The following is a 113122-nucleotide window of genomic DNA, read 5'->3' on the forward strand; positions in this document are numbered from 1 at the left end:
TTCGTGAAGCGAAGCATGGATATTATATTGTCTTTCATTGGAATCATCGTGCTATGCCCGGTATTTCTGCTTGTCATTTTGCTGATTAAGCTGGAGGACCCAAAAGGAAGTGCAATATTTTATCAAGTACGTATTGGGAAAAATGAACGGCCGTTTCGCATGATCAAATTTCGTTCCATGGTGTCTGATGCCGAGGCGAGATTGTCTGCACTGCTGATGGAAAATGAAATTGAGGGTGCGATGTTCAAAATGCGGGATGATCCCCGAATTACCCGTGTGGGTCGCTTTCTTCGCAGAACAAGCATCGACGAGCTGCCACAACTGTTCAATGTACTGCGTGGGCAGATGAGTCTGGTAGGACCCAGACCCCCGTTGCCAAGAGAAGTCCATAATTACACAGTGAGGGATAAGCTGCGTCTGACGGTTACACCAGGCTGCACCGGTCTATGGCAGATCAGCGGTCGTAATCATCTAAGCTTTAACCAGATGGTAGAACTGGATTTGGAGTACATATCCAGACGCAGTTTCCGCACAGATATGATCATTATGCTGAAAACATTTCGTGTGCTGCTAGGCTCCAAGGATGCGTATTAAAGTCTTTCATTTTCACGAAGAAGGTAGGGGATAAGTATGGATCTTCATTCCAACATATATGTAGCAGGGCATAACGGACTGGTGGGTTCCGCTATTGTCCGAGCGCTTCAGGATGCGGGTTACCGTCATATTATTACTCGCACAAGCCGTGAGCTGGATCTACGCAATAAAGAGGCAGTAGATCATTTTTTTGAAACAGAGCCTGTGGATTATGTATTTCTGGCAGCGGCCAAGGTTGGTGGGATTTTGGCGAATAACGAATATCCGGCTGATTTTATCCGTGACAATCTGCTTATACAAACGAATGTGATTGATGCGGCATACCGGGCGAATGTAGGCAAGCTGTTATTCCTCGGCTCTACCTGTATCTACCCTAAATTTGCTCCGCAGCCGTTGCGAGAAGAATATCTACTTACGGGTGAACTGGAGCCTACTAATGAGGCCTATGCGATTGCTAAAATTGCCGGGATTAAAATGTGTCAGTCTTACAACCGTCAGTATGGAACTCGGTTTATTTCTGTGATGCCGACGAATTTATACGGTCCTGGCGACAATTTTGATCTCCAGACCTCTCATGTGCTGCCTGCGCTCATCCGTAAGTTTCATGAAGCCAAGCTGAATCAATCTCCTACTGTAGAAGTATGGGGCTCTGGTACGCCGCGCCGAGAATTTCTTCATTCTGATGATCTGGCTGAAGCCTGTCTGTTCCTGATGAACAATTATGAGGGAAATGAAATTGTAAATATCGGCGTAGGTGAGGATATCTCCATTCGTGAGCTGGCTGAACGAGTGAAGAATGTAGTCGGCTATGAGGGAGAAATTACCTTTAACACCTCCGCTCCTGATGGAACGCCGCGTAAGTTGGTAGATGTATCCCGAATTTCCGGGCTGGGCTGGTCGGCGCGTATTTCACTAGAAGAGGGATTAAAGTCTGTGTATCAGGCATTTCAAGGCCTGGATCTGGTTGAACAATAAAAAAACAGTGGGGGAATTGGAATGAAAAAAGCGCTGATCACAGGGATTACCGGACAAGACGGGTCTTATCTGGCTGAGTTGCTGCTGTCCAAGGATTATGAGGTTTACGGGGTGCGCAGACGAACCAGCACACCGAACTTTGAAAATGTAGCGCATATCCAGAATGACATCCATTGGCTTTCCGGTGATATGACCGATCTGGCTTCACTGATCGAAGCCGTTCGTCAGTCCGACCCGGATGAGGTCTACAACTTGGCTGCTCAATCCTTCGTAGCGGCCTCGTGGCCGCAGCCGTTGGCTACAGGGCAGATTACAGCGCTATCTGTCACCAATATGCTGGAGGCGGTTCGAATTGCCAAACCGGAAGCGCGCTTTTATCAGGCGTCAAGCAGCGAGATGTTCGGTAAGGTGCTGGAAACACCCCAGACAGAAACGACTCCATTTTACCCACGTAGTCCCTACGGTGTCGCCAAAGTGTACGGCCATTGGATTACAGTGAACTATCGCGAAAGCTTTGATATGTTTGCTTGCTCTGGCATTCTGTTCAATCACGAATCACCACGCCGAGGACTGGAATTTGTAACGCGTAAAGTGTCGGATGCGGTAGCTCGTATCAAGCTAGGGTTGCAGCAGGAGCTGCGCATGGGAAATTTGGATTCACTGCGAGACTGGGGTTTTGCAGGGGATTATGTAAAGGCGATGTGGCTGATGCTTCAGCAGGATCAACCGGATGATTACGTCATTTCCACGGGAGAAATGCATTCTGTACGTGAACTGCTGCAAATTGCCTTTTCCCATGTAGGTTTAAATTATGAGGATTACGTCGTGATCGATCCTCAATTTGTCCGTCCGGCAGAGGTAGATTTATTGCTCGGCGATTGTGCCAAGGCGAAAGAAAAGCTAGGCTGGCGATTGGAAGTAGGCTTCGAGCAACTCATTCATATGATGGTGGATACAGACTTGGAGCGGGTAAAAAGGCAGGCTGCAGTTGAAGCTTCTGCTTCTGTCGTCGTGTAAGAGATGGAGAGGCCACCCGCCTGGGCGGGGGGTCTCTTCGCTGTACATGATTGCAGCTGCATTGACAGAACAGCAGGTTATAAGGCTGTGCGCAAGGTCATTTTTTAAGATGGAGTAAAACCTATGACATTAGTCAAAAAACGCGCCAAACCGCGCAGAAGTTTGCTGGTGAATACATCCTGGCTGTTCGGTGACAAAATGATTCGCATGGTGTTCGGCCTGGCAGTCAGCATCATCATGGCGAGAGTGTTGGGACCAGAGGAACTGGGAAAGTGGAATTATGCGGAATCCTTTTTCGGCATGTTTCTGATTTTCACGACCCTTGGCTTTGATTCTATATTAGTACGCGATCTTGTCAAAGACCCCAAGGATGAGCATGAGCTATTGGGGACGGCGGTTCTGCTGAAATTGGTAGGTACTCTGATAGCCATTGTACTGTCCTATTCCTTCATTTCACTGCTCAGACCGGAAGACAGTTCGGTGCGATTGATCAATATGATCCTGGCTACGGCCTCGATATTTCAATTGTTTGATATCATCGACTACTGGTTTCGTGCGCAGATGCTGTCCAAATACACGGTCGTTGCCAAGAATACCGCCTTTGTTCTCGGCTCCACCATCAAAATCATTCTGTTGTTGTCCGGTGTTCCGATATGGTGGGTGGCGTTGTGTGCTCATGGAGAGTTTCTGTTGGGGAGCCTGCTGCTGCTGTATTTCTTCCATAAGGAAGGACGACGTGTGAAACGATGGACGTTCCGCTTAACCACAGCTCGGCGAATCATGAATCACAGCTGGCCGCTTATATTGTCATCCTCCGCTGTATATGTACAGGCACGGATCGATCAAGTCATTATCGGTGAACTACTGGGGAACGCTGCGGTCGGGCAATACTCCGTTGCACTCCGACTCATCGAAGTGCTGGGCTTCATTCCGGTCGTTCTGACAACGGCTTATGCTCCGGTGGTGACGCGTTCCAAGCAGAAAGGAAGCGACGAATACAGACAGACAATGTCTAAGGTGTATCGGCTGATGTTTATATGCTTTCTTGTGACTTCGGTACCTTTATTTTTTCTATCCCAATGGGTAGTGGTTGTGCTGTATGGGAGAGAATTTACCGAAGCAGGTTCGCTGTTGTCTCTGTTTGCGATTCGTCTGTTTTTCACTAACTTCAGTGTTGCTAAAAGCTTGTTTATTACCAATGAAAATTTGTTCAGATACACGCTGCTGACCTCGGTGGTAGGGGCGGTTACGAATATCGCTTTCAATTACGCGCTAATCCCGTTGCTTGGTGTCCGAGGGTCGTTAGTGGCGACGATCTTGTCCTTTACGATATCTGTATTTCTATTAGATTTGCTGTTTAAGGAAGTTAAAGCCAATTTAGGTTGGATGATAAAGTCCATCCTGACCTTTTGGCGTGTTCATATTACAGTACCGAAAGTTGGAGAGAACAATCATGATACCCATTAAACCGTTTGTTCGGCATGAGGAACAGTGCCCGCATTGTGGAGGTAAGGTACGTGGTGGAGAGGTGCTGTGGCAGGGAATCCATGTATGTGTCAGCACTGCGTGTGAGGGGTGCGGTCGCGAATATCTCGAGGACATGAGGGTCGGTCATGCCACGTATTCACCTTATCGTGTAGAAATGCCTGACTATATTCTGACCGGTGATGCGAAGTCGAGAAAATGGCTCGGAGAGCCTTTGCGGCAATCGTTGATGAATCCTTCCTATGACTTAGCAGTCGGCATGACCGTGCATAAAATGAAAGCTTCTACACGTGTAATCATCGTCAACACTATGGATTATTTGTATGGTCATGCGTTGCTCAAGCTGCTCAATGTGCAACGCGAATACGAGCAATCCCCGGACCTGGGCATCATCGTCATTGTGCAAAAGTCACTGGAGTGGATGGTGCCGGCATACGTGTCTGAAATTTGGACGGTTGATGTGCCGTTCAGCAGGGCACGAAACTTTTATCCTGTACTACATCATCGGATGATTGAGGAACTGATGCGTTTTGATGAGGTGTATGTCAGCCCGGCATATTCACATCCCAATCAGTTTGATATTGAGCAGTTTACAGGTGTCTCCCGCTATGACGAGGGGCGTGAGTCGGAGCCGCGCATTACCTTCGTATGGAGGGAAGATCGCTTGTGGAGCGGCAGCCATCATATCGCAAGAGCGGTACAGAAATTTCCGCAGCTCAAACGTGGGCTAAAACCGCTAATTTATCATCAGCGCAGTAAAATCATACGGCTGTTCCGCAGGCTAAGAGAAAGCTTCCCAGATCATCGTTTTACAGTCGCTGGACTTGGGCGTACCGGGAGCTTCCCGGCATGGATTTCGGATGAGCGTGTCACACGCTTCGACCGAGAAAGTGAGCTGCGGGTCTGCGAGGTATACGCAGCCAGCCAATTAGTAATCGGCATCCACGGCTCTAATATGCTGCTGCCCTCTGCGCATGCCAGCATGACCATTGATTTGATGCCCAAGGACCGATGGGGGAATTACGCTCAGGATATTTTATTTCACGAAACGGATCATCGGCTTACAGCCTACAAATACCGCTTTGTGCCGATGGAATCGAGTGTGACTCTAGTGGCAGATATGGCAGCTGCCCAGCTCAAAGGGGCAGATCATTTTAATATGCAGATGACGGAGGAAAGGCAGCGGCAGGGGGAACATTCGGTTTGGAGGGGGGAGGCCGCTTCGGGACGGGTTTGATCCTGGAGCGACTTTTGTGGATGGAAGTCCGCTGCGGGACGGATTTGATCTTCCGATCGCTGTTGACGAGGGATTCCCTAGATTGAATAGGCCCTTTAAAAGGGCGGAATCCCTCGTCAAAGGCGAACGCTACGCTTCTCCAGATTCAAATCCTACCCTCCGCTACCCACCACCGCCAAAAAGAATTTCCCCCAGCCCCTAGGGGGGAAGGTAAGAGCCGTCCGGCGATAGCTTCGCCCTATCGCCTCGAACTTCTCGCCCTGCATGCATTCGCTCGCGTATATCCGCGCAGCGGGGCACTTCATGCGCAGCATTCCCTTTTTTAAAATGGGGTGACTTTATGGAAACGGTGGTCAGCAGCGGAGCGGTCCATTTGAATCTGAAGAAGCGCTAGCGTTCGCCTTTGCAGTGGGATTCTTACCGCGGAATGTTTTATATATCCAGGAATCCCACTGCAACAGCGATCGGAAGATCAAATGGAACGCGCAGCGTTCTCTGAACCCTCCGTGCTCCATAACTCATCCAATATGAAATGGCAGGAGCCCTGATGATGATTCAAAAAATATTGTATCTCCGCAATTTTGCCAGCAAAGTGAACGGGGACTCATACAATTTACAGGAAGTCGGTTTGGGCAAAGCACTCGTTCGAAAAGGCTATGATTGCGATATTGTTTACTACAACGATCATAAAGAAACCCATCTGGAACAGGTCTACCGTCACGAAGGATGCACCTTGCGTATTATCTGGCTCCACGGGTTTAAGTTCCTAAGCAACAGCATCTACAGAGATGTTCTCAAAGATTCTTTTCTGGATGCTTATGGTCTGGTCATTACTACAGAATACAACCAGATCATGACCTATCTGCTTTCCCGCAAATGTCCTGATAAGCTGGCGTTGTATCACGGCCCATACCGAGATAACACGCACGCGCTGATCCGCAAACTGTACGATATTATGCTGCTGCCGAAGGTAGCAAAATCTCTACACCGTACCTATGTCAAATCCGATCTTGCCAAGCGCTATTTGGAGAATAAAGGTTTTGACAACGTGGTTACGATTGGAGTCGGGCTGGATCGCAGTAACGTAGAGAGAGCATTCGACAGTGACACCAGTAACAACGGTGAAGACATAAGCGGAGAACGTGAGGAAAACCGTGAGGTCGCGAATGAGCTGCGTCGAATCGGAGATCGCCCGGTGTTACTGTATGTTGGTGTACTGGAGGAACGGAGAAATATACGTTTTATGTTGAGTACGTTCAAAAGGGTACTCCAAAAGCATCCTAGTTGCCTTTTGTTAATGGTCGGGGATGGACGGAAGACAGACACAGATCGCTACTGGACATATGCTCATGAACTGGGGCTAACGGACAGTATTATACATTTTTCAAGAGTGGAGCAACGTCATCTGTGGCAGGTTTACGGAGCGGCGGATGTGATGCTGTTTCCGACCCAATACGATATTTTTGGTATGGTGCTGCTGGAAAGCATGCTGTTTCGCATTCCGATTATCTCTTCGGTAAACGGGGGCTCGGTTACCTTGATTGAAGACGGAGTGAGTGGAGTGATGCTGAGAAGCTTTTCAGAAGAGGAATGGTCTGGTCGAATAGGCGCTTTGCTGGATGATGCTGAGCTGAGACGAAGTATGGCGGAGAAGGCCTTCCTTACGGTCGAGCGTATGTCGTGGGATCGCATTGCGGATGAGATAGTAAGCCATCAAGGGATCAAGCCCAGAAGTTCTAACCACGCTGTGCAATCAACGCAGGAAAGAGGGGCAACCACGTGAGCCAACAGGTCACCAGACAGATGAACCCTCCTGTAAGCAAGGTGCTGATCATCCATAACTTTTATCAGCAAAGCGGGGGAGAAGACAAGGTTGTCGAGCAAGAATCAGCTATGCTGCGTTCCAGAGGAATAGAGACAGAGCATTACTATGTGCACAACGACAGCATTCAAAGCAGAGGGCTAGCGAACATGGCAAAGCTGGCGGTAGAGGCGGCATGGTCCCTGCCGGAATTCAAAAGAATCAAGAAGCTGCTTTTACAGGTGAAGCCAGATGTGGTGCATGTGCATAATTTTTTCCCGGTTATATCCCCTTCGGTCTATCATGCTTGTGAACGGCTGGGGATTCCAGTTGTCCAGACACTGCATAATTACAGGCTGATTTGTCCGGCGGCAACCTTTATGCGAGGGAATAAGGTTTGTGAAAAATGCCTGCACGGCACGCTGCTGCATTCCATCCGTCATGGATGCTATCGAGGTTCACAGCTTCAGACGATTCCGGTAGCGGCGATGATTAAGTTCAACGATCTGATCGGCACATGGCAGCACAAGGTAAGTCGCTATATTGCGCTGACGGAATTTGCACGGGACAAATTTGCTGAAAGCGGTATTCCGCTGGATCGTATCGCGGTAAAGCCGAATTTTACCCATCATAAAACAGTGAAAACCCAGTATGACCCGAATGATCGTTATTTATTGTTTGTGGGGCGGATTTCAGCTGAAAAAGGGGTTGGCAATCTGCTGCAAGCTTGGTCACAGTTGGAAGATCGGGGGGGATTGAGACTGGTCATCATTGGGGATGGTCCGGAAAAGGCTGAATTGACCGCTGCTTATCCGCAGGAAGATGTTCGGTTTCTCGGTAAGCAGGATGGAGACACGGTACTGGATTGCATGAGCCGGGCCATGTATGTCATGGTGCCTTCCATTTGGTATGAAGGATTTCCCATGACCATTGTAGAGTCTTTTTCTGTTGGAACTCCGGTATTATGCAGCCGGCTCGGTGCACTGGAGGAAGTCGTGGAGGACGGGGTGACGGGTTTCCATTTTCAACATGATGATTTGGAAAATATAAAGACTGTGATTCGCTGTGCAGTAGCCTATGAAAACTATGCAGCTATGAGACAGAAGGTGTCGGAAAACTACGCTGCACGCTATACGGAGGAAGTGAATGTGAAGCAGCTGATGGCGATATATAGCGAGGCGATGGAGGAGCGTGATTATGAAGCAGCTGCCCCAATATAGAGTCGGAAGGATTGCGGAAGCAGATATTGCAGCACTTACGTTTCAGGAGACGGTACACATGCTGGAACAATGGGCAGTCGAACGAAAGGACGGCTATGTTTGTATTTGCAACACGCATTCCATTGTCACAGCCGGGAATCATTCCGAGTTCCACGAAGCGCTCACTCAAGCCGATTTGTGTACACCCGATGGTATGCCGTTGGTATGGGCGCTCAAGCTGTACGGATTTGAGCGTCAGGATCGGGTAGATGGTCCCAGTCTGATGCTCAAGTTGTGCGAACGTGCGCCACAAACGAAGGTAAGTATATATTTTTACGGCAGTACGCCGGATACGCTGGATAGCTTAAAAGAAAGAGTAAGACAGGATTACCCCGGAATCCGCATCGCGGGCAGCTTTTCACCGCCATTTCGTGAGCTTCAACCAGATGAGGAGGAGCGGATCATTGATGAAATCAATGCGTCCGGCGCGCATATCATATTCGTCAGCTTAGGCTGCCCGAAGCAGGAAATATGGATGCATCGAAACAAAGACCGCATCCGTGGTGTGATGATTGGAGTAGGGGCGGCCTTTGACTATATCACTGGAAAGGTTCGTAGACCGCCGCTAGCGGTACAAAAGCTGGGCTTGGAGTGGCTGTACCGTCTGATCTGTGAACCGAAGCGATTATGGAAGAGGTATGCCTATAACAATCCAATGTATGTATACCGTTTTCTAAAATCTTATCGGCAAAACAAACGGCTTACGCTTTATCATAATCGGCTTGCAGGAAGAGATATAGAGAAATGAAGTCGGTAAAGGCAGGATGCAATGAGACAGCATGTAAAAGGGGGAGTTGCTTTGAAGCTATGTGTAATTGGTGCAGGGTATGTCGGGCTGGTGTCGGGGGTCTGTTTTGCCGCACTCGGGAATACCGTCGTCTGTGTAGATCAGAATGAGGATAAAATTCATCACCTACGTGCAGGTGGAGTGCCGATTTATGAACCGGGATTAAAGGCTCTAATTAAAGATAATGTAGAACAAGGCCGACTAAGCTTTACAACAGATACGGCTGCTTCGGTGGAGGCAGCTGAAATTGTTATTTTGGCGGTCGGCACGCCTTCGCTGCCAGGCGGAGAAGCGAACCTGTCCTATATTGAAGAAGCCGCCTGCGAGGTGGCAGACGCCATGAATGGCTACAAAGTAATTGCCACCAAAAGCACGGTGCCTGTCGGAACGAACGAACGTATTCAAAATTGGATTGCGAGCCGCACAAACTATCCGTTTGGTGTGGCTTCGGTTCCTGAATTTTTACGTGAAGGTTCAGCAGTCATAGACACCCTACAGCCAGATCGAATCATCATCGGAGCTTCCGATCCGCATGTGTCCGCTGTGCTGACTACACTGCACGAGCCGTTGACGACAAATATCGTAACCACGGATATCCGTTCGGCGGAGATGATCAAGTACGCGTCGAATGCTTTTTTGGCGACCAAAATTTCGTTTATTAATGAGATTGCAAATATTTGCGAAAAGGTGGGCGCAGACGTTACACGCGTGGCACACGGTATGGGACTGGATCAGCGGATCGGTTCCTCCTTTTTGTCTGCTGGTATCGGCTATGGGGGTTCCTGTTTTCCCAAGGATACACAAGCTCTGATCCAAATTGCAGGCAACGTGGACTATGAATTCAAGCTGCTAAAATCTGTGGTAGAAGTGAATCAGGGGCAACGTTTTAACGTGATTCGTAAGCTGAAAGAGGCGCTGGGTGATCTGGAAGGAGCTACGATTGGTATATGGGGACTGGCCTTTAAACCGAATACAGATGACGTAAGAGATGCCCCAGCGCTGGATATCATGCAGTCGCTGCTGGAGGCAGGGGCGCAAATTCGTGCATATGACCCGATCGCTACGGCTAACTTCCGCAGACTGCTGGACAGCTCGGAAGTAACGTGGGCAGATAGCGCACGAGAAGCGGCAGAGGGATGTGACGCACTGTGTCTATTGACGGAATGGGAAGAGTTTGGTGATATCGGGTTGGGTGAGCTGAATGAGCTTATGAAGTATCCAATTATGATTGACGGACGCAATGTGTACAACGAAGAGCAAATCAGACAATCCGCCTTTGCATACTATTCTGTCGGTAGGCCACAGATGAACAATCTGGATGTAGATCGTCATCAGTCTGTAGTGAATCCGTAAAGGGGAGGCTGCGTATGAAACGATGGCTGAAGGTGACATTGGGGGCTGCGGCGTTATTGGTCGTAGGGGCTACTGCCTACACCGCTTATGTGTATCATTCCTTTAAAACAGCGGCGAATGCGATGTATCATCCGCGCAGCATCGTTCAGCCTGGGGCGGTTTCTACCCTTGCAACGGGCGGAGCAGGGCGATCCGTAGATACAGACTCTAGATCAAGTACACCCAATCCGGCAGCCATCTCCCAGTTCAAGCCGTTCACCGTGCTGGTCCTGGGGGTAGATCGGCGGCCTCACGATCCAGGACGATCGGATACGATGATCGTCTTGTCTGTTAACCCTGCCGAAGGCTCTATGTTGATGTTCAACATTCCGCGTGATACGCGAACAGAGTTGATCGGCAGGGGGCGTGAGGACAAAATCAATCACGCTTTTGCTTTTGGGGGCGTGGATATGTCGATTCGTACGGTAGAGCATTTTTTGAACCATCCGATAGATTACTATGTACAGATGAACATGGAAGGGTTTGCGAAAATGGTGGACCTTATGGGGGGAGTCGAGGTTCATAATCCACTTGATTTTCAATATGAGGGCCATCATTTTGCGCAGGGTAATTTGAACTTGAACGGGGCTGAGGCGTTGGCCTACGCCCGTATGCGATTCGATGATCCACGTGGGGATCTCGGAAGAAATGCCCGCCAGCGGGAGCTACTCAAGCAAATTCTTGCCCAGTCCATCAGCAAGAAAGGGCTGTTGAGGGTAAAGCCGATACTGGAGGCAGCGGGGGAGCAGATTCGCACAGACATTACCTTTGACGATATGACGACCTTCCTGACCCGGATCGGTCCGTCCCTCAAGCAGACGGATACCGTTGAACTGAAGGGACATGGGCGTAAAATCAACGGTGTGTATTATTACATTGTGGATGAGCAGGAACGCCAGCGTATCCATGGAGTGATGGAGAAGCATTTGCTTACCACTGCCATATCGCCTTAGGCAGCCTTATGCAGGCGGGTGCCCTATGGGGAGGTCACCCGTTATTTTCTTCTAAAGTCTTCTAAACAAGGCTTGTCCCACATACATCTGTAGAGAATTCGGTATAGTTTAACAGAGGGAGGGGCAATGTGTGCTGTTTAGAAGGAGAGCGGCTTCGGCGTTCGTCCGTAAGCTATTATATTTTGCCATTATATGTGGATTGTTATGGCTGCTGTGGCTGGGTCTGCGTGGGGTGATGTCTACAGGCGAGGGCGATCAAGCGGTAGAAGCACTGAATGAGTTCTACACTATGGAGCAATCGGGAAATTTCGGAGGCTCATGGGAGTTTTTCCATTCGCAAATGAAAAAGAAATTCGAGAAATCTACGTATGTACAGCAGCGTGCGCACGTTTTTATGCAGGATATGGGGACGGATACGTTCACGTTTGAACTGGGGGAGCCGCAGGTTGAATACGACATTCGTACCGATCAGAATGGAGAAGAGTTAGGGAAGGTTTACCGTATTACGGTCACTCAGCATTACAAGACCCGATTCGGTAATTTTGATATCGTACAGCCTTGTTATGTGACGCAGGAAGATGAGAAATGGCGGGTGCTTTGGATATACAAGGACAAGGTATAGAGGTTGCGTGGTGTTTCTAAAAGGTTAAATATGGTACAATACTTCCAAAACCGGAAATGTACAGTAAAATGGATAACAGCTTCACTCCGGATGGAAGGAGTTTCATAGCATGCAGCAAGCGACAGGACAGGTTCCCGTCATACGTATGGAGGGTGTGAGTAAAATCATTTCCTCAAAAGCGATCGTGGATGATCTGACGCTGGAGGTTCCGGCGGGACAGGTATTTGGTTTCCTCGGACCCAATGGTGCGGGAAAAACGACCACCATCCGTATGATGGTTGGCCTGATTTCGATCAGCAAGGGCGATATTCATATTTGTGGAGACAGCATTAATACTGATTTTGAAAAGGCCGTTTCCCATGTCGGCGCGATTGTTGAGAACCCGGAGATGTACAAGTTTTTGACAGGCTATCAAAATTTGCAGCATTTTGCGCGAATGTCTCCTGGGGTGACTCAAGAGCGCGTGGAGGAAGCGATTCGTCTGGTGGGACTCGGAAACCGAATTCACGATAAGGTAAAAACCTACTCGCTCGGGATGCGGCAGCGACTTGGGGTAGCTCAGGCGATTTTGCATCGACCGAAGCTGCTCGTGCTGGACGAGCCGACCAACGGCTTGGACCCGCAGGGTATTCGAGAACTGCGGGATTATTTGCGTCAATTGGCCCGTAAGGAAGGAATTACCGTATTCGTATCAAGCCATTTGTTGTCCGAGATGGAGCTGATGTGCGACCGTGTAGCTATTATTCAGAGTGGACGGCTGGTTGATATCAAGCAACTGAAGAATACAGGGGAGGAAGTGCAAAAGGCGGAAATTGCTTTTGAGGTAAATGATGCCGAACAAGCTTATGCGCTTGCTGGAGCAGGGCGCGTCGAAGGTAATCAACTGCTGCTTCACCTGGAGCGGGAACAAATCGCAGAGATGAACAGCCTGCTGGCTGCAAACGGAATTAAAGTATATGCGATTCGCCCGGTTGCCCGTACGCTGGAAGATCAATTTTTGGAAGTGACGGGAGGCGGGTTCATTGGCTGATTTTTTCAAGTTGGTACATAATGAAAATCTGAAAATTTACCTGCGTGTGCGCACATGGATTATGCTGGGGTTGCTGGCAGTCATCACCGCTGCGATTCCGATGTTGATTTCCCTGGTTTCCGATCAGGTCAGTGTGTGGGATGGAATTGCGTTGACGACGTTGTTTACATTTTTCCTCAATACGACGTTTACGGTCATTGTAGCTGCTGATTCGGTGGCTGGTGAATTTACTTGGGGAACGATTAAGCTGCTGCTCATCCGACCTTGGACTCGCAGCAAAATATTGTTGTCCAAGTATATATCCGTGATTTTGTTCAGTTTGCTCGGAACGATCATTTTGATCTTGATGGTTACGCTGTCCTCATGGCTGATGTTATCCAAGGATGCACCAGCGGGTTCTGTTCCGCTGCTCAGTGATCCGATATCTTACGTAACGCTGAACTTCTTGTATAGCTATATCGCCTTGTTCGTGACGATGGCCTTTGCTTTTATGCTATCCGCTGTTTTCCGTTCCAGTGCCTTGGCGATTGGGCTGTCGCTGTTCATGATGTTCACCAAAACAGTCTATAACTCTATTGGCTTGTTCAGCACAGATCGTTTTGAATGGACCAAATACGTACTATTTACGCATATGGATCTGAAAAAATATTTAGATATGCCGCCGGGTACAGTAAGTTCCAGTCTAACCTTTTCGCTCACCGTGCTGGCCGCCTATTATGTGATATTTATCGCCATTGCCTGGGTGGTTTTCGTAAAACGGGATGTTTCAACCTAAATCGAAGTACCTCAGAGTAATACAAAGGACGTTCAAATGCCTAGCATTTGGACGTCCTTTTGTTATTTCAGGATTTTGCAAAATCCTCATATAACACTATTTTATCCTGTAACTAGGTCATTTTTGCTACACATTCTGCGTACAGGGGTATATTGTAATCTATTTTCAGCAAGAATCAATCAATAGGGTCATTTTGCGTTTAAAGAGGTAGAGAGAAACAGAACAGAGGGGGCCGCATGGTATGCTGCAAAATAATCGTTTTTTTCGTGTAACTACAGGTATCGTCATGCTATTACTCATCATTTACTTGGGTACCAAAGTAAGTTTTATATTTAGTCCTCTCGTATCCTTGGTCAGCTTGCTGGTGGTACCGTTAATGCTATCTTTTTTCCTCTATTATTTATTGAGGCCGATTGTAGATGTAATGGAACGGAGAAAAATCAAACGATCTATCTCCATCTTGCTGATTTATTTGGTTATTGGAGTGTTATTGTTTGTTTTCTCATGGGGTGTGTGGCCTACGCTGCGTGAGCAGGTAACCAATTTATTTGAAAATGCGCCGAAGCTCATTAAAAGTCTGGTTGATCAATTGAGCCAATGGCGGCATAATCAATCCTTGAGACAAGTGCTGCCTCCGGGTGAAGACCCGCTGTCACAACTGTCAGATACATTGAACGAAGCTTTTTCGGCACTGTCTGATTATTCGGTAAAGCTGGTATCGTTCGTGTCCTACTTTTTTATCGTATTGGCTACCTTTCCCATATTGCTCTATTACATGCTGAAGGAAGGGAGCAAGTTTGGTCCTAAAATGCTAAACTTCTTTCCTAAAAAATATCACAAGGACGCATTGGAGGTTATGGAAGATATCGATAGTGCACTCAGCAGCTTTATCGTCAGTCGGGTGCTGATCAATGTCGCGTTGGGTGTGATGATGTTCCTTGGATTTTTAATTATTGGTTTGCCTTATGCCTTGCTGCTCGCCGTTATTTCGATTTTTCTTAATTTTATTCCCTATGTGGGGGCAGTGGCTGCTTCTATACCTGTGGTTATCATTGGATTTCTCGAATCACCTTCGATGGCGCTCTGGTCGCTGGTCGTGGTGATTGCTGCACAGCAAATTCAGGATAATTGGCTGTCACCTATTGTTTTTGGCAAGCAGCTGGATATTCATCCGTTGACTGTCGTTATTTTACTGTTAGTTGGTGGCGACCTGCTCGGGATTCTGGGTATTATTTTGGTGATTCCATTGTATATGTGCGGAAAAATCGTCATACGCAAGGTGTACCAGTTATTTTTGGAACGCAGAGTGGAGGATATTATGGAATGAATGGAGAATGCACTGGATTTAAAGGAGTATATACTGATTTTATCCTGCTTCGGATTGCAGATCGGCTGGGCTGTCCTCCCTGTCTTTGCTGAAACTAGATTGGGTTTCGTCGTTTGACTCATCCGTAGAAGTTGACAACTCTACATCCTTTGTTCGGTTCATTTGACTTGTGCCGTCCAGTACACCGCCTTCAGAAATGACCAATGCAGCGGTCGTCGTATTTCCGTACAGTTTACCTGTCGGCGTAATGGTCAGTCGTCCTTCTGTAGTAATGCTGCCGAACACCTTACCGGCAAGAATGACGTCTTGTGCGATGATATCCGAACGTACCACAGCAGATTCTCCAATGACGACAGTACGAGTGCTGCGGATATCGCCATGAAAATGACCGTCAATCCGAATATTGGCCTCTGCCTCAACTGTACCTTCAAAGCTGGTGCCATTAGCGAGCAGTGTATCCATAGCTGGGGCGGAGAGCTTTTTTTTTGATTCCTTGAACATGATGGTTTTCCCCCAATCTTTTATTGTAAGGATTTTGAAAAGTCCTCATTGTACATACAGTAATGGATCGACAGGTTGGTTATGCTTGACGATCTGAAAATGAAGATGAGGTCCTGTGCTTCTCCCGGTACTTCCTAACAGACCGATGGTCTGTCCTTTGTGGACACGATCTCCCGGAGCCACCTGCATGCCGCTTAGGTGCATATACCAGCTCTGGAGTCCGTCAGGATGCTGGATGATGATGCACTTGCCGCGGGCTCCGCTAGAAGCAGCCTCCAAGACGGTGCCTGCTCCTGCTGCATAGACAGGATCACCGGTTTGTCCGGCAATGTCCACGCCTGAATGAAAGGCAGATCTACCCGTAAAAGGGTCGCTGCGATAGCCGAAACTGGAGGTCATTCGCCGTGAACCTACAGGCCAAACGGAGGGATTCCCTTGTTCGGCAAGAGCCATCCTACGGGTCTGGAGTAGCTGTGCGGCTTGTTTGCGCTCTAGGTTCTGCTGTACGGCATTTGCTTGCTGAATAGAGCGGGGAACCGTACGTTCCACCGTGTCCAACAGAGATTCGATCTCCTGAAAATCATCTATTGCCTGGCGGGTTAGGAGGGCAGTATTTTCATGCACTGCGATCAGTTCGCCCCCGATATGGCCGGAAGCATCCCAGGAGAGCGGCGTCATGGTCTGTTTATGGTTACTTGTGGCAGATGAGTTTCCGTGTTTACGAATGAATTGCTGCATTTGTTGTTCCAGCTCTGTTACGCGCTGAAGGCGTTCACGAATATTGGTGGCTTGATTCGTCAGCTCCATGACTTCCTGCCGTAGTCGCCCAATGGCTGCATCCTTGTCCGCTACCGTGACCTCCATCTGCAAACTCTGGACAGCAAGATTCGTTTCCATTTGGGAGATAATATGGGAAGAACGGATTTGCAGCCCGATCACGAGTGTAGAGATAGACGCGATCACAAGAGTCGGGACGAGAATGACAGCGGCTGTAGAGCATTGTAGCTGCTTGGGCGGTTGCTGTGCATCCCGAATAACAAGCAGGGTCATCCGGCGATTTAGGCTTCCTTTTTTCATAATCGCTCCTTTCCGGACATCGCTCCTATAGTGCTTGGTTACTATCTATTCAGCTTAAGAGGCAAACATGTCAAAAAAATTGGAGCTTAGTATAAAACGTAGATGAGGATTTTGCAAAATCCTGAGATATATAAGGAGGCTTAGACATGCTGTGGTTGCTGTTGGTTTTAATTGTTTTTATTTTTCAGACCGGGACGATCCTGCTCTTTGAATTTCGCAAGCCGTCCAAAGCGGTAGCCTGGCTCTTTATTTTGTTTTGCTTCCCGCTCATTGGCTTTGTCGTGTACTACTTTGTTGCACAGGATTATCAGAAGCGCAAAATGGTTCGAAAAGGGGGATCGCAGCTGTTTCGTGAATTTCGCGAGCGTCTGTGGGCGCAATCCAAAGTGATTGAACATGTGGAGCAAATGCATAATCCTCATTTCAAGCATCAGGAGCGTCTGTTTAACCAGTTAATTCGTATGTCGGAAAACCCGTTGACTGGATGTAATCGCACACGTGTGTTGACAAATGGTGAGGAAACCTTCGAGGCTATGCTGACAGCGATGGAACATGCACAACATCATATCCATGTGGAGTTTTACATATTTCGGTCCGACGAAATCGGAAGAAAGTTTCAAGAGGTCATGATCCGCAAGGCACGTGAGGGAGTAAAGGTACGATTCATTGTGGACGGTGTAGGAAGCTACAATTTGCCTTATTCCTTTATTCGGACCTGTAGTGAGGCGGGAGTGGAATTCCATTATTTTCTACCTCCGTTTTTCGCCACGCTGGACCGCCGGATTAACTATCGCAATCACAGGAAAATCGTGGTGGTGGACGGCATGATTGGATTTGTAGGAGGGATTAATGTAGGCGACGATTATCTCGGAAAATACCCCAAAGTGGGATTTTGGAGGGATACGCATTTGCAGATTGAAGGAGATAGCGTCTATTTTCTGCAAAATGCATTTCTTAGCGACTGGAAGCTGGCCTCAGGGGAGAGATTGATGGATGTGAACTTATTTCCTCCACATACCTGCACCGGGGATGAGGAAGTACAGATTTTGAGCAGCGGTCCCGACCAGGTATGGGATACGATTCAGGAAATGTGTTTTGGTGCGCTCACGGTTGCCAAAAAGCGGATTTGGATTACGACGCCGTATTTTATTCCCGATCCGGGGATTTATGAGGCGCTCAAGCTGGCAGCAGTCAGTGGCGTAGATGTGAAAATTATTATTCCCTACCAATCTGATTCGAAGCTGGTTCATCTGGCGTCTTTATCCTATGTGCAAGAACTGTTGGAGACAGGGGTGGAGTTCTACCAATATCGAAAAGGATTTATTCACGCCAAAGTGGTGATTGTTGATGATTTACTCGGCTCGGTCGGGACCGCCAATATGGACATGCGCAGCTTTTTCTATAATTTTGAGTTGACCGCTGTAGTTTTTGCCAATTCAGCGCTGGAACGGCTTTCGGCAGATTTTGTAGAGGACATTTCCAACTCTTCACGCATAGATTTGAACGTGTTCCGCAGACGGCCTCGATCTCAGAAAACAGCTGAAATTCTAACTCGCATGCTCTCTCCACTCCTTTAAAGGCGATTTTCGACGTTTTTATCGATATAATCCCGCTTTATTGTGATTTATGTGCTCTTTGCTAACTTTTTTGCGCAAAATCACAGTTTTATGGTATACTATTCATATAATTAAGAGCCGTAAAGGAGAGGGGACTGCGGATCGCAGCCCCTTTTTCGGTCCAATATACCATACTGTAACGGGGGGATTTATATATGAGTGTAGTGAGCAAGGAAGTCCAAAATCTGTCTGAGATCACAGATGTGACCGGAGAGTTGACCAAGATCAGCAAAATACCAGCTAATCCTAAAAATAAAGCAAAACGCCTATTCCAGCGTGCCGCCATGATTATTTTTGGAGCGGCGCTCATGGCAGTGGGCCTGGAAATATTCCTGGTTCCTAATGGCGTTATCGACGGAGGCGTCACAGGTATTTCCATTATGGCCTCCAAGATTACTGGTTATCCGCTCGGCATTTTCCTGACCCTGTTGAACCTTCCATTTTTACTTATCGGCTACAAACAAATCGGTAAAACCTTCGCTTTATCCACATTATTCGGCATCGTCGTTATGTCCATCGGAACCGCATTACTTCACAATGTAAGTGCATTGACTCCTGGCGAACCGCTGCTCGGCGCTATCTTTGGGGGCGTCATTCTCGGCGTTGGGGTAGGTCTTGTGATTCGGTCTGGCGGCTCGCTGGATGGAACAGAGATCGTAGCTATTCTCGTCAGTGAAAAAACTCCTTTTTCGGTCGGTGAGATCGTACTGTTCGTTAATATCTTCATTCTGGGAAGTGCAGGTTTTGTGTTCGGTTGGCCAAATGCCCTGTATTCCATGATTGCTTATTATATTGCGATGAAAATGATTGATATTACGATTGAGGGTCTGGATCAGTCCAAATCAGTCTGGATTATTAGTGACAAATACCGTGATATCGGGGATGCACTGACGGACCGTCTTGGACGGGGCGTCACTTATCTGGAAGGTGAAGGCGGCTTTACGGGCGAAAGCAAGAAAGTGATTTTCGTCGTCATTACCCGTCTGGAGGAAGCGAAGCTGAAGAGCATCGTTGAAGATTGGGACCCGCACGCCTTCATCGCGATCGGTAACATTCACGATGTGAAGGGCGGACGTTTTAAGAAAAAAGGAATACACTAGCGCAAGGGGACAATTTCTCAGCCTAATGGCTGCGGGGTTCGTCCCCTTTTTTGTTCTACAAAGCAGTGGTCAGGATGGATGTGTCTTGGTGCGCATATGCTTGAGGACATCCTCTACGGGCTGGGGAGGAACCTTGTCGATCAAGTCGCCTACCTGGTTTAGTCGTTCCTCAATATTCAGCAAATGGTAGTCAAGTGGTGATACATCTTGCCGTACCTCTTCCCAGGTTAGCGGAGTGGAGACCGTAGCGCCGGGGCGTGCCCGCGGGGTATAAGGAGCGGCCAGGGTTTTCCCCTGATAATGCTGCAAATAATCAAAATAGATGGCTGTTCCACGATCCTTCTTTAACCGTTCGAGTGTGAACAGATGCGGGTATTTTTCTGTCACAAACTGTCCAACTAATAGCCCGATGCTGCGAAGTTCGTCGAAGGTTATGCCTGTACGGATTGGAACGATAATTTGTACACCTGTGGCCCCGGATGTTTTGGGTACGGAATCCAAACCAAGTGAAGCCAGTACTTCACCGACAATAGAGGCTGCCTCCATAATACGTGGCTCCACCTCTCTGGATGGATCAAGGTCAATCATCCATTCACAGGGCAGCTTGCTTCCCGCTTCATGCAGAGAGGGGTGGAATTCCAACGCAGCTTGATTACCAAGCCAGAGGAGTTGTGGCAATTTTCCGAGCACGATATATTCAATACCATCATGCAGAGTGGTTTCAATATAGTCCGGCCGAGGACGTGGGGCATTTTTTTGATAAAAAAAATCACCATGAATCCCATGTGGCCAGCGGATGACGGTCAGCAGACGATGATGGCAATATTTGAGCAGGAAGGGAGCCAATACCGCGAGCTTGCGAAGATATAGCGCTTTAGTCACGCCTGCTTCAGGCCACAGCGGTTTATCTGGGTTTGTGATAGGAATTTCCTGACCTTCAATGGTAATTGTACCTTTAACAGCTTGTCCCATAGTGCTATCCTCCTTTGGCTAATATGCAGCAAAATCTTTAATTACAGGCTGATTGTTGAGCTTATAGATCTACATATGGTTTAACATGAACGTGAAGTGCTGAATTTATCCATCAAAGGGATTGACAAGATACACTATGTATCATAAATTTATAATAAAAATACGGTATGTATCTATTAAAGTGTCTTGAGCAGAGGTAGAGGAGGAGTTTGCTTGATTGAAAAGCAAGGCGGAGGGCTGGTATTCCTGTTAAGTGTCCCTCGGAGTGGAAGCTCGCTGCTTACCGCCATTTTGCAAAACCATTCCCGCCTGTTTGCCACACAGGAAATGTGGTTTCTGCTCAGTTTATATGATCTTCCTCAGTCACATGCACGGCCATATGGAGGAACAGGGATACTTCGGCAATTTTTTAAAGGTATGGTCCCCTCCGACGTATTGGAGCAGGCCTCCCGTTCGTATGCACTTGAAATATATAATGGTCTGCTTCAAGGAACAACAGCAGATATGCTTATCGACAAATCCCCGCGTTACTATACGGTTTTGGAATTTATAGACCGTTTATTCCCTGCTTCCCGCAGGCTGTGGCTTATCCGGAATCCTTTGGCCATTGTAGCCTCATTCAAAAAGGTTAATCAGCTACGAAATGGACGTTTTCAACTGCTGGAGGAACTAGGGAGTCCACATTTTAATATGAAAATGACGGATATTACGGTTGGTTTGTTCCGTTATGCTCATTATTTTGCTACACCTCATCCACTTGCATACCCGCTTAGGTATGAACAACTCGTATCCAATCCAACGATGGAGATCGAGAAGCTGTGCAGTTTTCTGGGAATCAAGTATGAGCTGGGGATGGAAAAGTATGGGGACTTTGCGGATACGCCCAAATCCAGTCTTTTTTATAGTATGGGAGCGGGTGATCCCTTCGTAGGAGAGCATGGGCAGGCGCATCAAGATTCGGTACATAGCTGGCAACACTTGTTGAGTAAAACGGAAATTGAGCTGTATTGCAGAAGCATTGGGTCCCGCATGTTTAAGCAGCTTGGTTACCCGGAAGCGCTGGAGCAGGCTGAACAGATGACTGGAGTCCGCTTTGAAGATGAGCCGGATATAGAGTTGGTGAGTCGACGTACACAACAATTCCTCCAGCAAAGCGGCTTTGAATGGAAGGCAGCTTATCGGATGCTGGAAGAACAGGATGCAGATAACAGAGAACTCGTGATAAATGCAACACGTCATGCTGCACCTCAAGATCCGGCAAGGATGCAGGTGGACCAGATCGTGAACGATCGGCGGATTCAATCACTGGAAAACAGGTTGGCACATAGCTATGAGGAGCGGAACCGTCTTATCGCTCAGCTCCAAAGCTATCAACACCCAAATCAAGGTCTCCGATATCGCAACCTCTTTGCCCGTAAGCTCGGGCGCTTGGCGTCTGTAGTGTTATCAAGTATAGCAAAAGAAAAAGGGGGAAGAACGTGAGTGCGATTGCCGGAATCTATAGCTTTGGGCATGAGTCCGTATGCACCGAAGAAGGCGGGAAAATGATGCAAGCCCTGCGAAAATATCCCGCTGACCGCGTATGCGCTTGGTGTGAAGGCTCTATTTTTTTGGGTTGTCATGCCCAGCATGTGACCCCGGAATCTGTTCATGAGCGTCTTCCCTTTCATGATGAGCTAAGAGATTTGGCAATCACAGCGGATGCAATTATTGACAATCGTTCCGAACTGTTTGAACGGCTGGGAGTTGAGCAGGAACGGCGACAAGATATCACGGACAGCGAGCTGATTTTGCTGGTATATGACAAATGGGGAGTGGATGCAGCCCGTTATCTGATAGGTGATTTTGCCTTTGTTATTTGGGATGCCAAGGAACATCGATTATATGGTGCTCGAGATATGACAGGCAATCGTACGTTGTACATCTACCAGCATGACCGAGGATTCGCGTTTAGCACGGTAGTCGCTCCGCTTTTGGCTCTGTCCTCTCTGCGAAAAGAACTGCATGAGCCATGGCTGGCCGAATTTTTGTCCATCCGCGCCATGCAGGAATCCGTCGATATCGGAACGACCGCATACAAGTATATCAACCAGCTTCCTCCTGCACATTGGTTCACTATGGAGGAGGGAAAGCGAACCCTTCATAAATATGCATGTCTGGATGAGGTAGAGCCACTGCGGCTCAAAACAGGGGGCGAGTACATAGAAGCTTTCCGTGAGGTGTTCACACAGGCGGTCACTGCCCGACTACGGACGCATCGCGCTGTAGGGGCTGCCTTAAGCGGGGGGCTGGATTCTGGAGCGGTTGCCAGCTTTGCCGCGCCATCGCTGCACTTGCAACAAAAGCCGCTGCATGCCTACAGCTATGTGCCTGTTCAAGATTTTACAGACTGGACACCGCCTACATTGCTGGCGAACGAACGAAGCTATATTCAGTCTACGGCTCGCTATGTGGGCAACATTCACGAAAATTATATGGATTTTGAGGGGAAAAGTCCGTTTTCAGAAATTGATATTTGGCTGGAACTCATGGAAGCACCCTACAAATATTTTGAAAACTCCTTCTGGATCAGAGGTTTTTACGAAAAAGCACAGGAGCACAATGTCGGTGTACTGTTGACTGGGGCACGAGGCAACTTTACCGTATCGTGGGGCCCTGCACTAGACTATTATGCCCGGCAGTTTCGTCGTTTGCACTGGTTGCAATCCTTTCAGGGATTGTGGCGGTACAGCAAGCTTACGGGCAGGCGCATGTCACATCTACTCCCTGTAATGTTGAAAAAAGCGACTTCACTTGAATCTCATTCATGGTTGCGGCGTAGCAATCGAAGTCCCGTTCCTTCACTGATTCACCCGGAGTTTGCCAAACGGATGCATGTAGAAGATATTCCTGTATTGAGCGGAACAGGTTGGATTAAAAATGCCGATCAGACGAGAAAAGAGAAGTTCTCAAATTTGGCGATTGCCAACAAAAATGGTGTGGTCGCGACCAAACTTTCACTACGTTATGGCCTATGGGAACGTGATCCGACCGGGGACAGCCGGGTAATTCGTTTTTGCTTATCGGTGCCTTTTGAGCAGTATGTGCAAAACGGTCGGGACCGTGCCCTCATTCGTAAAGCCATGCGTGATCATCTACCTGATGATGTTCGGTTGAACCAGCGGGTACGCGGCGTGCAGCCTGCAGATTGGCTACATCGTATGCTTCCTTGCTGGGATACGTTTATGGGGGAGCTTCAACTGATGTGTCATGATTCACGAGCGGCTGAATATCTCAATATTGAGTTAATAAAGATGTCTATGACGAAACTTTGCCACCCCCGCCCTGAACAGGCGTCTGATCCAAATATACGACTACTCATGCATAGCCTGATCGTGTACCGTTTTCTCTGTGGATTGAACTGATTCAGATTGATCTGGGCGGACAGTTCGTCATTCGTGAGAGGGGAGGTGATGAAATGAGTAAAAAAGAATGGCAGGAACCGACGATAGAGGTGCTGGATATTAGTCAGACCATGGCGGGGAAAGGCTGGAGACAGATTGATTGGGTGTCCGACCACGATGCCGATATTTATAATCCAAGCTAATAGATGGTTATACATGCAGCCGATGTTGGACTGGAAGCCAGACAGCTCGGCCGATAACGATTGAATGAACGAAAATAGCATAATCCATTGGACTCGTATCCAATACAGAGCCGTCTTTATTTCTTTCGGGTTAGAGCTTTTGCCCAAGAAATAAAGACGGGATTTTTAAGGACAGAGGAGTGAGTCCTACCGTGCATGACAGGAGTGCAAATGTCAGTTGGACGAAATATACAGCCTTTGGACTCAGGATTGCCAGTGAACTGAATCTGCCTGAGCTGCTCCTGGCAGCACTGGAAGCAGTAGAGGATGTAGTCATTCGACAGGCTGATTTGACTGCATGGAGTGGTCAGCTGGAACAGGCCAATTTTGTGATGCTGGATGAACGATTTATGTTCCAAATACCAGGCACGGCCATTTATGCCGTCAGGGAAGGCAAGGAAATCGAGGTAAGCATATTCCCCGGGGCCGATCCTGACACCGTACGGCTATTTGTGCTGGGTACATGCATGGGTGTTCTGCTGATGCAAAGACGAATATTACCTATTCACGGAAGTGCGGTCGTCATCGGGGGGAGGGCCTACGCATTTGTGGGGGAATCGGGTACGGGGAAATCGACACTGGCTGCTGCTTTTAGACAGGCAGGTTATCAGATGGTTAGTGATGACGTGATTGCTGTAAAAGCTACGGCTTCCTCAGCCATCGTGTATCCGGCTTATCCGCAGCAAAAGCTGGGGCTAGATAGCTTGCTCCAACTGGAGGCTTTACGGGAGAACAAGCATGCACGCAATTCTGTAATGCTACAATACACAGATCTGCGTATGCTTGCAGGTGAGCTAAATAAATATGCCGTACCCGCCGTAGATGAATTTTTTAACGATCCGCTGCCCTTAGGGGGCGTATTCGAGCTTGTGGCAGATTCTCCAATCCGTGCGTTGATGCGCGAAGGGGAGCTAGTGGCAGTAACGGAACAGCCCTTGAACGTTCTGGAGTGCTTGCATACATTACTACAACATACATATCGTAGGGTGATTATTCCGCGAATGGGTTTGAGTGAATGGTCGTTTGATACAGCGGCTAGGATGGCTCGTAAAGTAGAGGGCTGGCGGCTGCTGAGGGATAGTTCCATCTTTACTGCGTCCGAGGTTGTACAACGGGTACTTGAACTAATTCGTAAGGAGGAAAAGAGTTATGGCAGCCACTAATCCAGCTAAAGACCATTATCGCGTCATATACGGTGAAGAGGTCTACGTCAGTGATATGGACGGGGAAAAAGTGATGATGAGTATTAACACTGGTAAATATTACAACTTAGGCTTCACAGGAGGACGAATCTGGGAACTGGCAGAATCTGGTCCTTCAATTGGCGATATCGTAACTGTCCTGACGAACGAATATGAGGTGGACGAGGAACAGTGCAGACAGCAGGTACATACCTTTGTGGCTGAGTTGGAGCGGGAAGGATTGTTAAAGCTTCTACGGGAGTCGGTATAATATGCGGATACAACGGCTTCTTCTGCTGTCTCCAGAGGTCAGGAGATTGTTGCCGGAAGCCTGGCTGGAGCTGGGATGGGCGAGGCTGCGCCAGCGTCGTTCTTTTGGGGATTACTCAAGGGTTTGGGGCATATGTATGGAAGAAACTCCATGGCAGTGTGATGTCAGGCAGGAGAAGTCCATTCAGCAGATTTCGCACGCTGTGGAGCTGGCAAGCCGTTATACTCCTTGGCGCAGTAGTTGTCTTGTACAAGCCGCTGCGGCGATGACGTTGCTGGGGCGCAGAAAACTGGACTGCACGCTGTATTTGGGCACAGCCAAAAATGCCGCGGGACGCTTGGCCGCACATGCATGGGTACGTAGCGGACCGATTTATGTTACGGGGAAACGGGAGATGGAAGCATTTACGGTGGTGGGAATATTCGGGAGACGTGCTGTGACGGATACAAATACAAACATAGAAAATAAAGGTAGTTCTTTGCTTTAATGCGATGAGACAAGAAGGAGAAGAATGAATGCCCACCAAGTCTGTTTTGGAACTTGCGAATTGGAATGAGGATCAGGAATTAACGTTGTTACTCTCTCTATTGGGGAAAGACGTTTCTCATTGGCAGGATAAGACTGCTGCTACCCAGCTGCGTGAGATGGATTGGGTCCGCTTTTTACGTCTGACCGAGCACCATCGAGTGGTACCTACGGTGTATCTCCAACTGAAAACATTGAATCATCCGTGCATTCCCACAGAATTGTTGCGAAACCTTCAGGCGCAATATCATCGAAACACGCTTCGCATGCTCCATCTTCAAGCAGAAGCCGGGCGTCTGACCAGGCTGCTCATAGCTCATGGAATTCGTGTGCTTATGCTGAAGGGTCCTGCTCTGGCGCAGCAATTGTACGGGGATGTTTCTCTGCGTACCTCCAAAGACATCGATTTACTCATTGCCCCTGACGATATGGATGAGGCTGAGCATTGGATGAAGGAAGCCGGATATGCGTCCAAGAGCGGAGAAGTGCGTGTCCTTGGCAGTTGGAAATGGAAGGACCATCATGCATCCTACCTACATCCGCAAAAACGGATAGAGATGGAGTTGCATTGGCGTCTTCACCCGGATGGGGGTGGGGAACCCTCATTTGACGAGCTGTGGAGCTGTCGGCAAACGGGTAAAGCTACAGGAGCCAGTCGGATGGCACCGTTGGCACCTGCCGACAACAGGACTGCGATGACGTCCTGTATGTATACGCTTGGCAGCGAGCATCAATTTCTGTACTTGAGTGCGCATGGTGCGCGTCACGGATGGTTCAGGCTGCGCTGGCTGGTTGACATCGACAGGCTTGCGGTATGTGCTGTCGATTGGGAGGCGCTACTGCCAATGATGCGCCGCTACGGGGGCCTGCCTGCTGGCGGGCAGGCTTGGGCACTCGCCGCTGCGCTATTGGGTACGCCGATACCGGAGCCGATGCGTCCGGTATCGGCTACCCGGCAGGCGCACAGGCTCGCGCTGAGCGCGCTGGCCTTCATGCAGGCCAGCGTTCCCGCACCGTACCCGATTGCCCACGGGTCGGGTACAGGTAGGATTGCTCCATCAGAGCTGCTGCACAGCAGAGCTTTGGCGGACCAAGGGGAGGCCGCCCCTTGGGGCGGCGTTGCTTCAGTAGGCGGTGCCACAAGCAAAGCTGGCATGCTTGCCATCCGTGGCGTTGCTAGCATCACGGAAGATGCCAGTAACGACGACTATAGCCCGATGAGCACCGCTACCAGTTGTGCCCCCATTACTCCAGCTGTCGCCTCCAGCCAAGTCATGACCCAAAACAGGGCTGCCCATCAGCCGGTCAGCCGCACTTACTTGCTTTCCTTAAAAGAGCCAAGACACAGACTATGGTACCTCATCAGCCGTTTGTTTCCTTCTACGGGGGATTCGACCGTTTTTCCACTGCCTCGCCAGCTGCATTTTTTGTATATCCCTTTACGTCCATTTCTTTGGCTGAAGCGGCGATTTTCAAAGCACTGACTCGATAGAGGATTTTGCAAAAATCCAATAAGCGACTTTCAATGAACAATATATAGATCGAAATGGTCTAGTTCGTCTATATATTGCACTTTGGAGCGACTGAAATCGAATTTTGCAAAATACTGGATAAGGAGTGTGCATTATGGTTCACCTGCGATTATATATGACAAAGCTGTATAGCGTGAACGGCGGTGCGTTATTTCTCAATATTGGATGTATGATCATTGTCAGCCTGCTGGAGGGTTTTGGCATTTATATGCTTGTTCCTATGCTGGCGGCCATCGGCGTATTTGTCGGTCATTCAGGGATGCCATTTCTGTCTGATGGATTGGATCATTTTTTGCCGTTCATTCCTAAAAGCTGGCTGTTACCGGGGATATTGATGGTTTTTGTAGTGCTGCTTACAGGGCAGGCTTGGCTTCAGCGTTACCAATCCATCCTGAATTCGCGGATTCAGCAGCGTTTTATGCGTTCTCTGCGAATAGACGTGTACACTTCCTTTATGAAGGCGCAGTGGGCTTTTTATTTGCGTCAGCGTAAATCTGATTTTAGCCATGTGATGACGACCGAGCTGGCGCGTGTCAGTCAGGGAACGAATTTGCTTCTTCAACTGACTACAGCCGTCATGTTTACGCTGATCCAGATTGCGCTGGCTTTTTGGTTATCCCCCTCTTTAACCGGACTGGTATTTCTGAGTGGATTGGGGCTGTTTGTGGTGTTCCGCCGCTCCATTCGAAATGCCAAACAATTAGGTGATCGTACGACTGAGCTGTCGCAGGTTTATTTTGCTGGAATTACGGATCACATGAACGGCATGAAAGATATTAAAAGCAATCTGCTGGAAGCGGCGAATATCCATTGGTTTCGCTCCCTGACGCAACGCATGGAGGATAATACGACCCAATTTGTCCGGCAAAATGCGACCACACAGTTTTTTCATCGTACAGCGGCAGCTGTTTTTGTCGCTTGTGTCATATTTATATCGCTGCAGTGGCTGCATGTTACACCTGAAAAACTGATTGTGCTGATTCTTATATTTTCCCGCTTATGGCCCCGATTTGCTCTTATTCAAGCGAGTCTGGAATATATCATGTCTATGATCTCCGCTTTTGAAAGTGTCACCAAGGTGCAGCAGGAGTGCGAAGCTTTCTCCGATCCATCGGTATTCAATCTATCGTCTGCAGCTGTACGGCAACCCCTGTCCCTTCGTCATGGGATTGAATGCAGCCATCTGGATTATTGCTACGATGGTGCAGCGGAGCCTGCGCTTCGTCATATCAATTTGTTCATACCCGCCCGGGGAATGACAGCCATTGTAGGGAAATCGGGATCAGGTAAAAGTACAATGGTCGATGTCCTGATGGGTTTTTTACGTCCAACTGGGGGGCAGATCACAATAGACGGGCTTGTTCTGGACGACGAATTGTTGCCCCAGTGGCGGCAGTCGTTTGGCTACGTGTCACAAGACCCATTTTTATTTCACGCGACTGTCCGCGAAAATTTGATGCTGGCAGATAAGGATGCTAGTGAGCAGCAGCTATGGCAGGCGTTACATTTTGCAGCCGCAGACAGCTTTGTATCCAGACTGCCCGAAGGGCTGGACACGGTCATTGGAGATCGCGGGATTCGTCTGTCTGGAGGAGAACGTCAACGGCTAGTATTAGCACGGGCTGTCTTGCATCATCCTCCGGTACTTATACTAGATGAAGCGACAAGTGCGCTGGATGGTGAGCATGAAGCCGCAATTCAGGCAGCACTGGAACGGATGAAAGGTCAAATGACGTTGATCGTCATCGCTCACCGCCTGTCAACCATCAGACATGCGGATCAAATTGTTGTACTGGATCAAGGCGAGGTCATACAGCAGGGGAACTACCACCAACTGGAACAAGAGGAGCGGGGGGCGTTCAGTCAGCTACTATCGTATCAAAGCAGTCTCACCGCCACCCCTTAGCCAGACTTTTCTGTAACTCAGCTTAAGTTTCTTTACGTTTGGTAGTGCTTCTTTTCTTTTTGACTGGAGTCGGAGAGATGTTCTCGCCTGCAACAGCCTGCTGTGCTGTTGGGGCTGCTGGTTTACGCGCAGGGCGTTTTTTCGCAGCAGGGCCGGGATCGGTAACGACAGGTTGCACTGCCTCGATGCTGGCCTGAAGGGCGGCCATTAAATCTACTACATTGGTCTGAGGCTGTGTTGGGGCGATTCGCACCTCTTCACCAGCCACTTTATGTTGAATGAGATACAGCAGACGCTCGCGGTACTGATCCGTATACTTTGCCGCATCAAAAGGTGTAGATAGCTGCTCGATCAGCATTTTTGCCATGGTCAGCTCCTTCTCTTTAACCTCCTCCTGCCCCGGTAAGTTAGGAACTTGAGCAATGGGGCGAATTTCATCGGGGTAAAACATCGTCTCAACGGCCAAACATTCATCCAACACCCGAATAGCCGCCAGGCTGCTTTTAGAGCGGATGGAGATTTGGGCAATCCCGATTTTCCCGGTGTCCTTCATCGCATTCATGAGTAGCTTATAGGCATTAGATCCAGCTTGATCTGGGGACAAATAATACGTTTTCTGAAAGTAAATCGGATCAATTTCCTGCAAATCCACAAAATCCAAAATGACAATATTTTTATCCGCTTGTCCGCTAACTTGCTCCAGTTCCTCCTTGTCGAACATGACAAATTTTCCTTTTTCATATTCGTAGCCTTTTCCAATTTCCTCCCATTCGACCTCCTTGTCACAAACGGGACACTTTCGTACATAGCTAAGTGGGCTTCCACACTCCTTGTGAATATAACGCATGGAAATGTCCTTATCCTCCGTAGCTGAAAACATTTTAACGGGCACATGAACCAGCCCGAAGCTGATCGCGCCTTTCCAGACCGTATGCATACGCCAGTCCCCCTTTTCTTAAAACCGCATTTTGCATCCTTCGATTCCGGTCACCCCGGGATATGAGCATATGATTTTTCACTTAGTATGCTTCGTACAAGTGATTGTATGAGGTGCAAATGAAGGCTGCGAATTACTTCTGTTTGCGCATGGTTACAGCAATTTTGGTGCATAGTAAGGCATATCCGATTCAAAAGGAGGTACACAATTTATGTCCGGAAAATCCTATCCTCGGCAAATCAGGCATCGTGTGGGTCAAAACCATGTCGCCTTTCGGGGACCCGCCGCAGGCGAACAGGATGCATTGCCGCCAGAGTTTGCCCTTTCCCATGGAATCCAACCGCCTTTTCCCATAGCTGTGGCTCATGTGGATTTGGAGGCTGTAGTTTCAACTTCGCCTTCTCATAGTATCCCTTCATTAGACGTTGAACGGATTATAGATGAGGACTAGGTCACCTATATTTCTAAATGAATACACAAACACAAAAACAATCAGGAAGGGAAGAATAGCATGAACGTGGAACGAGCAAAAGCGATTTACGATTCGCCCGATACCATTGCCGTACAAATGGATGGAAAACCGATCTGGATTGAGCATGTAGACGAAGCGAACGGTATGGCCACTGTACAGGTGGGCAGCAGACCCACCAATACCCAAACCGTCCGTGTGGATCGTCTGGAAGAACAATAGAAGAGGGGCACCAAAACAGATTTTTTTCCATAGTATGGGGTATAGCTTTAGAAAGATCTTGGACAGCTATAGGCTTTCATCGTAGAATGCTGCTTGAATGGTCCCGCTCCAATCCTAAAAGGCTCGCAATTGCTCAATGAGCAATTAGCGAACCTTATTTGTAATAATAAATGCAGTCCAGGGGGCATGCTAAACGCCAGACAAGTTAATTTGAAGGTGCAACGGGTTTCTTTCTATGACCTTTACACTGCAATGGTCTTCAAATGTGGTGAAACTATCAGCTCAGCCTCTGTGGCCATTTGAACGTCTTCCACCGACAACCCCGGAGCAATTTCCTTTAGCATCAGCCCTTTACCCGGTATAACATCAATGACAGCCTTATCAGTTACGATGGTCTTTACAACATTTACAGCGGTCAGGGGCAATTTGCATTGCTTCAGTATTTTGGGCGCTCCACTTTTGTTCACATGTTCCATGGCTACAATCACTCTCTTGGCTCCGACAACCAAATCCATGGCTCCTCCCATGCCTGGCACCTTTTTCCCTGGGATCATCCAGTTTGCAAGGTTGCCATTCTCATCGACCTCCAGAGCACCCAGAACGGTGATGTCCACATGCCCTCCGCGGATGATGGAAAATGAAAGCGAACTGTCAAGAAAGCAGGCTCCTTTCACGGTAGTAACGTAGTTTCCGCCTGAATCTATACAATCGAGTCTTTCTTTTCCCGGAGCAGCTTTGGGGCCAACGCCGACAATTCCGTTCTCCGCCTGCAGCATAATATTAACGTTATCAGGGATGTAGTCCACCGCCATGGTAGGCAATCCAATACCAAGGTTGACCACTTCGCCATCCTTGAATTCTTGGGCTATTCTTCGAATAATTAATTCTCTGTTATTCATGGTCTCCACCTACCTTTACAATCGCATCAACAAATATTCCGGGAACGTTGATATGATTGGGGTCAATATCTCCCGTCTTTACGTATTCGTCTATCTGAGCAACTACATATTCGGCTGCGGTAGCCATAACCATATTGAAGTTGCGTGATGAGCCGTTGATGACAAGGTTCCCCGCTTCATCAGCCTTATGGGCTCTAATTAATGCCACATCGGCTTTGAGCGGCAGTTCGAGCAAGTATTCCTTTTCATCAATTTTGATTTTCTGTTTTCCTTCCTCTACAATGGTGCCTACACCTACAGGAGTTAAAATACCGCCCAGCCCGGCTCCTCCTGCACGTATTTTTTCAGCAAGCGTGCCTTGCGGGAAGAGTTGAACCTCCGCTTCTTTCGTCATCAGGAGTCTTCCCGTTTCCGGATTGGAGCCGATATAGGATGCAAAAATTCGCTTTACTCTGCCGCTTTTAACAAGTCTATAGATAGATAATTCCGGTGTGCCTGTATCATTGGAAATAATCGTAAGATTGTCGGCGGAATTTGTGTCGACAAGCGCACGCACCAGCTCCTCCGGAAAGCCTCCTTGCAGAAAACCTCCGACCATCACCGTGTTTCCGTTTTTGACCTTCTTAACTGCTTCTTCAGCGGAGATTACTTTGTTATTCATGGTTCCTTCTCCTTATATATATTTTAGGAAGGCAAACTTTATTGGAGATAATCGTAGAGTACTCTTCCATATGGGAGCGTTAAATCAGCAATAAAATGTTTTCCGCCAATATAAGCTTTAACCGGCAAATCTGCCACAGGAGCGTTGACATGGGGGATCAGGCTTAACCTGGCAGGCCCTGACCAGGCGCCTTTTACAGTAATGTTCTCGAGATTATACGCTACTAACTGAGCGATTTTGGGGGTACCGTCAACATCAGGAATTAATTTCAAATTAACTTGTGTTTTTGCGATGGCTTTAGCCGTTTCTTTTTCATCAAGAATGTTATATTTGAAAGGCATAGTTCCCGTGGCCACCAGGACGTGATTATAATGCAATGTACCCGTTAGTGTCTCCGTTTCCTCCACACTCAGGCGAGGCTTTGCCCATTTTTTCGGAAATCCCCAGACTTCACGTCCCCCCAGAATAGCAGGCGCGTTATCCAAATACATTTGGGCAACAAAATTGCAGGGTTCTCCATGAAAAGTACACGGAATGACAATGCCACTTTCCTCATAGCATCCTAAACCGGAAGAATCGGGCATCTTGATCCATTCATAGGAGACCGTATTGCTTCCATCCGGCTCAAGAGGTTCTGGGACCGCCTGTCTAATCGCAGCGGGATCGGTCTCATAGGTAATGATAAAAAATTCCCGGTTGATGAAGCGGTATGGTGGGCGCCCGTAGCTGCCGCTAGCCGCAGGCATAGATTGGAGTGAAAGTACATCTTTTTGATTCATAGCGATCTCCCTTCCTTTTAAGAGATAGTTCTAAAATTCATCCTGAACACGCACTTTAAATGAGCGCATTTTCAACCAGCATCGCTATTCCCATTCCTGTTCCGATGCATAACGAGGCGATGCCGTAGCGTGAAGATCTTCGCACCATTTCGTGAACCAACGTAGTCAATATCCTAGCACCGCTGGCACCGACAGGATGCCCGATCGCGATTGCGCCGCCATTGACATTCACCTTCTCCGGACTGACCCCTAGCTCTTTCACTACCGCTAATGCTTGTGAGGCAAACGCTTCATTAATTTCAAAAAGATCAATGGCATCGATGGATATACCTTGCTGCTTAAGAAGTGTCGAAATGGCTTTCACTGGCCCCATTCCCATATATGCAGGGTCAACGCCTACAAGTGAATAACCTTTGATATATGCCAATGGCTTTAATACATGTTCCTTGCATTTGTCTTCCGACACTACAAGCACGGCGGCCGCGCCATCATTGATTCCTGAAGCATTTCCGGCGGTAACCGTCCCGTTCTCCTTAAACGCAGGTTTTAATTGAGAAAGTTTTTCTTGCGTTGTATTTCCTCTTATGTGTTCGTCCTCTGTGAAAGAAATAGTTTCTTTTTTGGTTTTGATCATGACCGGAACAATTTGCTCTTCAAAAAGCTTTTTGTTTTTTGCTTCTACGGCTTTTAGCTGGCTTTGATAGGCAAATTCGTCCTGTTCAAGTCTTGAAATTTCATATTTCTCGGCAACATTTTCTGCGGTAATTCCCATATGGTAATGGTTGATCGGGCACGTAAGGCCGTCGGCCACTAGGGAGTCTACCAACTCACCGTTGCCAAGTTTGTAGCCGTTTCTTGCATTCCTTAGCAGGTAAGGGGCATTCGACATGCTCTCCATGCCTCCGGCCAAGACGATGTTGCCTTGTTCAGCCAATATTGAATTGTAAGCTAAAGCAACGGCATGAAGTCCTGAACCGCAAACCGTGTTTATCGTTGTTTCGGGTACATCAATAGGGATACCGGCTTTTAATGCCGCCTGTCTGGCAGGATTTTGTCCATTGCCCGCCTGAAGAACATTTCCCAAATAAATCTGATCAATCAAAGAAGGCTCTAATTTACTTTGCTGAAGGCATGCTGTCATCACAGTTGCTCCCAGTTCGGAAGCGCTTAGAGGCGCAAGGGTTTTGTTAAAAGAGCCGACCGCTGTTCTCAACGGGCTTACTAAAGCTACTTTTTTCATTAAAAACTCACATTCCTTTCGCTGTGTTCAAGACACAATACATCCATGATTGCACTTCAATTGGTAATTTCCGCTCTTAACCTACGAGACGCAGCGACTGCAAGATACATTTACATGCGGGCATATCATGGTGCCTAAGACAGTGAGTGTGACGGTTCGATCGCCTTCTCTCATTGGAAATTAAAACCATTTTTATCATAGTTCTAATGCAGATTTTGCTCAATGTCCAAATATTTACACATTTCTATGTACAGATGTTTATAGGGCCATATACTCCACAAAAATTAGGTCATTCTAACGTTTTCTGTTAATTTCTTATTTTTTCTGAAAATCATGATCATAAATTGAATTTTATGTTAAAAATGAAAGTTCCAATCTATACGTGAAAAAGTTTTCTTCGCCAATATCATCTAACTCATCGCTGGGAAATAAAAAAAGCCTCCAGAATTTTCTGAAGACGGCTTTGCCATTCAATATTCATGACTTCGTCCTATTGTGCCAGCTTGCTTCTTGTTAAAGGTGTCACTCGAAAGTGCGGTTTTTTGGCATAAACTAAAAAAGAAGCCGACTTGCTTGAAAGCAATCGGCTTGGAACATAAAACTTCAACAGCTCATGAAAAATGTACGTCTGCCGTCGTGAGCAAACGCGCAAAACGATTACCTAGCACCGCATTGTGATGAGCTACAATTTGTTCACTGCTCAGCACCTTGCTATCAAATGTACTATGTGCATCCAATACGAGCACGTTCTTCTGGTATCCCAGACTATAGGCGCTTCGGCAAGTCGTGTCGAGGCAAAACTCGGTCTGCATCCCCGCGATTACGAGTTGATCGGCCCCCAGTTCCTTCAGTACATGGCCCAATTCGGTTTGGTAGAAGCTGTCCCAGGATGATTTACGGACAATTCGTTCATGAGGAAGAGGGCGCACCACGTCGGCGATGGCCCAGCCTACACTGTTTTCTCGGAAATCCTCATCCGCTTCATCGGTATGCTGTACAAAAATCACGGGTGTACCTGTAGCTCTGGCATTGTCCAAAAGCTGCTGCAAATGCGCTACAACTTCCTGCTCACGATACAGCTTCTCATCATACATGAACATCGCCTGCTGAACATCAATCAAGAGTAAAACGGTTTGTCCCATCGTTTCGATCCCTCCCTGTGTGTATCATCTAACATACAATAGCATGTCTTCATGCCTTGCGGCGACATAAGGTGAACTATATAATAAAGAACAAGTTGGAACGGTCCGATTCGGACGAAAGGTGATTAAAATATATGACAATATCGCAGGAGCAGTTTACGTTCCGTTCTGTCTCAGAGGCACAGACCGGGTCATTGGCAGGTTTTTTGGCAGCCAAAGCGGTTCCCGGAACGGTGATTGTGCTGGATGGAGATCTGGGAGCGGGCAAAACTGCTTTTTCCAAGGCTTTTGCCAGCCATTTAGGTGTGCCGGGTATCGTAAATAGTCCAACCTTTACCCTCATTAAGGAGTACGAGGGCCGATTGCCTTTGTATCATATGGATGTGTACCGGATTTCCCAGGACGAGGCGGAGGATCTCGGGCTGGACGAATATTTTTACGGGACAGGAGTATGTCTGGTGGAATGGGGTAGTATTATACCGGATATATTACCGGAGCAGCGGCTTCACATGTATATAGAAACAACGGATGTGGGGGAGCGCTTGATTCACCTGACCGGGTACGGCGAGCCTTATGAACAATGGTGCCGCAGTTTGCGGGAGAATGGAGTTTGAACCATGCAAAGAGAGCATACAGATGTGAATGTAAAGCCGCGTGAGCGGTTTTTGACGTTAGATACAGCGACGACCGTGATGGCGGCCGCTCTGATGAACGGAAGGAAATTGCTGGGAGAAAGCAACGTCTATGGCGAACGTAATCACTCCGTGCATGTGATTACCGAACTGGAACGACTGCTGAGTGAAGAAGGGCTGACACGAGATGATGTAGATGGTATTGCAGTTGGTGTTGGACCGGGGTCTTATACCGGTATCCGGATTGCGGTGACCGCAGCCAAAACACTCGCTTGGGCCTGGGGTATCCCGGTGACGTCCATATCCACTTTGCATGCTTTGGCGTGGGGTGGCTGGAATCGCGGCATCGAGATGAAGAGACAAGAAGATAAAAATGAGTTTGTGAATAACGGTTCGTCCGGAGCGCAGGCAGCAGACTGGATTGTGCCTGTGCTGGATGCGCGCCGCGGTCAGGTTTACACGGGGCTGTTCGCTGTGAATACAGTTGACGACGTCGAGAGTCCGCAACGGCTGGAGCCAGATGCAATTCGCTTGATGACTGCTTGGACCGATGACCTGCTGCAACGGCTGGAGGCTTTGCCCTCTGAAGAGCGTCCTCCGGTCATTTGGCTAGTCGGTGAAACGGCGGTTCACGCCGAAACAGCCGAGCGCCTGCGTGCATGGAGCGAGCTTCGTATCGTACCTTATGAGCTGGAAGGAAGATGGGTTGGCCGCCTTGGGGCGGATAAGCTGCTTCGTCAGGAACATGACGAGCTACATACGCTGGTTCCTAATTATACCCAGCTGGCGGAGGCGGAAGCCAATCTGCTTCGTCAGCGCTGAAGAGAGCGGTGAACAACATGGCAAAGAACATACAGCGGGAAGAGAAACTTGAGTTTCGCTTGATGCAACTGGATGATATTCCCGATGTGCTGGAGATTGAGCATGAAGCGTTCACGCTACCGTGGACAGAGGAAGCATTCCGCAATGAGCTGACGATGAATCATTTTGCTAAATATATGATTATGGAACTAGACGGACGAGCCATTGGTTACGCAGGCATGTGGACGATTATGGATGAGGCCCATATTACGAATATTGCGATTCGTGAGGCTTATCGCGGACGCAAACTTGGAGACAAGCTGTTGAATGAGCTGATGCAGACCGCCTCTTATTTAGGGATGGAACGTATGACGTTGGAGGTGCGGGTAACGAACCGGATCGCTCAGGGCTTGTATGAGAAAAAAGGCTTTAAGCCCGCAGGTGTGCGCAAAGGCTATTATTCGGATAATAACGAGGATGCCGTGATCATGTGGGCGGATCTTCCCGCGCATGGGGCATCCGGTGAACAGGAAGGAAGCGTGCAGAAGCAATGACGCAAGAGGAAAAAGCAGGTATAGGCTCCGCCTCCGGCGAGCCTTGCTATATACTGGCAGTGGAAACGAGTTGTGATGAGACGGCTGTTTCTGTCGTGAAAAATGGCACAGAGGTGCTCTCAAATTTGATTTCCAGTCAGATTGAAACACACAAAGCCTTTGGTGGTGTTGTGCCAGAGGTGGCTTCACGCAAGCATGTGGAGAGCATCACCTACATGTTGGACGAGGCCATGCAAACATCAGGAATTACCCCTCGTGAGATTTCGGCGGTTGCCGTGACACAAGGACCAGGACTGGTTGGCGCATTGTTGGTTGGAATTGTCGCTGCCAAGAGTGCTGCCTTGGCGTTCGGCAAGCCATTAATCGGGACGCATCATATCGCAGGACATATTTATGCCAATCAGCTGGAGCATGATATCGTATATCCGTGCATTGCTCTCGTGGTGTCAGGAGGACATACAGAGCTGGTGCTGATGGAGTCCGAAGGTCATTTTCAACTCATTGGTCGTACAAGGGATGATGCGGTTGGGGAAGCCTACGACAAAGTAGCGAGAGCCATTGGGTTTCCGTATCCCGGTGGCCCGCATGTGGATCGTGTGGCTCATGAATCGGAGGAAGTGGTTACTTTGCCGCGTGCATGGCTGGAGCCGGATTCTTATGATTTTAGCTTTAGCGGTTTGAAATCTGCGGTGCTGAATGTAATTAACCAGACGAAAATGCGCGGAGAAACCGTTCATGTCGGAGCGATCGCAAGAGGCTTTCAAGAGTCGGTCGTCGAGGTGCTGGTGGAAAAGGCGATTCGTGCCATGCGTGAATACGGTGCGAAGCAGCTCCTGCTTTGTGGCGGTGTGGCTGCTAATCGCGGACTGCGTACAGCATTGCGGGAGCGCAGTGAGCGCGAAGGAATCGAGCTGCTTGTACCATCGATGAAATTTTGCACAGATAATGCAGCGATGATCGGCGCTGCGGCCTACGCCAAATGGAAGCGCGGGGAATTTACCTCATTGGATATGAAGGCTGATCCAGGGCTGTCTCTGGAAGAATGGTCTGTCCAAACTTAATTGAAGATGAATGAGCAAGACACGGCACAGTTGAGTCGTGTCTTTTTTGTTCCGCTCCATAACGATCATAAAAATATAAATTCAAGAGGAAAAAATACAGGAGTTTGAGCAAATGAATGGCAGCATCTCAATCACTCGCATGATTCGTCACAATTGTTCACGATTTTTCATGATCCATCAAAAAAATCTGGGATTTTGATATTGCCCGAATAATGATGTGATTTGTCAAGTTGTGAACAAAGTTATCCACATATACCGCTTCGAATGTGGATAACCGAGTCCGAAGCAAGCAGGCTAAGACTTTTTGGAGATAGCAAGTTGGGGGATATGTAACACCTTTAGTTCTTGTGAAATCTGTGGATAATGTGGATAAAAGGGTGGATAAATTTGGTTTTCATTTGAAAATGGCTCTTTATCAATAAAAAAATGACCTAAAAGGCCATTTTTCAATCTCATTCATACACATAAGCTGTGGATAATCTTGTGTACAAAAATATAGAAGAGGAAAATGTGAAATTTTTAAGGCTAAGATTTTATGCAGTAGTGTTTATTCTTCTAACAGTTCTTCCCAAGAGGTATAGGTTTCAGTCAATTCCTGTTTATGGGTGTCGAGTTGTGCCTGAATATTCTGAAGCGCTGTGTAATCCTGATAAATCTCAGGCAGGGTCATTTGTTCCTCCAGCCCTAAAATTTGTTCTTCCAGCGTTTTGATCTGGTTTTCCAATGCCTCCAGCTTGCGTTGACGGCTACGTTCCTCGCTTTTGGCTTGTTTGTCTGCCGCATAGGTGGCGGCGCGTGATTTGGATGTGGTCTCGTCTGTCACGGATGCAGAGGCAGCCGATGTTTTGCCACGTGTGGCCTGATTTGCCTCCAGAGCTTCCTGCGCAATTTCCTCTAACTCCTGCTTTTTGGCTACATAGTCATCATAATTCCCCAGGAAATGTTCTATCCCCCCAGGATGAAGCTCGATGACACGTTCCGCCATTTTGTTCAGGAAATAACGGTCATGGGAAATGAACAGCAGCGTACCGTCATAGTCCATCAAAGCAGCTTCCAGCACTTCCTTGCTAAACAGATCCAGATGGTTGGTAGGCTCATCTAGAATTAATACGTTGGCTTCGCGCAGCATGAGCTTGGCCAGAGAAACGCGGGCTTTTTCCCCTCCGCTTAATGCAGCTACCTTTTTTAGTACATCGTCACCGCTAAACAGGAAATTACCCAGCACTGTACGAATACGTGCTTCTTCCATATGAGGGTACTCGCTCCACAACTCCTCCAGTACGGTATTGGCGGGGTTCAGGTTCGTCTGCTCCTGGTCATACAGGCCGATTTTTATTTTCGTGCCCCAGTGGATGGAGCCAGCAGCAGGTTTAAGTGATCCGGTCAGACATTTGAGCAACGTCGATTTTCCGATCCCGTTCGGACCAATCAGTGCCACGGTATCACCACGTTTTAAGTCGAACGATGCGTGCTGGAATAAAGGCTTTTTACCTTCATATCCCACAGAGAGGTCACGTACCTCCAGTACTTCCTTACCTGACATATGGGCTGTTTCAAAGGAAAAATGAGCCTTTTTCAAGTCTCCCATGGGCCGATCCATACGCTCCATTTTATCTAGCTGCTTGCGCCGACTTTGAGCGCGTTTGGTTGTGGAAGCCCGCACGATATTACGTTGTACGAATGCTTCTAAACGGGCAATTTCTCCTTGCTGCTTTTCGTAATGTTTAAGATTCGTTTCGTACTCGGCGGCCTTCAGCTCCATGTAGCGGCTGTAGTTGCCTGTATATCGAGTAGAACGATGGCGTTCAATTTCAATAATCGTCGTTACCAGTCGGTCCAGAAAATAACGGTCATGTGATACAACCAGCAGAGAACCGGAGTAGCCGCGCAAATAGTCCTCCAACCAGGTCAGTGTTTGAATATCCAGATAGTTGGTAGGCTCATCGAGCATAAGGACATCTGGGGCGAGCAGTAGGATGCGCGCTAGCGCAAGCCGGGTTTTCTGTCCTCCGCTCAGAGTAGCTACAGGCGTCTCAGGTGCAAATGATCCAAAGCCCATACCGTGCAGCACGCTGCGAATACGGGTCTCCATTTCATAACCTCCGTGATCCTTGAACCAGTCTGAACGACGTGCATAGCGTTCCAGCAGATCTGCGTAGCGTTTTTCGTTTTGAGCATTGGCCAGGTCAGCGATGTCCTGTTCCATTTGCCGCAGTTCCCGTTCCGCTTCAATCAGAGGAGTGAACACCAGCATCATTTCTCCCCAGATAGACCGGTCAGAATTCAAACCGCTGTTTTGCGCCAGATAACCGATGCTGGTCTCCTTCGCCTTGAAAATTTGTCCACTGTCATAGGATATTTCACCAGCAATGATTTTGAGCAGGGTTGATTTGCCTGCACCGTTCACACCTACGAGTCCAATACGTTCACGTTCCAATATTTGAAGGTTAATCCCGTCCAGAACGGGCTCAATCCCATAAGATTTAGTAATTCCGGTTACTTGCAATAGCATAGCGTATCGTTCCTCCATTACATTTTGCACAGTTCTACCTGCTTTCTTCGCAGGTACCTTCCTTCCAGTTTACATGAAATTACCCACTATTGCACTGCTTTCACCCTGTAAACCCTTGAGCCGCGTGTAGTCAATTTGTATAAACAATGATAAACTTAAACGAGAAGTGAAAAAGAATGAAAAAAACTTGCAACGTACAGCACTTACTGACAAATGGGACAATAGTAACGTTTTAAAGATTATCGACGATTGTGCGGGAGGGCGGATGTGATGGATGTCTGTAATGTGAAGAACGCGCTGCGTTTGCAGCAACGGAAAGCGCGTGAATCCATGGACCCGCTGACAAGGCAGAAGGCATCAGCTGTGGCCTGTCGGCATGCAATCGAGGCATGGGAGCAGCTTAGAATAGACAGAAACGGAGATAAGCTAACATTATTTAGTTATCTCTCTTTTGGCAGCGAGATTTCGACGACTCCCCTCATTGAGCATTGCTGGTCACAGGGAGATCGTGTCCTTGCCCCAAGAGTGGATCCGGTAGCTCGGACTATGGAGGTGAGGGAGATGGATCAGTACGGAGATATTGTACCCGGCATCTGGAACATCCCTGAGCCTGCTTTGACATGCAAGGAATGGTCGCCTGAAATGTGGACGGGAATTGACTGGGTTGTTGTGCCCGGATTGGCCTTTGATCGTCGTGGGGGCAGGATCGGCTACGGCGGAGGCTATTATGACCGCTTTACCGTACAGGTAGAGGCAGAGAAGCGTAACAACAGCCACGTAGGTCCGCTGTATGTCTCGCTGCTGCTGCCGGGACAATTGCTGACACAGGTGCCCATGGAGCCAAGGGATTTGCGAGTGGACGTGCTGTTTACTCTGGATGGACGCTTAGATTGTGATTATTGACAAATGATGTATGAAGTAAAGTTGGGTATGTGAAAGGAGCTGTGAGGGAGTCGTGGATTCCTTTACTCATTTTAACGAACAGGGACGGGCTCGGATGGTAGATATTTCGGGTAAAACGTCTACGATTCGTACAGCAGTTGCCGTGACTCAGATTACGATGAATCCGGCTACATTGACGGCTGTAAAAGAAGGAAGAATCGGCAAGGGTGATGTTCTTGCTGTGGCCCAGGTCGCAGGGATTCAAGGCGCGAAAAAAACGTCAGACTGGATACCGATGTGTCATCCACTGGCCCTGACAGGCGTGAACATTACTTTTTCCGATAATGGACATGATGTGCTTCATATTGAAGTTGAAGTGAAGACCGAAGGTAAGACAGGTGTAGAAATGGAAGCTTTGACAGCGGCTTCAGCCGCAGCGTTAACCGTGTATGATATGTGCAAGGCGCTGCAAAAAGATATGATCATCGGCCCTACCATGCTGCAATCCAAAACAGGTGGCAAGCATGGGGATTTTCAAAGGGAGGACCACCGGGAACCTTGACATAGACAACATTGTCGCCGAGAGGGTACTGTGATGTGATGCAGGATGCAGCGTGGCTGTTTCTGATTTTCAGAAGAGAAAGTATTCTTTCATGATAGGAGAAGGGTGATCTTATGGTGTGGAAAACGGCGATCCTAACAGCCAGTGATAAAGGGGCAAGGGGAGAGCGTGAGGATACAAGCGCACAGGTCATCCGGGAACTCATCGAAGAAGAACTGGGCGGAGAGATTGTGGAATACCGGATCGTTCCCGATGAACCGGATGAAATTATTGCAGCTTTAATCGAAATGACCGATTATTTTCATGCAGACCTGGTACTAACTACGGGTGGAACCGAGCTGGCGATCCGTGATGTGACACCGGAGGCGACTAGGCGGGTTGTGGAACGGGAAGTGCCAGGCATGGCGGAAGCTATGAGAATGATCGTGATGCAGAAAAATCCAGCGGCTATGCTATTCCGTGGAATCGTGGGAATACGCGGACGTACACTGATCGTCAATTTACCAGGAACGCCCAAAGGTGTGCATGAAAATTTGGCAGCGATAATGGACCAACTTCCAGAAGCGTTGCTTATGGTGACAGGTCAGTTCCGGTAGAAGGCAGCACATCGTGTGTGGTATGATACCTATAAGAATTTATAAGGCCGTATACGGGCAAAGATGCTTATTTTGTCCGTCAACATAAGGAGGATTACTGCACATGCCCAATATTGGAGCACCGGGTTATATTTTGTTAATTATTCTGGCGCTGCTGCTATTTGGTCCGAACAAGCTGCCTGAGCTGGGTCGAGCTGTAGGGCGTACATTCCGTGAGTTTAAAAACGGGGCACGCGATATTTTATCAGAAGATGAACGGACTGAGCGTAAAGACAGCAAAGATAGTGTGGTCAAAGCATCACAAACGACGTCTTCAGAAGTTCAACCTCAGCCTGAGGATAAACGCTTGTCATAGATTTAGTGATCGATTCTTGATCTTGTACAATAAACAAAAGCCTCTTCTTCAGTGAAGGGCTTTATTTTTTAGGAGGCGCTGCTGCGTTCCGTTCAGAAAGGAGGAGTGGACTTGACCCCATCAGAGCATGAAATGCCGCTTATGGAACATCTGGGAGAGCTTCGCCGCAGAATGATCTATGTGCTAATTGTATTTGTATTGGCACTGGCTGGTGGTCTGTTCGCGGCGGGTTCTGTCTATGACTGGCTTATTCGCTCCGGTTCGGCGCGAGCTTTTCAGTTAAACGCGTTTTCCTTTTGGGACGGGATTGGTATCTACATGAAGATCGCCATGATCATCGGGATTGCGGTGGCGCTACCGTTTGCTTGCTACCAACTGTGGAAGTTTGTCAGCCCGGGCTTAAGACCGCAAGAACGGAGTGCGACTTTGCGGTATGTGCCTTATGTGCTGCTTTTGTTCATCATTGGGACAGCTTTTGCTTATTTCATTATTTTCCCAATGGCGATTCAGTTTACATCGTCGGTCACCAAAAGTATGGGATTACAGGAAACGTACGGAATCGCACAATATTTCACCTTTATGTTTAATATTGTACTGCCTGTAGCACTGCTGTTTGAGCTCCCCCTGCTTATCATGTTTCTGACGGGGATACATGTTTTAACACCAATGCGGCTTCGCAAATGGCGGAAGATTTCTTATTTTCTGCTTGTGTTCGTTGCGGTTGTCATTACCCCGCCGGACTTTATTTCCGATTTTTTGGTGGCGATTCCGTTGCTGGTGCTATATGAAGTGAGCGTGTATTTGTCTTCGGTCGTGTACCGCAGGCAGCTGCGTGCACAGGAGGAACGTGAGGCCCAATTGCGTGTAGCTTCGGAATAATAAGGCAGGACCTGAATGGCTCAGTAAACAATTAATTTGGGTCCGCTAGCTACATGGCAACTTGCAGATGATGAATGGCATTTGTATATCATGACTATTTATAGAGCATAACAGCAGCAGCTTAGCTGCCTTAAAAATAACCATTAGCCTTGGGTTAACGGTTATTTTTCAGATAGATGGATATAATCGGGAAGGGCTGTCCATAAAAATTCCCATAAAAAATACATTAGGGACTTGAAATTCAATCCCAAGTTGAGTATCATAAAGTTGGTTGTTAGCACTGACGACTGTCGAGTGCTAATACATACAACATAACAACCAAATTACAGGATAAAACACTTAATAAGGAGGCTATTTTTTCATGATCAAACCTTTGGGTGAACGCGTATTGGTGGAAGCAATTGAGCAAGAGACAACGACTTCCTTCGGGATCGTACTTCCTGACTCTGCCAAGGAAAAGCCGCAAGAAGGCAAAATTATCGCGGTTGGCGCAGGCGCATTGAAAGACGGTGCCCGTATTCCTCTGGAAGTAAAAGAAGGCGACCGTGTCATTTTCTCTAAATACGCTGGAACGGAAATCAAATATGAAGGTAAAGAATATTTGATTATGAAAGAAAGCGATATCCACGCGATTATCGGTTAACCGGAACCCGGACAAGACCTGAATATAGGAATTGAAACAAATCATTCATAATCCATAGGGAGGTTTATCACAAATGGCTAAAGATATTAAATTCAGTGAAGACGCTCGTCGCTCCATGCTGCGCGGGGTTGACGCATTGGCTAATGCTGTAAAAGTAACACTCGGACCGAAAGGCCGTAACGTTGTACTGGAGAAAAAATTCGGTAGCCCGCTCATCACCAATGACGGTGTAACGATTGCAAAAGAAATCGAGCTGGAAGACGCGTTCGAAAACATGGGCGCTCAACTGGTTAAAGAAGTAGCAACCAAAACGAACGATGTAGCAGGTGATGGTACGACTACTGCTACTGTTTTGGCTCAAGCCCTCATCACAGAAGGCCTGAAAAACGTAACTGCTGGCGCAAGCCCAATCGGTATCCGTAAAGGGATCGACAAAGCGGTTAAAGCGGCTGTCGCTGAACTGCAAGCCATCTCCAAACCAATCGAAAGCAAACAATCCATTGCTCAAGTAGCCGGTATTTCTGCTGCTGATGACGAAGTAGGCGAACTGATCGCTGAAGCTATGGAAAAAGTGGGCAAAGACGGTGTAATCACTGTTGAAGAATCCCGCGGTTTTGCAACAGAGCTGGAAGTGGTTGAAGGTATGCAATTTGACCGTGGCTACATTTCCCCGTACATGATTACAGATACGGACAAAATGGAAGCTGTACTGGACAATCCGTATATCCTGATCACAGACAAAAAAATCACAAACACACAAGAAATCCTGCCATTGCTTGAAAAAATCGTACAACAAGGCAAACCACTCGTTCTGATCGCTGAAGACATCGAAGGCGAAGCGCTGGCTATGCTCGTTGTTAACAAACTGCGTGGTACATTCAACGCTGTAGCTGTTAAAGCTCCAGGCTTTGGTGACCGTCGTAAAGCAATGCTGCAAGATATCGCTGCCCTGACAGGCGGTCAAGTGATTACAGAAGAACTGGGTCTGGACCTGAAAACAGCTTCCGTAGACCAACTGGGTACAGCACGTCAAGTGCGTATCACAAAAGAAAATACGATTGTGGTTGACGGTGCTGGAAACAAAGCCGACATCGACGCTCGTGTTAGCCAAATCCGTACGCAACTGGAAGAAACCACTTCCGAGTTCGACAAAGAGAAACTGCAAGAGCGTCTGGCTAAATTGTCCGGCGGCGTAGCAGTCATCAAAGTCGGTGCGGCTACTGAAACAGAATTGAAAGAACGCAAACTGCGCATCGAAGATGCCCTGAACGCAACCCGTGCTGCGGTTGAAGAAGGTATCGTATCCGGTGGTGGTGTAGCGCTTCTGAACGTATACAAAGCAGTTGCAGCTGTTGAACTGCAAGGCGACGAGCAAACAGGCGTGAACATCGTGTTGCGCGCTCTGGAAGCTCCAATCCGCACCATCGCTGCTAACGCTGGTGAAGAAGGCTCTGTAATCGTTGAGCGTCTGAAACGCGAAGAAGTTGGCGTAGGCTTTAACGCAGCTACTGGCGACTGGGTAAACATGATCGAAGCTGGTATCGTGGACCCTGCGAAAGTAACTCGTTATGCATTGCAAAACGCTGCTTCCGTAGCAGCAATGTTCCTGACTACCGAAGCGGTTATCGCTGACAAGCCAGAACCAGAAAAGGCTGCAATGCCTGACATGGGCGGCATGGGTGGAATGGGCGGCATGATGTAATAAAGCCGAAAATCCTTGCTGTAACAAGGGTTTGAGGTCGAAAACATTTTATTTGCCCATAATTTGCCCATAAAAGTTTTGATAATTAGAGGCTTTCCATTAGTTCGCTGAACTTTTGGGAAGCCTCTTTTTTCTTTGGCTTAGTTACGTGAAGGTAAACATGCTTTGTCGTATCATCGTCTTTATGACCCAATCTGTCCATAATTTCTTGTAGACCGACTCCAGCTTCTGCAAGCAATGATGTATGAGTATGTCGGAGTGAGTGCGGAGTCAAATTTTCATTTAGGTCTGCGAGCTTTAACAATCGAGCCATCCTAATTTGGATAACCTTAATTAATTCAGGATATCCTGGATTCTTTTTGGTTTTAGCGAAAACAAAGTCTTTGTTATGATAGGTGTCTAGGTTGGAAAGTTGGATTGATTTCTGAACCTCTTGGTAACTCTTTAGCTCTTCCAGGAGAGTTACATCTAATTCGATTGTTCTTCTTGCACTCTTTGTTTTAGGGGTTAACAACGTATACTCTGTAGTTTTGTTAATCGGATTGTAGTATGTTTTTGAAATAGAAAGGGTATGTTCCTCAAAATCAATATCTGCCCATTTCAAAGCACATAATTCACCGATACGCATACCTGTGTAAGCAAGAGTTTTGAATATGAGGTAATCACGATCCAAACCCTTGTCTTTGGCGGTTTTTAAAAATAGAGCTAATTCTTCTTTCTCTAAATATTTTACCGTGGCTTCTTCCTTCTCTAATTCCTCAACTGTTTTCTGCACCTTCGGTACATGTGCGTATTGAGTAGGATCAATTTTAATTACATCCATTTCCGCAGCTTTTTTGAAAATCATTCTTCCTGTACGGTGTATGCCATCAAGAGTATTATCTGCAAACCCCTTTGTTTCTTTTAAATCATTAAGCGCATTCTGATATCTTTTTTTGGTTATATCTTTCATGCGTAACTTAGCAAAGTAAGGTGACAGTTTATCTATTTCATGCTCTCGAACCCTAACCGTGCTTATTTTAACCTTCCCGGTTGCTTTATACATAGATAGCCATTCTCTTGAAAATTCCTCAAAGGTTGAGTTATTTTCTTTCACGTACGTGCCTTCTTTGAGTTCAGCGTATAGTTTAGCTGCTGCAAGTTCCGCCTCGCGTTTTGTCTTAAACCCATTCCGTTCCACATAATCATATTTTCCTGTTTTCGGATTTTTTCCCGCACTCAAGCGGAAAGACCATGTGGCCCCACAAGTACATTTTTTTTGGGTTTCAGGGCATGTACAGCCCCTTCTTCTAAAAGAACCTGGCATAATTAGAAAGCCTCCCTAGAACGTATGTTCTGTTTTTTTTAAAATTAAAACCGCTTTGGAAGCGGTTATTATACTAATTGCTTAGCTAAAAAGGTAAAGTAAAAGAATCATCTGAAGAGTTCGGCTTAGACTGTTGATTATTCTTTTCCCAGCTTTGAAGTAACCCACTTTCGTAAAACGTAGAAGTTGACCCGCATTTAGTGCAAAATCTAGAATCTCCATCTAGATATTCACCACAACCTTGCTCTAAGTCATGCCATGATCCATTAAATGGATTCTCTATATCTGAACCAGAAAAGCCTGTACATTTATTTACTAAGTAAGTCCCACAAATCTGACAATATTCACCTACTACACTCTCATTGTTGCACCTAGGGCATTGACAGGCTCTATTCAATTCATCAAGTTCAATTTTAGTATAAATCATCGTAACGCTTCCTTTCCCTCTTGCTAGGTTATTGCCTCCGCATGTTGGGCAAAAACTTACATCTTTTTGAACAAAATAATGATTACAATTTAAACATTGAGTGCCATACTTGTATTCCCAAATAAAGTTCTTAAAGAATGCCGACCAAGTTTTAGAGGTGTAGTTTCTGCCCATTTCAATCCCTCTGTTTAGAAAATTTAAAACATTGGAGGCTGCTTCAAAAGATATTTGGCATAACTCAGACAGAATTGAGGCGTCCAGCCTTCCTAATGCTGAAATTACCTTAGGTGGGGCTAATAATGTTCTAGCAAAACAGTTTGCTTCACTTTCAAATGCTATATATTCTTTTTTTGTTAATGAATTTCTTGCTATTATGGTTTTAGCTGATATCTCATTATGCTTTAATATAAAGTGACCTAGTTCATGAGCAATTGTCCACCTAACTCTCCCCACATTGTCCACCGTATCATTGTATAGAATTAAGTATTGATGTTTTGATTTTTGGTAATAGCAACAACCCTCATTACTATCAGCAAAATCACATACATCCTCAATAGTCATACCGTATTTTACGCTAAACCATGTATAGGTCTTAATTCTAAAGTTAGGGAATTTCTTGCTGAGAAGTTTAACCTTTACTGGAAGTGAGGTTATTTTCTTTGTTTTCAAAAGTTCATAAGCTGCATTCTCAGCTCGATTGTAGTTAGCTTTATATATTGTCGTCATCTTCATCGTCTTCATCAAACGCATCCTCAAAAGCTGCTTCGAGAATTGTAATAGCTTTTTTTCTATCTTTCGGGCTTACCTTTCTTGCAAATCTTTCTATTTTGTAGTAATCGTCATTTATATTATCCGGTTCGCTCTCTTCTTGTTTAACTGTTTCTTCAAGATCACCTAATAAATACTCAGGTTTAACACTAAGAATATTTGCTAATTTACGAGCCATATTGGGACTTAAGTTTCGTTTTCCTCTTTCAATATCGTAATAATACTGCGCTGAAATACCAAGTTTTTCTGCTATTTCTGTGCCACTTAGGTCTCTTTCCCTTCGGATTTTCCTTATTCGAGTGGACTCCATTTTTAATCACCTTTCATCTATTTGCTGATTACATGATATCAATTTAAGCTTAAAAACTCAATGTTCGTTTAGCTTAATTATGCTTAATTATTAAGCTTAATTAAGAAATATGGAGTTATACCGAGCTATTTCCTATTATTTAATAGAAAATAGTCGTTTTTGCACGTTTTTGCTTGTTGTAAATGTATATTTTTAAGCTTAATATTTAAGCAGAAAGGAGGCGGCTAACATGCATTTCTCAAGTACGATAAAGGAGGCTTTGAAATACAAAGGTTTCTCAGCTTCTGATCTTGCAAGATTAACTGGTTATACCCCTCAATATATCCATGATCTACTCGCAGGTAATCGGCGCTGGAATGAGACTACAATTTCCAAAGCGTGTAATGTGCTTGAACTTGAAATCAAGTTTATACAGAAAAAAGCTCAATAATTTAGAGGATTTTTTTTCAGTGAAGCTGATTGCAAAATAAGATCAGCCTATAAATTACGAAAGAGGGAGAGCTATTTGAATAAATTAGTGTTCATCGAAAATGGAAAGATGGTAACAGACAGCCTGATTGTGGCTCAGGTATTCGGAAAAGAACATAAGCACGTTATCCGTGATATCAACAATATGGAATGTAGTGTTGAGTTTAGAGAGTCCAATTTTGGACTGACGTCTTATCAGTCCGCTCAGAACAAGGCTTTACCAAAATATATCCTTACTCAAGATGGCTTTTCCTTCTTGGCAATGGGGTATACAGGAAAAGAAGCAGCACGCTTTAAAGAAATGTATATTGGTGAGTTCAACCGTATGCGGAATGAATTGACTCTCAATACTCAACAATTATCACCAGAATTACAAATGTTCAGTCAGATTTTTAATTCGGTGGCTCGGATGGAATTAGAGCAATCGAAATTACAGAGTGATGTAACCGCCGTGAAGAAGCAACTTGATAATCAAGCTGAAATCTTAGCTCTTAATCCCACAGAGTGGAGAAAGAAAGTAACGTCTCTGCTTAACGGCATCGCCAAAGAACGCGGAGGATATGACGCACATCGGGACGTACGGAATGAAAGCTACGAATTGCTGGAAGCGAGGGCCAAATGCGATTTATCTACACGTTTGACTAATAAGCGTAGACGGATGTTGGAAGAAGGTACTTCAAAGTCAAGAGTGGACAAGGTTAACCGGATGGATGTTATTGCAGAAGATGCTCGACTTACAGAAGTATATCTTGCCATTGTTAAAGAAATGGCAATTCGGACTGGATCCGATTGGGATTTTCTACAATGAGTATCGCCAATCAATTACCACCGCACTTGACCGCCAAACATATAGCTGCATTCACGAGTATTTCTAAACGAAGAGTATATACCCTTATGACGACACATCCGAATCACGGAGGCATTCCAAGTTTTCGAGTTGGCTCAAAATCTATTCTTGCTGATCGTGCTGAATTTCTCCAGTGGTGGGAACTGACAAAATCGGAGGGTAGAACATTCAAGGATTAGAAAAGGAGGTGAATAACTTGCCATTACAAACATCTCGCCATTTCGCCAGCGTGTGCGCCTTTTATTTGGATTGTGAAGCAAAAGCACGCCGTAATAAACGTTTCAGACTTATTAAACATTACCGTAAGCAGTACCGTAAATATCGCGGCCTTTTGTACAAAGCGGTATACGAAAAGAACCCAACAGGGGTAGGAGCCTGAGGGGTTCAGCACAAAAAACTATTAGGTGGCTTCATTATAACATGAAGCTGAAAGGATGAAAACATGAAGGCGACTGGAATTGTAAGACGCATTGATGATTTGGGCCGTGTTGTTATTCCCAAAGAGATTAGAAGGGTACTCAGTATTGAGGCGGGTGACCCACTGGAGATTTTTACAGATGGTAATTATGTAAGCTTTCGCAAGTATGCGCCTGGATGCTCTCTTTGTGGTCTTTCAGGTAGAAAGCTTGTCAAGTTGTATCCAGAAAAGCTGGTCTGCACCGGATGTGTGGACCTCATTACGAGAGAGCAAGACAAGCTTCATAGTTCGGCGCTGCCTGCTGAGGAATACGGATTTTAATTTTATATCAATTAGGAGGACTTATACATGCCTGTTCAAATTAACATTACTGGCGAAGACGCCAACCAAGCCATTAAGGAATTTTCCGTTTTATCTGCTGCTTTTATTGGTACTCAGACTCCGGCTGCTGCTCCGGTTCAACCTACACCACAAGAGGAAAAGCCAAAACGCAGTCGTGCCACAACGTCGAAGCCAGAGGAAGAACCAAAGCCGGACAAGGTGAGTGAAGATGTGCAAAAAGATGCTAAGGGCGATGATCAGCCTACCGTAAAACTGGAAGAAGTCCGGGCCAAGGCTGCGGAGCTGTCAAAAGCAGGTAAACAGGCCGGAGTGAAAGAGGTAATTAACAGCTTCGATGTTCCTAACCTTTCTAAAATTCCGAAAGACAAACTGGCAGAAGCGCTGGAGAAATTGACGGCGCTTGAGGAAGCAGAATGACCGCAGGGCATGCAAACCGTGCCCATGCAAAACTGTCCGCATCTGGCTCTAAGCGTTGGCTGACCTGTACGCCGAGCGCCAAGCTTGAACAGCAGTTTGAAGAGGCTACCAGCACGTTTGCCGAAGAGGGCACAGCGGCGCATGAGCTAGCAGAACTGCACCTAACTAAGTATCTAACCGCCATGAGTCCTGTTCAGCATAAGAAGGCGCTGGACAAGCTCAAGGAAGGGCCGTACTACTCGCAGGAAATGGAGGATTACGTACATGAGTACGTGACCATTGTTTTGGAGCGGGTAGCCGAAGCACGGAAGCGGTCCCGTGACGCTGAAATTTTGCTGGAGCAACGTTTGGATTTTAGCGCATGGGTACCGGATGGTTTTGGTACAGGTGACGTGTTGATTATTGCTGACGGCACTATGGAAGTAATCGACCTGAAATATGGCAAGGGTGTACCTGTATCAGCGGGGGGCAACAGTCAGATGCGGCTGTATGGTCTTGGTGCATTGGATACGTTCGGCTTCCTTTACGACATTCAAGGGGTACGCATGACCATTGTTCAACCCCGTCTGGATAGTGTATCGACCGAAGAGATGTACGCAGACGAACTGGTGGCCTGGGGGGATATGCATGTTAAGCCCTTGGCTGATATGGCCGCTGCGGGTGAAGGGGAGTATGCCGCAGGTGACCATTGCAAGTTCTGCCGTGCCCGATTCAACTGCCGGGCGCGAGCAGAGGCAAATTTGGAGCTGGCAAAACATGAATTTACCGACCCTGCTTTACTTTCTCATGAAGAGATTGGCAGCATATTGAAACAGGCTGATGACCTGAAAGCCTGGGCTACAGACGTACAAGGTTATGCCTTGGAGCAGGCGGAGAAGCATGGTGCCAAGTTCCCTGGCTGGAAGTTGGTTGAAGGAAGAAGCAACCGGAAATATGCCGATCCTGTGGCAATTCAGGACAAGGTGGTATCCGCTGGGTACGATCTGGACGTTATTGCCCCGCGCTCATTGCTTGGCCTGACAGCAATGGAGAAGATCACAGGCAAGAAACAGTTTGCGGTCCTTGCGGACGGCCTTATTATCAAGCCTGCTGGTAAGCCGACGCTGGTTCAAGAATCGGACAAACGGCCTGAGTTGTCTTCGGCAGCATCGGCGGTAGCAGATTTTACAGATGAATGATCAATGGGGTATCTGGAGCTGTTGGTCGAAAAAATTTTGTTTCGGTATTTCCGCGCCGTCAGCCAAGGTTGCCCGGAAAGAACTGTATAAGAAGATCGGCAAAGACGCTTACAAATGGCGTTTTGAAGCCAGAAAAAATAAAACCAATCATGAAGGAGAAATGCAAAATGACTACAACTAACAACGATACAAAGGTAGTAACAGGAAAGGTTCGTCTCTCTTACGTTCATGTCTTTGAACCTAATGCTATTGATGGTGGAGAGCCAAAATACAGCAGTTCCATTCTCATTCCAAAGTCCGATAAGGTCACTTTGAAGAAGATCAAAGCTGCTATTGCAGCTGCAACAGAGGCGGGAAAAAGTAAATGGGGTGGTAAGGTTCCAGCGAACCTGAAAACACCGCTTCGGGATGGTGACGAGGAACGGGAAGACGATCCGGCATACGCTGGTCATTACTTCCTGAATGCCTCCAGCAAAAATAAACCCGGAATTATTGACCTGGACAAGATCGAGATTACCGATTCTACGGAAGTATACAGTGGTTGCTATGCCCGTGTAAGTCTCAACTTCTATGCCTTCAATACGAACGGTAACAAAGGTATTGCAGCCGGATTGAACAATCTACAAAAGGTAGCCGATGGGGAATACCTGGGTGGTCGTTCCCGTGCGGAAGACGATTTTGACGACGACTTTGAGGATGAAGATAGTTTCTTGGATTAAAGCAGTTCTGACGTGATGGTAAGGGGATTCTTTGGGTCCCCTTTTTCTTTACCAAAAATTCAGGAGGTTTTCATATGAGTATACAATATTTGGTTAAAAAGGCGCATGAGAACGCAGTAAATAAAGGTTGGTATGAAGAACCTCGCAGCTTTGGTGACGTGATTGCTTTAACCCATGCAGAGCTGTCGGAAGCTTTAGAGGATTACCGGGATGGGCGCGGCTTGAAAGAAATTTATTACGAGGGGGAAAAACCATGTGGCATTCCAATTGAACTGGCTGATACATTGTTGCGTATATTCGACTTCTGCGGCCATGTCGGAATTGACCTCGAAGCAGCTCTTGCTGAAAAGATGGCTTACAACGAATCACGGCCACACAAACATGGCGGCAAGGTGATTTAATGGTGGATGTTTTATCAATTGACCTTGAGACATTCAGTAGTGTGAATATTAAGGATTCAGGTGTTTACCCCTATGTTAAATCACCGGACTTTGAAATATTGCTTTTTGCTTATGCATTCAACCAAGAGCCTGTTAGGGTTCTGGACCTAACTGACTTTGAGGATATTCCGGCAGATGTTCAGGAGGCACTTTCTGATTCGGGTGTACTCAAGACAGCTTTCAATGCTGGCTTTGAACGCACGGCATTGGCGAAACATTTTAACCAGCCAATGCCCCCAGAACAATGGCAATGCTCAGCGGTGCTTGCTCTTACGCTTGGTTTGCCTGGCTCTTTGGATCAGGTCGCCAAGGCGCTCAAGTTACAGGAGCAAAAGGACAGCGCAGGCAAGGCCTTAATCAAGTATTTCAGCACCCCATGCAAGCCGACGAAGGTTAACGGTGGGCGAACCCGTAACATGCCCTGGCATGCACCGGAGAAGTGGCAACAGTATAAGGATTATTGTGGTCAGGACGTGGAAACGGAACGAGATTTACGCCGCAGGCTGATTGCCCGCAAACCTTCCGAATTTGAACAGCAGTTATGGGCGTTGGATCAACGGATTAATGACGGCGGTATTCAGATTAACCCGGAATTGGTACAGCATGCAATAGCTTGTGATGAAGCGTTTCAAGCCCGGAAATTGGCAGAGGCCGCAGAAATTACGGGCTTGGATAATCCCAAAAGTGTAGCCCAGCTCAAGGGCTGGTTGGAGGTTCAGGGATTGACTGTAGGTGGTCTGACCAAAGACAGCATTCCGGTTCTGATCGAGCAAGCGGACGAATTAGGATTGGCTGACGCAAAGGCCGTACTAAAGTTGCGTCAAGAGACTTCCAAAACGTCAGTTAAGAAGTATGAGGCCATGCAACGGGCACGTTGTACTGATAATCGGGTACGCGGATTACTTCAATTCTATGGCGCGAACCGGACAGGCCGTTGGGCTGGTCGCTTGGTGCAAGTTCAGAACCTACCGCAGAACAAACTGACCGATTTGGATTTGGCGCGGACTTTACTGCTGGAGGGTGAATACGAATTACTGGAGCTGCTATACGCCAGTGTTCCAGGGGTCCTTAGTCAGCTTGTCCGTACTGCGTTCATACCTTCACCGGGTTGTCGCTTCATCGTTTCTGACTTTAGCGCCATTGAAGCACGGGTAATTGCTTGGCTGGCGAAAGAGGAATGGCGCATGGAGGTATTCAGGACGCACGGGAAGATATATGAAGCTTCTGCTTCTCAGATGTTCAAAGTTCCGATTGAAGAGATTGGGAAGGGTAACCCGCTGCGACAGAAAGGCAAGATTGCGGAGCTGGCTTTGGGGTACGGCGGCAGCGTAGGGGCTTTGGAACAAATGGGTGCGCTCAAGATGGGGCTGGAGTCGGACGAGCTGAAACCGCTGGTTAATGCCTGGCGCAAAGCCAATAAGAAAATCACAAAGCTGTGGTGGGATGTGGACGCGGCGGCAATGGCTGCTGTCGAAGAGCATCGGCGCGTTGAGCTGCAATACGGCCTTACGTTCTTTATGGAAGATGGCTCTTTGTTCATTCAACTTCCGTCCGGACGGCGTTTAGCGTATGTGAATCCGCAGATTAAACCCGGTAAATTTGATAAGCCAGCACTGACATATGAGGGCATGGATCAGGTCAAAAAGATTTGGACCCGCATTGATACCTACGGGCCCAAACTGGTGGAGAACATTGTTCAAGCGATCAGCCGGGACTGCTTGGCGGAATCTCTCATAAAGCTGGATGATGCCGGATACAAGACTGTTATGCACGTTCACGATGAAGCTGTTCTGGATGTACCGGGTGAATATAGCCCTAATGGTAGTTTTGATTTGGACCAAGTGGTGGAAATCATGGGTCAGCCGATTCCATGGGCCCCGGGGCTGCCCCTCAGAGCTGATGGGTACGAGACTGCTTATTATAGAAAGGATTGATAGATTTTGATCGACTAATTTAATAGTAAAGCTCCTCGGTATTTAGTGGGTCAAAAATTACTCTTGTTCTTCAGTTTTACTATTAAGATACCCATTCAAAAATCTCAGTACGAATCGTTCCAAGCGATCTATTGATATAGGATCAAGTTTTCCGTATTCGATTTGCTCTATTAAAAATGTATATAATTCGTGTTTTTGTATTTCTTCAAGAGTTACATCAGCTCCGTAATTGAAAACTAAGAAAGTTCTAATTGCTTCTTCGTACTTTTTTGCCCGATCTGAAGTCATGCGCGGTTCAAAATAACTTAATGCTGACTGTTTTCCAACTGGCATTATTGAACTCGTTTTGTAATTCAAAGAGGATAATTGATATTGCATATCATTTAGTGTTTCTAGAATTAGTTTATCAGATGAAATAGATGTTTCCGATAATTCAGCTACTTTGAACTGTCCAAAATTCTTAAGAAATGTCGAGTGATCGGGATCACTTAGTGATTTCTCATAGGTAGCGACAACTTTTCTTGAAAGGGCTATTTGGAAATCATTAATTTTCGTAAATCTCAAATCTCTTGGGTAGGATAGATGTTCTATTACTTGGGTGTCAAATGAATAGCCTGTAATGTCGTCTTTTACAATAATTGTAGGTTTATCAAATGCTAGTCTCATTCCTAGTTCGAACATTACATTAGCGTTTTTACAGCTAACATCGCAGATAACAACATCTGAGTTGTAAATATTTTGGACAATCCGTTTTTGAATGACGCCTGTATCATCTGCATCACTAACTAAAGTTACTTGAACCTTATATTTTTCGATAGTTTGGACAGATTCAGTCAAAATACTTTTTACATCTGCCCAATGTTCAGCTGAGCAATCTTCTATTGGAGATATAGGCATAACTAAACCAATTTTTAGAGTCTTTTCATCATTTGGCATAATGGGCCTCCCGTTGGCAAATAGTAGGTATATTATACCAGCAAATATTTCCTGGTAGAAGAATAATATTTTGTATTCTCACCTGATAGAAAGAGGGTAATTGAACGGGTGGAAAAAGCTGATCCTTATTTTCAAGACATACCTTGGGATATCGTCACAAATGATTTAGGTAGCGTGGTTGGAGAGGTGTACATGTAATTGCCCGAGCCTGATCCAAGAAGAGTTAAACCGACTTGGAACCCAAAAGACTATTTTAAAATTTGAAAGGTGTTGGCCGAACAATGACTGAAGACAATCAACTGGAAATATCGTTCGGCCGCAGCCGGACGGATACAAATTGGAAACCGGATTATCTGGAGTGGTCAGAGTTTGTAGATCGGCTGCGGAAGGTACGCAGAACTACGGAGACAATGGCCGAATATGACCGGATGAACAATGCCGACAAAGGCAAGATCAAGGACGGCCCCGCCTTTGTCGGCGGATTGATCCGGGGTGGTCGCCGGAAGAAAGAGAATGTGGAAAGTCGTTGGCTGATTACGCTTGATGCGGACGATGCCGGGGAGGATTTTTCCTTTATGGTGGACCTAATTTTAGGTGGTTCCGCCTATCTGATCTACTCCACACACAGTCACCGGGACAATCGCCCTAAATACCGTTTGGTTGTGCCGACTGATCGGGAAATGCTGCCGGACGAGTATGCGGCAGTCAGCCGTCGCCTAGCATCGGAAATCGGCATGGAGCTGTTCGACAAAACGACTTTCGACGTTCATCGGCTCATGTACATGCCGAGTTGTTCCAAGGATGCTACGCCTATATTTGAGGTGTCCGAAGGCGGATCTATTTCCGTGGATGAAGTGCTGGAGCGGTATACAGACTGGCGGGATCCGATGGAGTGGCCCCGGCATCCTGGCGAAGAACGGGAATTAGCCCTAAAGGTCGGGAAGCTGGGTGACCCCACAGAGAAGCCCGGCGTAATCGGTGCGTTCTGTAATGTATACAGCATGACAGAGGGCATTGAAAAGTTCTTGGCTGGTGTTTATGAACCGACTGCGGCCGATGATCGGTGGACTTATACCGGAGGCAGCTCAGTCGGCGGCATGCGTGTTTACGACGATTGGTGGGCTTATTCGGAACATCAAAGCGATCCGGCTAATGACGGTCATTGCCATAATATTTTCGATCTTATTCGTATTCATAAATTTGGTGATCTGGACGAGGGCGTAAAGGACAAAACGAATGCCACAAAATACCCCTCATATCAGGCTATGTTGGAATTTGCTGCTTCGGATTCAGAGGTCAAACGGGCGGTATTCAATGAAGAGTTTGGCGATATGGAGGACGAGCCTGGGGAGGCTGGTTCCTGGCGTGACAAGCTCAAGACCCATCCGAAGAATCCTAAAATTATCCTACCTATGGGCGGCAACGTTGAATTGATCCTACAAAATGGCCCTTTTAAGGACACGCTGGCGTATGACGCTTTTGGTAATACAGAGGTTATACGCCGTCCGTTGCCCTGGAGGGAGAAAGAGCGGCCCTATACCGACTATGAGCCTTGGCTGGGTGCTGATGATAAGCGTATGCAGCATTATTTCAATAAGGTATTCAATATCAAGTCAGCTACAGTCATTCAGAACGCTTTTACGGAAGTCACCCATATGAATAAGTTTCACCCTATTAAGGACTTTATTCAGTCTATTAAATGGGACGGTGTGAAGCGACTGGACACCCTTTTTATTGATTACCTGGGGTGCCCCGATGGGCTGTATGAACGTGAAGCCACACGAAAAATCATGATTGCTGCCTGTAAACGGCTGTATGAGCCGGGGTGTAAATTTGATGAAATGATGGTGCTTGTAGGTCCACAGGGCTCACATAAAAGTAGTCTGCTTGCACGATTGGGGGGCCCTTGGTTCAGTGACAGCATCAAGAATTTGGACAACAAAGAGGCTGGAGAGCAGTTGCAAAAAGCGTGGATCGTGGAGCTTGGAGAGCTGTCAGCGCTTAAAAAGTCTGAGCTGGAAGAAGTCAAAGCGTTTCTATCAAAGACGGAGGACCGTTACCGCGTTGCCTATGACCGGGTAGTGTCGGAGTTTCCACGTAAATGCGTATTCTTTGGTACAACAAACACCTTCGACTTTCTTCGGGATTCTACGGGTGGGCGGCGTTTTTGGCCGATTGTCGTAGACCCAGCAGCCCGTAAATTGAATCACTTTGAAAGCCTCACTGACGATGTGCTGCACCAGCTATGGGCAGAGGCCCTGCATGCGTACCGGAAAGGTGAATCGGTTCGTTTGTCGGCTGCTGCTGATGCTATTGCCAAGGAACGGCAGGAAAACCATATGGAGATTGATCCACGCATGGGGCTGATTCAGGAGTATCTTGACACACCTATTACGGAAGATTGGGCAGATAAGGACGAATACGACCGCCGTAATTACTATGACCAGCCGACAGGGGATGTTTCCCGTGATCGGGTCAGCGCGATCGAGATATGGACAGAGTGCCTACGAGAACGTGGGCGTATCCCGAATTGGGAATCACGGGCAATCATCGGTTTACTGACCAGGATACCAGGTTGGGAGCCTTACCCGAACAATCGAGGACAGGCCAAAGTGCCAGGATACGGATTACAGAAAGTATTCGTCCGCAGCGAGTAAGCAGACACGTAGAAAATCGGTATGTCGAGTAAGCGGAAGAATTTGGGAGAAGTAAGCAGAGTAAGCAGATGGTAAGCAGAGAAAATGATTGTCTGCTTACCTCAAAAAGCCCATTGCGGCGGGATTTTAACCAACCGGGTATGCAGAGTAAGCAGATAATACTATATAGAGAGAAATATAGTAAATAGCATATATATTTAACGCATGCGCGAGGCGTATACGTATGCTAACGCACGTTTTGCGTAGGTACGCGTGCGCGAGTATATCTGCATACCGGGGCATTCGGAGGTAGAAAACCATGTTGGAAAGTCGGATCGAGAAACGGCTACAAGAGAAAATCAAAAAACGTGGAGGTTTAGCCCTTAAATTTGTTTCCCCCGGTCGGAGAGGCGTACCGGACAGACTGGTACTGCTTCCCGGTGGACGGATGGTATTCGTGGAACTGAAACGGCCAGGCGCAAAGCCCGAACCGTTGCAAGCTTGGTGGCATGATAAATTGACAGCTTTGGGTTTTGATGTTCGAGTGTTTGACACTTTGGAAGGCGTTGACGCTTTTGTACAAGAGGTGATGCCTGATGAAGTTTAAGCCTCACAAGTATCAGGAATATGCGATACAACGGATTTGCGAAACCCCAGGTATCGCGCTCCTGCTTGAAATGGGTCTTGGGAAAACAGTGATTACCTTGACAGCCCTGGAAGCCTTGAAAAATGATTATTTTGACGCTAATAAAATATTGGTTATAGCCCCGTTGCGGGTCGCGGACGACACATGGGCGCGGGAGTCGGAAAAATGGGATCACTTAAAACATCTACGGATCAGCAAAATCCTGGGTACAGCCACTAAACGCAAAAAGGCCCTTGAAGCTGATGCTGATTTATATATCATCAACCGGGAGAATGTTCCTTGGTTGGTGGCACAGACCGGAAAGCATTGGCCGTTCGATACGGTGGTTATTGACGAGCTATCCAGTTTTAAATCCAGCAAGTCGCAGCGGTTCAGGGCGCTTCGTAAAGTACGACCGATGATGCAACGGATTATTGGCTTGACTGGTACACCAACACCAAATGGTTTAGAGGATTTGTGGTCACAGATATACTTGATTGACCAGGGTGATAGGCTTGGTAAGACGATTACGGGTTTTCGAGATCGTTACCTTTCACCAGGACAGCGTGACCGGAATAACGGAAATGTCGTTTACGACTGGAAGCCGAAGCCAGAAGCGGAGGACACCGTATATGCCAAAATTGAGGACATTGCCGTGAGTATGAAGGCCGAAGATTGGCTGGATATGCCGGAGCGGATAGACCGGGTTGTTCCTGTAAAATTGGATGATAAATCCCGTTCGCAATACGAGCAGCTAGAAGAGGATTTGTTGTTACCCTTCCTTGGTGGGGATGTTGTCGCCAATACAGCAGCGGTCTTGAGCAACAAGCTTTTACAGATGGCGAATGGGGCCGTATATGACGAAACGCGGGGTGTCCGTGAAATTCACGAAGCCAAGCTGGACGCATTGGAAGATATCATGGAGGCAGCAAATGGGCATCCGGTGCTGTTGTTCTATGCGTACAAGCATGACCTTGATCGTATCCAAGAACGATTTAAGCAGGTGCGCACACTGCGCAAAGGGTCAGAGGGTATAAAGGACATCGCAGACTGGAACGCCGGGAATATTCCACTATTGGCGGTTCATCCTGCATCCGCAGGGCATGGGCTCAACTTGCAAGACGGCGGGAACCTGATCGTATGGTTTGGGCTTAACTGGAGTCTGGAGCTATACCAACAGGCTAATGCGCGTCTGCATCGACAAGGGCAACAGCGTAGCGTGATTGTTCACCACCTAGTCACAGAAGGAACGATGGATGAAGATGTTATGGCCGCACTGGATAGCAAGGCAGTTGGACAAGATGCTTTGATGGCAGCGGTTAAAGCGAGAATTGAGAGGGTGAAAGGATCATGAAAAAAGACATGGTAAATTCGCCAGAACATTATACTGCTGGTGGAATTGAAACGATAGATTTTATTCAGGCCAAGCTTGGTACAGAAGGTTTCAGAGATTATTGCGTAGGGAATGTAATCAAGTATTGCAGCCGTTATAAGCACAAAGGTGGGAAAGAGGATTTACAAAAAGCACGGTGGTATCTGGACCGCATGATTCAGGAGGGTGAGAATAAATGAGCGCAACCTGGATTGAGGAGATGATTAGGCAATATACCACAGAGACGCATGTATTAGAACACTATAGAGATTCACTAAAGCTATCGGATTGTTTGTTGGTAGAAGAAGAGTTCAACACAGTATCAGGGATGTTAAGCGACATGAGATACGCTTTAACATGGTTACGTAGAGGGAGAAGACCAGGGAGCCGTAAAGGTGCTGAACGAACAGATGTGTACCGCCAACGGGAAATTTATATTAAACTATCTGGAACTGGTTTGAACGAGTCTGACAAGTTAAGTTTGGTAGATGCACTATTAACGCTGAGTGATCGAGAACGGACTTGCTTTTTGCTGCATATGGCTCAAGGCTTGACTTTGCAAGAAATATCGGTTAGATTGAATCTATCTAAGAGTACGGTACGTATGTATGTAGACCGAGCCAAAACCAAAATTTCTAAGGATTTTTTGTGAGCTGTGTCGCACGTACTGTCGTACACTGTGTCGCACAATAAACCTACTATAAGTCTGTCTATAAGCGAGTCCTCCGGTATGGAGGACTCTTTTTGTGTTTCGGTATATGAAAAAGCTAACTTACACTATCTTTTTGTTAGACAAATGTGGCTTGCTGTTATCAAACCGGAACTGGTTCAGTCACTTTTAAATTAAATTTTTGCACGAATTCTTCAAGAGATTTTTTTTGTGACTCATTTAATGCATCAAGGGCCGGTTTAAATTTCTCTTCAATTTCCGACCTCATTGCAACCATTTCCTTTAACCGTGTTTCTGATTGAACTAAAAATTCATTGTCAGCAGGAACATTTTTTTCTTTCATTGAGGAAATTGAAGCATTAAGTCCACTAATTGTAGCATCAATTTCTGGAAGTGCTGTGTTCATGTTCTCCAAAATATTTGATCTGTAGCAGTCAAAAAGTTTTGTGTGTTTTTCCGTAAACTGTGCAATTAATTCAGACTTGACTTCTGACATACTGGTTTCTATTTTCTCTTCAGTGTCAGTTTGTAACTTGTTGCCTTTTTCTTTTAATTCAACACTTACATTAACAAATTTAAATTCTGGATATTTCATTTTTATTTCTACGCGCTGCATATCAAAAACAGGTATACCTAAGATCATATCTTGCCTTTTCATTTCGATTTCAGGAATTCCCATAACAATTCGTTGTTCTTTCATATCGCAAACGGGAACCTCTGTAATGATATCACGCCAAACTATTCTTGGACCGTGAAATTCTGGATAACGCCCGACAACCCTTCTTTCCATTCGACACTCAGGAAGGTGAAAGATAATATCTTTGTCACGCATTGTCATTGTAGGAACATCAAATGAAATGGGGGTATCTCTCACAGTAACAGAGGGTACATCAAAACTGACTGGTTTTTCATTCCAAGTTACTTCTATTTTAAAAAAAATACCTGTCTCCATTGGATTCTCACGAGAGATTTTATCCGCCTCAGCTTCAGTTTCAGATTTTATTGGTTCTGTCTTATTATTGATCGCCTCCGATATGGTATTCGTGAAGGCTTTAATTTCTTCAGAAAATAAAGAACAATCTTGCATAGTAATCCCTCCATTTAGTTTTTTGGTACAAAAATATCATGTCCAATAAAACAATAAAATTAATTGGTATATTATCGTTTTATTGGATATGATATCCCAATTAATTTTCGTCAAAACAAACACAATCGCGGGGGTGGTGATGATGTAAATGGCAGACAAGCACGTACTGGCCGAGCAGGATTACCTGAATGGCCTAAAATATAAAGATATTGCGGAGAAGTACGACGTATCCCCGAACACAGTCAAGAGCTGGAAGAGGCGTCATGGCTGGATAAGAGAAAAGGGTGCACCCAAAACAAAAGGGGTGCACCCAAAACGTCCGGGTGCACCTCCTGGCAATCAGAATGCTAAAGGCAATAAAGGCGGTGCAGCTCCACCTGGCAATCAGAACGCTGTGACTCACGGGCTGTTTACTAAGTATCTGCCGGTCGAAACGCTAGCGATCATGGAGCAGCTGCAAGAGAGGTCACCGCTGGATATGCTTTGGGACAATATCATGATTCAGTATACGGCCATTATCCGAGCCCAGCAGATTATGTATGTCCGAGACCAGAAGGATATGACGAAAACGCTGGTCGAAGAGAAAGACGGCAATGTCTTTGGTCAGAAGTGGGAAGTGCAGCAGGCCTGGGATAAGCAAGCGACCTTCTTACAGGCCCAGAGCCGGGCTATGTCCGAACTGCGGAGCTCCATTCGGCAGTACGAGGAAATGTGCCGCCAGGGCAAAGCTGATCAGGAACAACAGCTACGGCTCCAGAAGCTGAAGGGTGAAGTGGCTCTGCTGAATAAAAAAGTGGACAGTGACGAGGATAAGCCAATCGAGATCCTGATCAAGCGTAAGGGTGACAGCTCATGATTGAGAAAGAGGTTAACCCGCACTTTGAGGACTTTCTGTTCGATTGGCGGCACAAGTATTATTTTCTGGTTGGCGGGTATGGCTCAAGTAAGAGCTATCACGTCGCCTTGAAGCTCATTCTTAAACTGCTGGAAGAGAAGCGCACGGCTCTGGTAGTCCGCGAGGTATATGACACGATTCGGGATTCTTGTTTTGCTTTGTTCGAGGATATATGTACGGAGATGGGCTTGGATGACAGAATTAAATTCATCACCTCACCCATGCAGATCCGATTCCCGAATGGCAGCAAGATCATATTCAAGGGGATGGATAAGCCGGCTAAGCTCAAGTCCATTCACAACGTCAGTATCATCTGGATTGAGGAATGCAGCGAAGTGAAGTATGAGGGCTTCAAGGAGCTGATAGGCCGTCTCCGTCACCCAACACTCAAGCTGCATATGATCTTGTCCACCAATCCGGTTAGTACGGCCAACTGGTGCTATAAGTTCTTTTTTCGGGACCGGAAGAAGAACATACTTGCCCTGGATGACGAGCAGCTATACAAGGATCGGGTTGTGGTGGTCAATGACACGATGTATCACCATTCCGTAGCAGACGATAACCTATTCCTGCCGCCGTCATACATTGAGCAGTTGGAAGAACTGAAGCAGCATGATCCTGACTTGTACCGTGTGGCGCGTAAGGGGCGCTTTGGAGTCAACGGTAAGATTGTCCTACCGCAGTTCGAAGAGTGGCCGCATGACGCTGTCATGGAAGCCTTACAGCGTATCCGTCACCCGATAGATCGGGCAGGTATGGACTTCGGATTTGAAGAGTCCTATAATGCGTTGCTTAGGGTTACCGTGGATCATGAGGTCAAGATACTCTATATCCATTGGGAGTATTACTGTAACCAAATGACAGACGACCGGACCGCTGAGGACATTGCCGAGTTCAAAGAGGCGGGTGAGCTGATACGGGCTGATAGCGCTGAGCCAAAGACTATTCAGTTCTTCAAGCAGATGGGTTTCCGTATGAGGGCCGCCAAGAAGTTTGCAGGCTCACGATTGCAATACACCAAGAAGGTGAAGCGGTTCAAGAAGATCATATGCTCCAGCAATTGCCCCAACACGGTCAATGAGCTGAAGGAGCTGACATATGCAGTAGACAAAGCCGGTGAGATTATTGAGGACCAGTTTAACATTGACCCTCATACCTTCTCGGCTATTTGGTATGCCCTGGATGATTACGAGGTCGCAGACCTGAAAGGCGCTGGGGTATCATTCCGACGATGAGAGGAGGGAGATTATGAGTACACTGCAGGAGATTCTGGACAATCTGGACGCTAATGCACCGCTGTCGCTGCCCGAAATCATCAGGGAGGAAGTCAGTGCCTGGATGGCGTCGGACGAACGTAAACGGATGCTAGAAGGGAAGCGTTACTACCGCGTTAAGAATGACATCCTTGATCGCCGCCGGCAGACGATTGGTGATGATGGTCGTCTGATGGATGTGCATAATCTGGCCGATAATCGGATTCCGCACGGGTTTGTTCGCAAACTGGTTGATCAGAAGACCGGCTATTTGTTGGCCCGGCCTTTCGTGGTCAAGACGGAGGACAAGGCCTATCAGAAGGAACTGGACGGCTATTTCGGTAAAGAGTTCAGGCGCACGTTGAAGAATGTGGGCAAGGACGCCGTTAATTGCGGAAAAGGCTGGATGCAGGTCTACTATAATGAGGCAGGAGAGCTGTCATTTATGAGGCTCCCGTCAGAGGAGTGCCTGCCGATCTGGCAAGACTCAGCTCATACGGAGCTGGCGGCGTTCATTCGTGTCTATGACGTGGAAGTCTACGTCGCCAAGACCAAACGGATTATCCGCCGAATCCAGTGGTGGGATCAAGACGGTATGAAGCTTTTTGAGGATGACGGACAGCTGAAGCTGATCGAAACGGCGTCACACTTTTCCTATATCGACGGTGAAAATGTAGAGCCGATGACCTGGGAACGCCTGCCGTTTATTTGCTTCAAGTACAATGACGAGGAGCAGCCGCTGCTGGATTTGATAAAGCAGCAGGTGGATGACTATGACAAGCAGAAGTCAGGCAATGCCAACAACTTGGAGGATCTGCCTAACAGTATCTACGTGGTTAATAATTTCAACGGTACGGGTGCCGGAGAATTCCGCAAGAATATCGCGCTGTATCGTGTGGCGTTCGTGGACAACGAAGGCGGGGTTGAGACGATCAGCTTATCCATCGATACTGAAGCCTACAAGAATCACATGGATGAGCTCCGTAAGAATATCTACGAATTCGGCCGGGGCGTCGATACGCAGCGGCAGGAGATGGGCAACGCCTCCGGTATTGCGTTGAAATTCCTGTATGCGGATCTCGACATGGATATGAACGACATGGAGTCCGAGTTCCAGGCTGCCTTGGAGCAGCTTCTCTGGTTCGTCGATACCCATATCGAAAATACAGGCGGCGATGACTATTCCGAGAAGGATGTCGAATTCATCTTCAACCGTGATATCGTCATTAACGAAACTGAGGCCGTCACCAATGCTAAAAATAGCGTAGGGGTCATCAGTAACCGGACCATCGTGGCTAACCACCCGTGGACGACAAATACGGATGATGAGCTCAAGCAGATCGAGACGGAGAAGGATGCCGCATCAGCGAATATGGCTGCATATGGAGGCATGCCGCCCAGTGCTCCTGTAGAGAGCGGTGACGATGAATGAAGTCGGAGGAATACTGGTCTAAGCGGATGGAATCGCTCAACGAGGCTGAGCTGAAGAAGGGCGAGGATTACATCAAGGCCCAGAGTGCTGAGTATGACAAGGCTATGGCCCGGATCCGCAAGGAGACAGAAACCTGGTACGCCCGCCTTGCGAAGAACAATGATATCAGCATGGCTGAAGCCCGTAAGTTTATAACAGCGAATGAGCTGAAGGAATTTCACTGGTCCGTCGAGGACTACATTAAAGCCGGTCGAGAGAATGCCGTGGATCAGCGCTGGGTGAAAGAGCTTGAGAATGCCAGCGCCAAGGTGCACATCACGCGGCTGGAGGAGCTGCAGCTGAAGATCAGGCAGGAAGTTGAACTGATGACAGCTCGCCAGGTAAAAGGTACGACTGCCGTCCTCAGTGATATATACGAGGATGGGTATTACAAAGGCATTTATGAGGTGCAGCGCGGAGCTGGCAAGGGTATTCCTTTTGCGCAGTTGGATGGGAAGCAGCTCGACAAGGTGCTAGCCAAGCCTTGGGCGCCAGATGGACGTAACTTCTCGGCCCGGATATGGGGCGATAGGGATAAGCTGCTGGCAGAGCTACAGACAACGCTGACGCAGAACCTGATTCGTGGCGAGCAGTCAGATCCAGTCATATCCGCTTTTGCAGAACGGATGGGCGTAAGTAAACGTAATGCGGAGCGGCTGATACTGACGGAGGCTGCTTATTTCAGCGGTCAATCCCGTATGGATGGCTATAAGACCCAAGGAGTCAAGAACTATAGATTCGTTGCCACACTGGACAGCAGGACGTCAGCACCCTGCCGTGAGATGGACGGGGAGGTCATACCGATCAGTGAGGCCCAGCCAGGTGCTAACTATCCTCCGCTGCATGCCTATTGTCGATCTACGACGATCCCTGTGTTTGATGACGAGGCAGAGGATTCGGAGGAGCAGCCTCATGAGCGTGCAGCACGCGGTACAGATGGCAAGACCTATAGAGTGCCTACGGACATCTCCTATAAAGAGTGGTCAGCCAAGCATGTACCGAAGGATGACGTTCCTGAGCCTCAAGCGGCAAGGGAGCTTAAATTCAGCGAAATCGAAATTCCGGAAACGCCAGGCACTCCTATACCGCCGAGACGTACCGATCAGCAACCCGTAATGGTGCCTGATCCGGTTACGCCGCCTGCAGTCAGAACGACGACTCCGTCAGAACCTGATTTTGAAGAAATCGACGTCCCTGGATCACCGCAGCAGGGAGTGCCGATTCCTCCGAAGCTTTCCGAACCAGAAGAGGCGGCTGTGTCCCGGTATATCGGCGGCGAGTCGTATGTGCTGAATGAAAAACTACGGGAAGGTAAACCACTGAGCAGTGATGAAATGCAGTGGGTTCAGCAGTTAGACAGTGCGCTGAATAAAGTTCCGCGATTCACGGGCGATCTTACACGCTCGATATACTTAGCTTCGATTGCGGATGTTGAGGAATTCATGCAGGACATCACCCCTGGAGCCGTGATACAATATCCTCAATATGTATCAACGACTGCCGGGGCCATGTATAACCCAAAAGCTCAGATTCACTATTACATTCTGAACGCCTCTATGGGTGCCGATCTAAGGTCCTACAATCCAGGGGAGCTTGAGGTACTGTACGGCAGGGATTATCCCTTCGAGGTCGTCAGTGTTGAGTTGATTAACGGGGTGTATCATATTCTGTTGAGGGAGTTGAGGAAATGAGCAAGGATAAATCCTATACTGATCCAAGATGGAACGATTTAGGGAGACCAAAGGTAATTGGGCACAGGGAAATCCCGAAGACAGAACAGAAGGAAAATCAAGCACAGTTTCAGGAGCACCTTCGAAAAATTGGTGTTCTAAAGGACAAAAATAAGGATTGAAGCACTCACGCTGCGGCGAGGGTGCTTTTTTATGTGCAGGAGGAGGAGGTCACAATGCCACAGCGATATATGAAGAAAGTTTTCGTCGACGTCATTGAATTTACGAATACAGCTGAGAATCATAAGGCGATTATTGACTTTGCTGGTCTGCCGATCAGCGTCGAGTACACCAGCGACGGCGTACAACTGCGAGTCATCCGAGGTGCTTACAGTGTTCTGGTCGCCAAACAGGGCGAGTGCATAGTCAAAGAGAGTGACGGAACACTGCGGATTTGTACCCGTGAGGTACTAGAAGCCGAATACGAATTGGCTGAAACCGAATAATTGGGCCTTAGCAGAGACTGCTAGGGCCTTCGTCGTTTCCCACGACGCGAATAACGGGACATCACCGGACGCGACCGGGATACCAAGCGAAGATGAAAATGGAGGGATCAACCATGAACAAAGATCAATTTATTGGGTTGGGTCTGACTGATGAGTTGGCGACGAAAGCGGCGGCTGCTTCTACGGAGGAGCTGAAGGGGTTCATTCCGAAAGTACGATTCGACGAAGTGAACGACGCCAAGAAGCAAGCTGAACAGGACCGAGACAAAGTATCCGGCCAACTTGAGGACCTGAAGAAATCTGCCGGCGATAATCAGGCGCTGAAGGATCAAATTACGAAGCTGCAAGGTGATAACAAGACGGCTAAGGAGCAGTATGAGGCGAAGGTAAAAGACCTGCAGCTGACAACGGCTATTAAGCTGGCACTGACTGGCCAAGCTCATGACTTGGACATCGTTACTGGGCTTCTGGACAAAACGAAGATTGAGCTGGATGACAGTGGAACCGTAAAAGGTGGGCTGGATGACCAGGTAAAAGCCCTGCGTGAGAACAGAGGCTTTTTGTTTGTTCCAGAAGACGGCAATAAGCCTAGATTCAAAGGCGCCAAACCGCCAGAAGGTGGAGACCCACACGGCGGCGGTGGAGAAGCAAGTGCTGGAGCTGGTTTTGCAAAAGCGGCAAATGAGAGTGGTAAAGCCCCCGCAGCCGCGCCTAATCCTTGGGGCTAAGAAAGGAGAATTAGTATGCCATATGTGAAAAGAGAAAGTGTATCGCAGCCGAATTTTTTGGCAAGTCAGAAATACACGGCGTTTACGTACCAGATTGAGGCTGCCGGAGTAACGGCGGACAGCAAGGGGCGCAAAATCGTGTCTGCAGGTACGGTCTACCCAGCTAATGATGAGACAGCCATCGGCCTGTTGCTCAATGATGTGGATGTATCGACGGGACCACAACCAGGCTCTGTACTTGTGGAAGCATGGGTCCTGGAGGCACGCTTGCCTGTACCACCAGCAGCGGAAGCCAAGACGGCCATGAAGGGCATTAAATTTAAAAAGGTCGTGTAATCGACCGAGAGGGAGGATATTCAAATATGTCTACAGTATTGGAATTGTTCGCACAGAAGGAGATCCTGAACTATCTTAAGAACAGGCAGTACCCGGCACTCCTGGGGGAGACGCTGTTCCCGGAGATTAAAAGGCAGTCGTTGGAATTCGACGCTATTGTCGGCGCTAACCGTATTCCCGTGATCGCCTCAATACACGGATTTGATACTGAATCAGAGATCGGGAGCCGTGAAGCAGGCAAGATGATGCTGGAGTTGGCGCTGATCAAGCGTAAGCTGAGAATGGGAGAGAAGGAAATCATCGCCCTGGAATCCCCGCGTAATGAAGCAGAAAGGCAATACCTTATGAGTCAAGTATTCAACGATATAGACATTCTGGTCGCTGGTGTTCGCGCTCGTGCCGAAGCCATGCGTATGGAAGTGTTGGCAAACGGTACTGTGACGCTGGATGAAAATAATCTTTCTGCAACAATTGATTACGGCGTTCCATCGGCTCACAAGCTGGTGCTGAGTGGTACTGATCTTTGGTCTGATCCCGCATCCGACCCTATTGAAATCCTTGCAGAGATGTCGGCAACTCTGGATGAGAAGCCGACGCGGGCCCTTACTTCCACTAAGGTACTTAGTGCGATGGTAAAACACCCGAAGGTAGTCGATGCCTTGTACGGGGTCAACGGCAGCAGCCGTATGGCCAGCCGTGCAGAACTGAACAGCTATCTGCAGCAGCTTGAACTGCCGCAGATCGCAATCTACGATGGCAAGTACAAGAAGCAGGGAGCGAACGGCACGTACACCACTAACCGATACTTCCCGGAAAATAAAATCTCATTGTTTGGTCCTGACAAGTTGGGCGATACAATCTACGGTCCGACTGCTGAAGAAGTTCGCCTGACTCGTGATCCTTCCATCCAGACACAGACGATTGGCAATGTATTGGCGATGGTCTACGAGGAAGGTAAAGACCCAGTGAGTACCTGGACGAAGGCCGTAGCAACTGCGCTGCCAAGCTTCCCGGAAGCGGACAACGTCTTCCAGGCGCAAGTATTGTAAAGGGGTGATCGACAATGTTGGTTGAGGTAAAGGAAATTCAGGTACGACATAATGGGACGCTCTACGAAAAGGGAGCGTCTTTTTCATTGCCGGCTAATCAGTATGAGCGCATTAAGGCGCACGTTATCGTGCTGGATGAAGAAGACGAGCCTGCAGCAGATCCAGATAAGGACATTGACGAAATGACGGTGCCTGAGCTACGAGCTCATGCTGAGAAGCTGAGAATTGATCTTGGTGAGGCTACGAAGAAGGATGACATCCTGGAGAAAATCAAGGCGGCTGCTGCGGCCAATTAAGGAGGGCCGTTATGAAGCTTGAAGACGAGGTTTTTGAGTTGATTCGGCGAAGGCTGAAGTTACCTCCAGATAACACTGTATTGGATAGTACGATCGAGATGTACATGGACGAGATTAAGCAGCGGATTATCAACTATACCCATCAACTAGCGATTCCGGCAGGTCTCAAATACACCTGGTCGAATATGGTCATTGATCTGCTGAAGGTCCGTGATTTTGCTTTGCCAGAAGTAGCAGCGCTGCTGGGCAAAGACGCCGTAGAGGTCAAGATCGGCGACACATCGGTAAAGCTGGGTAGCACAGGAAGCGTTGCGGTTGAAACGATTGTGACCAGTTACGCTCCTGAGTTGCGTCGTTATCGGCGAATGGGGTGGCAGGGGTGATTAATTACGACCGTTACCGTGCTGCACTGGAGCTCACCTATGAGGATTCATGCGCTGTGTATCGCTATCAGGATGCCAAGGACCCAGTCAGCAGGGAGACGAAGCAGACAGCGATCATGATTTATGAGTCACTGGCTTGCCGACTATCCCAGACAGGTCTGGCTAAAAACGGTCAGTCAGATGCGCAGAACGATACGCAGTATGACGCCAAGCTATTCCTGAACCCTGAAGTGGATATACAACAGGGGGACATGATCCTTGTGACGCGAAGGGCGCGTCTCGATGTGCCTGAACGTTTCGTGGCAGGGGAACCCTTTCCGCCGTACCTAACGCACCAGGAGGTCAACTTGACATACAAGGAGTGGGCCTAATGGCAGGATTGGGTACTTTTGATTTTAGCGAGTTTCAAAAATTCGGCGATGACCTCAAAGCTATGGAGCGTGCCTGGCCGAAATTTTTGAAAGAATGCACTGAGGAGCTGGCGAACCGGCTGCTAGCCAAAGCCGTTCTGCGGACACCCGTCCGAGATGGTGACCTGCGCCGTGGCTGGACCATTAGCCAGATTAACATGACATCGACAGGCGCTGAGATTGAGGTTTTTAATTCAGTGCTGTACGCAGCTTATGTGGAGTATGGCCACAGGCAGACTATAGGCAGATTCGTGCCAGCCATCGGGAAGAGGCTGAAGGTAGGCTGGGTTGAAGGTCAATTCATGCTGACGCTCTCTACGCCGGAACTGGAGCGTGAGCTGCCGGCGATTGTGGAGAGGCGTCTGGAGCGTTTTATCACGAGATACTTAGGGAGGTAGTGCCGTGCAAATCACTTTTAACACAGTGCGGTATGCAGTGCATGCAGCGCTGGACTCGACCTTCCCTGACATCCCGATAAGCGGCGAGGAGATCAAGCAGAATCTTGATCCACCTCGCTTTTTTGTGCGGCTTCTGGAGCCTGCACACACGCAGGAGTTGGGGCGGCGTTATCGCCGCGACCATCCCTTTGTGATCCGGTATTTTGCCCCTGAACGTGCAAATGAAGACATGTACGACATGGCAGAGCAACTGACAGGTGCGCTGGCGTGGATCGACATTAACGGACGGAGATACCCAGGGCAGAGCATGCACTATCAGATCGTCGACGAGGTGCTGAACTTCATGGTTACTTACTCGCTGCTGGTGTGTGGGCAAGAGCCGGATGATCCGAAGATGCGGAGATTGAGACAGGAGGGAAGTCTGAAATGAGTGAGGAAAGAGTTGTTAAAGGCGTCGAACCCAAGAAGGAGCCTGCATACAGCAAAACGCAGCTGCTGACAGCCAAGCGCTTCGAGCGCGTGGACAAGGATGTACTTGCAGCCATCCTGGATGATGAGGCAAAGTATTCCATCGCTGAGGTGGAAAAAAGGATAAAGATTTTTAACGCGAAGGAGGCTAAATGATGGCTGGAGGCACTTGGACAGTACAAAATAAAAAGATACCAGGCATATATATGAACTTTGTGTCAGAAGCCGCCCCGCTTGGAACCTTGGGTGATCGAGGCGTTGTCAGCCTTCCACTTTCTTTAAGCTGGGGGCCATCTAAAACACTTGTTGCTATTGATGCTGGTGCTAATGTATTTGACGTCCTTGGATACGACATTACAGATCCTAAATTGATCTTGATTAAAGAGGCATTTAAAAATGCTAGCCGTGTTCTGTTATACCGGTTGAACACAGGGACAAAGGCAACCGTAACGGCGGGTGTATTGACCGCTACAGCCCTTTATGGAGGAGTTAGAGGCAATGACATTACTGTAGTGATTGAGGCTAATGTAGATAATACATCTAAGTTTGATGTCGTTACTATTTTGAGCGGTACAGAAATGGATCGTCAAACGGTAGGCACGGCTGGCGAACTGGTAGCGAACAATTGGGTAACCTTCAGCGGGACTGCTGGTGCATTAGCCGAAACAGCAGGCGCGCCGCTTGTAGGTGGCGCGGATGGTACGGTTGCAAATGGTGACCATACCGAATATTTGACTAAAATTGAGGTTCAAAACTTCAATACGATTGGTCTTACTTCTACGGACGCAACCCTTAAATCCGTTTATGTCGCATTTGCAAAGCGCCTGAGAGACGATGAGGGCAAATACATTCAGGTAGTCTTGCCTGAATACCCTAAGGCCGACTATGAGGGCGTAATTAGCGTTAAAAATGGCGTGGCGTTAACTGATGGTACTACACTAACGGCGGCAGAAGTTTGCGCATGGGTAGCCGGGGCAACAGCGGGGGCCAACGTTAATGAATCCCTGACAAACAAGGCGTATGAGGACGCTGCTGATGTAGTAACAAAGTACACCAGAATCCAACTTGAAGCTGCGGCTGATGCTGGTGAGTTTGTCTTCACAACAAGACCAGATGGTACGGTAATCGTCTTGTACGATATTAATACCTTGACGAGCTTCACACCGAAAAAAGGTAAACTCTTCCGCAAAAATCGTGTGATACGCGTTCTGGATGCAATAGGGATTGACTATCAAACTATCTTCAGTAAGTTCTATGTTGGCAAGGTCAACAATAACGACATTGGCCGTAATCTATTTAAAAATGAATGCGTGAATTATATGGAAGATCTTCAAGATATCGAGGCTGTTCAAAATTTTGATGCTCAATCAGATATCGCAGTAATTAAAGGTGACGAATCTGATGCGGTTCTTATTAAACAAGCCATTCAACCAGTTGACAGCGCAGAGAAGTTCTATTTTGAAATTACGGTCAGCTAAAGGAGGGAAAATCTAAATGTTCATGAATGTCGAAGACGCGATTAGCGGAAAAATGGCCACTGCCCACGCAACTATTGAAGGTGAAGTGCACGAGCTTTTCTACGCCAAAACCGGGGAAGCAACAGTAGAAAAAAATAAAGTGGATGTTCCGATCCTCGGCAAAACCAACACCCCTCAACGGGGGTCTGGATGGTCAGGAAACGGAACAATGACCGTGTATTATGTAACGTCTGTTTTTCGAAAATTGATGCTGAGATACATTAAGACCGGTCAGGACTTTTGGTTTGATCTGATGATTACTAACGAACAGCCCGGATCAGCTACCGGGAAACAAACCGTGATTGTTAAGGAATGCAATTTGGATTCCCTGTTGATCGCGAAGTTTGATGCCACGACCGACGATATGCTGGATGAAGAATTGCCGTTTACTTTTGGTGATGTGGACATGCCAGATGAATTTAATACCATTACGGGCGCCTAATTGGCGCCTCACCCTAGGAGGATAAAATTATGAGTTTACAAGAGTTTCTGAATGCTAATCCGGTGGATGGGATCACCGATGATGTGCCCGTTTCGTACCGTTTTGTGGACAAGGATAAGAAGCCCCTTTTGTTCACGATCAAGGCCATGACGGATGTGGAATTTAACGATCTGCGTAAAGCCTGCACAGCGATCAAGAAGGGACGTAAGGTTGAATTCGTTCACAGCGATTCAACCTGCAGACGGTTATTCGGCACACGGTGAATCCGAATTTCCGGGACGCTGAGAGTTTGAAGAAGCTCGGTTGCGCTAGCGTAGAAGAATATGTACAGAAGGTCTTGCTGGCAGGGGAGATTGCCACCTTGTCACAGAAGATTAGCTCGCTCAGCGGATTTGATATTGAGATGGAAGATTTAGTCGATGAGGCAAAAAACTAATTAAGGAGGACTCTGACGCCAGTTATGCGTACTATGTCCTCCACCAATTAAAAAAATGGCCTAGTGAATTTATGAATCTGCCGATCCGGGAGAAGGCTTTTGTGATTGCGGCCATCAATGAAAAAGTTGAGAAGGAGAAGCGGGAACGGAACAAGCCGAAGCCAAAAGGGAAGAAAAAATAATCTCCTGAGAAATTTACCCTGTGGTAGAATGTAGGAAAAACGGATCAGGAGGGCTTCGGCAGATGGGATTGTTTCGAAGGAAAAAAGCGGATCGATTCACAGCAACGCTGTATCATGTGATTGGCTTACCTTTAGCAGAAAACACAATTTGTCAATTAAATGTGGTATCTGACAAACTGACTATTGTCAGCGGTAGCTCTGAATTCAAATTGAATTTGAATCAGCTCAGGGCAGCTGATTATAAAATGGATGTGGAAATATCACAAATTGTTGAAAGTAGCGCCTTAAAAGGGGTGGCTGGAGGTTTGCTTTTCGGTCCAGTTGGCGCGATTATTGGATCTATGCCAAGCAGCAAAGAGAAAAGAGCAGTAACGGGTTATTTAATCTTGAATTATCATAAATCCAACGGAGAATTGGCGTCATTGCTATTTTCAGATGAAGCAAAATCTCTGGAAGCAGCAAGGTTTATTGATAATTTACGCCCCCTGCTCCCAGTCCTGGAAAAACAAACATACGAATTGTAAAAAACGAAGTCGCCCGAGTGGCGGCTTCTTTTTGTGTGAAAGAGGTGAATTGATTGCCTACAGTAGCTGCAACGATACAGATGATGGACAGATTCAGTGCTCCGCTGCGGCGTGTTAATAACCAAGTTCAGACTGCAATTAGCAGCTTGGAGCGTATGCGCCGCTTAGTGGAACGCCCCGTGAGAAATCTCAACATAAAGGTTCATGTTGACGACTCCGATGCTTTACGTACCGCATCTCGAATCCGCGGTCAAATCGAATCTCATCTCAGAGGGATTACGGCGCGTGTAGAGTTGCAGGTAAATGCTCAGCTAACAGGAGCTATGGGTAGTTTGGACTCGACTATGGAGCGGCTGCGCCTTGAAGTGCAGACGCTCATAGCGACACTCCAGAGTGGAGGAGGCCCAGGTCCTGGTCCCGGGGGCGGTGGGGACGGCGGGCTCATTTTTGGAGGCTTTGGCAAGTTGATGGGTCTGGCGGCTGGACTATTCGGCGGCGCAGCTCTAGTCAACGGCACTGTAGGAGGGGCTGCACGACAGCAGCAGATGCAGGGCAGCATACAAGCTCAAACAGGTGTGGATCAGGGACAAGCCGCTGCCATGATGCAGGATGTAAACAGCATCTATGCTGCTGGCTGGGGCGAAACCCTTACTGGTATAAGTAATGACATGGCAACCGTCCGGCAGAACCTGAATGGCTTGTCTCAAGATGCGGCGACAGCTTTCACACAGTCGGCGTATGCTGTAGAGCGAGTAGCCAAAGGACAGACGGAAATCAGCGAGTTGTCCAAAGTTACGCGTACGCTCATGGCCAACTTCAACGGGCTTGGTGAAACGCAGGCGCTTGATCTGATTACGACTGGATTTCAAAAGGGCGGGAACTACGCTAATGATCTGCTGGATACAGTCAATGAATACGGTGTCCATTTTGCCGGACTTGGCATGAGCGCTGAGCAAATGTTCGCCACGCTTATTGCGGGAAGCCAACAAGGAGCATGGAATCTGGACAAGGTAGGCGACTCGGTCAAAGAGAGCTTTATTCGGATGCAAGACCTATCGGATACAAGCACAGGCGCTTTCAAAGCCCTTGGACTTGATGCTAATAAAATGGCTGCGAATATCGCTGCTGGCGGAGATAAGGCAAACCAAGCATTTCAAGCTACTCTCCTTGCCCTTGGAAATTTGGGCAGCGATTTGGACCGTAATACAATCGGCGTCGAGCTCTTCGGAACGCAGTGGGAGGACATGGGAGATCGTGTAGTTCTGGCAATGAAGGCCGGAGAGAAAGGTCTGGAAGGCTTTGAAGGGGCGACAGCTCGTGCAGCTGAAGCACTGCAAAATAATTTTGGATTCCAGTTTGAGCAATTAAAGCGGAATTTTGCATTGGCGTTAGCTGGAGCAGGTGGCGCTGCTGCTGAAGCAATCGCACCGGCTATAGCCTGGCTGAATCAAGCGTTCGAGTCTGGGAGGTTTCAGCCGTTTTTTGACTCTCTCGCCACGGGACTCGATGTCATTTCTAAAATTGCTGGTGCTGCTATGTTTCTTGCGGGAATTATTCTAGAAAACTGGCCGTTGATCGCCCCGATTGTTTTAGCAATGGTTGGTGCACTCACTTTATACCAAATTGCTCTTGCAGGCGCGGCTCTTAAAACTGGATTTCTAGCTGCGACAGAACTTGTTTCGGCAGCTGCAAAGGCAGCCTTTACAGGAGCGACATTAGCTTCAGTTAGCGCCACAGCTGCTGCCACAGCAGCACAGTGGGGCCTGAACGCAGCATTGCTGGCGAGTCCTATCACCTGGATCATACTCGCTATTGTGGCCCTGATCGCGCTGTTTTATCTTGTGATTGCAGCCATTAATAAATGGGCGGGTACATCTTTATCGGCGACGGGAATGATCGTCGGAGCGTTGGCCGTTGCTGGAGCCTTTATAGCCAATCTATTTCTTGGATTGCTGCAAATAGTGTTCGGCGTCATCGAGTTTTGGTATGGCTGGTTTCAGGCCATTGCCAACTTCCTCGGGAATGTGTTCAACGATCCAATTGGGGCGGTAATCAAATTGTTTGGCGATTTGGCGGACAATGTCCTGGGAGTATTGGAGCGTATCGCTAAAGCAATGGATACGATCTTCGGCAGCAACATGGCCGATACTGTAGCTGGATGGCGGGGAAGTCTCTCCTCCATGACTACCGTGGCAATGAAGAAATACGGAAATGGAAAGTACGAAGAAAAAGTCAAAGACCTGGACATTGACAGTATTGTCGGAGACCTGGGCAGATTTGACTACGGTAAGTCGTGGAACACCGGCTATAATTGGGGTGCTGGTTTAGGAGCAGACAGTGGTGGATCGGCTGCTAATGCCGCAGCAAAGGCTGCTGCGAAAGAGGCAGCTGCTGGAGCAGGAACTGGAGCCGGTATAGGTGCAGGTAACGGAAAATTGAATAGTATCGACAAAGTCGGAGAGGTCGGGAAGATAAAAGACACTGTAGATGTATCTTCTGAAGACTTGAAGACAATGCGCGAGTTGGCCGAAATGAAGGATATTCGGAATTTCGTTACCTTGCAGCCGTCCATCCAATTTACGGGTGCAAATAACTACAACAGCGGCTATGACGTAGACACGGTCATTAGCCGTATCGATGAATATCTTCAAACGGAACTGGCGTCTAACGCATCGGGGGTGTATGGCGTTGGCTGAGTATGGTATTTATCTAAGCTATAACAATCAGGAGGAAGGATTCCAGCTCCCCATTGTGCCAGGCAAAATTGAAATCAGTAGCGGAGGCAAAGGAAGCACCTATGACGTGTCCAAGCTGGGCGAGATCAATGTGATTAAAGACCCAGCGCTGAAGGAATACAGCTTTGAGAGCTTCTTCCCAGCCAGCCCGATGCCATTTACAAGCGGCACGGTATTTGAGCCGTCGTTTTATAAAGACTTAATCGAGAAGTGGATGGGGACCAAACGCCCTATCCGCTTTATTTTTGTTGGCTCGACCTTTGAGATCAACACACCTGCCAGTATAGAGCAATTCGACTGGTCGGAACAAAGTGGCGCAGTTGGTGACATCTTTTTCAGCCTGAAGCTGAAGGAGTACAAGTTTTACTCTGCTCAAAAGGTCGTGGTACAGCAGACGACAGCTACCCGTGCAGGAAGCAATACTGCTGTAGCCAAGAAAAAGACACGCGCCGACAGCCGGAACAAGCTGAAGACGTACACTTTGAAGCCGGGAGATACTTTAATCGGCATTGCCCGTAAGGTGCTTGGTGATGATTCCAAATGGCGTGCCATTCAAGCGGCAAACAGCCTCACGGATGCGCAGCTCAAGTCGCTGCCCGTGGGCAAAGTATTGAAAATGCCGACGTAGTAAGGAGGAAACCTATGGAGATATTACTGGATAACAAAAACGGGCGTGTGTGGGATGTGTCTCAGATCGTTTCGGATGCAACATGGACTACGAAGCGAATAGGCGCGGCTTCATCGTTTGAATTTACCATGATTAAAGGCGGGATCTACCAAGACCCGTCTTTTGTAATCAATAACGGCGACGTGATCCGGGTACGGGACGGAGACTGGAACATTTTTTACGGCTATGTATTTGAGATTAACGAGAGCAGGGACGAGAGTGTGAAGGTGAAATGTTACGATCAGATCCGCTATCTGATGAGCAATGACACTTATGTATTCAAGGGGATCAAGGCCAGCGATGTCGTGAGGCGGATTGCTGATGATTTTGGCCTAAAGACAGGAACGCTACAGGACACGGGGTATGTCATCCCTGTGATGATTGAGGATAACAAAAAGCTGCTCGATACCATCTGGAAGGCTCTCGATCTTACGCTAATCCACTCGGGACAGAACTTTATTTTCTTTGATGACTTCGGCAAGCTTATGGTTCGAAGGCTATCGGAGCTGAAGGTGAATATTGGTATTGGTGACGAAAGCTTGATGACCGATTTTGAGTATACCAGATCCATCGACACGGACACCTACACCAAAATCAAGATCGTTCAGAACAACAAGAAAACCGGGAAACGTGACGTTTACATCGCTCAGGACAGTGCCAATTCAGCCCGATGGGGGCAGTTGCAACTGTACCAGGTAGCTGATGAAAAACAGAATGCGGCACAAATCAATCAATTGCTGAGTCAGTTGGCCCAGCTCAAAAACCGCGAGACGCGTAGTCTGTCGCTCACAGCCATAGGCGTGCCTGGCATTCGAGCCGGTTCCTTTATCCCTGTTGTGATCGAGGAGCTTGGCTTGAGCCAGTATTTCTGCGTAGACGAGTGCTCTCATAGTTTCGAAGGAGCAGTACACACGATGAAGCTTAAATTGGTGGTGGTTTGATGGCACTTTCTGACACATTAAAATCGTTGAGCAAAGCGACGAATGAGGCCGGGAGTCCCGTGGGTGTATATTACGGCACCGTGACAACCGCTGATCCGTTGTCCATCTTGATCGACCAGAAGCTACCTTTGCCCAAGGAGGCGCTGGTACTGCTCAAGGGTGCAAGTTTCAAAGCAGGCGATTCCGTTGTCCTGCTGAGAGCTCAAGGCGGTAATCAGTATATTGTTTTGGGGGAGGTCGATTCTGAATGATTCCGACGGGTGCGGCACTCACTGAAGAGCATATCACAGAACAGCAGCAGCCAAGTTATACCTATCAAGTCGATTTTGCAAATAAACGAATAAGCGATCACGTTGACGGTCTGGAGGCAGTGAAGCAGGCCGTTATTTTAATATTGTCCACGGACCGCTTCCAGTATTTCATCTATACGGTGGACTATGGCATGGAACGTATCCCCATCGTAGGAGCATCACAGGCCATTGTCCGATCAGAGCTGCAAAGATGCGTGACAGAGGCGTTACTGCAGGATGACCGAATATCCGGGGTGATTAACTTCCGGCTGTCATTTAACGGAGATGAAGTATTAGCCACCTTTACCGTTGTGACGGAATTCGGTAATTTTGAACAGGAGGCGACATTCAATAATGTACGATGATCGAACCTTCGATAACATCATGGCGGAAATGCTTGCCACCGTCGATGACAGATACGATAAGCGTGAGGGAAGCATTATCTATAATGCTTTGGCTCCAGTGGCCAAAAAGCTAGCTGAAGTATTTTATGAGTTCAGTATAGACGTGAATCTCTTTTTTGCTGATACGTCCACAGGGGGTTACCTCTCACGTCGTACAGCAGAATACGGTGTTAACCGTCAGCAAGCAACCAAAGCAATCCGCATGGGCACGTTCTACGGTTCTGGTGATGTACTCGTTGATATTCCGCTGCAAACTCGGTATGCATTGAGCAATTCCAGTAACGAGGCTACCTATGTGGCTGTGCAAAAAATATCCACTGGCGTATATCGCTTAGAATGTGAGACTCCTGGAGTCATCGGCAATCAGGAGTTTGGGCAGCTCATTCCCGTTACTTACGTATCGGGTTTGGTTCGGGCTGAATTGTCTGATGTGCTTGTTCCCGGCGAGGAGGCAGAAGTGGATGAGGTATTGCGTAACAGGTACTACGATGCAATGAACGAACCAGCTTTTGGGGGAAATGTGGCGGATTATAAACAACGGGTTAACGCTTTACCTGGAGTCGGTGCAACAAAAGTCTATCCGGTCTGGCAAGGCGGCGGAACAGTAAAATGTACGATCATCGCATCTGACTATAACGCACCTTCTGCAGCACTTGTGGATGATGTACAAACCATCATTGATCCGATCGTCAACAGCGGCCAGGGGATGGGTCTTGCTCCTATCGATCATAAGGTCACTATAGCTGGCGTGTCAGAAGTTACGATAAACGTTTCATCGATTATTACATTGGAAGCTGGATCAACCATCGGCTCCGTGCAGCCTGATGTCGAAGCTACGATTGCTGATTATTTACTAGCCTTAAGAAAAACGTGGGCAGACTTGGCTCCGATCATCGTGAGGACGGCTCAGATTGATGCCAGGATGTTGGATGTCAAAGGCATCATAGATGTAACCGATACGCGGATCAACGGTTCCACAGACAACCTGACGCTTATGAGCGACCAGATTCCAGTAATGGGGGCGGTGACGCTGAGTGAGTAATGAGTTATTGGAGTCCTTGCCACCTGAGCTCCAGGAGATTGAAGAATTTCAAGTCATTACGGAAGCGGAGTTACCACAGATGCAGAAGCTCATTGATATGGTGACTCAAATCAGGAATAACCAATTTATTATGACGTCCGATGCTCAGGCCATTAAACGCCGCGAACAAAGGCTAGGCATACAGGCGGACCCCACGACAGAATCACTAGATTTTAGGAAGATCCGTTTGATCAACCGAATGAGCACCAAGCCGCCGTTTACAGTCCGGTATTTGCAACAGCAACTGGATAAGCTGGTAGGCGAGGGATTAACCATCGTCACGGTTGACTATGCAAGCCGTGTCCTCACTATCACGGCCAACATTGACAATGCGCCGGTCTTCAGTGAGGTGGAGAGGACTGTGTCAGTAATCAAGCCGGCTAACATGGCGTATCAGCAGCAAACATCGATAGAAGACGCGATAACAGTAGAAGAACGCATGTCGTACCGTGCGTTGACACGACGCACAAAATTAGGCTCGTGGGGTGTCGGAACGATTCCATTTGCAGATCCAGGACCGGAGGTGATCATTAAATGATTTCAGCAACACTACTGACTGATTTAGCAGAGGTTGTAAACGGTAAGATTGCTAAAGTTGTACTTAATGATGCTGTAGAACTAACCGATTTCAGCGTCAAGCGGGTTGATGGTTCTACCGTGGCCATGCAATACATCATTCCCGCTTCAAGTGTATCCTTGGTAACCAATATAAAGCTGAAATCGAGCGCAGATGAAACGCTCACAGATAACAATGTTCATGTGCCGATCACCTCAGATACATTGTTGCTGCACACGCTGCCTATAAAGGAGGTCTAACATGCCTTACAACGGTAAAACAGATTGGAAATACAGTGATACGGTCACCGAAAATGATATGAACCGTATTGAACAGGGGATTGAAGATGCATTCACAGAAATTGATAACATCCATATCCCGGATGCAAGTTTAACAGAAAAAGGTATCGTCAGACTAAGTGCAGATTACAAGTCTACATCTTCTGCGACTGTGCCGAATAGTAAGGCTCTTTCGGACTTGTATACCGCTTCAATGGCTGACAAAGGCAAAGTGTTCATGGATGATTTTAATTTTTTGCTTTCTCCGGGTGCATGGAGGGTTGATAGGTCTTCATTTAATCCTGCCGTCGACCACAGCCCGCCGGGTGCAAATCCCAAAGGTGTCCTTTTTGTTTCGAGTGTCAATGTAACGGAAGGACTAGCCCTCACCCAAAAGTACGTAGATGATACTGGCGGAATTTATAACCGTGTAAGAACAGTAGCTGGGACGTGGTTGCCTTGGGATGGATTAGCCAGCAAGACATACGCCCAAAGGAATTTGAGACTAGAAAGAGCAGTCGAGTTCGGCGCGGACGTTGCAGGAGTTGGCCCGGCATTCTTCGATTTTCATACGAGCGGAAACGCGATTGATTACGACTCGCGAATTATTGCTGAAGGCGGCACAACTGCCACTGGTAACGGTAAAATCACTATCCAAGCCGCGACTACAGCGCTAACCGGGAAGGTCGAAACATCCGGTCAACTGTGGGTTGCCAAAAACACGCAATTCGGTTCATCATCCTCTCTATCCTTGCCAATAGGTGATGGAGATACAGGTCTTAATTGGTACGGTGACGGTGGGGTTGACTTTTACTCAAACAATTCAAAGGTCGCTGCTTTGTCTGATGGGGTTTTTAAGTATTACGAGGCAGATGGTACCTGGAAAGTGTTGAGAGACGAGATAAGCAATTTAAAGCAATCTGTCGTTAACGGTAAGGGTGTCGTTGCTGGCGCCATTAACGGCAAAGGTGGCAATGTAACAGCCAGCAACACTTTTCCAGAATTAGCGGCAGCAATCACCAACCTTCCAGTCAAACGTTTTGCATCTGGTACGTTCAACGGCCAAAATGCTCAGGCCAGTAGTTGGGGAATGTCCATATCCATGCCTGTTTCTGTCGGGGGTCTTTCTTTCACTCCTTCGAGTGTATTTATAAGAGTTAAGCTAACTGAATCGGACGGCTTCCGGCAGGTAGAAGGTTTCGCACGTACCAGCACATCCACCCAAGACACCATTTACGGCTGGAGAGGTAATAGCATATCCGTCTCCCGTTTGAATCAACAATCAGGAGGATTTAACGTGACCATCGAAGGTAGCAAAATAGACGCGTATGCTGGCGGCTCTCCGATATCTAAAATTTGGGCTTACGAATGGTTTGCCTACGAATAAAGTTTAACCGACACGCTCAATGTGAGGCGTGTTTTTTTATGCCCCCGACCACTCCGGGGGCTTTTATATTCAGGCCAGGGCAATTTTCCTGAGCAGATACGGGGGAACATGATGGATATTACAGTTGTTTTTTCGTTAATTGCTGCGATTAGTGGGATTATTTTAGGTTGGGCTGGGCGCAGCAGGTCAATGCGGCAAGACATCATTCAAGAGGCGGGAGCGGAAGCTTTGCAGCGTGCGGATGTTGATTACATCAAGCGCGGCGTGGACGACATTCGGCTCGAACAGCGGGTGCAGGGGCAAAGGATTGATGCCTTATCCGAACGGGTTACGCGGGTTGAAGAATCAGCGAAACAGGCTCATAAACGACTTGATCGAAAAGAAGAAACGGGAGGAATTTAACAATAGATTGGAATACAGTATGGTCGTTAATCGACCCTAAATTGTTAATCGTTGTAGCTGTTTGTTGGGTTATTGGTATAGGGATCAAGCAAACGCCTAAAGTTCCGGACTGGAGCATTGTGTATATCGTCACTGCGGTTGCTGTGCTGCTTACAGTATGGATGCAAGGATGGGGGCCGCAGGCAGTTATCCAGGGTGTCCTGGCTGGTGCTTTTGCTGTCTACGGCAACCAATTGGTCAAGCAGACAAAGAAGGGGGCTGAGTAGTTATGGCGCGTAAAATATCGAAAGCGGGCCTTAGTCTAATCAAGAATTTTGAGGGCTGCCGATTGGCAGCTTATAAACCTGTCCCGACAGAACAGTGGTTCACCATTGGGTGGGGCCATTACGGACCTGACGTTAAAGCAGGCATGACCATAACACAAGCCAAGGCCGATGCTATGCTGGTGGAGGATTTATCCAAATACGAAGCTAACGTTAATAACCCGGCCTACGTCCCAGTTACGGATCAGCTTACGCAAAACCAGTTCGACGCACTTACAAGTTTTTGCTACAACTGCGGTGCGGGTAACCTCAAGGCGCTCTGCAAAGGCCGCACAGTTGCTCAGATTGCTGAAAATATCACCAAATACAATAAGTCGAGCGGCAAGGTGCTGGCTGGGCTGGTGCGGCGTAGAGAGGCAGAGATGGACTTGTATAACAAAGCAGCAAAAGATGATGAAAAAATGGATAAAGCAAGAGTAATCGTAAATGGCAAGAGAATTGAGGATGTTGTACTAATTAACGGTACAACCTACGTTCCGCTGCGGTCAGTCGGGGAAGTAATGGGTGCAACGGTGAATTGGAACGACAAAACCAATACGGCTACAGTAATAAAATAAATATAGCCCCTTACTGGTCTAACCAGTAAGGGGCATTCAAGTTAATATGAAATGTATTGAACCATTGTTTGATCTGACCCAGTAATACAGTATTAAGGTGTGTAGGAATGTTGTATTTACATAATTGCCCATAAAGAATATAATTAAACTGAACTTAAGAGAAAAATACCTTATACGAGTGGGGATTATAAGTAATGGAAAGGTTAGACAATGAGCCTACAATTTTTTCTCATCCAGGCTGGAGAGTAGCATATAACACAGTAACGTGGGTTGTATTAGGGATCACACTTTCTCCCGGAAATAGTATTTTCGTTGGTTTATTCATGCTTGGGTTTGGTCTTTTATTTGATTATGCCAAATTTAAGCCCGTAACGAGACCTAGGGCTATTGCAAAGAATGTTGGAGGTTCTATTGCGACAGTACTAATAGTTTTTAATCTGTTAGCTTCATTTGGAGCTGTTACTGTTAATGAAAAAATGTATTTAGTAGTAGTATCATTTCCTTTTTTCAAAGGTATGGCCTTCGATGTCAAATGGTATTGGTTGATTACAGGTATAACTGTATTTATGACAGTAGTTGATTGGGTCACTGAATACATCGAAAATCGTAATTGTAATGAGACTGAAACAAAACCACTGGAGATTGTAACTTCTAATACAGGAATAGGAGGATGATTAATGAGCCTCAAATTTATTATAATATCTCTTCTGTTCATTGTTTTTATGGCACTTACCATTGGTTTAATTATTAAGATGTACATGTACAATGTTTCACATTATCTCTTCTTAATGGCTCCTGTAACCATATTTCTCTCTATTGTAATATTGCCGATTTACAGTTCTAAAGTGGTCCTCCAAAGAATTAGTGAAAGAGAGATTGAGGTGAACAAGATTTATAAGGAACGTTTAGAATCAAAATTTAAGTTGAGCATGTGGTTTAAATTAAAAATGGTCTTTTTTTCTTGTGTACACATTATAAAAAGTTATCCTAATTATATTGATTCTCAAGCAAAAATTTTTGGATCAAGGTATTCAAAAAATCAAGTGGATAGCTTGCTTACTGATCCACAAAAACGAAAGTCGATGATTATGTCGTCCAATCCAACAATTTTTACTGAGCAAGAGTTTATAAACAGTAGAATGGATACAGAACTTAGGAACTTGGGAATTAATTTTTGAACTGTGAAAATCCCCGCTCACCTTAACTGGTCGGCGGGGTTATTTTTTTATTCAAAGTAATTGCGGATACTTAACAACAGTGAAGCAAGACTTATTATCCATCCTGTTACGGATATGGTCCATAAGATTACATCATACATATTGTTACCTCCTATAGAGGGGCCGAAGCCCCGTGTTATTTAATTTCTATAGTGAACTTGACCGAGCTGCGTCCCATTTCCTTTGCATCACGAATAGCCCCCGCGACAATGGCGTGAACATCCTTCATTGTGTATGCATCCGTTTGGCTCCAGTACCCTTTATCCACTGTCACCACATATTTTGCTTTTTCCATTCCCGTACCTCCCGCGTAAGGCCGCCGCCAGATTGAAGGGCCAAAGGTCCCGTTTAAATGTGTGCTGTAGCAGCTATATATTCCTCAAAGCTAATTCCCACCGCATTACGAATTATCCGAGATGCAGAATCAAGCCCGACCATTTCACCAGCTCTTTGCCGATACTCATTTTTATCTGTTTCCTCTGATAAGGATTCGCGTATACGTTTTACTTCCTCATATCGTTCTGCAAGCAATTTTACCAATTCTAGTCCTGTTTCTTTGCACATTTCCAATCCCTCCAATCAATTAGTAGAAACTCAACTGCCAATATGTTAAGATTGGGTGGAGATGGCGCTATACTAGCCGCCACCTCGGAAGGAAACCTTAACGTCTGCGCCGCACGCGTCGTTTATTGGTTCCTTTTTTTTTCTTGCTCTCATTCAGCACCTTGACCAATCCGATAATTGCAGTTATCAGGTTTGTGAGTGCTGTGGAGAGCAAGACCCAATCTATTGCTCTCAAATTTCTTACACCTCTTTCGGAAGTTAATGTTTCACTTCCTGAATATAATATACCATATCCTGCACACTATTGCAACCATTTTCGGAATATTGTATTCTGTTTATAGAAAATAATATTCCACTATCGGAATAAAAGGAAGTTGGTGCGTATATGCCGTTTTCATATAAACCGCTGTTCAAGTTGCTGCTTGATAAAGACATGAAGAAAGAGGACTTGAGGCAAGCCCTGAGCCTTGGAAGGAACACAATTGCTAAGATGGGAAAAGGGGAGTATGTGTCACTAGAGGTAATCGACAAGATATGTACTTACATGGGGTGTACACCCAATGATGTGATTGAACACGTAAAGGAGCAGGAGGAATAACACCTTCCTGCTCTTCTTAATGAACAAAAAAAGCCCTCAACATGAGGACTTGTGGTATAATCTGGATTGGACAACGGGTGGGGGTCACGGCGCAGCCTTCTGTAAAGGAGGTGATTGACGCCATGACTGCACTTGGTACGCTTTATCTGCTCTTGAAAGTAACTGCTACGGTACTAAGCCTTTGGTTTAGTTCTCGCAAGCTTTTTCGATGGATCAGACGTAGACGTAACAAGCGCAAAACCCACCGCTAATGGTTGGTAGCCTACGGTGGGTTTTGCTGTCTTCACAGTAATATATGCGCGCCGTGAGGCACATCGTTGTTCAGGGGGAGTGTAGCGATTCCCCTTATTTATATTCTTATGTTACCACACTGAAACTATACAGGCAATGTAATTGCCTTTGTTGCCTATAGTCAAATATTAAAACCCCGGATTGCTCCGGGGCTTTTTTACGAATCGCGTTTCCAACTATATTTGGTTACATACTCTGCTTCTATTTCATCGCACAATTTCCGAACTTGTTCTTTATCACCAAGTCGGATATATTTAGCCACTTCCTTAAATTTCTCGCTCACATCTCCTTTAAAAGTGTCCCCTGCATCCTCCACGATTCCTGCAAGTTCTTCCTGATAGTCTGTGTCTTTTTCGCTAACACGAGTTCTCGCCATACTCAGAGCCAAAGCTATACGCGCTCCGTTTCTTCATCAACATATACGATATCGCCCTGTTTGTCTTTAAGCTTTTCAGATGTGGGATTTTCTTGGGACGTAGCTGGTGCGTTACATGCGACAAGAAGAAGAGTCATTATGCATATAAGTAAATACATACTCGTTTTTATTGCGGGTTTCATTAATTATCCCCCTAAATCTGACGATCTTTACCTCGATATTCTATCAGATTTAGGAATATTCTTCTATATAGTAGTTTTTAATAGTGTAAGTTCACCTTTTAGTATCTCTGCGATAGATTTCATTTAAGACAATACGATACCAAAGGTCAACGAGCTTCTTTGGTTCTGGATGAGGCACAAGCTTAACAGTCGCTTTAATAGTGGCTTTTTTTTGCATTGGGAAGTCTCCTTTCAAGCGCATTAGTTTGCTTATCTACAGCTTGCCCATAATTAGCCCATAAAAGTATTTCATATAGAGTATTTTTAGCGTATAATGCACAAAGTCAAATTCTTAAAAACACTGTCATTTCACGGTTTGCACATGTTGCACAACTTTCCATCGGATGGGCGGCATGATGTAACAAAGGGTATAAAAACCCTGTAATACCGCTATTTAAAGGGCTCCCGCGAGGGAGCCTTTCTTCGTTAAATCACGAAAAAATCACATTTCTTGCAAAGGGAGATGATCTTTCGTGAAATTGAAGTTCAATATATCTGCAAAGTGAATTCTTATTTTCTCATTAGCATCCTTTTTCATATGTTGAATACATAGCCGAAACAGCATTTACAATGGTAAAGTCACATATAATAAATAATGAGACTTACTTTATAAATTGTATTGGCCTGTTTATGCGTTTCCAAGTCTATGCGACTCCTGAAATCAAAACAGAGTTCTCCAATCTAATTGAAAAGGTGTAGGACTGTTAATTGTTGCGAGTAGCTTTTTAGTTTTCATGACTGTACCTGGTATCTAAATCCTTGTGCAAGTTGGAGGTTCCTAAACGTCAGTACAGCAATCCCCGCTAACCTTAATTGGTCGGCGGGGATTTTTAGTTGAAGAACTGCTTACAGACGGATATTTCTAGGTGGAACTGGTATAAGGCCACTTTTTAAATGTTCATTGAAAATAAAAGTTTTGCCAACTACAATAAAAGAAACAACGGTAGGCGAGGAAGGGGAAAATAAAGTCCTAGACTGTCGTTGTTTCATTGAACTAACGTTTCCCGTTAGCTCAATGGTTTATCTTTCCCTTGAGGGATGTTAGAAGCTCAAGTTCTCTTTTCGTTGCAGGATGAACAACTATGCTATCTGTAAGGTTTAGGGTAGATTCTTTTACCTTTCTCCCCCATCTCCTTGAAAAGGAGCGCCAATCACATACCATCTCGACGACATACTTCCTCGGCATGGGTAATACCTCTTTGGTGTCGGGATTAACAACCCAATATTCCCAATGATGCTTGTTTTTACGTTGGTGACGAAGCCATGCGTATTTCCAATTCAACTCATCTTCTAAATTCAAAGGTTTTCCAGAGTGAAATTTTTTTGCGTAGGGAAAGAACTCAGCCGGTGAAAATTTCGACCAATCATGAATAATCCCCTGAATATACAAGCCTTCCTTCCAACATTCAATGAGAACATTCAATTTGTGATTAAGGATGTATAAGAAATATTTCAAATAAGCTTTCATCATTGAATTCATATCTCCTTTCCATAATAACCTTCATTTTGCTTGAAAGGCCTCCCCATGATTATTAATGCTAATTGGCTTTCTACTTCTCCAAAAAGATAAAAAATCCCACCTCCAAGAACGAAGTCTTGGGGACGAGATCTCGTCGTGGTACCACCCCAGTTCGCTAATCTGTCTTCAGATTAGCCTCATCGAGTACGGCATGCCAACACATGCTTATACTCTAGCTCTGTAACAGGAGCTCCTGTCACACCATCCCCCGAACTAGTTCAAGTTTCGATGTGATGCTCAGAGACTTGATTCAATAAGATCTCCTTTACTCCTTTTCAGCTACCAGAGTTCTCTGTTAAAGTAAGCCTTATTTACTCTTCTCGTCATTGCATTTGTGTAATTTTACCAAATACCTATTGAGTTTGTAAATACAAGAATGTTGGAACTATCCTGCCCGTTAGCTTAACGTCGCCGTTCAGTCTACAACTTTTCAGCAGGCCGCCGTAATATGTTAGATCTGGAGATTAAGACAGGGAGGCGTGCAGAGGACATAAAGGCGGGTTTGCTAGCCTTGGAGCAGGATAACTATATCTTGTGGGAAAACAAAACGGACACGCGACACATTGTAATCCTGGAGGACTGGGATAGAGATCCAAAGGTTACTACGCCGCCAACGCCCCCAGGAAGCGCTAATAGGTACTATACGGAATATTAAAACCCTGGATTGCTCCGGGGTTCATTCATTTTGTGAAACTAATTTTATCTTTGTTTTTATTCAGATAGTATTGAACTGCCCTGTTTTCGTCCGGGAACCCTTCTGTGAATTTTTCTAGCTGGACGGAGAAAACTTTTCCGTTTTTGATCTCTACCGTTAACTCAGGATCGGTTTAATCAGTACCATAAGAATAATAAATTGATTCGGATGCGTTCATTTGATTCAATGGATTGCCTAGCTTTTCCACAACTTTTTTTACTGTATCATCCACCACGACCTTGCGTTTGATACCTTTTCCCTTTTGGTAAACACTTACATATTCAAGAATTCCCTTATGGAAATGAAGGTACTGATTGTTATCAAAAAAAGCAACATTTCCACTGTATGCGATCTGATAATATTCCGTTTCTATTTTCATGTTTTTGAACTTTGGTTGTAGATCGGAAAAGGCGGAGCCTAGCGTCCAATCACCTATAGTAGTGTAATTTTCGTAAGGTTTTTGAGCATATACGCCAGGAAGAACGAATGAACAAAAAATGATTACTGTAAAAATTGCAATACATATTTTTAAAACGATATTGACATTCGATTATTCACCTCAGTTTTATTTTAAGATAGTCTATCAGTCCTAGGAATATTTTTCTATATATTCACAAAATAGACCAAATGAATTACGCTTATAACAACACATACGGAAGCACCGTTGTGCAATCCAAACCCATAGGGGCACTTTACTGACTCAAGTTGGTGGGGTGTCTTTTATTTATGAAGTCTTAAATTTATTTTCCAGAAAATTCTTGACGAATTCATCTGTGGTAAATTATAGTAAGCCTATATCTGAGAAAAGGGGACTTATTATGAAGAAAATGTTTATTTCATTATTTTTAGGAGTGCTTATAACAACTGGTTTATCTGTATCAAGCTTCTCTTCTTTTACATCAGTTGCTGATGCAAAAGCGCTTAGGTATACAGTTACTCTTCATCCGAATGAGACTTATCAATTAGGATATGGTCCAGGTTATTGGTACTACACGGGGAGTGGAAAATCAAAGGATTTTACAGTATCCTCAAGAGGGCTTATTGAAATATTTCCAAACCCAGAAAATATTTCGTATTTTGGAGCATATGCTGGTGAGATATCGGTTGTTGATAGATTTGGTGATGAAGTGGAAACAGTAACGCTTAAAATTAAATACTAATATTGTATCTAATAACTCTTATTTTCGTTTATAAACAATTTAACACGTAAGAAAACAACGCTCTTCAATCTGAAAACATCGGTGACACCCTACTGGCTAAGCTAGTGGGGTGTTTTTGTATTCATTTTTCATTGGATATCAAAATAAACAGTTGAAAAGCCGATATCATAATTACTAACTAATGAATACTTAGGAGGATTATAGATGGTCTTTTGGATTCTTTCAGCTTTGGTCGTGGGACTCATTCTTTCAGCGATCATAGGTGCGGATATTACAGCCAGAAAAAATCGTAAACAACCGAAAATAGAACGGATAGGTGAAGTGGTTGATAAACGAGTTAATTGGACCGAAGGATCGTCTTCCAAAACATTCTACATAACCTGCGAGTTCGAAAACAATGAGCGCAAAGAAATTACAGTTAGAGACGATAAATACGGACTTTTTGTTGTAGGAGATAAAATTAAAGTAACAAGTCAAGGTACTTGGGACTGGGTAGAACGTGTAGTAACGTAAGGTCATCAGGATATTTACAGAATCACCCAACCCTTTTATACTGATAACAACACATACGGAAGCACGGTTGTGTAATCCGAAAGCATCGGTGGTACCCTGCTGGCATACGCTGGTGGGGTGTTTTTATGTTTTGGAATATAGTAAAATTCATTAATAGAATCTTAAGGAGTGAATAAAATATGCTCGAAGCTTTTCAAATCTTTCTTACCATGATCGGTTTAATATTGGTTGTTTTTGTGCCTATTATAATATCTTCAAACCGAGAACATGCGAGAAATTTAAAACAACCCAAAATTGAACGAATCGCAAAAGTAATTGATAAAAGAGTAGACTGGGTGGAAAATTCTTCAACGAAAAAATATTTTATAACATGCCAATTTGAAGGATCGGATCGGAAAGAAGTCAGAGTACAGGAAAATGAATATGGCATTTTAATCGTTGGAGATGAGGTTAAAGTAATAACCCAAGGTACTTCAGAAAAAATCGAGCGTATTACAACAATAGGTGATCTGCATTAACCATACATATAAAGTGTTAAAGTCGGATATCAAACTATTTGCTGCTGCATTAAACCAGGTAAGAGTAATGTGGTACAGTCGCTGGGTGAGGATTTGATAGATATAGTAGACTACGGTGGCGCAGTGGAGAAGATTACACCAGAGTCAATTAGGATTAACGGATCTTATTTCTTTCGTAATCAGTTTGAATTTAGAGTAGATGTGAAAAAGGACTCCACTGGTATGTAACCAGTATGGAGTCCTCTTTATTGTTTATTTAGTTGAATACTCGCTTACTTCAAACGTAAGGATTTTATTGAATATTACATAGTCTTTACGGTTGTTGAATGGACCTTTGTTGTTATTGTGTTTATCGATGGCAAAGAATGAAGGGCCTCTACCAGCATCTTTAGCGTCATACCAAGCAATGAATGCACTGAGTTCTTTTTTACTTAGATCGAATTCTTTATCAAATCCATTGTCCATTGTTACAGTCAGAATAGCACGGTCACCAGTAGGTTGTGATGGTTCGGATGGTTCAGTTGGCTCCGTAGGTTCAGAAGGATTAGGCTCAGGACTTGGTGTTGGAGTCGGCGTCGGTGTTGGTGTTGGTTCAGGTGTCGGTTTAGGATCTGGTGTTGGAGAAGGTTCCGGTGTCGGTACTGCATCTTTACTGTAGAAAAAGTCAAGTTCGCTTATATTTAAATCTTCAGCACTAAGTGAATAAAGAGTGATGAATCTAACACGATCTACTTTTTTTCCTTTGGAAGCTTTGTCAGTTCTCCATTACCTACGTTGGTTTCTAAAGCGTCTAACCAACCGGTGTCTTGGTCGTAAAAGATGATCCTTAAATTTTTAGAATCACTTTTAAGCTTATATGAATCAATTGTTCTATTTGTACCTAAATCAATCATAATCATATTACCTTTAGGAAGTAAATAGCTTGTTTCTTCATAGTTATCTGTAATAAGCGTTGTGTTTTTTTTGCTTGCATGCGGTCTACCTATAAAATAACTGTCAGATATCATTGCAACAACATTCTTGCCGTTGGCATACCCACCAGTGTACGCGCTCACTGATGATAATGGGAGGAAAATAGTAATAAGTAAAGTGAAGCATAAAATTAAATTGAGCTTTCTTTTCATGTATAAATCCCCTTTTTGTTTATTTGCTCAGTAATCATACAAAAACGAAAAAGGGATGTCTAAACCTTAATGTCTATATATTCAAATATAAGTATGATAATGTATTTAGATTTTCGAAGAGCACAAGACTCAACTTTATGGGCTATGTGCTCCGAAGGTGGCGAGGGTGCAGACATTAAATACATAAGTCCAAAGGATAACCGTGGAGCTGGATCGTGGGTAGGTCACAAGTTGGATGAATATGCAGACGGAACAAAAGTTGAATTTATCGTTAAATAGTAAATCCCCGCTAACCTTTAATTGGTCGGCAGTATTTTGTTAGACACTGAGTATGGCAACATTGAATACTTAAAGCGCCTTGGATTTATCTCCAAGGCGCTCCCCTGCTTGTAGTAACGGTTAGTTAATGTCTCCTGTGTACTGACCAGTAGTACCCCAAGCTTCGCCTTCAACGTTGTTACCGTCCGCTCTGAATTGAATTACATATTTCCCTGAAGGCATTCCATTAGGGAATGAATTAACGCTAGTCCACGTTAATGAGTCTCGTTTGCCAACAGTTTTAAAGATGTATTCTTTCCCGTTACCCTGCAAGCTCCAAGTGAGATTTGATGTTCCTGTATTCTGAACTCTAATCCTTACATGTCCATAACCTTTCTCAACGGTTAAGTCCATCGTTGGACTTGTCCCACCAAGAACCTCATGTACCTCTTGGCCAGTTCTTTGGATAACTATACCTCCATGATCCTTCGAGAATGTAATCCCCGTAACTGGTGCGGCAGAAGCAGCTACAGGAGCTACTGCCATTAGAGCCAAAGCACTTGTAAGGATAATTGCTGTGTTTTTAAACTTCATCAAAAATCGTCCTCTCGAATGGTATAATTTGTACTACTGACCAATCATACCGCAGAAAAAGGAATAAAATGTACATTATTATTAACAAAATGGTAAAAATCATTAATATTCGAAAATACATATTTCATTTGAATATTGCATGACAAATATTTCAAAACTTATTGACAGATGGTTAATTATGGACAACAATAGAATGCAATAATAAAAAGTTTTGGAATTTCTGTGTAGAAGGTGGATATGACATGAAGCATACACCTACGATTAGAGCAGAATTAGACAGATTCCTACAACAAGAAGGATTGAGTTTAACACAATTTGGTCATATTGCGGATATGAATAGGGGAGCAGTAAGTGCTATCGTGACAGGAAACAAGCCTTTGTCTGTTAACCAACTGGATCGAATTACTGAGGCTATGGGTTTACCGGAAGGTCACTTTTATGACTTATTCATAGAAAACTACATCATCGACCATCCTCCGAATATGAGGCGAATCGAGCCATTTTTATATCGCTGTGCGGAGTTGGACAAGCTGGATGCAATCCGTCGAGTGGTGGGAGCCATCATGGACAATCTACTTTATTCGCCCAAACTATTTGACATTGCAGAAGAATTGTTGTCGCAGGAACGACATGCGGCTGCATTGCTGCTCTATGAGGGGGTAGCTGAAGCGGAGAAATATCAACATTCAGAACGATTAGCAGTCTGTCAATATCGTATATTTACGATTCAAGTTGGAGACGATCAAAGCCGCAATCACAAGGCAGCTATACTATTTGAGCCTTATGTCGAGCGCCTAGATGATTTAGAACAACTTGATGCGTTAAAGGATTTGGCTAATGTGTACAGGTCTTTGCGTAAATGGGACAAGGTTGATGAAATAGCGAGGGTGATGAGAGCTAAGGCTGAAATCCAATACAATTGGAAACATCAACAGAAGAACCAAGAACGCAATGAGGCTGCTAAGAAACTAAGTCGTCCGATGTTTGTGTACATCACGTATGCCGACTTACTATGTGCGAGTGTCTGTGATGCCCGAGGCGATTACCAACAAGCTCTACAATATACATACGCCTATGCGGACTTGGATTGGGTCAGAGAGACTGATGATGATACCCTCTATTGGGTAGAAATGTATCAAGATTGGGCACGATGCAATATTTATGTAAATAAGCTCCTGTCTGGAGATGTCAGCGTGCTCTCAGATTATGTTGAATACATAGCCGAAACAGCAGATATCATGGAAGGTGAGAAACTTTCAAAGTTGTTAAACGTTATGATAGCTGCTAATCAATATAATTTGGATGTTGATGATGAACTTTTAAGGTTTAAAAAAGAGATTGATGCCTTTACTCAACGCCCGACATCTACTGATATGTACAGCCAACAAGTAGTACCCGACTACATTGCATGGTTTGGTTACGAAATGGCCTACTATTATTTAAACAGAGAAAGGTACAGTGATGGTTTTAAACAATTGTTATTTGCAATGGTAAAGTCACATATAATAAATAATGAGACTTACTTTATAAATTGTATTGGCCTGTTTATGCGTTTCCAAGTCTGTGCGACTCCTGAAATCAAAACAGAGTTCTCCAATCTAATTGAAAAGGTGTGGATAGGTAATGTTGAGAAAAATGGGACTGTTAATTGTTGTGAGTAGCTTTTTGGTTTTTATAACCGTACCTGGTATCCAGATTCTTGTACAGGTTGGAGGTTCTTAATCGTCATTAAAAAGCTCTGCTAACCTTATGGTCGGCAGAGCTTTCTTCAGTGTAGGAATTACCACACGATTTACCCGAATATCTATTTCTGAGGTGATCAGCATGAACCATACATATAAAGTGTTAAAATCGGATTTAGAACTATTTGCTGCTGCATTAAGCCAGGCAAGAGTATATATGGTTCAGCCGTTGAATGAGGGTTTGATAGATATTGTGGATTACAGTGGAGCAGTGGAGAATATTACACCGGAGTCGGTTAAGATTAACGGAACCTTTTTCATGAGGAATCAGTTTGAATTTAGAGTAGATGTAAAGGGCTCAACTGGGTAACTGGTATGAGTCTACTTTTTAAATGTTGTTGATAACTACAACAAAAGAAACAATGGTAGCCTAGGACGGGAAAATAAAGCCCTAGACTATCACTATTTCATTAAACTAACGTTTCCCGTTAGTTCAATCAATTCTGTTGCCATCGTATATGCTGGTGGTGAACCAGGTCTTCTACATTACTATATCGTCTTTCGTAAGTTTTTGGTACAGGGCTATCTTCTCGTTAGCAAGGGAAATCATGCACTCAAGTTCCTGCCGCTTGGATTCCAGTTCCACCAGATGCTTTTCAAGAATTTCTATCCGTATGTGTAAGGCAGGAGTAAAATTAGCAACTTCTTCCCCTTTTTGAATTTTATCCAGTACACATCCGTCACGAGTAAATTCCGTAATCTCCTCAAGCGACAATCCCAATTTTTTTAATCTAATTAAACATTGTATATATGAAACCTCACTTTCGGTATAAATGCGTGTCCTTCCATTTCTTCGATTTGGTTCCTGTAGCACTCCAATTTTTTCATAATAGCGAATCGTATAAGGAGTTAACCCCGTTCTTTCTGATACTTGACTTATAGTAAGCATTGCTTTTTTATGTCACTCCTTTTTTCTAAACCAAAATTTAAAACTATTATACATCTTTAAGTCAACTCGAAGTCGATATTTGCACCTCAAACTTCATTTCAAAAATTTGTGCTTGATTTCTAGTTGACTCTAACTTGTAAGCTAAAGTTGCTAATTGATATACATGAAACATAAAAAAACTAAAGATAAAAGGAAATGGTGTCAAACTTATTTTGATGGAGGCATAAACAATGAACAACAAATATTTCACGATTCAACAAGCAGCGGAAGGTATCTGGGGTGCTATTTCGGTACCTGGTAGTGGTTCGCTGGGGAATGCGGCAATTATTGACATTGGGGATTTGACCGTTGTTGTGGACACAACTAACCTACCGCATTCTGGTGCTTTGTTACGTCAAACCGCAGAACAATTAACGAATAAACCAATTAAATATGTGATCAATACTCATTTCCATGGAGATCATGTCAACGGCAATCAGGAATTCATGGAAAGTGATTTTATATCTACCGTTTGGACAAGAGATTTGCTATCTGAAATGGGTAAAGTGAATATTGATCTTATGCAACAAAACATTCAGAAGTTAATAAATAGCCTACATCAAGTACGTTCACAAGAAAAAAATCCGCACATCTTAACCGAAATCGGCTATGATCTTTCCGTGCAGAGAGCCCTGTATGATGCTATCCCTTCCCTTCGTAGGGTGATACCCACGATAACTTTTGACGATAAACTAGTTATAAAAGGAGCAAAACGCACTGTCGAAGTTTTATCCTACGGAGGCGGCCATTCTTTAAGCGATGCCGTTATTTACGTGCCTGAAGAACGAACCTTGATTGCTGGTGATTTAATAACCAACAAGACGATTCCGGTCATGCCATACGGTAATCCCTACGCTTGGATACGCATCCTTAGACGCATTCAAAGAGATCTGAAGGTAGATACTGTCATTCCCGGGCATGGAGATGTGTCCACTCCAGATAGAATCCTAGATGTCATTCGCTTTTTAGAAAAAACGATCGCTTATGTGTCTGAAGCTGCGACGAGCGGAAAACCAGAGTCTTACTGGTTAAATGAAGGTGTATTAAATGGCTATGAAGATTGGCATCTAGCTCAGTATTTCAGATGGAATTTTCGCTGGCTCTTCAATACAATGCTTGTTCAAAATAATAGATGAGACACAACTAGCACTCCCTTTAACTCCACCAGATTCACAAGGCCAGTTCTGAATGTCAACCCGGCAGCACGTTTGGGTATTTTCAAACGTAATTGGCAGTCTGCTTGTTAGGTTAACCTGCCACGTTAGCTTAACATCGCCGTCCAGTCTACAACTTTTCAGCAGATTGCCGTAATATATTAGATCTGGAGATAAAGACGCGGAGGTGTACAGAAAGCTTAAAAGTTAGTTGCTTGCTTTTGAGCAAAATAACTATATTATGGGGCCGGATAAGTCTACACTACGAGATATCGTCATTCTGGAGAGTTGGGAGCGGGATAGAGCATACCTATGCCGCCAAGAGAAGGTGAAATATTTTAGAAAATTAAATTCTCAGAAATATCAATGCTACTTTGTATACCCCATTATACAATTGTAAGGAAGTTGTTGATTAGAATGAATTATGTTGGGGGCAAAAAAACTTATGCATCAAGGGCTTCTATGATTAGACGCCCTGTTTGACCACATAGTGTAAAACAAAAGGCTGATTATGGACACTCTCATAATCAGCCTTTTTTAATGATCCAAAATGCAGTGTTATATATAGATTTACACATGATCTATAAGGTTTTTTCATTTCATTACGCTTAAATGAAAGCGTTGACATGGATTTTAACCCACTATATACTTAGCTTAGTAAAATGAATAGCACTAGGATTGTTACTGTTACGCAGGCAAAACCTAAGGAACAAAATGTTAAGATCCAAGGATCTTATGTATTTTGTTATACTTAGGTTTTTTTGTTTATAGAGAGAGGAAGGTTAAATACAAGTGGTTTCGGCACTCTGCTGAAGCCATTTTCTTCTATTTATGAGTTCACATCTGAGAGGAGCGACAAACTTGGAATACAAATATGAGCTGGTCCAGGCAGACAATCATTTTCCGTTAAAAATTATAGTTCATTCCTCCAATGAACCAGCATACATACCTGGGCATTGGCACGATAGCATCGAAATATCCTATGTACTTTCAGGAAGAATTGACAATATCTATATTGATGGTGCGAGTTATAGCTCCAAAGAAGGAGATATTGTGCTCATTAATTCGAATGCTATTCATTCCTTTTCTGTGGCTAAGGGAAAAGGGAGAGAGGCTATAACGGTTCTGATTCCTTCTGAATTTATTAGAGCAAATGTTAACGGCAGTAACCCCATTTCATTTGACTGTATATCCATTTTCGAAACCAACGAGCAGAAATTACAGCATTTTGCGGAGCTGCGTGATTTGTTAAACACCTTATTTGTGGCTTATCTCAACCAGCATAATGACTCTTTAGCACATATCCATTTAACATCGCTATCTTATAAACTGGTGTATCTGTTATTAATGCATTTTAAAATGGATAATGAATCTATCCGTGGCTTTAACTCCGATAAATATTTGGAGCGGCTGACGTTGATAACCGATTATATCAAAAAGAATTACGATCAAAGTTTATCCTTGGATTCGATAGCTCAGGTTTTTGGGTTGTCTCCCGAATATTTGTCCCGTTTTTTTGTGAAGCATGTAGGGATGACTCTATTTCAATATATCAATGCCATCCGCCTGGAGAGATCTTATCGTGTTCTTATGAATACGGATCATTCCATCATACAAATTGCGCTGGAGCATGGATTTCCGAACGAGAAGTCTTTTGCCAGGGTATTTAAAAAGGTTTATCAGGCAACACCGCATCAATATCGAAAAGAGAACAAGAGGTATTCTGGAGCAAGGAGTCAGTAATTGACCTGAATTAGGCTAATAAAAGACAGGATACAAATAAAAAAATCATTAAAATAAATAATGTAAGCGTTTTATTAATGGACCTGGGAGGTAAGACATCATGTTTAAACGATTTCAAAAGGCTGCTAAAACAACTATGTTATTCACTTTAGCTATCGGTACGACCCTTGCTTTCAGTTCCGGTGCATGGGCCAAGGATGTAAAGATACAGCCCACCTCATACCGGACGGTTGCGGAGGTTAAGGATTGGGGAGCAGCTATTACGAAGGTCATTGTTAACCTGGGTAAGCCAGTACCTAAAGATGCGATAACAAAGGATACATTTAAGGTGTATGTGGGAAGAAGCGACAACAGGCTGGTAAATCCCTTTATTGAGAGTGGCAACCGGAAAATCACCAAGGCCTATGTATCGGACAAAAGTGGCAACCCTGTAAATAAAACCGGAAGCTATGTCGTATTAGAAATGGAAGTCGGCCCGGCCTTAACACTAAGCTCCGCTATTCATTATGATGCGGCAGGCTCCGGGTTTAATGCATGGAATGATAACAAATACACGATCACGCAGCAAAAAGCTATTAAAACCAAATCAGGAACGATTTCCGGCTTGAAGATTGATACTTCCGCAGGAGAGATACGGAAGCTGGTTGATCAATTTACAACCGGCAAAGCTACTTTCGACGGGATTACTTTAACCTATGCGGACTATGCACCGTCAAAAGACAAAGTGAAAAACCCCTTGGTGATCTGGCTGCATGGTATGGGTGAGGGAGGTACAGATCCGACGATTCCGATTTCCGGAAATAATGCAGCGAATTTTGCATCTAAAGATATTCAATCCTATTTTGAAGGGGCTTATGTGCTGGCACCTCAGACTCCAACCTACTGGATGGATGGTTTTACAGGCTTCGGAGACGGCACCTCCAAATACGAGCAAGCATTGATGTCCTTAATTAAGGATTACGTGGCCCAAAACAAAGACATTGATACAGATCGAATCTACATTGGCGGAGACTCCAATGGTGGTTACATGACTATGCTGATGATCCGTGACTATAAAGATTATTTTGCAGCAGCTGTGGTCGCATGTGAAGCCTTGAAGGATAGTCTTATAACCGACGAACAGATTAATGAAATGAAGGAGCTGCCGATCTGGTTTGTGGCTGCCAAAACTGACACTGTGGTTCCGCCCAACGATTATACGATTCCGACCTACAACCGTTTAGTGAATGCTGGAGCAAAGGATGTTCATATGTCGTTATTTGATAACGTAGTAGATACCTCTGGTTTGTACAAAAAGAGCGACCAAACACCGTATGAATACAATGGCCACTGGTCTTGGATTTACGTCTATAACAACGAAGTATCGAAGGTGATTAACGGAAAGAAAATAACGATGATGCAATGGCTAGCCTCCAAAACATTGGACTGAAAGGTATAGCTATATAAATGAAAGGGTTATTGGATTACAAATCAGGCGAATATGGACCGATTGTACTTGAGCAGGTTCGACAAACGAATGATACAAATAGCTAAATACTAACATTGAAATAGAAAAAGGCTTCTCACGAGTTCGATAAACTTGTGGGGAGCCTTTTTTAAAAATATCCTTTAACAGTTTCACGCTGTTCTTCGAAAACGCTCTTTAATTGCTCTCTTTCACTTATTCACTTCAATGAGCCCATCCGGTTTTTCACGATTAGAGAGTAATTCGGATACCGTTACGAAGGTAAACCCTCTCTTCTTGAGCTCCGGTAAAATGATTTTCAGGGCTTCGACGGTTTGTGTACTTTGATGTACATAATCGTGCATGAGGACAATGTCACCATTACGGGCGTTGCGAAGGACCTTATTAGCGATACGATGTACACCAGGTTTTCGCCAATCTAAGGTGTCCTGATGCCAGGACCATAAAATAATCTTCAGCCCCTTCTCCTTGGAGAGCTTGACTAACGAATCGGTATAGGAGCCGCCGGGGGGCCTAAAAAGATGGGTTCCCGCACCAGTTGCTTGAACGATGCTCGCTTGGCCTTGATCCAATTCTGTCAGAGCTTTGTTACGGGAAATATACTGAAAAGATGAATGATAAAAGGTATGATTGCCCACTTCATGCCCTTCTGCTCGTTCTCGTTTCACAATATTAGGAAGCTTTTCTACACGGCTGCCGACGACAAAAAAGGTTGCTTTAGCATTGTATTCTTTAAGCAAATCCAAAATGGCAGGCGTATTGCTTTCGTCCGGTCCGTCATCGAATGTGAGAGCGATAAGCTTACGACGGGTAGGAACTTCCCATACAATGTCGCCCCGTTCTTCGTAGTAGGCCCTTCCCTTTGTAGGAGTAGGGGAGGCGTATGATGGGGCTTGTGCATTGGTAGATGGAGTGGGACAAGAGCTGATACACAGTAAAGAAACAGCGATTCCAGCGCACAGCAAACGGTTATATTTCATAAGGCTTCTTCTCCGTTCTAACGTATTCTCACATTAGCTTGCCAAGAAGAAGCGTATACCATTCCTCGTTTCTGAAATTCATCAATTCCAATCACTTAAAATTAGATCTAATTGCTTCTTCAGCAATGCGCAGCTTACGGAGTTAGGCAAATAATAGTGATAGCTTGCTTGTTGATAACATCCTGTACCCATGTTAAGTTGTACATATCCATCCTTGGTTTCAATGTGCAGTTGAGGTAGGTCATTGTCCAGTTCGTGAGAGTCTTAATCTGACGAAAAATGAAGAGGTCTACGGGACAAGCCGCAAAAGCTGATCTGAGGTCAAGGAGCTGCGACGGGATGCAAACAAATGAAAACGAGTTGCGAGCTATTAGTCTGACGTTAGAAGCGGGCGAACACATCCGATCATGTATGGGGTGTACGTATAATTTGCAACAGAGCTCCCAGAAGATATCGCATCATGGAACGCTGGCAGTGACGTCCCAACGAATCATCTTTTATTCCTACACTATGGGTACTCCTTGGGTCAAGTTCATCAATTATCACCATATTTCACTGGCTAAGCTGGATAAGGATTTGTCAGATTCTAGGGGGAACATCACGCTGATCAATCAGGGTGTGAACGAGGTGTTCACCCCCTGCCGAATGGAGATTGTATAGAAAGGTTTGTAGCTGTACTAGAGCAAGAAGCAGGTATCTCTTGTGAGAACTAATAATTATGGAAAACAAATAACTAAAACCTCCAACTTCGTAATGTGCCAAGGGTAGGCTCCTTACAGAATTTGGAGGTTTTTTGTCTTTTAATTAGAGAGGTATATGGATCGAGCGTCAGCTCAACAGAGTTATAACCAATAAATTATATAACACCAACGGCAGAATGACATTGTTGTAGGCATAGGAGCGATCAGGGGTGGTGGTGCCTGAGAAGGGTGAGTGATATTGCTGAGGGACTCTTAAATACAAATGATCCGCATCGATGTGTACAATCGTCCCTTCATATACTTGATGATCCATCGTTTGTACCCTAACCGTGTGATTCATGTAGGGGCTTAATTGATAATGCAAATGATCGCGGATATTTTTGAGTTCAGCCTGTAATTCCGGTCTAGCTTGATATAAAGTTTGTGGACTTACAGTGTTGTATGGCATTCGCCTCTAACCTCCATACCATGTAATGATGCATTATATGCAGGAGTCTACGCCCTTGTGCTTATACCTATAGAGAGTTGCTTTTACAAAAAGAAAAAACATTAACATTTTACTCCAGCCCACTTGACGTTCCCTTTACATCAGAACGATACACTTACTGAGGTTGGTTTGAAAAGAAAGGGGCGTTCTGTTTTGGGTGAGCTTAACAAATCTATGGGACTGGGGACGAGGAGTCAGCAACAGACTTCGTCTAAAGCCCGCATACGCACGGGTTCGCTAAAAATTCAAAGACTGCGCGAAAACGCGCTGGCGTATACCTTTTTGGCTCCATCGCTTATTTTGTTTGCTGTATTTATGTTTTATCCGATGATCAAGTCCGTTTATCTCAGCCTGCATTCTACAGATCCCGCAGGAAACGTTGCAGCTTATGTGGGGTTAGATAATTTCACTACACTTTTCAGCTCGGGACTGTTTCTGCAAGGGATTAAGGTGACACTCCTGTTTGCACTGCTAACCGTACCAGTAGGTATTTTATTGGCGCTGGTACTGGCTGCACTTACACACAGTAAATTACGGGGAATGCGTATCTTCCAGTTTGCCTTTTCGCTGCCGATGGTGTTGTCGGTCGGTTCATCTGCGGTCATTTGGAAATTTCTTTTTCATCCGACACTAGGGATGTTCAACTATGTGCTTTCCCTGCTACATATCAATCCGGTTCCATGGCTGACCAGCCCGGATTGGGCGCTGTTCTCAGTAGCCATGATGACCATCTGGATGAATCTAGGCTTCAATTACATTATCTTATCGAGCGGACTTCAAGGGATTCCAGATGACATGTATGAAAGTGCCAAAATGGACGGAGCTGGCCCGCTCGTCACGTTCTGGCGTATCTCCATGCCACTGTTATCACCGACGATCTTTTTTGTAACCGTAGTTTCCATCATTGGAGCCTTCCAGTCTTTTGCTCAAATTAACATTTTGACCAAAGGCGGTCCGGTGAACAGTACGAATGTATTCGTGTATTCCATCTATCAGGAAGCTTTCGTTAATTTCCGGTTCGGAACGGGGAGCGCGCAGGCGATTGTCTTGTTTGCTGTCATTCTGCTGCTCACGATGATTCAGTTCAAATGGGTGGAAAGAAAGGTGCATTACCAATGAAACGACACCTAAATTCAACACTGCTGTATGTGCTGCTTACGATTGCAGCTGCTCTCATTTTGTACCCGGTTATATATACGTTTTTTATGGCAGTCATGTCGCCGGAGGAAGCAAGTGCTTATCCACCAAGCTTTCTTCCACATTCTTTTCATATGGCGAATTTCACTGAAGTGTTTGAAATTGTTCCGATTGCAGCCTTTATTGGAAATACATTTCTCATTTCGGGTCTGACGATGATTGGGCAGTTGATTACAGCGAGCTTGGCGGCCTACGCCTTTGCCAAAATGGAATTCAAGGGAAAAAACTTCATTTTCAGCTTGTTTGTAGCGACGATGATGATCCCTTGGGAAGTGACCATTATTCCGAACTACCTGACGGTACGAAGCTGGAACTGGCTTGATACATATCAAGGATTGACGGTTCCTTTTCTGGCGACGGCATTCGGAACATTCCTGTTAAGGCAATTTTTTCTCCAGCTTCCCAAGGAATTGTTTGAGGCGGCTCGAATGGATGGGTGCGGACATATCCGTTACTTTCTGTTCCATGTGCTTCCGTTATCGCGCCCTGCGCTTGGAACACTGGCTGTGTATTCGTTCCTGAATATGTACAATTCGTACCTCTGGCCTTTACTGATCACCAATAGCGAGAATATGCGTACGGTACAGATCGGAATATCCATGCTCGAATTTCAGGAATCGACTTCATGGAATTTGGTATTTGCGGGTACGGCCCTTGTCATTTTGCCGTCTCTGCTCCTGCTGATCTTTGGACTAAAACAATTGGTTCGTGGAATGGCAGCGGGCGCGCTTAAAGGCTGACCACATATGTCAAATGAAAAGCAACACCTGCGCAAGCAGCCCATATACAGAGCTTCAACACACAAGAATATCGCAAGAGAATGCCAATTCAAGAATCATTTAATCAAAGGGAGAGAAGAGAGATTATGAGACTTTTTCGTCTGAAAAGCGCATTGACCCTGCTTATTCTGACTGCCATGGTGGTTGCAGCAGGTTGTAGCAATAATACTGCTGCAGAGAAGCCGAGTAATGGTAGTGATGGGGCAGCAGCGGCTTCCCCAGTGAAGCTGACTTGGTGGCATTCGATGTCCGGTAACGGTGAAAAAGCAATCAAGCAGATCGCTGCTGACTTTAACGCCAGTCATAAGGATATTCAGGTAGAGCCAGTATATCAAGGCAAATATGATGACAGCTTGAATAAGCTGAAAGCGTCGCTTGGTTCCAATAGCGGCCCGGACATCATTCAGGTATACGAAATCGGTAGTAAATTCATGATCGACTCCAAAATGATCACACCTGTACAACAATTTATTGATGCAGACAAGTTCGATCTGTCGCAGCTAGAGCCGAATATTACACGATATTACACGATTGATGGTAAATTGAACGCGATGCCGTTCAATACGTCAAACCCGATTTTATATTACAACAAGGATGCATTCAAAGCCGCAGGACTTGATCCAGCTAATCCCCCGAAAACGTATGATGAGTTCGAAAAGGCTGCAAAAGCCTTGAGCAAGGATGGTAAATCCGGTGCTTCCATTGCCATCTACGGCTGGTTTATGGAGCAACTGTTTGCCAATCAGAACGCGGATTATGTGAATAATGGCAATGGTCGTGACCAAGCGGCAACGGAATCCATGCTGAATTCAGATGCCGGTGTAAAAACGCTGACGTGGTGGAAGAAAATGATCGATGAAAAGGTTGTATCCAATCTGGGGCGTAACTCGGACGATACGGCAAAGGCTTTTTCCGCAGGACAAATTGCGATGACGCTGGATTCCACCGCTTCGCTGCGTAATATTGTGGAGCAGGTTGGCGATAAATTTGAAGTAGGCACAGGATTCCTGCCAAGAGCCAATGAAGCTAAAGAAGGCGGCGTGGTTGTAGGCGGCGCAAGCTTGTACATTATGAACAACAAGCCTGAAGCCCAGCAGAAGGCAGCATGGGAATTCATTAAATTCGTCGCTTCCCCAGCTGTGCAGGCACAATGGAGTGTAAATACCGGGTACTTCCCGATCACGAAAGCAGCTTATGACGAGAAGGTACTCAAAGACAATATGATAAAATATCCGCAATTCCAGACGGCGGTTGACCAATTGCACGCATCGGCACAATCCACCGCTACACAGGGCGCAGTGATGGGCGTATTCCCAGAAGCACGCCAAATCGTCGAAGGTGCAATCGAGGCCGTTCTGAGTGGCCAACTACAGCCAAAACAGGCATTGGATCAAGCTGCACAAGAAATTACAGGCAAAATTGCGCAATACAATCAAACGGTGAAAAAATAGTCGGCCTTCCCTTAAAATCGGTTGATAATCTGTAGAATGGCCCCCTTATCATCCGATTTTATGACATACGGATCGAATGAGTGACCCCCTCACTTATTCGATCCGTTTTTGCATTTTCATTTTTTTAGAATAAGCGTTTAGACGAAATGTCTAAAATGGATTATTTTCATTTTTCCTATTGCTGGGTAACTAAAGATGGGCTTATAATAAATACATAATTTTTGTACTGGACGGTCAGTTCAAAAAAGGAGGAAGCATGAAACAGCAAACGAAGGAAATTATTTTTAACGGCGCACTCAAAGCTTTTTCCGAACGAGGATTTAATGAAACAAACATGGAAGAAATTGCCAAGGTTTGTGGCATAGCCAAAGGAACCCTGTACTACAATTTTAAAAACAAGCAAGAATTGTACATTTACATTTTGAAGATGGGGATGGAGCGATTTGTGCTGGATATCCATGAAGCGATGGCTCAGGTTCCTATGGATCAGGTAGAACTGAGGGTTCGCAAGCTGATCCAAGTACATATTGAGTTCATTGGGAGAGAGCCGGATTTTTGTCGTTTACTGGTTAGCAAGGGATGGGTTTCGCAAGAGCAGCATTTTAATATTAGGCAGGTGCTGGCAGACTATTTTGATTTTATGGAGGCGGAGATCGATTCCGGTAAGTTATATGGGAAAATTTCAAGTAAGCTGGATGCCAAAACGACAGCCAATTGCCTATTCGGAATTTACATTTTCGCTCCGATGCGGTCAATGGTTTGGGGCGAAACGATGAATCTGCAAGAGGTTCGAGAAAGTATTGAAGTATTTGTGTGTAATGCATTGGGCATGCAACATTAATAGACAGATGGAGTGATGAAAACATGAAAGCTAAAAAATATACGATTTACGTCGTACTTATTATTTTAATCGCGGTAGGAATTTATGCCTTGACTGCTTTCCCACGGGGTGGGAGCAGCTTGTCTGCGGATCAGTCTTCTTCCATTCCTACGGCTTATGTGGAGTCGGATACCCTCAATGCCAGCTTTAAAATGGCAGGACGGATTGACCAGATGCTCGTCAAAGAAGGCGATCAGGTGAAAAAGGGGCAGGTGTTAGCCCATCTGGAAAGTCGTGAGCTGGAAGATAAGGTGAAGCAGGCACAGGCGGCATTACTGGCAGCTAAGAGTAATGTCTCCAAAGCAAAAGCCGGTGTATTGCAGGCTCAAGCGGGAGTAGGCCAGGCACAAGCTACTGTGAGCGCCGCTCAGGCCAAGAAGAGCCAAGGCACGACAGCGGTCAGTGTAACCGCTGAGGCTTCCTCCAGCCAGATTGAACAGGCCAAAGCGGCTGCGAACGCCGCCAAGGCAAAACTGGATGCGCTCAAGAGCGGGGCAAGACCGCAGGAGCTTGAGCAATTGCAAGTATCTGTGAAGATAGCCAAGGAAACGCTGGACCTGACCGTTAAAAATCTGGAGCGTGCCAAAAAGCTTCAGGAAGCCGGAGCAGCAACCCAGGCATCTTTGGATCAAGCGACATTGGAACATCAACAGGCAGTGGCCAAGTATAATGCAGAGTCGCAAAAATTAGATATGGCACGGGAGGGAAGCCGCAAGGAGGAAATTACGGCGGCTGAAGCTCAATACCGTCAAGCCTTGGCTGCGGTGAAGGAAGCACAGGCAGGAGCGGGCAAAGTTGCAGTGCAACAGGAAGATGTCAAAGCTGCTCAGGCTTCGATAGAGCAAGCACAATCAGCTGTGAAGGCGGCGCAATCCACAGTTGAGCAGGCACAATCTGCGGTTGCAGGTGCCAATGCACAGGTAGCCCAAGCAGAAGCCGCGCTTCAAGAGGCTCAGACCTATTTGAGCTACACTACGCTGCGTGCGTCCGAGGATGGAATCGTAAAATCCAAGTCGCTTAGCTTAGGTGAGATGGCTAGCGCAGGGTTCCCGGTCTATACCATTGAAACTTCGACACAACGTTGGGCTAAATTCTATGTACCTGAAACGTCTCTGAACGGTCTTCAAGCAGGGGATACAGTCCAAATTAAGTTGCTGTCAGGCGGCAAGGAGCTGAAGGGTAAAGTCATTCTGTTAGAATCGGCTGCGGACTTTGCCATTCAAAAACCAAGCCAAAGCTCCGGTGACAAGGATGTCCGTTCCTTCGGTGTTAAAGTAGCATTGCCAGACCTTCCTGCTTCGGTTCCAACAGGCTCCACGGTTCTGTTTACAGGCAAAGGGGCGCAGTAATATGCAGGATTCACAGGAAAGACTTCGTATCCGCGATGTGTTTCGCGAGGAATGGCTGAGCATCTTCCGGGACCGCCGCTTTATGGCTATTCTGCTGATTACGCCGATTGTGTATACGATACTATTCGGCTTCCTGTATTCACATCAGCGAATTACCGAGATGCCTGTCACGGTGTATGACGGAGATAATTCGCAGCTCAGTCGCCAGATCATTCAGGCGTTTGATTCGACCGACTCATTTGCCGTTACACGGCAAGCAAACAATCAGGATGATGTAGTCCGTCAGGTGGAGACTGGGGAAGCTAAGGTCGGAATCGTCATTCCTGACAACTTTACGACTCGGCTTAAGCATGGGGAGAATCCACCCGTGCTCACGCTGATTGACGGCAGTAATATGATGTATTCCAATAGTGCCAGTCGGATTGCGAATCAGGTCATTAGCAGCGTGAGCGCTGGAGTATCGGTCAATTCCATGAAGCAAAAGGGAATGAACGCCGATCAGGCCGCGTCGACGCTGACTACCATCCCGTTCCGATCCAGAGTGCTATTTAACCCGGTATATGATTATAAGCTTTTCATGCCGCTGGGTGTTATTTCTGCGGCTCTCCAGCAGTGTTTGCTGCTTGGTATTGCGTTGTCCTGCACGCGTGATAAGGAAGCAGGGACCTGGGGAAGGTTTGGTGCGTGGAAAAATACCCCTTGGCGCCTAGCAATTGCCAAGTTGGCACCGTATTATGCGGCCGGAGCTTTCAATGTGCTGACTGTATTCAGTATCAGCGCTTTATGCTTTGATATTCCGTTTAGGGGACAGGTACTGCCGTTAATTTTGGTGTCGCTGGTCTTTAACTTTGCCTTGTGCGGATTAGGCTTCCTGTTCAGTCTCTTTTCCAAGACCAGAGTGGATGCAACCCAAACGCTGATGCTGATTGCTGTTCCTTCCTTTATGCTATCAGGCTATACGTGGCCATTAGAGGCAATGCCCGGCTTCTTGCGGGGGCTTGCTGAAATATTGCCACTGACGTATTACCTGGATGCTGTACGGAACATCACGCTCAAAGGATTGGATATCACCTACATCTTCAAAGATATGATTGCTCTGGGCGTCATTGGTTGTGTGAGTCTGCTGGTGTCCTTTGCGATCTATCCGTTATTCTTTAGACAGCACCAGACAACAGGGCAGCATGCCGATGTGCCCGCTCAAGAAGGATTCACGCTAAAAGGCTGAGAGCACCTTTAAAAATGGATATCATAAAAAGGCAGATCAGGAGTTAACCCTGATCTGCCTTTTACTTATTCGTATGGTTTAAAAGCGGAAAAAATATTATTGCGGCGCTTTAAGATCCTCGATAGAATCAATCGGCACATAGGACGGAACGACAAGCCCGGACATAACGCCAGTCATGCTGGTTCCGATGTCATCCACCTTATCCTTGTATTGAGCCCAATAATCAGCATGCGTCAATGGAAGCCAAGCGGCAGCGGTAGCATCTACACTTCCGCCGGCCACGCCAGTCCACATTGGGCCGATTTCCACTTGCAGGGCTGTTACTTTATAGCCCAATTTTTGTTCCAGTACATATTTCAATACATTCGTACTGGCAATTTCAGAATCCCAAGCAGCGTAGCTCAGCTTCAAAGGATCGCCGTTGACGGGCTGTAGGCTCTTGATCCATGCCTGAACCTTGTCAGGATGTTTATCAGCCCAGTTCTTGGCAGCCTGCTGTGGGGCAGTACCGTCCTGAATCGCGATCATCACTTCACCCATATCCTCAGCAGTCCACTTAAAGCGGCTTAGAAATTCATAAGCCACAGGAGCATCCTGCTTCAAACCTTTACGGGCGATTGTATGAATTTCTTCCTTATCACCGTACGCTTTTTTAGGATCTTTCAAGTATTTCAAATCATATTTGTTAAACATCCAGTGAGGAGTCCAACCTGTTACGACGATAGGCTGCTTGGCTTTGATAGCTTTATCCAGTGTAGCGGTCATAGCAGCTCCAGAGCTTTCAAGCAGCTTCCAGTCGGATAAGCCATAGTCATTCATAG

General features: G+C 46.1%; 129 protein-coding genes, 3 pseudogenes and 1 other annotated feature (2 of these 133 only partly in view). Of the genes and pseudogenes, 104 read left to right on the forward strand and 28 right to left on the reverse strand.

Annotated elements, in window-relative coordinates; translation table 11 throughout:
• From T3H97_RS05935 to T3H97_RS06000, 14 genes are all read left to right on the forward strand, one after another.
• A protein-coding gene (locus tag T3H97_RS05935) for a sugar transferase (protein WP_328801968.1) crosses the window boundary here: on the forward strand, positions 1–594 show its 3' portion. It extends 105 nt beyond the left edge of the window; only the last 594 of its 699 coding nucleotides appear in the window; its start codon lies off the left edge, out of view; it ends in the stop codon at positions 592–594.
• A 36-nt stretch (positions 595–630) separates the two neighbouring features.
• Positions 631–1569, forward strand: coding sequence for a GDP-L-fucose synthase (gene fcl / locus T3H97_RS05940; RefSeq protein ID WP_272640086.1), 939 nt, complete (start codon positions 631–633; stop codon positions 1567–1569).
• A gap of 21 nt (positions 1570–1590) precedes the next feature.
• Positions 1591–2586: a GDP-mannose 4,6-dehydratase gene (gene gmd, locus T3H97_RS05945; RefSeq protein WP_250243660.1), complete on the forward strand. Its 996-nt coding sequence runs from the start codon at positions 1591–1593 to the stop codon at positions 2584–2586.
• Between the two features lie 123 nt (positions 2587–2709).
• Positions 2710–4053, forward strand: a complete 1344-nt coding sequence (locus T3H97_RS05950; protein ID WP_328801969.1) for a flippase — start codon at positions 2710–2712, stop codon at positions 4051–4053.
• Complete coding sequence (locus T3H97_RS05955; RefSeq protein ID WP_328801970.1) at positions 4040–5308, forward strand: hypothetical protein; 1269 nt, start codon at positions 4040–4042, stop codon at positions 5306–5308. The genes T3H97_RS05950 and T3H97_RS05955 overlap by 14 nt, the downstream gene beginning before the upstream one ends.
• Before the next feature lie 550 nt (positions 5309–5858).
• A complete protein-coding gene (locus T3H97_RS05960; RefSeq protein WP_328802786.1) occupies positions 5859–7091 on the forward strand; it encodes a glycosyltransferase family 4 protein in 1233 nt (410 codons plus the stop codon).
• The gene (locus tag T3H97_RS05965; RefSeq protein WP_328801971.1) at positions 7088–8329 is read left to right on the forward strand and encodes a glycosyltransferase family 4 protein; all 1242 of its coding nucleotides are present in this window, start codon (positions 7088–7090) and stop codon (positions 8327–8329) included. The genes T3H97_RS05960 and T3H97_RS05965 overlap by 4 nt, the downstream gene beginning before the upstream one ends.
• Positions 8307–9116: a WecB/TagA/CpsF family glycosyltransferase gene (locus T3H97_RS05970; protein WP_328801972.1), complete on the forward strand. Its 810-nt coding sequence runs from the start codon at positions 8307–8309 to the stop codon at positions 9114–9116. Before T3H97_RS05965 ends, T3H97_RS05970 begins: the two co-directional genes overlap by 23 nt.
• Before the next feature lie 51 nt (positions 9117–9167).
• Positions 9168–10508 carry a UDP-glucose dehydrogenase family protein gene (locus tag T3H97_RS05975; protein WP_328801973.1) on the forward strand — a complete coding sequence of 447 codons (1341 nt, stop codon included), beginning with the start codon at positions 9168–9170 and terminating at the stop codon, positions 10506–10508.
• 14 nt (positions 10509–10522) lie between these two features.
• Positions 10523–11500: an LCP family glycopolymer transferase gene (locus T3H97_RS05980; protein ID WP_328801974.1), complete on the forward strand. Its 978-nt coding sequence runs from the start codon at positions 10523–10525 to the stop codon at positions 11498–11500.
• A 130-nt stretch (positions 11501–11630) separates the two neighbouring features.
• Entirely contained in the window at positions 11631–12122 is a 492-nt protein-coding gene (locus T3H97_RS05985; protein WP_328801975.1) for a hypothetical protein, read from the forward strand.
• Positions 12123–12231: 109 nt separating this feature from the next.
• Positions 12232–13152: an ABC transporter ATP-binding protein gene (locus T3H97_RS05990; protein ID WP_328801976.1), complete on the forward strand. Its 921-nt coding sequence runs from the start codon at positions 12232–12234 to the stop codon at positions 13150–13152.
• A complete protein-coding gene (locus T3H97_RS05995; protein WP_250243669.1) occupies positions 13145–13927 on the forward strand; it encodes an ABC transporter permease in 783 nt (260 codons plus the stop codon). The genes T3H97_RS05990 and T3H97_RS05995 overlap by 8 nt, the downstream gene beginning before the upstream one ends.
• A 241-nt stretch (positions 13928–14168) precedes the next feature.
• Positions 14169–15254 (forward strand): AI-2E family transporter, encoded by a 1086-nt coding sequence (locus T3H97_RS06000; RefSeq protein WP_250243670.1) that lies wholly within the window; start codon positions 14169–14171, stop codon positions 15252–15254.
• Positions 15255–15293: 39 nt separating this feature from the next.
• Here the strand turns inward: T3H97_RS06000 and T3H97_RS06005 are convergent, their stop codons facing one another.
• Positions 15294–15755, reverse strand: coding sequence for a bactofilin family protein (locus T3H97_RS06005; protein WP_328801977.1), 462 nt, complete (start codon positions 15753–15755; stop codon positions 15294–15296).
• Between the two features lie 45 nt (positions 15756–15800).
• On the reverse strand, positions 15801–16832 hold the full coding sequence (locus T3H97_RS06010) for a M23 family metallopeptidase (RefSeq protein ID WP_328801978.1): 1032 nt from the start codon (positions 16830–16832) through the stop codon (positions 15801–15803).
• Positions 16833–16978: 146 nt separating this feature from the next.
• Here T3H97_RS06010 and cls point away from each other — a divergent pair, with 146 nt between their 5' ends.
• Both cls and T3H97_RS06020 read left to right on the forward strand, forming a co-directional pair.
• The gene (gene cls / locus T3H97_RS06015) at positions 16979–18409 is read left to right on the forward strand and encodes a cardiolipin synthase (protein ID WP_274484400.1); all 1431 of its coding nucleotides are present in this window, start codon (positions 16979–16981) and stop codon (positions 18407–18409) included.
• A gap of 194 nt (positions 18410–18603) precedes the next feature.
• Positions 18604–19548: a YitT family protein gene (locus tag T3H97_RS06020; protein WP_250243674.1), complete on the forward strand. Its 945-nt coding sequence runs from the start codon at positions 18604–18606 to the stop codon at positions 19546–19548.
• 69 nt (positions 19549–19617) lie between these two features.
• On the opposite strand, the gene ligD is transcribed toward T3H97_RS06020, so the two are convergent.
• Positions 19618–20520: a non-homologous end-joining DNA ligase gene (gene ligD, locus T3H97_RS06025; protein WP_328801979.1), complete on the reverse strand. Its 903-nt coding sequence runs from the start codon at positions 20518–20520 to the stop codon at positions 19618–19620.
• A 213-nt stretch (positions 20521–20733) separates the two neighbouring features.
• On the opposite strand from ligD, the gene T3H97_RS06030 reads away from it, so the two are divergent.
• From T3H97_RS06030 to T3H97_RS06065, 8 genes are all read left to right on the forward strand, one after another.
• Entirely contained in the window at positions 20734–22002 is a 1269-nt protein-coding gene (locus T3H97_RS06030; RefSeq protein WP_328801980.1) for a sulfotransferase family protein, read from the forward strand.
• Positions 21999–23924: an asparagine synthase-related protein gene (locus T3H97_RS06035; RefSeq protein ID WP_328801981.1), complete on the forward strand. Its 1926-nt coding sequence runs from the start codon at positions 21999–22001 to the stop codon at positions 23922–23924. The genes T3H97_RS06030 and T3H97_RS06035 overlap by 4 nt, the downstream gene beginning before the upstream one ends.
• A 53-nt stretch (positions 23925–23977) precedes the next feature.
• Positions 23978–24106, forward strand: a complete 129-nt coding sequence (locus tag T3H97_RS06040) for a paeninodin family lasso peptide (RefSeq protein ID WP_134902123.1) — start codon at positions 23978–23980, stop codon at positions 24104–24106.
• Between the two features lie 191 nt (positions 24107–24297).
• Positions 24298–25308: a serine kinase gene (locus T3H97_RS06045; protein ID WP_328801982.1), complete on the forward strand. Its 1011-nt coding sequence runs from the start codon at positions 24298–24300 to the stop codon at positions 25306–25308.
• Complete coding sequence (locus T3H97_RS06050; RefSeq protein WP_134902127.1) at positions 25295–25597, forward strand: lasso peptide biosynthesis PqqD family chaperone; 303 nt, start codon at positions 25295–25297, stop codon at positions 25595–25597. The genes T3H97_RS06045 and T3H97_RS06050 overlap by 14 nt, the downstream gene beginning before the upstream one ends.
• 1 nt (position 25598) lies before the next feature.
• Positions 25599–26084 carry a lasso peptide biosynthesis B2 protein gene (locus tag T3H97_RS06055; RefSeq protein ID WP_328801983.1) on the forward strand — a complete coding sequence of 162 codons (486 nt, stop codon included), beginning with the start codon at positions 25599–25601 and terminating at the stop codon, positions 26082–26084.
• 28 nt (positions 26085–26112) lie between these two features.
• On the forward strand, positions 26113–27606 hold the full coding sequence (locus T3H97_RS06060) for a nucleotidyltransferase domain-containing protein (RefSeq protein WP_328801984.1): 1494 nt from the start codon (positions 26113–26115) through the stop codon (positions 27604–27606).
• Positions 27607–27748: 142 nt separating this feature from the next.
• Positions 27749–29560, forward strand: coding sequence for an ABC transporter ATP-binding protein (locus tag T3H97_RS06065; RefSeq protein WP_328801985.1), 1812 nt, complete (start codon positions 27749–27751; stop codon positions 29558–29560).
• A 22-nt stretch (positions 29561–29582) separates the two neighbouring features.
• Here T3H97_RS06065 and ku read toward each other — a convergent pair whose 3' ends face one another.
• Positions 29583–30497: a non-homologous end joining protein Ku gene (gene ku, locus T3H97_RS06070; protein ID WP_328801986.1), complete on the reverse strand. Its 915-nt coding sequence runs from the start codon at positions 30495–30497 to the stop codon at positions 29583–29585.
• A 211-nt stretch (positions 30498–30708) separates the two neighbouring features.
• Here ku and T3H97_RS06075 point away from each other — a divergent pair, with 211 nt between their 5' ends.
• Positions 30709–30948: a hypothetical protein gene (locus tag T3H97_RS06075; protein WP_134902134.1), complete on the forward strand. Its 240-nt coding sequence runs from the start codon at positions 30709–30711 to the stop codon at positions 30946–30948.
• Between the two features lie 60 nt (positions 30949–31008).
• Complete coding sequence (locus tag T3H97_RS06080) at positions 31009–31188, forward strand: H-type small acid-soluble spore protein (protein WP_103048895.1); 180 nt, start codon at positions 31009–31011, stop codon at positions 31186–31188.
• 242 nt (positions 31189–31430) lie between these two features.
• On the opposite strand, the gene T3H97_RS06085 is transcribed toward T3H97_RS06080, so the two are convergent.
• From T3H97_RS06085 to T3H97_RS06105, 5 genes are all read right to left on the reverse strand, one after another.
• Positions 31431–32087, reverse strand: a complete 657-nt coding sequence (locus tag T3H97_RS06085; RefSeq protein WP_103048894.1) for a 3-oxoacid CoA-transferase subunit B — start codon at positions 32085–32087, stop codon at positions 31431–31433.
• Entirely contained in the window at positions 32080–32748 is a 669-nt protein-coding gene (locus tag T3H97_RS06090) for a CoA transferase subunit A (RefSeq protein WP_013309201.1), read from the reverse strand. The genes T3H97_RS06085 and T3H97_RS06090 overlap by 8 nt, the downstream gene beginning before the upstream one ends.
• Before the next feature lie 38 nt (positions 32749–32786).
• Complete coding sequence (locus T3H97_RS06095; protein ID WP_061829615.1) at positions 32787–33527, reverse strand: acetoacetate decarboxylase; 741 nt, start codon at positions 33525–33527, stop codon at positions 32787–32789.
• 55 nt (positions 33528–33582) lie between these two features.
• The gene (locus T3H97_RS06100; protein WP_328801987.1) at positions 33583–34767 is read right to left on the reverse strand and encodes an acetyl-CoA C-acetyltransferase; all 1185 of its coding nucleotides are present in this window, start codon (positions 34765–34767) and stop codon (positions 33583–33585) included.
• 611 nt (positions 34768–35378) lie between these two features.
• Positions 35379–35909 carry a cysteine hydrolase family protein gene (locus T3H97_RS06105; protein ID WP_328801988.1) on the reverse strand — a complete coding sequence of 177 codons (531 nt, stop codon included), beginning with the start codon at positions 35907–35909 and terminating at the stop codon, positions 35379–35381.
• A 134-nt stretch (positions 35910–36043) separates the two neighbouring features.
• Between T3H97_RS06105 and tsaE the strand changes: the two genes are divergently transcribed.
• Genes tsaE through tsaD form a run of 4 tightly spaced genes read left to right on the forward strand, consistent with a single transcriptional unit; the run spans position 36044 to position 38957 of the window.
• On the forward strand, positions 36044–36523 hold the full coding sequence (gene tsaE, locus T3H97_RS06110) for a tRNA (adenosine(37)-N6)-threonylcarbamoyltransferase complex ATPase subunit type 1 TsaE (RefSeq protein WP_029516241.1): 480 nt from the start codon (positions 36044–36046) through the stop codon (positions 36521–36523).
• Positions 36524–36526: 3 nt separating this feature from the next.
• The gene (tsaB, locus tag T3H97_RS06115) at positions 36527–37363 is read left to right on the forward strand and encodes a tRNA (adenosine(37)-N6)-threonylcarbamoyltransferase complex dimerization subunit type 1 TsaB (protein ID WP_328801989.1); all 837 of its coding nucleotides are present in this window, start codon (positions 36527–36529) and stop codon (positions 37361–37363) included.
• 17 nt (positions 37364–37380) lie between these two features.
• Complete coding sequence (gene rimI, locus T3H97_RS06120; protein WP_190298813.1) at positions 37381–37896, forward strand: ribosomal protein S18-alanine N-acetyltransferase; 516 nt, start codon at positions 37381–37383, stop codon at positions 37894–37896.
• Positions 37893–38957, forward strand: coding sequence for a tRNA (adenosine(37)-N6)-threonylcarbamoyltransferase complex transferase subunit TsaD (gene tsaD, locus T3H97_RS06125; protein ID WP_328801990.1), 1065 nt, complete (start codon positions 37893–37895; stop codon positions 38955–38957). The genes rimI and tsaD overlap by 4 nt, the downstream gene beginning before the upstream one ends.
• Before the next feature lie 547 nt (positions 38958–39504).
• On the opposite strand, the gene T3H97_RS06130 is transcribed toward tsaD, so the two are convergent.
• Positions 39505–41469 carry an ABC-F family ATP-binding cassette domain-containing protein gene (locus T3H97_RS06130; RefSeq protein WP_328802787.1) on the reverse strand — a complete coding sequence of 655 codons (1965 nt, stop codon included), beginning with the start codon at positions 41467–41469 and terminating at the stop codon, positions 39505–39507.
• A 270-nt stretch (positions 41470–41739) separates the two neighbouring features.
• On the opposite strand from T3H97_RS06130, the gene T3H97_RS06135 reads away from it, so the two are divergent.
• The 7 genes from T3H97_RS06135 to groL all read left to right on the forward strand — a co-directional run bounded on the left by T3H97_RS06135 (position 41740) and on the right by groL (position 47088).
• On the forward strand, positions 41740–42372 hold the full coding sequence (locus T3H97_RS06135) for a 5-formyltetrahydrofolate cyclo-ligase (protein ID WP_328802788.1): 633 nt from the start codon (positions 41740–41742) through the stop codon (positions 42370–42372).
• 52 nt (positions 42373–42424) lie between these two features.
• The gene (gene moaC, locus T3H97_RS06140; RefSeq protein WP_013309211.1) at positions 42425–42913 is read left to right on the forward strand and encodes a cyclic pyranopterin monophosphate synthase MoaC; all 489 of its coding nucleotides are present in this window, start codon (positions 42425–42427) and stop codon (positions 42911–42913) included.
• A 113-nt stretch (positions 42914–43026) separates the two neighbouring features.
• Positions 43027–43509, forward strand: coding sequence for a MogA/MoaB family molybdenum cofactor biosynthesis protein (locus T3H97_RS06145; protein ID WP_013309212.1), 483 nt, complete (start codon positions 43027–43029; stop codon positions 43507–43509).
• Positions 43510–43612: 103 nt separating this feature from the next.
• Complete coding sequence (locus T3H97_RS06150) at positions 43613–43864, forward strand: twin-arginine translocase TatA/TatE family subunit (protein WP_013309213.1); 252 nt, start codon at positions 43613–43615, stop codon at positions 43862–43864.
• A gap of 111 nt (positions 43865–43975) precedes the next feature.
• Entirely contained in the window at positions 43976–44743 is a 768-nt protein-coding gene (gene tatC, locus T3H97_RS06155; RefSeq protein WP_328801991.1) for a twin-arginine translocase subunit TatC, read from the forward strand.
• Between the two features lie 361 nt (positions 44744–45104).
• Complete coding sequence (gene groES / locus T3H97_RS06160; RefSeq protein WP_007429271.1) at positions 45105–45386, forward strand: co-chaperone GroES; 282 nt, start codon at positions 45105–45107, stop codon at positions 45384–45386.
• A 73-nt stretch (positions 45387–45459) separates the two neighbouring features.
• Positions 45460–47088 (forward strand): chaperonin GroEL, encoded by a 1629-nt coding sequence (gene groL, locus T3H97_RS06165; RefSeq protein ID WP_013369880.1) that lies wholly within the window; start codon positions 45460–45462, stop codon positions 47086–47088.
• An 85-nt stretch (positions 47089–47173) separates the two neighbouring features.
• On the opposite strand, the gene T3H97_RS06170 is transcribed toward groL, so the two are convergent.
• The 3 genes from T3H97_RS06170 to T3H97_RS06180 all read right to left on the reverse strand — a co-directional run bounded on the left by T3H97_RS06170 (position 47174) and on the right by T3H97_RS06180 (position 49899).
• Positions 47174–48394 carry a site-specific integrase gene (locus T3H97_RS06170; protein WP_328801992.1) on the reverse strand — a complete coding sequence of 407 codons (1221 nt, stop codon included), beginning with the start codon at positions 48392–48394 and terminating at the stop codon, positions 47174–47176.
• Between the two features lie 85 nt (positions 48395–48479).
• Positions 48480–49562: an ImmA/IrrE family metallo-endopeptidase gene (locus T3H97_RS06175; RefSeq protein WP_328801993.1), complete on the reverse strand. Its 1083-nt coding sequence runs from the start codon at positions 49560–49562 to the stop codon at positions 48480–48482.
• A complete protein-coding gene (locus tag T3H97_RS06180; RefSeq protein WP_328801994.1) occupies positions 49531–49899 on the reverse strand; it encodes a helix-turn-helix domain-containing protein in 369 nt (122 codons plus the stop codon). The genes T3H97_RS06175 and T3H97_RS06180 overlap by 32 nt, the downstream gene beginning before the upstream one ends.
• Positions 49900–50128: 229 nt before the next feature.
• Here T3H97_RS06180 and T3H97_RS06185 point away from each other — a divergent pair, with 229 nt between their 5' ends.
• From T3H97_RS06185 to T3H97_RS06230, 10 genes are all read left to right on the forward strand, one after another.
• Positions 50129–50329: a helix-turn-helix domain-containing protein gene (locus T3H97_RS06185; protein WP_328801995.1), complete on the forward strand. Its 201-nt coding sequence runs from the start codon at positions 50129–50131 to the stop codon at positions 50327–50329.
• Between the two features lie 75 nt (positions 50330–50404).
• Positions 50405–51175: a Rha family transcriptional regulator gene (locus T3H97_RS06190; RefSeq protein WP_328801996.1), complete on the forward strand. Its 771-nt coding sequence runs from the start codon at positions 50405–50407 to the stop codon at positions 51173–51175.
• 235 nt (positions 51176–51410) lie between these two features.
• On the forward strand, positions 51411–51593 hold the full coding sequence (locus T3H97_RS06195) for a hypothetical protein (RefSeq protein ID WP_328801997.1): 183 nt from the start codon (positions 51411–51413) through the stop codon (positions 51591–51593).
• Between the two features lie 63 nt (positions 51594–51656).
• Positions 51657–51953 carry an AbrB/MazE/SpoVT family DNA-binding domain-containing protein gene (locus T3H97_RS06200; RefSeq protein ID WP_328801998.1) on the forward strand — a complete coding sequence of 99 codons (297 nt, stop codon included), beginning with the start codon at positions 51657–51659 and terminating at the stop codon, positions 51951–51953.
• Positions 51954–51980: 27 nt separating this feature from the next.
• Entirely contained in the window at positions 51981–52391 is a 411-nt protein-coding gene (locus T3H97_RS06205) for a hypothetical protein (protein ID WP_328801999.1), read from the forward strand.
• A complete protein-coding gene (locus T3H97_RS06210) occupies positions 52388–53569 on the forward strand; it encodes a DUF2800 domain-containing protein (protein ID WP_328802000.1) in 1182 nt (393 codons plus the stop codon). Before T3H97_RS06205 ends, T3H97_RS06210 begins: the two co-directional genes overlap by 4 nt.
• Positions 53562–53750 (forward strand): hypothetical protein, encoded by a 189-nt coding sequence (locus tag T3H97_RS06215; RefSeq protein WP_328802001.1) that lies wholly within the window; start codon positions 53562–53564, stop codon positions 53748–53750. Before T3H97_RS06210 ends, T3H97_RS06215 begins: the two co-directional genes overlap by 8 nt.
• Positions 53737–54288, forward strand: a complete 552-nt coding sequence (locus T3H97_RS06220) for a DUF2815 family protein (RefSeq protein ID WP_328802002.1) — start codon at positions 53737–53739, stop codon at positions 54286–54288. Before T3H97_RS06215 ends, T3H97_RS06220 begins: the two co-directional genes overlap by 14 nt.
• A gap of 74 nt (positions 54289–54362) precedes the next feature.
• Entirely contained in the window at positions 54363–54689 is a 327-nt protein-coding gene (locus T3H97_RS06225; RefSeq protein ID WP_328802003.1) for a nucleoside triphosphate pyrophosphohydrolase family protein, read from the forward strand.
• 2 nt (positions 54690–54691) lie between these two features.
• Complete coding sequence (locus T3H97_RS06230; RefSeq protein ID WP_328802789.1) at positions 54692–56662, forward strand: DNA polymerase; 1971 nt, start codon at positions 54692–54694, stop codon at positions 56660–56662.
• Positions 56663–56719: 57 nt separating this feature from the next.
• Here T3H97_RS06230 and T3H97_RS06235 read toward each other — a convergent pair whose 3' ends face one another.
• The gene (locus tag T3H97_RS06235) at positions 56720–57598 is read right to left on the reverse strand and encodes a hypothetical protein (RefSeq protein ID WP_328802004.1); all 879 of its coding nucleotides are present in this window, start codon (positions 57596–57598) and stop codon (positions 56720–56722) included.
• Between the two features lie 281 nt (positions 57599–57879).
• Here T3H97_RS06235 and T3H97_RS06240 point away from each other — a divergent pair, with 281 nt between their 5' ends.
• The 5 genes from T3H97_RS06240 (at position 57880) to T3H97_RS06260 (ending at position 62883) form a co-directional block, all read left to right on the forward strand.
• Positions 57880–60255: a virulence-associated E family protein gene (locus T3H97_RS06240; RefSeq protein ID WP_328802005.1), complete on the forward strand. Its 2376-nt coding sequence runs from the start codon at positions 57880–57882 to the stop codon at positions 60253–60255.
• Between the two features lie 298 nt (positions 60256–60553).
• Positions 60554–60841: a PDDEXK family nuclease gene (locus T3H97_RS06245; protein ID WP_328802006.1), complete on the forward strand. Its 288-nt coding sequence runs from the start codon at positions 60554–60556 to the stop codon at positions 60839–60841.
• Positions 60831–62213, forward strand: a complete 1383-nt coding sequence (locus T3H97_RS06250; RefSeq protein ID WP_328802007.1) for a DEAD/DEAH box helicase — start codon at positions 60831–60833, stop codon at positions 62211–62213. The genes T3H97_RS06245 and T3H97_RS06250 overlap by 11 nt, the downstream gene beginning before the upstream one ends.
• Entirely contained in the window at positions 62210–62431 is a 222-nt protein-coding gene (locus tag T3H97_RS06255; protein ID WP_328802008.1) for a DUF3310 domain-containing protein, read from the forward strand. The genes T3H97_RS06250 and T3H97_RS06255 overlap by 4 nt, the downstream gene beginning before the upstream one ends.
• Positions 62428–62883, forward strand: coding sequence for a sigma-70 family RNA polymerase sigma factor (locus T3H97_RS06260; RefSeq protein WP_328802009.1), 456 nt, complete (start codon positions 62428–62430; stop codon positions 62881–62883). The genes T3H97_RS06255 and T3H97_RS06260 overlap by 4 nt, the downstream gene beginning before the upstream one ends.
• A gap of 160 nt (positions 62884–63043) precedes the next feature.
• On the opposite strand, the gene T3H97_RS06265 is transcribed toward T3H97_RS06260, so the two are convergent.
• Positions 63044–63988 carry a hypothetical protein gene (locus T3H97_RS06265; RefSeq protein ID WP_328802010.1) on the reverse strand — a complete coding sequence of 315 codons (945 nt, stop codon included), beginning with the start codon at positions 63986–63988 and terminating at the stop codon, positions 63044–63046.
• Between the two features lie 148 nt (positions 63989–64136).
• Between T3H97_RS06265 and terS the strand changes: the two genes are divergently transcribed.
• From terS to T3H97_RS06435, 34 genes are all read left to right on the forward strand, one after another.
• Positions 64137–64844, forward strand: coding sequence for a phage terminase small subunit (terS, locus tag T3H97_RS06270; RefSeq protein ID WP_328802011.1), 708 nt, complete (start codon positions 64137–64139; stop codon positions 64842–64844).
• Positions 64841–66118 (forward strand): PBSX family phage terminase large subunit, encoded by a 1278-nt coding sequence (locus T3H97_RS06275; protein WP_328802012.1) that lies wholly within the window; start codon positions 64841–64843, stop codon positions 66116–66118. Before terS ends, T3H97_RS06275 begins: the two co-directional genes overlap by 4 nt.
• A gap of 13 nt (positions 66119–66131) precedes the next feature.
• A complete protein-coding gene (locus T3H97_RS06280) occupies positions 66132–67568 on the forward strand; it encodes a phage portal protein (protein WP_328802013.1) in 1437 nt (478 codons plus the stop codon).
• Positions 67565–69298 (forward strand): minor capsid protein, encoded by a 1734-nt coding sequence (locus tag T3H97_RS06285; protein ID WP_328802014.1) that lies wholly within the window; start codon positions 67565–67567, stop codon positions 69296–69298. Before T3H97_RS06280 ends, T3H97_RS06285 begins: the two co-directional genes overlap by 4 nt.
• Entirely contained in the window at positions 69295–69459 is a 165-nt protein-coding gene (locus tag T3H97_RS06290; protein WP_326107534.1) for a hypothetical protein, read from the forward strand. The genes T3H97_RS06285 and T3H97_RS06290 overlap by 4 nt, the downstream gene beginning before the upstream one ends.
• A 54-nt stretch (positions 69460–69513) precedes the next feature.
• The gene (locus T3H97_RS06295; RefSeq protein ID WP_328802015.1) at positions 69514–69783 is read left to right on the forward strand and encodes a hypothetical protein; all 270 of its coding nucleotides are present in this window, start codon (positions 69514–69516) and stop codon (positions 69781–69783) included.
• A gap of 113 nt (positions 69784–69896) precedes the next feature.
• Entirely contained in the window at positions 69897–70511 is a 615-nt protein-coding gene (locus T3H97_RS06300) for a phage scaffolding protein (RefSeq protein ID WP_328802016.1), read from the forward strand.
• Between the two features lie 15 nt (positions 70512–70526).
• Entirely contained in the window at positions 70527–70847 is a 321-nt protein-coding gene (locus tag T3H97_RS06305) for a hypothetical protein (RefSeq protein WP_328802017.1), read from the forward strand.
• A gap of 26 nt (positions 70848–70873) precedes the next feature.
• The gene (locus tag T3H97_RS06310) at positions 70874–71896 is read left to right on the forward strand and encodes a major capsid protein (RefSeq protein ID WP_328802018.1); all 1023 of its coding nucleotides are present in this window, start codon (positions 70874–70876) and stop codon (positions 71894–71896) included.
• 14 nt (positions 71897–71910) lie between these two features.
• The gene (locus T3H97_RS06315) at positions 71911–72192 is read left to right on the forward strand and encodes a hypothetical protein (RefSeq protein ID WP_328802019.1); all 282 of its coding nucleotides are present in this window, start codon (positions 71911–71913) and stop codon (positions 72190–72192) included.
• A gap of 11 nt (positions 72193–72203) precedes the next feature.
• Entirely contained in the window at positions 72204–72575 is a 372-nt protein-coding gene (locus T3H97_RS06320; protein ID WP_328802020.1) for a hypothetical protein, read from the forward strand.
• The gene (locus T3H97_RS06325) at positions 72572–72946 is read left to right on the forward strand and encodes an ABC transporter ATP-binding protein (protein ID WP_328802021.1); all 375 of its coding nucleotides are present in this window, start codon (positions 72572–72574) and stop codon (positions 72944–72946) included. The genes T3H97_RS06320 and T3H97_RS06325 overlap by 4 nt, the downstream gene beginning before the upstream one ends.
• The gene (locus tag T3H97_RS06330) at positions 72946–73383 is read left to right on the forward strand and encodes an HK97 gp10 family phage protein (RefSeq protein WP_328802022.1); all 438 of its coding nucleotides are present in this window, start codon (positions 72946–72948) and stop codon (positions 73381–73383) included. Before T3H97_RS06325 ends, T3H97_RS06330 begins: the two co-directional genes overlap by 1 nt.
• A 4-nt stretch (positions 73384–73387) precedes the next feature.
• On the forward strand, positions 73388–73813 hold the full coding sequence (locus tag T3H97_RS06335; protein WP_328802023.1) for a phage tail terminator family protein: 426 nt from the start codon (positions 73388–73390) through the stop codon (positions 73811–73813).
• Positions 73810–74007: a hypothetical protein gene (locus tag T3H97_RS06340; protein ID WP_328802024.1), complete on the forward strand. Its 198-nt coding sequence runs from the start codon at positions 73810–73812 to the stop codon at positions 74005–74007. Before T3H97_RS06335 ends, T3H97_RS06340 begins: the two co-directional genes overlap by 4 nt.
• Positions 74004–75329 (forward strand): phage tail sheath family protein, encoded by a 1326-nt coding sequence (locus tag T3H97_RS06345; RefSeq protein WP_328802025.1) that lies wholly within the window; start codon positions 74004–74006, stop codon positions 75327–75329. Before T3H97_RS06340 ends, T3H97_RS06345 begins: the two co-directional genes overlap by 4 nt.
• Positions 75330–75345: 16 nt before the next feature.
• A complete protein-coding gene (locus T3H97_RS06350) occupies positions 75346–75810 on the forward strand; it encodes a phage tail tube protein (protein ID WP_328802026.1) in 465 nt (154 codons plus the stop codon).
• 29 nt (positions 75811–75839) lie between these two features.
• A complete protein-coding gene (locus tag T3H97_RS06355) occupies positions 75840–76073 on the forward strand; it encodes a phage tail assembly chaperone (protein WP_328802027.1) in 234 nt (77 codons plus the stop codon).
• Positions 76070–76246: a phage tail assembly chaperone gene (locus T3H97_RS06360; protein WP_328802028.1), complete on the forward strand. Its 177-nt coding sequence runs from the start codon at positions 76070–76072 to the stop codon at positions 76244–76246. The genes T3H97_RS06355 and T3H97_RS06360 overlap by 4 nt, the downstream gene beginning before the upstream one ends.
• A 244-nt stretch (positions 76247–76490) precedes the next feature.
• Positions 76491–76952 (forward strand): hypothetical protein, encoded by a 462-nt coding sequence (locus tag T3H97_RS06365; protein ID WP_328802029.1) that lies wholly within the window; start codon positions 76491–76493, stop codon positions 76950–76952.
• Between the two features lie 53 nt (positions 76953–77005).
• The gene (locus tag T3H97_RS06370) at positions 77006–79648 is read left to right on the forward strand and encodes a phage tail tape measure protein (RefSeq protein WP_328802030.1); all 2643 of its coding nucleotides are present in this window, start codon (positions 77006–77008) and stop codon (positions 79646–79648) included.
• Positions 79641–80315: a LysM peptidoglycan-binding domain-containing protein gene (locus tag T3H97_RS06375; protein WP_328802031.1), complete on the forward strand. Its 675-nt coding sequence runs from the start codon at positions 79641–79643 to the stop codon at positions 80313–80315. The genes T3H97_RS06370 and T3H97_RS06375 overlap by 8 nt, the downstream gene beginning before the upstream one ends.
• Before the next feature lie 14 nt (positions 80316–80329).
• On the forward strand, positions 80330–81295 hold the full coding sequence (locus T3H97_RS06380) for an XkdQ/YqbQ family protein (RefSeq protein ID WP_328802032.1): 966 nt from the start codon (positions 80330–80332) through the stop codon (positions 81293–81295).
• The gene (locus tag T3H97_RS06385) at positions 81295–81546 is read left to right on the forward strand and encodes a DUF2577 domain-containing protein (protein WP_328802033.1); all 252 of its coding nucleotides are present in this window, start codon (positions 81295–81297) and stop codon (positions 81544–81546) included. The genes T3H97_RS06380 and T3H97_RS06385 overlap by 1 nt, the downstream gene beginning before the upstream one ends.
• The gene (locus T3H97_RS06390) at positions 81543–81950 is read left to right on the forward strand and encodes a DUF2634 domain-containing protein (protein WP_328802034.1); all 408 of its coding nucleotides are present in this window, start codon (positions 81543–81545) and stop codon (positions 81948–81950) included. Before T3H97_RS06385 ends, T3H97_RS06390 begins: the two co-directional genes overlap by 4 nt.
• Positions 81940–83031 carry a baseplate J/gp47 family protein gene (locus tag T3H97_RS06395; protein WP_328802035.1) on the forward strand — a complete coding sequence of 364 codons (1092 nt, stop codon included), beginning with the start codon at positions 81940–81942 and terminating at the stop codon, positions 83029–83031. Before T3H97_RS06390 ends, T3H97_RS06395 begins: the two co-directional genes overlap by 11 nt.
• Positions 83024–83608: a putative phage tail protein gene (locus T3H97_RS06400; protein ID WP_328802036.1), complete on the forward strand. Its 585-nt coding sequence runs from the start codon at positions 83024–83026 to the stop codon at positions 83606–83608. The genes T3H97_RS06395 and T3H97_RS06400 overlap by 8 nt, the downstream gene beginning before the upstream one ends.
• Positions 83605–83886, forward strand: a complete 282-nt coding sequence (locus tag T3H97_RS06405) for a ketopantoate hydroxymethyltransferase (RefSeq protein WP_328802037.1) — start codon at positions 83605–83607, stop codon at positions 83884–83886. Before T3H97_RS06400 ends, T3H97_RS06405 begins: the two co-directional genes overlap by 4 nt.
• 1 nt (position 83887) lies before the next feature.
• The gene (locus T3H97_RS06410) at positions 83888–85291 is read left to right on the forward strand and encodes a hypothetical protein (protein ID WP_328802038.1); all 1404 of its coding nucleotides are present in this window, start codon (positions 83888–83890) and stop codon (positions 85289–85291) included.
• 108 nt (positions 85292–85399) lie between these two features.
• A complete protein-coding gene (locus T3H97_RS06415) occupies positions 85400–85693 on the forward strand; it encodes a hypothetical protein (RefSeq protein ID WP_328802039.1) in 294 nt (97 codons plus the stop codon).
• A gap of 2 nt (positions 85694–85695) precedes the next feature.
• Complete coding sequence (locus tag T3H97_RS06420; RefSeq protein ID WP_442955644.1) at positions 85696–85959, forward strand: phage holin family protein; 264 nt, start codon at positions 85696–85698, stop codon at positions 85957–85959.
• A 2-nt stretch (positions 85960–85961) separates the two neighbouring features.
• Complete coding sequence (locus T3H97_RS06425; RefSeq protein WP_328802041.1) at positions 85962–86573, forward strand: glycoside hydrolase family protein; 612 nt, start codon at positions 85962–85964, stop codon at positions 86571–86573.
• A 194-nt stretch (positions 86574–86767) separates the two neighbouring features.
• Complete coding sequence (locus T3H97_RS06430) at positions 86768–87247, forward strand: hypothetical protein (RefSeq protein ID WP_328802042.1); 480 nt, start codon at positions 86768–86770, stop codon at positions 87245–87247.
• A 3-nt stretch (positions 87248–87250) separates the two neighbouring features.
• Complete coding sequence (locus T3H97_RS06435; protein WP_328802043.1) at positions 87251–87751, forward strand: hypothetical protein; 501 nt, start codon at positions 87251–87253, stop codon at positions 87749–87751.
• 175 nt (positions 87752–87926) lie between these two features.
• Here T3H97_RS06435 and T3H97_RS06440 read toward each other — a convergent pair whose 3' ends face one another.
• The 3 genes from T3H97_RS06440 to T3H97_RS06450 form a co-directional block, all read right to left on the reverse strand.
• The gene (locus tag T3H97_RS06440; RefSeq protein WP_328802044.1) at positions 87927–88085 is read right to left on the reverse strand and encodes a hypothetical protein; all 159 of its coding nucleotides are present in this window, start codon (positions 88083–88085) and stop codon (positions 87927–87929) included.
• A 53-nt stretch (positions 88086–88138) separates the two neighbouring features.
• On the reverse strand, positions 88139–88354 hold the full coding sequence (locus tag T3H97_RS06445) for a hypothetical protein (RefSeq protein WP_328802045.1): 216 nt from the start codon (positions 88352–88354) through the stop codon (positions 88139–88141).
• 97 nt (positions 88355–88451) lie between these two features.
• The gene (locus tag T3H97_RS06450) at positions 88452–88589 is read right to left on the reverse strand and encodes a hypothetical protein (RefSeq protein WP_328802046.1); all 138 of its coding nucleotides are present in this window, start codon (positions 88587–88589) and stop codon (positions 88452–88454) included.
• 150 nt (positions 88590–88739) lie between these two features.
• Between T3H97_RS06450 and T3H97_RS06455 the strand changes: the two genes are divergently transcribed.
• Complete coding sequence (locus T3H97_RS06455) at positions 88740–88952, forward strand: helix-turn-helix domain-containing protein (protein ID WP_149032590.1); 213 nt, start codon at positions 88740–88742, stop codon at positions 88950–88952.
• A gap of 448 nt (positions 88953–89400) precedes the next feature.
• Here T3H97_RS06455 and T3H97_RS06460 read toward each other — a convergent pair whose 3' ends face one another.
• The 3 genes from T3H97_RS06460 to T3H97_RS06470 form a co-directional block, all read right to left on the reverse strand.
• On the reverse strand, positions 89401–89631 hold the full coding sequence (locus T3H97_RS06460) for a hypothetical protein (protein ID WP_328802047.1): 231 nt from the start codon (positions 89629–89631) through the stop codon (positions 89401–89403).
• Between the two features lie 261 nt (positions 89632–89892).
• Positions 89893–90018, reverse strand: a complete 126-nt coding sequence (locus tag T3H97_RS06465) for a hypothetical protein (protein ID WP_328802048.1) — start codon at positions 90016–90018, stop codon at positions 89893–89895.
• 834 nt (positions 90019–90852) lie between these two features.
• Positions 90853–91311 (reverse strand): DUF5662 family protein, encoded by a 459-nt coding sequence (locus tag T3H97_RS06470; protein ID WP_250267713.1) that lies wholly within the window; start codon positions 91309–91311, stop codon positions 90853–90855.
• A 124-nt stretch (positions 91312–91435) separates the two neighbouring features.
• Positions 91436–91695: a binding site (T-box leader), on the reverse strand.
• A 1176-nt stretch (positions 91696–92871) separates the two neighbouring features.
• On the opposite strand from T3H97_RS06470, the gene T3H97_RS06475 reads away from it, so the two are divergent.
• From T3H97_RS06475 to T3H97_RS06490, 4 genes and pseudogenes are all read left to right on the forward strand, one after another.
• Positions 92872–93213: a hypothetical protein gene (locus T3H97_RS06475; RefSeq protein ID WP_328802049.1), complete on the forward strand. Its 342-nt coding sequence runs from the start codon at positions 92872–92874 to the stop codon at positions 93211–93213.
• A 204-nt stretch (positions 93214–93417) separates the two neighbouring features.
• The gene (locus T3H97_RS06480; RefSeq protein WP_250272682.1) at positions 93418–93726 is read left to right on the forward strand and encodes a DUF2500 family protein; all 309 of its coding nucleotides are present in this window, start codon (positions 93418–93420) and stop codon (positions 93724–93726) included.
• A 179-nt stretch (positions 93727–93905) separates the two neighbouring features.
• Positions 93906–94244 (forward strand): DUF2500 domain-containing protein, encoded by a 339-nt coding sequence (locus T3H97_RS06485; RefSeq protein ID WP_328802050.1) that lies wholly within the window; start codon positions 93906–93908, stop codon positions 94242–94244.
• Positions 94240–94472, forward strand: a pseudogene (locus T3H97_RS06490) (hypothetical protein). Before T3H97_RS06485 ends, T3H97_RS06490 begins: the two are co-directional and overlap by 5 nt.
• 24 nt (positions 94473–94496) lie before the next feature.
• Here T3H97_RS06490 and T3H97_RS06495 read toward each other — a convergent pair.
• A pseudogene (locus T3H97_RS06495) lies at positions 94497–94751 on the reverse strand (hypothetical protein); the annotation flags it as partial.
• A 221-nt stretch (positions 94752–94972) separates the two neighbouring features.
• Positions 94973–95368, reverse strand: a complete 396-nt coding sequence (locus T3H97_RS06500; RefSeq protein ID WP_328802051.1) for a hypothetical protein — start codon at positions 95366–95368, stop codon at positions 94973–94975.
• A 138-nt stretch (positions 95369–95506) separates the two neighbouring features.
• On the opposite strand from T3H97_RS06500, the pseudogene T3H97_RS06505 reads away from it, so the two are divergent.
• Positions 95507–95647 (forward strand): annotated as a pseudogene (locus tag T3H97_RS06505) (NucA/NucB deoxyribonuclease domain-containing protein); the annotation flags it as partial.
• Positions 95648–95767: 120 nt separating this feature from the next.
• Here T3H97_RS06505 and T3H97_RS06510 read toward each other — a convergent pair.
• Entirely contained in the window at positions 95768–96220 is a 453-nt protein-coding gene (locus T3H97_RS06510; RefSeq protein ID WP_322174025.1) for a hypothetical protein, read from the reverse strand.
• Between the two features lie 242 nt (positions 96221–96462).
• Between T3H97_RS06510 and T3H97_RS06515 the strand changes: the two genes are divergently transcribed.
• Together T3H97_RS06515 and T3H97_RS06520 are read left to right on the forward strand one after the other, a co-directional pair.
• Positions 96463–97881 (forward strand): transcriptional regulator, encoded by a 1419-nt coding sequence (locus T3H97_RS06515; RefSeq protein WP_328802052.1) that lies wholly within the window; start codon positions 96463–96465, stop codon positions 97879–97881.
• Between the two features lie 163 nt (positions 97882–98044).
• Positions 98045–98272 carry a hypothetical protein gene (locus T3H97_RS06520; protein ID WP_254329302.1) on the forward strand — a complete coding sequence of 76 codons (228 nt, stop codon included), beginning with the start codon at positions 98045–98047 and terminating at the stop codon, positions 98270–98272.
• A 171-nt stretch (positions 98273–98443) separates the two neighbouring features.
• Here the strand turns inward: T3H97_RS06520 and T3H97_RS06525 are convergent, their stop codons facing one another.
• On the reverse strand, positions 98444–98851 hold the full coding sequence (locus T3H97_RS06525; RefSeq protein ID WP_023987566.1) for a MerR family transcriptional regulator: 408 nt from the start codon (positions 98849–98851) through the stop codon (positions 98444–98446).
• 230 nt (positions 98852–99081) lie between these two features.
• Between T3H97_RS06525 and T3H97_RS06530 the strand changes: the two genes are divergently transcribed.
• The 3 genes from T3H97_RS06530 (at position 99082) to T3H97_RS06540 (ending at position 103216) form a co-directional block, all read left to right on the forward strand.
• Positions 99082–100026: an MBL fold metallo-hydrolase gene (locus tag T3H97_RS06530; protein ID WP_328802053.1), complete on the forward strand. Its 945-nt coding sequence runs from the start codon at positions 99082–99084 to the stop codon at positions 100024–100026.
• An 879-nt stretch (positions 100027–100905) separates the two neighbouring features.
• The gene (locus T3H97_RS06535) at positions 100906–101787 is read left to right on the forward strand and encodes an AraC family transcriptional regulator (protein ID WP_328802054.1); all 882 of its coding nucleotides are present in this window, start codon (positions 100906–100908) and stop codon (positions 101785–101787) included.
• A gap of 100 nt (positions 101788–101887) precedes the next feature.
• On the forward strand, positions 101888–103216 hold the full coding sequence (locus T3H97_RS06540) for a prolyl oligopeptidase family serine peptidase (RefSeq protein ID WP_328802055.1): 1329 nt from the start codon (positions 101888–101890) through the stop codon (positions 103214–103216).
• Between the two features lie 227 nt (positions 103217–103443).
• Here T3H97_RS06540 and T3H97_RS06545 read toward each other — a convergent pair whose 3' ends face one another.
• Positions 103444–104232 carry a polysaccharide deacetylase family protein gene (locus T3H97_RS06545; RefSeq protein ID WP_328802056.1) on the reverse strand — a complete coding sequence of 263 codons (789 nt, stop codon included), beginning with the start codon at positions 104230–104232 and terminating at the stop codon, positions 103444–103446.
• Between the two features lie 339 nt (positions 104233–104571).
• Here T3H97_RS06545 and T3H97_RS06550 point away from each other — a divergent pair, with 339 nt between their 5' ends.
• A complete protein-coding gene (locus T3H97_RS06550) occupies positions 104572–104892 on the forward strand; it encodes a PH domain-containing protein (RefSeq protein WP_328802057.1) in 321 nt (106 codons plus the stop codon).
• 168 nt (positions 104893–105060) lie between these two features.
• Here the strand turns inward: T3H97_RS06550 and T3H97_RS06555 are convergent, their stop codons facing one another.
• Positions 105061–105381 (reverse strand): hypothetical protein, encoded by a 321-nt coding sequence (locus T3H97_RS06555; RefSeq protein ID WP_023987572.1) that lies wholly within the window; start codon positions 105379–105381, stop codon positions 105061–105063.
• A 192-nt stretch (positions 105382–105573) separates the two neighbouring features.
• Here T3H97_RS06555 and T3H97_RS06560 point away from each other — a divergent pair, with 192 nt between their 5' ends.
• The 6 genes from T3H97_RS06560 (at position 105574) to T3H97_RS06585 (ending at position 112301) form a co-directional block, all read left to right on the forward strand.
• Positions 105574–106539, forward strand: coding sequence for a carbohydrate ABC transporter permease (locus tag T3H97_RS06560; RefSeq protein ID WP_023987573.1), 966 nt, complete (start codon positions 105574–105576; stop codon positions 106537–106539).
• Entirely contained in the window at positions 106536–107357 is an 822-nt protein-coding gene (locus T3H97_RS06565; RefSeq protein ID WP_328802058.1) for a carbohydrate ABC transporter permease, read from the forward strand. Before T3H97_RS06560 ends, T3H97_RS06565 begins: the two co-directional genes overlap by 4 nt.
• Before the next feature lie 125 nt (positions 107358–107482).
• Entirely contained in the window at positions 107483–108847 is a 1365-nt protein-coding gene (locus tag T3H97_RS06570; RefSeq protein ID WP_328802059.1) for an ABC transporter substrate-binding protein, read from the forward strand.
• A 256-nt stretch (positions 108848–109103) separates the two neighbouring features.
• Positions 109104–109688 carry a TetR/AcrR family transcriptional regulator gene (locus T3H97_RS06575; RefSeq protein ID WP_328802060.1) on the forward strand — a complete coding sequence of 195 codons (585 nt, stop codon included), beginning with the start codon at positions 109104–109106 and terminating at the stop codon, positions 109686–109688.
• A gap of 23 nt (positions 109689–109711) precedes the next feature.
• Positions 109712–111076 (forward strand): HlyD family secretion protein, encoded by a 1365-nt coding sequence (locus T3H97_RS06580; RefSeq protein ID WP_165176364.1) that lies wholly within the window; start codon positions 109712–109714, stop codon positions 111074–111076.
• A 1-nt stretch (position 111077) separates the two neighbouring features.
• On the forward strand, positions 111078–112301 hold the full coding sequence (locus tag T3H97_RS06585) for an ABC transporter permease (RefSeq protein ID WP_328802061.1): 1224 nt from the start codon (positions 111078–111080) through the stop codon (positions 112299–112301).
• A 96-nt stretch (positions 112302–112397) separates the two neighbouring features.
• On the opposite strand, the gene T3H97_RS06590 is transcribed toward T3H97_RS06585, so the two are convergent.
• Positions 112398–113122 carry the end of a glycine betaine ABC transporter substrate-binding protein gene (locus T3H97_RS06590; protein WP_328802062.1) on the reverse strand. It continues 1873 nt past the right edge of the window, so only the last 725 of its 2598 coding nucleotides appear in the window; its start codon lies off the right edge, out of view — the gene reads right to left on this strand; its stop codon occupies positions 112398–112400.

It is taken from the genome of Paenibacillus sp. LX16, from assembly GCF_036252815.1.
GTDB lineage: Bacteria > Bacillota > Bacilli > Paenibacillales > Paenibacillaceae > Paenibacillus > Paenibacillus polymyxa_B.

Coding starts and splice junctions, on each gene's coding strand:
- fcl (WP_272640086.1), top strand. CDS start 631: ATGGATCTTCATTCCAACATATATGTAGCAGGGCATAACGGACTGGTG.
- gmd (WP_250243660.1), top strand. CDS start 1,591: ATGAAAAAAGCGCTGATCACAGGGATTACCGGACAAGACGGGTCTTAT.
- T3H97_RS05950 (WP_328801969.1), top strand. CDS start 2,710: ATGACATTAGTCAAAAAACGCGCCAAACCGCGCAGAAGTTTGCTGGTG.
- T3H97_RS05955 (WP_328801970.1), top strand. CDS start 4,040: ATGATACCCATTAAACCGTTTGTTCGGCATGAGGAACAGTGCCCGCAT.
- T3H97_RS05960 (WP_328802786.1), top strand. CDS start 5,859: ATGATTCAAAAAATATTGTATCTCCGCAATTTTGCCAGCAAAGTGAAC.
- T3H97_RS05970 (WP_328801972.1), top strand. CDS start 8,307: ATGAAGCAGCTGCCCCAATATAGAGTCGGAAGGATTGCGGAAGCAGAT.
- T3H97_RS05980 (WP_328801974.1), top strand. CDS start 10,523: ATGAAACGATGGCTGAAGGTGACATTGGGGGCTGCGGCGTTATTGGTC.
- T3H97_RS05990 (WP_328801976.1), top strand. CDS start 12,232: ATGCAGCAAGCGACAGGACAGGTTCCCGTCATACGTATGGAGGGTGTG.
- T3H97_RS06000 (WP_250243670.1), top strand. CDS start 14,169: ATGCTGCAAAATAATCGTTTTTTTCGTGTAACTACAGGTATCGTCATG.
- T3H97_RS06005 (WP_328801977.1), bottom strand. CDS start 15,755: ATGTTCAAGGAATCAAAAAAAAAGCTCTCCGCCCCAGCTATGGATACA.
- T3H97_RS06010 (WP_328801978.1), bottom strand. CDS start 16,832: ATGAAAAAAGGAAGCCTAAATCGCCGGATGACCCTGCTTGTTATTCGG.
- cls (WP_274484400.1), top strand. CDS start 16,979: ATGCTGTGGTTGCTGTTGGTTTTAATTGTTTTTATTTTTCAGACCGGG.
- T3H97_RS06020 (WP_250243674.1), top strand. CDS start 18,604: ATGAGTGTAGTGAGCAAGGAAGTCCAAAATCTGTCTGAGATCACAGAT.
- ligD (WP_328801979.1), bottom strand. CDS start 20,520: ATGGGACAAGCTGTTAAAGGTACAATTACCATTGAAGGTCAGGAAATT.
- T3H97_RS06040 (WP_134902123.1), top strand. CDS start 23,978: ATGAGTAAAAAAGAATGGCAGGAACCGACGATAGAGGTGCTGGATATT.
- T3H97_RS06050 (WP_134902127.1), top strand. CDS start 25,295: ATGGCAGCCACTAATCCAGCTAAAGACCATTATCGCGTCATATACGGT.
- T3H97_RS06055 (WP_328801983.1), top strand. CDS start 25,599: ATGCGGATACAACGGCTTCTTCTGCTGTCTCCAGAGGTCAGGAGATTG.
- T3H97_RS06060 (WP_328801984.1), top strand. CDS start 26,113: ATGCCCACCAAGTCTGTTTTGGAACTTGCGAATTGGAATGAGGATCAG.
- T3H97_RS06065 (WP_328801985.1), top strand. CDS start 27,749: ATGGTTCACCTGCGATTATATATGACAAAGCTGTATAGCGTGAACGGC.
- ku (WP_328801986.1), bottom strand. CDS start 30,497: ATGCATACGGTCTGGAAAGGCGCGATCAGCTTCGGGCTGGTTCATGTG.
- T3H97_RS06075 (WP_134902134.1), top strand. CDS start 30,709: ATGTCCGGAAAATCCTATCCTCGGCAAATCAGGCATCGTGTGGGTCAA.
- T3H97_RS06080 (WP_103048895.1), top strand. CDS start 31,009: ATGAACGTGGAACGAGCAAAAGCGATTTACGATTCGCCCGATACCATT.
- T3H97_RS06085 (WP_103048894.1), bottom strand. CDS start 32,087: ATGAATAACAGAGAATTAATTATTCGAAGAATAGCCCAAGAATTCAAG.
- T3H97_RS06090 (WP_013309201.1), bottom strand. CDS start 32,748: ATGAATAACAAAGTAATCTCCGCTGAAGAAGCAGTTAAGAAGGTCAAA.
- T3H97_RS06095 (WP_061829615.1), bottom strand. CDS start 33,527: ATGAATCAAAAAGATGTACTTTCACTCCAATCTATGCCTGCGGCTAGC.
- T3H97_RS06100 (WP_328801987.1), bottom strand. CDS start 34,767: ATGAAAAAAGTAGCTTTAGTAAGCCCGTTGAGAACAGCGGTCGGCTCT.
- T3H97_RS06105 (WP_328801988.1), bottom strand. CDS start 35,909: ATGGGACAAACCGTTTTACTCTTGATTGATGTTCAGCAGGCGATGTTC.
- tsaE (WP_029516241.1), top strand. CDS start 36,044: ATGACAATATCGCAGGAGCAGTTTACGTTCCGTTCTGTCTCAGAGGCA.
- tsaB (WP_328801989.1), top strand. CDS start 36,527: ATGCAAAGAGAGCATACAGATGTGAATGTAAAGCCGCGTGAGCGGTTT.
- rimI (WP_190298813.1), top strand. CDS start 37,381: ATGGCAAAGAACATACAGCGGGAAGAGAAACTTGAGTTTCGCTTGATG.
- tsaD (WP_328801990.1), top strand. CDS start 37,893: ATGACGCAAGAGGAAAAAGCAGGTATAGGCTCCGCCTCCGGCGAGCCT.
- T3H97_RS06130 (WP_328802787.1), bottom strand. CDS start 41,469: ATGCTATTGCAAGTAACCGGAATTACTAAATCTTATGGGATTGAGCCC.
- T3H97_RS06135 (WP_328802788.1), top strand. CDS start 41,740: ATGGATGTCTGTAATGTGAAGAACGCGCTGCGTTTGCAGCAACGGAAA.
- T3H97_RS06145 (WP_013309212.1), top strand. CDS start 43,027: ATGGTGTGGAAAACGGCGATCCTAACAGCCAGTGATAAAGGGGCAAGG.
- T3H97_RS06150 (WP_013309213.1), top strand. CDS start 43,613: ATGCCCAATATTGGAGCACCGGGTTATATTTTGTTAATTATTCTGGCG.
- groES (WP_007429271.1), top strand. CDS start 45,105: ATGATCAAACCTTTGGGTGAACGCGTATTGGTGGAAGCAATTGAGCAA.
- groL (WP_013369880.1), top strand. CDS start 45,460: ATGGCTAAAGATATTAAATTCAGTGAAGACGCTCGTCGCTCCATGCTG.
- T3H97_RS06170 (WP_328801992.1), bottom strand. CDS start 48,394: ATGCCAGGTTCTTTTAGAAGAAGGGGCTGTACATGCCCTGAAACCCAA.
- T3H97_RS06175 (WP_328801993.1), bottom strand. CDS start 49,562: ATGAAGACGATGAAGATGACGACAATATATAAAGCTAACTACAATCGA.
- T3H97_RS06180 (WP_328801994.1), bottom strand. CDS start 49,899: ATGGAGTCCACTCGAATAAGGAAAATCCGAAGGGAAAGAGACCTAAGT.
- T3H97_RS06185 (WP_328801995.1), top strand. CDS start 50,129: ATGCATTTCTCAAGTACGATAAAGGAGGCTTTGAAATACAAAGGTTTC.
- T3H97_RS06200 (WP_328801998.1), top strand. CDS start 51,657: ATGAAGGCGACTGGAATTGTAAGACGCATTGATGATTTGGGCCGTGTT.
- T3H97_RS06205 (WP_328801999.1), top strand. CDS start 51,981: ATGCCTGTTCAAATTAACATTACTGGCGAAGACGCCAACCAAGCCATT.
- T3H97_RS06210 (WP_328802000.1), top strand. CDS start 52,388: ATGACCGCAGGGCATGCAAACCGTGCCCATGCAAAACTGTCCGCATCT.
- T3H97_RS06215 (WP_328802001.1), top strand. CDS start 53,562: ATGAATGATCAATGGGGTATCTGGAGCTGTTGGTCGAAAAAATTTTGT.
- T3H97_RS06220 (WP_328802002.1), top strand. CDS start 53,737: ATGACTACAACTAACAACGATACAAAGGTAGTAACAGGAAAGGTTCGT.
- T3H97_RS06225 (WP_328802003.1), top strand. CDS start 54,363: ATGAGTATACAATATTTGGTTAAAAAGGCGCATGAGAACGCAGTAAAT.
- T3H97_RS06235 (WP_328802004.1), bottom strand. CDS start 57,598: ATGCCAAATGATGAAAAGACTCTAAAAATTGGTTTAGTTATGCCTATA.
- T3H97_RS06240 (WP_328802005.1), top strand. CDS start 57,880: ATGACTGAAGACAATCAACTGGAAATATCGTTCGGCCGCAGCCGGACG.
- T3H97_RS06245 (WP_328802006.1), top strand. CDS start 60,554: ATGTTGGAAAGTCGGATCGAGAAACGGCTACAAGAGAAAATCAAAAAA.
- T3H97_RS06250 (WP_328802007.1), top strand. CDS start 60,831: ATGAAGTTTAAGCCTCACAAGTATCAGGAATATGCGATACAACGGATT.
- T3H97_RS06255 (WP_328802008.1), top strand. CDS start 62,210: ATGAAAAAAGACATGGTAAATTCGCCAGAACATTATACTGCTGGTGGA.
- T3H97_RS06260 (WP_328802009.1), top strand. CDS start 62,428: ATGAGCGCAACCTGGATTGAGGAGATGATTAGGCAATATACCACAGAG.
- T3H97_RS06265 (WP_328802010.1), bottom strand. CDS start 63,988: ATGCAAGATTGTTCTTTATTTTCTGAAGAAATTAAAGCCTTCACGAAT.
- terS (WP_328802011.1), top strand. CDS start 64,137: ATGGCAGACAAGCACGTACTGGCCGAGCAGGATTACCTGAATGGCCTA.
- T3H97_RS06275 (WP_328802012.1), top strand. CDS start 64,841: ATGATTGAGAAAGAGGTTAACCCGCACTTTGAGGACTTTCTGTTCGAT.
- T3H97_RS06280 (WP_328802013.1), top strand. CDS start 66,132: ATGAGTACACTGCAGGAGATTCTGGACAATCTGGACGCTAATGCACCG.
- T3H97_RS06285 (WP_328802014.1), top strand. CDS start 67,565: ATGAAGTCGGAGGAATACTGGTCTAAGCGGATGGAATCGCTCAACGAG.
- T3H97_RS06290 (WP_326107534.1), top strand. CDS start 69,295: ATGAGCAAGGATAAATCCTATACTGATCCAAGATGGAACGATTTAGGG.
- T3H97_RS06295 (WP_328802015.1), top strand. CDS start 69,514: ATGCCACAGCGATATATGAAGAAAGTTTTCGTCGACGTCATTGAATTT.
- T3H97_RS06300 (WP_328802016.1), top strand. CDS start 69,897: ATGAACAAAGATCAATTTATTGGGTTGGGTCTGACTGATGAGTTGGCG.
- T3H97_RS06305 (WP_328802017.1), top strand. CDS start 70,527: ATGCCATATGTGAAAAGAGAAAGTGTATCGCAGCCGAATTTTTTGGCA.
- T3H97_RS06310 (WP_328802018.1), top strand. CDS start 70,874: ATGTCTACAGTATTGGAATTGTTCGCACAGAAGGAGATCCTGAACTAT.
- T3H97_RS06315 (WP_328802019.1), top strand. CDS start 71,911: ATGTTGGTTGAGGTAAAGGAAATTCAGGTACGACATAATGGGACGCTC.
- T3H97_RS06320 (WP_328802020.1), top strand. CDS start 72,204: ATGAAGCTTGAAGACGAGGTTTTTGAGTTGATTCGGCGAAGGCTGAAG.
- T3H97_RS06330 (WP_328802022.1), top strand. CDS start 72,946: ATGGCAGGATTGGGTACTTTTGATTTTAGCGAGTTTCAAAAATTCGGC.
- T3H97_RS06340 (WP_328802024.1), top strand. CDS start 73,810: ATGAGTGAGGAAAGAGTTGTTAAAGGCGTCGAACCCAAGAAGGAGCCT.
- T3H97_RS06345 (WP_328802025.1), top strand. CDS start 74,004: ATGATGGCTGGAGGCACTTGGACAGTACAAAATAAAAAGATACCAGGC.
- T3H97_RS06350 (WP_328802026.1), top strand. CDS start 75,346: ATGTTCATGAATGTCGAAGACGCGATTAGCGGAAAAATGGCCACTGCC.
- T3H97_RS06355 (WP_328802027.1), top strand. CDS start 75,840: ATGAGTTTACAAGAGTTTCTGAATGCTAATCCGGTGGATGGGATCACC.
- T3H97_RS06365 (WP_328802029.1), top strand. CDS start 76,491: ATGGGATTGTTTCGAAGGAAAAAAGCGGATCGATTCACAGCAACGCTG.
- T3H97_RS06380 (WP_328802032.1), top strand. CDS start 80,330: ATGGAGATATTACTGGATAACAAAAACGGGCGTGTGTGGGATGTGTCT.
- T3H97_RS06385 (WP_328802033.1), top strand. CDS start 81,295: ATGGCACTTTCTGACACATTAAAATCGTTGAGCAAAGCGACGAATGAG.
- T3H97_RS06390 (WP_328802034.1), top strand. CDS start 81,543: ATGATTCCGACGGGTGCGGCACTCACTGAAGAGCATATCACAGAACAG.
- T3H97_RS06395 (WP_328802035.1), top strand. CDS start 81,940: ATGTACGATGATCGAACCTTCGATAACATCATGGCGGAAATGCTTGCC.
- T3H97_RS06405 (WP_328802037.1), top strand. CDS start 83,605: ATGATTTCAGCAACACTACTGACTGATTTAGCAGAGGTTGTAAACGGT.
- T3H97_RS06410 (WP_328802038.1), top strand. CDS start 83,888: ATGCCTTACAACGGTAAAACAGATTGGAAATACAGTGATACGGTCACC.
- T3H97_RS06415 (WP_328802039.1), top strand. CDS start 85,400: ATGATGGATATTACAGTTGTTTTTTCGTTAATTGCTGCGATTAGTGGG.
- T3H97_RS06425 (WP_328802041.1), top strand. CDS start 85,962: ATGGCGCGTAAAATATCGAAAGCGGGCCTTAGTCTAATCAAGAATTTT.
- T3H97_RS06430 (WP_328802042.1), top strand. CDS start 86,768: ATGGAAAGGTTAGACAATGAGCCTACAATTTTTTCTCATCCAGGCTGG.
- T3H97_RS06435 (WP_328802043.1), top strand. CDS start 87,251: ATGAGCCTCAAATTTATTATAATATCTCTTCTGTTCATTGTTTTTATG.
- T3H97_RS06440 (WP_328802044.1), bottom strand. CDS start 88,085: ATGGAAAAAGCAAAATATGTGGTGACAGTGGATAAAGGGTACTGGAGC.
- T3H97_RS06445 (WP_328802045.1), bottom strand. CDS start 88,354: ATGTGCAAAGAAACAGGACTAGAATTGGTAAAATTGCTTGCAGAACGA.
- T3H97_RS06455 (WP_149032590.1), top strand. CDS start 88,740: ATGCCGTTTTCATATAAACCGCTGTTCAAGTTGCTGCTTGATAAAGAC.
- T3H97_RS06465 (WP_328802048.1), bottom strand. CDS start 90,018: ATGCAAAAAAAAGCCACTATTAAAGCGACTGTTAAGCTTGTGCCTCAT.
- T3H97_RS06470 (WP_250267713.1), bottom strand. CDS start 91,311: ATGATGAAAGCTTATTTGAAATATTTCTTATACATCCTTAATCACAAA.
- T3H97_RS06475 (WP_328802049.1), top strand. CDS start 92,872: ATGAAGAAAATGTTTATTTCATTATTTTTAGGAGTGCTTATAACAACT.
- T3H97_RS06480 (WP_250272682.1), top strand. CDS start 93,418: ATGGTCTTTTGGATTCTTTCAGCTTTGGTCGTGGGACTCATTCTTTCA.
- T3H97_RS06485 (WP_328802050.1), top strand. CDS start 93,906: ATGCTCGAAGCTTTTCAAATCTTTCTTACCATGATCGGTTTAATATTG.
- T3H97_RS06500 (WP_328802051.1), bottom strand. CDS start 95,368: ATGAAAAGAAAGCTCAATTTAATTTTATGCTTCACTTTACTTATTACT.
- T3H97_RS06510 (WP_322174025.1), bottom strand. CDS start 96,220: ATGAAGTTTAAAAACACAGCAATTATCCTTACAAGTGCTTTGGCTCTA.
- T3H97_RS06515 (WP_328802052.1), top strand. CDS start 96,463: ATGAAGCATACACCTACGATTAGAGCAGAATTAGACAGATTCCTACAA.
- T3H97_RS06520 (WP_254329302.1), top strand. CDS start 98,045: ATGAACCATACATATAAAGTGTTAAAATCGGATTTAGAACTATTTGCT.
- T3H97_RS06525 (WP_023987566.1), bottom strand. CDS start 98,851: ATGCTTACTATAAGTCAAGTATCAGAAAGAACGGGGTTAACTCCTTAT.
- T3H97_RS06530 (WP_328802053.1), top strand. CDS start 99,082: ATGAACAACAAATATTTCACGATTCAACAAGCAGCGGAAGGTATCTGG.
- T3H97_RS06540 (WP_328802055.1), top strand. CDS start 101,888: ATGTTTAAACGATTTCAAAAGGCTGCTAAAACAACTATGTTATTCACT.
- T3H97_RS06545 (WP_328802056.1), bottom strand. CDS start 104,232: ATGAAATATAACCGTTTGCTGTGCGCTGGAATCGCTGTTTCTTTACTG.
- T3H97_RS06550 (WP_328802057.1), top strand. CDS start 104,572: ATGCAAACAAATGAAAACGAGTTGCGAGCTATTAGTCTGACGTTAGAA.
- T3H97_RS06555 (WP_023987572.1), bottom strand. CDS start 105,381: ATGCCATACAACACTGTAAGTCCACAAACTTTATATCAAGCTAGACCG.
- T3H97_RS06565 (WP_328802058.1), top strand. CDS start 106,536: ATGAAACGACACCTAAATTCAACACTGCTGTATGTGCTGCTTACGATT.
- T3H97_RS06570 (WP_328802059.1), top strand. CDS start 107,483: ATGAGACTTTTTCGTCTGAAAAGCGCATTGACCCTGCTTATTCTGACT.
- T3H97_RS06575 (WP_328802060.1), top strand. CDS start 109,104: ATGAAACAGCAAACGAAGGAAATTATTTTTAACGGCGCACTCAAAGCT.
- T3H97_RS06580 (WP_165176364.1), top strand. CDS start 109,712: ATGAAAGCTAAAAAATATACGATTTACGTCGTACTTATTATTTTAATC.
- T3H97_RS06585 (WP_328802061.1), top strand. CDS start 111,078: ATGCAGGATTCACAGGAAAGACTTCGTATCCGCGATGTGTTTCGCGAG.